We start from the raw sequence: 115343 nt of genomic DNA, 5'->3' as shown, positions 1-115343 counted from the left end.
ATCAGGAAGGTTAAAAGCTATTTCGAAAGATATTTCATTATAAGAATCTCCACTACTAGCATTTAAATTCCCTGTAGATTCAATAAGAATCTTATCTTGAGGATATGCGGCATCTAATTCTATTCCTGGAGTGTTAACATTTACTTTAGGTATTGAGCTTAATTCATTTGCTTTATAAAATGGTTTTCCATTATACCTATCTACATACCCAAAAGTATTTCTATTAACTTCAAATGTATTGGTTTCAAAATCACAAGAACCTCCTCCTCCTCCTCCTGGATCAGTAGTACATCTTTCATAGGATGTGAAAATTGATGATGAAACATTAGCAATCTCAACAAGTTCAAGACTATTATAATCGTTACAGATATCGAGATACATATTCCAATCGATATCTTCTATTGTTTCTACTAAACTATCACTACACCCAACAGTAACAGTAACTTCATATTGTCCACTCTTACCTCCAGCTTTAATTTCGTATAGATCAGTACCTATTTGATTAGCTGAAACTACATTAGAAACGCCTTGGTTGTCCTTCCATACTACATTAGTAATTTCATAATTTTGGGGGAGTTTAATTTTTGAATAAAAATTTTCAGGTAGATTTAGTAAATCATCTGGAAAGAAATCCAATATTCTTTGATAATTAACTTTAAAGATTAATGTTTCTGATTGATTCGTTGCTAATTCAGTTGGTATAACAGCGCTTGCAGCAGAGTTTTCAGTAGACCGGAAAGTTAACCTCATATATTGATTAACAAAAGTATTTGATCCGCAATCATTAGTTTTACCGTATACCTGGGTTATAAAAGGAGCTTCATAAGATATATTTTCATCCGGTCCCCATGTCAGGCTTAGTTCAGCATCAATAAAGAATGAAGCTCCAACTGGTAAATCATCATAAACTCCATCTTTATCTATATCGTCTAAACCAACACCAACACCATCAGGATCAGATGAAAATATACCGCCTGGGTTATCTGAAAATTTGTAAAAATTATGGTTATAATTATTACCTTCTATTCTACCTAAGGATATTCCATTTATTGATAACTCATATGGCCCCAAATCTTTACTAACACTTAAATATATATCAAAAGCAGTATCTGCAGTAGTAAAACTAGAACCATTTCCTACATTTGTATATTTTAATCTTAGTTTAGCAGGAGTTCCACATAAATCTCCTGTTACTAGAGTTGATCTTTCAGTCAAGAAACGTGGAGATCCTTGAACAAAACTCAAATAATTTACAGAAGTCGCATCTTTATCATCTACGGCTTCACAAAATGTAGTATTACAACCATATACCGCAGTATAATTTGTAGCCATAGACGGAAAACAATCCCCTGCCTTTAGGGAAACATTATCAATAAATGTCAATCTTTCATTTTGTTCAAAAACAGCATTACCATTTCCTATTGTTGAAAAATTAGTAATCGTATATTCTAAACGCTGTAATCCCGTTCCTAAAGGAGAAGTAACAGCCGGGCCAACCGGTACCAATACTTGACCTGTAGATAATTTAAGTTCATTAAAATCAATATTGACATCGTAGTCTACATATAATCTAAACTCACTCACAGCTCCAAGACCACTATTACTTACTTCAATCTCTCTATTAAATACAGAGCCATCGGTATCTTTTTCTAATATACCTACCTGTATATTAACATCCTGATCTTTTACCTTTACAAATAATTCTGGGAAATTAACATTATACGATTCTGAAGTACCTGTTACTGTTTGTTCTGCTCCCGCGTTTACCTTATAAGCGACTGAATTTGTATTTCTTACAACAAATGTCTCATTAGTTTGTGTTGCGGCATCAAACTCAGTTAGTAACGTACAGTTTCCTTTTGCCGTATAGGTGAAATTGGTAATTCCATTAGCCGGGATATCTGGTATTAAAAACTTTATCTGACTAGCTGTATTACCATTAGGATATTGCGAGTTTACCAAAGTAATTCCATTCGGTAACGTAGAATTATATATAATACCGGATAAAACAGCATTGCTTCTATTAGTCAACTTAATGGTAAAAGTTACTTCATCTCCACAAACTACCAATGCAGCATTGGTAGATGTTTCTATCAACAAATCAGCATTGGATTGTGCATATCCTATTACATTAAGTAACAGAAAAAGTACAGTATATATTTTTTTCATTTTGTGTGTATTCGAGTTGGTTATCTGATTTGTTTACGGTTCTTGGTGATTAGCTGAAATTCGTTATTTAAAAGTCGAACTTCCAGAGCTATAGATTTCGGTTTTGCTTTACCCCATTTCTTTTCTATGATCATTTTTAGATCATCTAAATAGACTAAGGTTTCTTCTTGATTATAAAACAAATAGAAATTTTTATCTGATTTCCTATTCAATATTGCTTCTTGGTTATCTAGCACATGTCCATCTTCAATTAAATCTATCTGAATGAACTTTACATTTACAGCTTCATAAAACTGAAGTGAGATTTCAAATACATTTTTTTCTTTTTCATAAACCTCAAAGTCAAATGTATTTTGTTGCGCATAAAAAAGTGTCGTACAAAACATCCCAAAAATCAGGATCATACTATGTTTGATTCTATTTTTCATCGTTGCTATAGGTTTAGTTGTTAGGATCAATGACCACGTTTATTCCTGTTTTTGGTGACTCTACCGGATCGAAATCGGGATCAGAAGGAGAAAATGGTTTTTTGGTGGTCTTGATATATTTATCTCTATCTACAAAAGTATCTCCAGGCCCATCTGGATTTTGACGAGTAATATAATCTGCCTGATCTGTACATATCCCAAAGGATTGTAGTTCCCATTTTTTGCTTTCTCTATTATAAACATATACGGGTTCAACAGGTAGATTATTTGTATCATATGTCAAATCCGGATTATAATTTCCTTTGCTATCACATTTACTAGGGATATCTAATTTCACTGTCCATTCTAATGCTTGTTTTGATCTGGTAGATTGCGCATAGGTAAGCGATTGTCTAATATCCCAAATCGTTACAAAAGGATATGCCGATGTGTTATATGAATATTTAATCAATCCACTAGAGAGGTTTTCTTCTATAGGAGATTCGTTTGTTTGAGTTGTTACCCCTGTTAACGGATCAAAATATTTTAATTTCTGTGCTTCTCTGGTAGACAATCCAGCAACTACAGGTCCAGATACTCCTAACTCTGGAAAACTAAGATCTATAGTATACTTAGAAATAGCATTAGGATCTGATCTATCTACTCGCGTAGGTGCTCCTAGAAGCCTACATGTTTCATCAATACAAGCGTAGGTATCTATCTCGCATTGTTTTTTACATTGTTGCACAATTTGCTCTACCAATGCATCAATATCTTCTTCAGGTACTATATTATCATTAGGATCGATTTTACATTTGCCGATTACATAGCATCTATCTTCAAACAGTTGTATTAAGTTTTGCCTAAAAAAATCTCGTTTGTCATCACAATTTTCATTACATTCCTTCATCAATAATGAAACTTCATTTTCAATCATACTAACTCCGGTAGCTTGCGGTTCACCTGCCAGATCAATAAACCATCTATCTTGAGGAATCGGTGGCATATCTGCAAAACTATTAGTGATATACCCTCCGTTTTCTGCAAATAAATCTGCTGATAAAAATTCTAATCCAGATAATGTTCCCGGTAACACATCTGCACTGGTAAAAGTTAATATGAAACCTGTTTCTTTCTCAAAATCTGGATTTAACACATAACTTGTTGCTTCAAAATAATTTTCGCAATTAACAGGTACTACATCGGGCACCACTTCTTCTTTAAAATCTTTTACCAGGTTATAAAAGGTAAGACGTTGATCACAATTCCAATCTTTTGAAGTTTGCTCACACTGTATATATCCTACATCACAAAAGTTACAGGGGATCGGAGTTCCATCGGGATATTCACCACAGCAACCGAACTCTTTTTCTTCAATTTCTCCTGTTGTTTCATTAACTACCTCTTCTATACAAATGTTAGGATCTCTAAAACAGGTTTCTGCTTCAAGAATAGGGAATGTTCCTTCTTTATATTCAAAATACTTAAAAGCATACACAGGATCTTTAATATTATAATAATGTTCTCTTGTTTCCGAATCAAAAAGGTCTAACCATTCCCCTATAAGGCCCGTTAGCCTTTTTCGATCATATTTTGTATATTTTAGATTGGTTTTTGAATTCACCAACGTATCGAAATCGGGTTGAAATACTGCAAAATTGGCTTTGGGAGCTCTGTCTTTAGGTACTTCATTTATGATATCTCCAAATTTGTAACCTGTACATTCAAAAAATTTATATATCACACTACCTAATTCTGCCTCTGCCTTATCCTGAGCAACACCATTGGTACTTACATTTTGTCTTCTTATTCTTCTTACTAGTTTACGCTTTGCGATCCATCGTACAATAAAGTTTTTTATGTTTTTTCTTAAATGCCTTTTACTATCGCCACCTCTTGTGTCATAACTATCTGCTACATTATTTTCTTCATTTGAATCCAGATCATAATCACCAACACATAATTTATTTACCAGTTCTATTACGATAGGCTCCCAGCATTCTGCCAGTTCTTGTGCAGAGTACTGCGATCCAGGCAATATCACTTTAGGTTTTGGGTAATCACAGGATTCATAGTTTCCATTTGGAACCGGATGATTAGGGATATCTTCTTCTTCTTTAGGGCAATCCTGATCACCATATTGATCTGTAGCCATATGATAGACCATTTGATTAAATACCCCCGGTCTTTGCCATCCTACTAATTGCGCATAAATTTCTTCTGCTGCTTTTTCTCTTGTATACCCAGTATTTACTGCACTTTTACATTCGTAAAGCATAGAAATAGCATACCCCTCAAAATCAATAGGATAAACGTCTGTATTCTTAAGAGTTACCGAACCATCGCTTAGTTTTTCATAAGTGAAATTGTTTTCTGTATCTAATAAGAAATTTGGATTTGGATTTATATGGTTATCTGGATTTGGAGTGGTTAACGGAGTTGCTCCTGTCCCAAAGTAGGAGATAGATTCTACTACCTGATCATCTAACTGTTTATTATTTCGATATGCTTCTAAAGCTGGTGGAATTGGAGTACGGAAAGGTGGTGTAAATATTATAGGTACCTGAAACTGACAACATGGTGTTTCAAATCCAACTTTTACAGGTCTTCGTCCCTCAATCGAAGTATCGGTATCATAATTAAAAGCTTTTAAATCACCACTAGGATCAAAATAATATACTGTAATTTTATATTGATCTTCTCTACCAATATAATAATCTAAAAATTCGTCATCTGCTTCAGGATCATTAGGGTCTTTACTCGTAAAACTTATTTTTTCGTCAGAGCACCCTAAGCAATCAAAATTAACAGTAGCGATTCTTCTTCCTGTAGTAGCATCGGTAACGATATTTGCTGCGAGTTGTTTATTATACACTAGTTTACCGAAATGGAAAATATCATTATATAGATATTCCATTTCTTCTTCGCAATCTACTTCATTAGAAAAATCAACAATCCAATCAAAAAATGGTTTTATAAGTTTATTAATACTATCCTCTGCATTAACCAAATCAAGCTTTATAGAGTCACTAGGCACTAATGTTTTTTGAATATAATATGTACCTGTATTTAAAATTACATTTCCGAAATCTACAGTAACATTATCTATACCATCATTTGTTGTATCTGTTAAATCTTTTAAGGTTGGTTGTTCAAAATTATGTACTACATTTCCTGTACCTATATCAAAAACTTCTATTTTTAGGCTGTAGTCCAAATCTAATTCTAAATTATGGCATAACCCATCTAATACAGGTCTTGCAATTGTATAACTTATATTTACATCTGTTCCATCTTCTAAAATGGTAACACGTTTAGATGCTAAAAAACCTGTTGATGTTTTTATATTATTAGTGATTCTATCGGTTACCCCTTTAACTGTGTTATCTGGATTTGTATCTTTTACACTATCTAACACAGTATCATCTTCACTAAAAGTAAGTCCTGTAGCAATTGTATTTCCTTCTTTAGTGATATAAGAAACCGATCTTGTACTATTGGGATCGACGGTTATAATTTTTGCAACATCCTGATGATTAGGCGCTTCATCTCCAAACAACTTTACCAACTCATCCTCTGTAGGTGTAGAGTATAAAGTTCTTGTAGTTCTTGTTTTTCCATCTGCTATATTACCTATCATATGTGTTTTTCCAACACCTGATTGTTCAACAACACGATCAGTACCATCATTACTAAAAATAACTCTGGTAAACGGATATCCTTCTGCATCTGGTATTCTTTTATCTGCATTGGCTCCAGAATAGTATTCAAAAGCACCAGTAGCATCTATCATTGCCGGAGCACTATAATTATCCTCTTCATCAAAATCCTTAGCTTTGTATAGACTTTTACTCGTCTGTACAAAACCTTCTTTATAATTACTTATCTTCTCTCCCACAATTGGTACCGGTAATGTATTTATAGTAGGTCTTCCTGAGTTATCCAGAATGGTCTGTGTAATTACCTTATAATCTTTTGAGGGTATATATCGTTGTGTTTGTTTGACTTGATTTAAAGATGTAGCATAGGTCACTTGCTCACTTACTTTGTTATTTTCTGTAAAAACTCTACTGTACTGGTAATTTTGTTGATCATCGACATCTGTAAAAAAGAATACTTGATTAGAGTTTGTTGAAGGTGTAAATAGGCAAGAAGTACATGCTGTATAATCTAAAGCATTCCAACTCCCCCAGTTTTTATTATTACCAATTCCATTTTCGTAATATGATCCTATAGGTCTAACTCGCCATGCATAATATCCTTGCCCTTCTCCCATTGTGAGATCAATAGAAGTTGTTGCTCCATCTACATGTAATGATAATGCCTTACTCCAATCAATAGTTGTAGTTATTGTTCCTTGATCAGATGATGTTGCCGGATCAGTGTTAAATAATCTAATAATCTGAAATTCGTACCCCGGAGCATTACAACTATCTGCCCAATTAAATACTATTGCTTTGCTATTGGCTACGGCTGTTTTTGTTAAATTACTTACCGTATTTGCACTTACATCAATACCATAATTCATTTCATAATTTAGACCAACATTTAACTCTGTTGCTGTATTAATGGTAACTGCAGTATTTGTAAGGTTACTAATGGTAGCTCTAACTCCACTAATTTTATTTCCGAGATAAGAAAGTCCTGTACTATTATTAGCAGTATCTATATATTGGTTAAGGTCGAGAAAAACGACACTTTCTGGTTTGTTATTATTCAATTCAACTTTAAATGATATTGCCGGATCAATACTCGGGTTGTCTGTAAGGACTTTTATTTCGAGATCCATTCCTATTTCAAACGGAACTCCGAAATTATCATATCCAAATTCGTAATTTTCTCCCAGGTCAATTTTGACCCATACTTTTCCTTCATTAACATTAAAAGTAGAACACGGAGTAATAAAACTTAAATTACCCGAAGTTGATTCTCCTGCGCCAGGAATACTTAACATAACATTATCTAAGTATACCCCTTTATCTTGCGAAAACAATGTACCGCTAGCTAGAAAAAGTAAAAAGATGATTCTTGTGAGTGACCAATTAATTTTCATCTGTAAATTTTATTTTTAAAGTTGTCCGATAGGATTGATATACTAAAAAATGACATTTCATTTCGGTGATTTTTTAGTGTACAAAACATCATTTATTTTTTCTGTTATCTATAATTTCAAAATTCTTGTAAGCTCTCTTTAATTCTGTTCCATTAAAAATGTACTCCAAAGGTTTTTTGATTTTTTTAGAGCTCTTGTAGTCAATAATCTCATAGTGTACGATCTGCTTTTTGATCTTACTTTTTTCATTAAATCGATTTTCGACTTTTGTAACTCGTTTTTGATTCACATCATATTCTAAAACCTGTCGTATTAATCCTGATTTTTTTTCAAAATCTTTATTGGGTATTATGGTAATATGCTGTTTATTACCATTAGTTGCACAATCAATCGTGCTTATTGATTTTAAAAGTGCTCTCTCTATTTCTAAAAATTTTTGTTGTGCATTATTATCTGTAAATAACCTTGGATCAGAATCATTCCAGTATATCTTTCCAATTTTAGGCAAAACCACAAACATTTCCTTATCATCTCCATATATCTTCATGTTTTCATCGTCCATAAAGATTTTATACTCTGCGATAAGCATTTCACTTTTGGTAGAAGAAACAGGAAGGTTATACTTTTTAAAAAAAGTTGTATTCGTACTATATTTCATATAATACACCTGTCCTTTCTTTGGAGATATTACTTCCTGCATACCATCCAGATATTCTAAAATTCTATCTCTGCATTTACTTGAGGTTTCATTTTGAGCATATCCACTAAAATGAAAACAACAATATGCAATCAGGGCTATTACTTTAAATTCTTTCACGGCTTTCTTTTGGTAAATTATATTGTGTTTCTGTTATTATCTTTAATCCTTTTTCTGTCTCGATTAGTTTACGAATCAATTGTCCTTCTCCATTATACTGATAGTACAATCCAAAATGTTGATCATCAAATAAGGTTAATAATCGAAGTGATTTTACATCATATACATAGCATGTTGTTTGCGCTTCTTTAGGATTAAATTTGATATCATCTATATATACTTGTGAGTTTTCAAAACTTAGACTTACTGAAACTACCTGGCCAGAAACAAAAGATTGTGGCGTTATGTAAGTTCTGTATAAGGACCACTCTCCTGTTTTTGCCATAAACTCTGGAGTCAATGTATTACCATTGATTTGAATCTGTGGATTAATCAGATTTTCATCAGATTTTGTCCAAAATTTTAACCAACCCCCAGTAGTTGATAATAAGTTTCCGGCGGTAACATTTTTTAGTAAACTCTCGCCAGATACAATTTGTTTTGAATATATTCCTGAATGTGCTATATCTGTTACCAAACCTGTTTCGACACCTACTTTATCTTCAAAATGCTCAAAATACATTTCTTCATAGGTTGAATTTTTAGCAATCATAGTCGGAAGTGTAAAGTTATATCCGTACTTAGAAGCACTATAAATCCCTAAAACATCTTGTTCTTCTAATGCTGCTCCATTAGGCGAATACTTGGTAACCTCTGTGAGTTTCACCCATTTTTCGTCCTGTGAATTTGCATTATAATTAAACGGGGTAAAGTTTTCTACAATACCACCTTCATAAATTTTTCCAGAATTTGTGTTACGATCTGAAGATTTCTTTACGTTTCCTTTAAATGTATAATTTTCATGCATTCTATATACTGATGGATTTCCTAAGGATCCATATTCGGTATTTACACTTTGATTATTTGTCCACTCAGAAACTCCGGCCAATACATTATAAGTACTTGCTCCCGCAGATATAACTTTATTCGACTTAATGGTCCAAGTGCCATTGTCATTAATTGGGTTAGCATCTGCTCCATAGGTTACAAACTGTCCTGCACTAGCTAGTAATTGATTGGTATTATTTGATATCCTGGACTTCTGCCCCATTTTATCATGATTCCAATGTGCAGGAATATTTAGGTTATAAATAGATCCATCGTGCTTTTGGTTTGAAGCAGTTAAATCAATACCATGATATGCATCATATGTTTTTGTTAAAACAGAGCGTCCGGTAGCATAATCAAATGCAAGGTTTTCTGTCGTAGATGCGATATTATCTGTATATGAAACTATCTTTTTTTGAATCGCTGGATATTTTATAACCTTTGATGTAGCGTATTTGGTTAATAATTGTTCTTTGTATCTAAATACTAAGCCAAATGATACAAATATTGGCGGTGGTATAGTTAATCCAACACTTACGTCTATTTCAAATTCAAAATCTAAATCCTCATTTTCAATACTATACCCTTCTTGAGTAACATCCATTTCTTTCCCCGGTACGTCCCACACATAAGTACCAGAATCTTGTCCATCAAATCCTGTAAATAGTTTTACTTTCTCCCCTGGTTCATAGTAATAAAAATCCTGCCCCGAAGAGATATAGCTTTTATTTCCAGGAGTATAACTACCTCCGTATGTTCTTACCGATTTAGGAACGCCATGCATCCCATTTTGTATAAATCTAAACCCTTGAGAAGCCCACGCTTTATCAAAACCGTATGCGAAATAAGGACTAGGAAGATTAAGTCTATCATGATGCATGTTTTCTTGAAGTACAGAATAAGAAACACCACGTTCTGGATGTTCATTAGCAAAATCAAACTTTCTTTCATTTCCTTCATATAATTTATAATCATATAACTTATCATATGGATAATCTTTACATGTATAAAATTCATGAATAGTATGCCCTGTGCCTGTTTTACCGGTATGGATATTCTCTACTACTACTCTTGAATGACTTACCGAAGCAGCTGGAAGCAATGATTCTCCTATTGGTCCTTCGGTTTGTTCTTTGTCTTTACCAGCAATCATCCTATTAATCCAGGATTGATTCTTTTTAGGAAGAAATTCTACCAGAGGATTTTCTTCTCTCATTTCTTGTGGTTCATTAGTCGCAACACCACTAGATCTTCCGTCCTCTAGTTCATATTTATAAACTTGACCATAGGTAGCTTCATCTCCAGATTCTATACCTTTATCATACATCAAAACTTTTTTAACCCGAACTCCTCCTCCACGTTTTGCTTTATTGATAGGTATTTTAAGATATGATAAACCAGGGTTTAACTTTTTACATGTTTCACCTCTATCAGGAAATGAAACATTTATCCCTCTGTTTGCTAATTTTTCTATTCCTTTTTGCGCGTATTTTAATGTTTTGATAGCTTTTCCTAAACCTGTGCTACCAATATCTCCATTACAGTCTAAAAGCCTGGCTGCAATTGCATCTTCATATTCTTTTTCTATTTTACCCTCACAACCTGCAGAATATTTACCCCATCTTTGTGTAACATAATAATCATGACAGGCTTGTCTAGGTACTAGCCTATAGTTTCGATCCTCTTGAGATTCTTCTGTAAATGTATTTCCTGAATATTTTGTATGGTTCTTTCTATTTTTCGATTTTAGAGTAATAGAAATTGAACTTCCATTACATGTAATTTTTGAGATCTTAGCATATCCCGTTATGTACTCTGATTGACATCCTAATAAATCGGGATTATTATCTTCTAATGCATATAATAGCTTAAAATATATCCTTTTACGAACATCAATTTCACCACCAGCATTAGGTTTTCCTTCCAGGAAATATTCATTAATTTTTTCACATAACCCATCAGAATACCCTCCTATATCAGATAAATCTAAAGTATATGTAGGGTCATCATATGTGTTTGAAGCGCTTGACAATCGTACCATTGCCATGGCATCTCTATCCTGAACATACGAATAATCCTTACTTTCATATTCTACCAGAATTTCTCCTCCAGATGGTAGTACTATTTGTTTTAACTGCCATGCAGCCGGGTCAAATTGCTTTTGTGGAATATCTCCCTGATATGGCCATGTAATTAAATTAAGATGTCTGTTTTCTGCACTATTTGCATTACCTCTTACATTAAATTGATTATATCCCCATGAATCCAAAAGATGTGGACCGTAATCCGGATTTTGAGCAGATAGTGAATATTGAACATCCATTTGATGATTAGATGTATATTGATATCCAAATTTATATGAGCTGATTCTAGAGTCTACGACTCCTTCAAATTCTGACCATACTTTTTTAAGTGTTAATTTTCCACTATTTACAGAGGTTTTATTATTAGGATAATTTCCATTTTTATTATTCGGTAAGTTTTGAACTAAAGAATAATCGTACTGAAAATTAGTTACCTGCAATGGCACATCTGGCCGTGCTTTAGAAAACAATACTATTTTTTCAAGGTATTCTAATTCATCTGTTCCTTTTGCCGTTGCACTTTTAGAAGAAGGATCTTCATTTGTTGTTAAATCTTGTGCTGCCAAACCATCTAATCTTGCTGTTTGTGATCCTTGTAAATAACTTGCACCTGATCCGGTAACTCCAAATCTAGCAGCGTTAGATGTATTGGTAACAAAATAAGCTACATGAGTTTTTGTTTCCACTTTTTTAAGAAAAAACACTTCTTTCTCTCCTGTAGTTACAAAACCCGCATCGTCTTTAACATCAGAAATCGAATTTTTATTATAGAAAAGACCATTGTAAGGAGTTCTCCAGCGATACCATTTTCCTTTCTCACTCGCCTCTCCGTATTTTTTATGATACTCAAACGAAGTCCATCCACCAAAATCACTGTCATCTACCCCTGCAGTACCAAGATCAATATAATCTGGAGTCGTAATAACTTTTAATAACGATATATTTTCATGTGGCAGAGCTCTTACCTCTCCGGTTACTCTATCTTGTTTACAAACATCTACTTTGTAATCATTAGATAAATAGGTAGTTGTATATGCTAAATGATTTTTCTCTATGTTGTCATTTTCGTCTATTCCAAAAGAAAGGTTGGATGTATTTCTAACCATTACTGGTTGAGAATACCCGTATTTAATTCCTGCGTCATTAAATATTTCATATCCACCAGTGCTTAATTTTTCGATATGTGATGAAGTATTGATTTTAGAATCAATAGTTGGGTCTAAAAACGCTTTTCCATCATTCCTAACAGCAGCACTTACTCCTTTTACCCCAGGAAAATTAGGGCTTGCCCCCAATTCTACATTTGCAATATCATTATTAGCAAAATTCACCTTTCCGCCCATATCTCCATAAAACCTGTATTTTAGATTACTATGTGATCCATTTCCTGGAAAATACTGCATTTCTGATTTACTTCTTCCGAAAGAAAGATTTACCCCTACTCCAACATTAGTACCTATCATTCCTTCTATACCAACACCGTAGGTTTTTATTCTATTCTTTACATTTTCATCATTACTAAAGGTTCTTGGACCATCTGCAAATGCACGAAACCCGCCAGATAAACCTTCACCAGATAGAGAGTGATTATCCGGTGTACTAAAAGGAATACCAATAAAGAAATCTCGTCTATCAAAAAGCTGAGCCTTTTCTGTAAAGTAATCAGATTTAGCACTTGTCCCATTCATATACCCTGAAGCATTCAAAATTCGATGTGCTATAGAATGGTTTATAGAAAATGAACCAATATACCCTCCTTCAACTCCAACAGGAGCAACAGCTGGATTAATTTGTAATCCATAACTTAAATTCACATTCATTCCCTTAAGTTTCGTTAAGGAAACCGACTGCCCAACATCGGTAAATGTTTGTAATCCAAAGGTAGATATTGTAGTAGGCATTGATCCTAAACCTTTTGGGATAGCATTAGCTTTTACTGACATTTTCTTTTTGGCATTTTTATCAGCATCATTTTTTTCTGCCTTCTTTTGAAGTTCAACTTCAGGCGTGTTCTTATCTCCGCCTCCATTTTTACTTAAAAGTGCATAAACATTAATTGCCGCACTAAAGGTGACTCCTGTAGCTGATCGATTAAGAGATAGACTGGCAAATCCTTTAGACAACCCTATCGATGAAGTTCTGGAAACTCCTTGATAATTATTATATCGTACATAATCAGAAATCCCTACACCAACACTAAAGGCTTCAACATTAAGTTTTACAGCACCCGACATTGTCCAACTTGGTCTTGTTTTATTGTACACATCTATTGGTGCATTGTTATATTCATCGGGATAGCCTCGAACACTTGTGTTTATTGCTCCTGGATTTAAAGTCCAACCATGTCCAACCCACGAAGATTCTTCTTCAGATGAAGTTCCGCTATGATAAGATAATGACATTGCATATCCTCCGCCATCAGGTCCGGGAATTTGAATTACAGGTAAGTTATACGTAAAATTACCCGACAAAGGATCTACCAGATTTGTAGTTGCTACGGGTTCAAAACTCGAAAACTCTGGTGAACCAGGCCCTGATGTTAAAGCATATAATGAACCTACTGATGGTACAAAAATTCCAATCAACATATCACATAGCAAAAAGTATGTGATGATCTTAATATTTTTCTTACGTATTGAAATCATAAGTGCTCTTAATTAAAAGTTTAAATTTGGTAGATTATTTATTTTTTCGTTTTCAAAAACAAAATGACTTATTCCTGTATCCAAAAAAGTATCCTGAAATACAATGTCTAGTTGTTCTGAATTCAATATTTCTTTTTGATCGTCTGAAAACACCATATAAATTGACTTTTTATTAGCTATTTCATATGCATTTTCCATAGTGGTTAGAACAGGATTATATTTTTTACCAGAGTTTGTCTTTAAAACCAATACTTCTTTTATATTGAAACTTAAATCCCTTATTCTCTGTCCGTATTCACTAAGGTTAGCAACGTTATAATTGCTTACATTTACTGTCTCTTCATCATGACTTATGGTCAACAAAAAAGTTTTAGAGTTTTTAAACTTATCTACATATCCCTGAAAATCCTTCATATCAGTTTTGTTATCTTTTTTCATCTCATTAAGCGCTAGATACTCTGCTGGTAAATATTTCATTGATAACAAAAACCCATTTGCTTTTGTTTTTTTTATAAATCCATGATCTGGATCTCCTAACCACTTTAAAAGCTCTTTTTCACTATTAATTGAAGAGCTACAACCCATAGCAATCAACAGAAAAACGTATATACTATTCTTTAATCCCTTCAACATATTCTTTATTTAATCCTTCTATAATATCTTGTGTTATATCTATGGCATCAGATGCATACATTATATTTCCAGAATTTGTTATTCCTTCTATCAAATCAATATCATGAGTTTCTGCATAGCGTTTAACAAAATCATTAATCTTATTATATACACCTTGTAGCAATTCTTCTTCCTGAGCTATTACTTTTTGTTCGATTGCCTTACCTAACTGAACCGTTTTGGCTTTAAGAACCTCTAGTTCTCCTTTCTTTACAATCCTTTCCTGATTCGATAATTTATCAGAAATAATTTCGAGTTCATTAGATTTGGATTCATACATACTTTTTTGTTTTTCGAACGTATCTTGCATCTCCTTGGTTTTGATCTCGAACAAGTCCTGAGCCTCTTTAAAACCCTGATAGTTTTCTAAAACTGTCTGAGCATTTACGATTACATTTTTTTTGGTATTATACTGCTGAAAGCATAAATAAGCGATGACCAGCAACATAAGTAGTGTTATCAAAAAGTGTATTTTATTATTTATTTTCACCTTATTTAATTTTATAAGTAATTATGAATTATTGTTTTTAAAATGAACTATTCCCTGTTTGACCAGATCCGGCTACCAGAAAATGTCCTTTAAAGGATTTATTCTGAATTTTCATGATAAACGTATAGGACCCTGCTTCTGTTAATGTTGTACTTAAGACAAAACCATTAATACTGGTACTTGGCTGAACAACTATATTAGCATTTGAAGGAGAAAAAATCTCTACAGTTGCCCCGGTAAGATCAATACTGTTATTAACATTGATCGTTAATGGTACCGAAGAATCGTACTGTACTCCATTAATTAGATTAATAGTAAACGGTACAACTGGGGTGGTTTTTTTATTCATAAAATATAGTGTACTCCCTTCTATACGATAAAACTCGGGTGAGAAATCCAGCCAATTACCTCCACTGGATACCTGTACATTCGAGATACCACTAGTATTTGCTACAAATCTTAGATGAAGTGCTCCTGTATTTTGAGAAGGTTTTACATTAATAAGAACCGTTTTATTCTCTCCGGTATTGGCTCCAAGATTAACAAGTGTTTCGCTATCTGCATTCCCGCTTATCACACCGGGTATTGTTATACTACCCGATACAATATCAAACTCCGAATTTGGAAGATCTTTGGTATTTATCGTAACCTCAAGTTCATTTACTGCTGGCGTAACCTCAAGAGTAATCGGATTACGTGTTAATGTTAAATCTGTAACGATACTATTGGCCGCTGTAAAATGATACACTCCTGCATCGGCATCAGTAGCATTAGAGATAACCAGATCTTTATTTGTCGCTCCTGTAATTGCTGCTCCATCCTTATACCATTGATAGCTGTTATTTGTACTGGTTAATGCTATACTAGATAATGTAATACTTCCATTGTTAGCTACAGATAAAGTCTCTGTTTGATCTACTTTAGCTTGGGAAACATATCGGAAATTTGCTCCTAGCTTAGCTTGATATGAATTAAATTCTGATTCAAAATCATTAAAAATAAAAGCATTGTTTTCAAAAAATAGTTTAACCAATTGAGAATTTGAAAAATCGGGTATATTACCTGTTAATTTATTATTACCAAGAGTTAATTCTCTTAAATTTGACAAGTTTCTTATTTCCGATGGAATAAATCCAGTTAATTGATTTTTTTCTAGTCTTAAATTTTGTAATAAAGTTAATCCTCCCAAAGATGAGGGAATTGTACCTGTTAGTTTATTATCATATAAATATAGTGCCGTTTCAAGTTTTAATAATTGCCCCAACTCATTAGGAATAGTCCCTGTTAATTCATTATTATTTAGTCTTAGGTCCCTTAAAGCTGTTAATTGTCCCAACTCATTAGGAATAGTCCCTGTGAATTTATTAGACCCCAAAAGTATATCGATAAGCTTTGATAGTTGACCTAATTCTCTTGGGATTGAACCTATCAATTGATTATCTCCTAAACGTAAATGCTGCAAATTCACTAATAAATTCAAATTATCAGGAATTGTTCCTCCCAATGAGTTTCGAACTAGGCTTAAAAGTCTTAAAGTAGTTAAATTCACAATTGTTGGAGAAATTTCGCCCACTAAATTATTATTCTCTAGTACTAAATCTAATACTCTCCCATTTGTTACAGTAACCCCATACCAATCACATACTTTAGAAGTAGGGTCATTAATTAGCCAAGGTTTGTTATTTGCTATTGTATTGGTCCAATTAGCACCATCTGTACTATTATATAAATCTATCAACGCCTGGCGTTCTGCTGCAGACACCCCACAAGTATCTCCAGCACCTATTGATAAGGTTATAGGATTACGAGTTAATGTTAAATCTGTTATTACACTATTGGCAGCTGTAAAATGATATACCCCTGCATCGGCATCTGTAGCATTAGAGATAACTAAATCTTTATTAGTTGCTCCCGTAATTGCTGTACCGTCCTTATACCATTGGTAGCTATTATTTGTGCTTGTTAATGCTGTACTAGATAATGTAACACTACCATTAGCAGCTACGGATAGAGTCTCTGTTTGATCTACTTTATCTTGAGGAGAGAATATATAATTTGTAAGTTTTGATTTATATGCAAGATGCTCTGTTTCAAAACTATTAAACACAAAACCATTGCCTTTAAATCTAAAATGAAGAAGGTTTGCAAAATTAGATATTTGACTAGGGATTGTACCAGAAAAACTATTGTTAGAAATCTCTAAGGTTTGTAGGTTTATTAGATTCCCTAATTCTACAGGAATTTCTCCTTCTAGTTTATTGTTACTTAAATATAAATATGTAAGCTTAGATAAGTTTCCTAAACTTGATGGTATCTGACCTTGAAACTGATTAAGACCAATATGAATAACCTTCAAATTCGACAAACTACCTAACTCTGAAGGAATTGCACCGCTCAATCTATTCAAAAATAAAGAAAGATTGGTTAGTTTCGATAAACCAGAAATAGATGCAGGAATTGTACCTGTTAACTTATTATTGTCGATAGATAAATTCGTTAAGTTTACCAATCCCCCTATGGTATTAGGAATACTTCCTGAAATAGTATTCTTATTTAAGGACAAAGATTTCAAATTTGATAAATCAGATATGGTGTTTGGAATGGTACCTACCAAATTATTATTATCAAGTGCTAATTCTGTCACTTTACCTTCGGTTACAGTAACTCCATACCAATCGCATACTTTAGAAGCTGGATCAGTAACCAGCCAAGGCTTATTATTTGCTGTTATATTCGTCCAATTAGCACCATCGGTACTAGTATATAAATCTACCAACGCTTGACGCTCGGCTGCAGAGACCCCACATGTGTCTCCAGCACCAATCGTTAAAGTAATCGGATTACGAGTTAATGTTAAATCTGTTACAATACTATTGGTTGCAGTAAAATGATATACCCCTGCATCGGCATCTGTAGCATTAGAAATAACCAAATCTTTATTGGTAGCTCCTGTAATTGCTACTCCATCTTTATACCATTGATAACTGTTATTCGTACTGGTTAATGCTGTACTCGATAAAGTAATACTACCGTTGGCAGCTACAGATAAAGCCTCTGTTTGATCTACTTTACCTTGTGTGAGATAAGCAAAACCTGTTATATTATTTTTATACGTAGTAAAATCTGATTCGAAATCACTAAAAACAAAATTATTAGTACTAAAACCAAAGCTGTTCAATATATCATTGGTTGCTAATACTGCTAAACCAGAAGGTACTACTCCCGACAATTGATTGCGCAAAAGCTCTAGAGTTTTTAATCCTGCCAAACTACCAATACTTGAAGGAATAGAGCCCGTAATTTGATTAGTAGACAAATACAGCTTTTCCAGTTTTAATAAATTACCTAAAGCAGATGGTATCTCTCCTGTGATTTTATTGTCTTCTATAGATAAAAATGTCAAATTCGATAATTGCCCTAATGATACAGGGATTGAACCACTAAGACTATTTCTGAATAGATTAAGGCCTGTTAATTTAGAAAGATTACCTAATTCTGAAGGAATCGAGCCAGTGAGGTTATTCGCATTTAAAGATAATCCTGTTAAATTACTTAACCCTCCTAAAGAAGAAGGAATACTACCACTAAGGCCATTTCTTGCTAGGTTTAATGTTTCTAGTTTGCTTAGATTACCTAATTCTACAGGGATAGCTCCTGTTAAAGAATTCTGGAAAAAATTTAACGTCTTTAAATTTAATAAGTTTGACAATGATACAGGAATTGAACCGGTTAATCCATTTTCTGCTAATGTTAAATGGACTAAGTTTGGCAAACCACCTAATGAAGGTGGAATTGTACCACTAAGGGTATTCCTAAATAAGTTAATATTTTCTAAGGCTGATAAAGTCCCCAATTCTGTAGGGATTGGGCCGGTAAGCTTATTTGCATTAAAGTCTATCTGTTTAATATTGGTCCAATTACCAATTGTTGTCGGAATACTACCTGTTAAGCGCCCATGTCTTGTAATTGATATTGAAGTAAGGTGAATTAAATCTCCTATAGAAGCTGGTAGCTCTCCGTTAAGTGCATTGTCAAATATATATAGACCAGTAACTTTTCCATCGGTAACTGTAACTCCTGTCCAGTCACAAACAGGAGTATCAGTTACCCAATTGGCATTATTACGCCAATTAGCACCATCGGTACTATTATATAAATCTACCAAAGCCTGTCTTTCTGATGTAGATACTCCACATGTATCTCCAGTACCAATTGATAAGGTTATCGGATTACGTGTTAATGTTAAATCTGTAACAATACTATTAGCAGCTGTAAAATGATATACCCCTGCATCGGCATCTGTAGCATTAGAGATAACCAAATCCTTATTGGTAGCTCCTGTAATTGCTACTCCATCTTTATACCATTGATAACTGTTATTCGTACTGGTTAATGCTGTACTCGATAAAGTAATACTACCATTAGCAGCTACAGATAAAGTCTCTGCCTGATCTACTTTACCTTGTGTGAGATAAGTAAACGTGGTTAAATTACTCTTATAGGTAGTAAAATCTGATTCAAAATCACTGAAAACAAAACTATTATTTTCAAAACTTAATGAATTTAAAATATCTGAAGATGTCAAACTTGATAATCCTGATGGAATACTTCCTGAAAACTCATTTATCCCTAATCCCAAATTCGTTAAACCAGGTAACTGACCAATAGAAGCCGGAATTGCTCCAGTAAGTAAATTTCTGGTAAAACTTAAAACTTCTATCTTCGTTAGATTACCTAATTCTAAAGGAATTTCACCTTCTAATTTATTCCAGAAAAGATATAGTTTTGTTAAATTAGATAAATTACCTAATTCTTTTGGAATACTACCATTTAATGCATTATTCCCAAGATTTAAGTACTGTAGAGATGATAAATTTCCAAAAGATACTGGAATTGAACCAGTGATAGTATTACGCTCAAAATGGAGTTCTTCTAAACTCAATAAATTACCCAATTCTGATGGCATTGGTCCTTCTAAGCGGTTAATATATAACATCAATTTCTTTAGCTTAGACAAATTACCAATAGAAGCTGGAATTACTCCTGTAAGTTGATTGCTAAACAAATTAAGATATTCCAGATTAGATAAATTTCCTAACTCAGCTGGAATCGAACCGGTAAGAGTATTTCGAAATAAACTTAATGCTGTTAAGTTCGTAAGATTTTGTAATGACACAGGGATTCCTCCTGAAAATTGGTTAGAGCCCAGGTTTAAAACTTTTAATGCAACCATACTACCAATAGATGTGGGAATAGTGCCAGTCATAGTATTACGCTCAACAGTAAATGTTTCTACATTTACCAAACTACTTATTGAATCTGGTAAAGAGCCTGATAATTTATTAATAGTAAGGTTAACAAAAGTTAAATGTGTTAAGTTTCCAAAAGATGCAGGAATTGTTCCCTTCAATCCGTTATATGATAAAGACAATTTTGTTACTTTTCCATTGGTAACTGTAACACCTGCCCAGTCACAAACAGGAGAATTAGGATCGTTAACCAGCCATGGTCTGTTATTGGCCTGTGTATTCGTCCAATTAGCACCATCGGTACTATTATATAAATCTATCAACGCCTGTCTTTCTGATGCAGAAACCCCACAAGCATTATCTGCCGCCTGAGTTACCGATAATGTTATGTTATTACGATAGATACTAAGTCCTGTTATCACACTGTTTTTAACAAGCAGTTTGTAAACTCCTGCATCAGTTTCGCTTACATTTGCAATTGTATACTCTTTATTAGTTGCTCCAGGAATAATGGTAGTTCCCTTATACCACTGATATGTATTATTAGAATTTGTAAATACGTTTGATGTTAATGTAACGCTCCCTCCTATAGATGCACTAAGTGTTTCTTCGACATCTGCATTTTTCTGATTATTATAAGTAAAACTAGATAAGTTTGCTTGATATGCAGCGAACTCAGGTTGGAAATCAGAAAACACAAATTGATTACCCGAAATCCCAAAATTACTTAGCTTGGGTAACGTACTTATTTCTGTTGGAATTTTCCCAGAAAGGCTATTATTATAAAGGTATAATGCTTTTAAATTAACCAATTGTTTAAATGATATAGGAATCGAACCGGTTAAGTCATTATTATGAAAGTGAATATGCTCTATTTTTGTTAATTGACCTAGTTCTGAAGGTATGTTACCACTAATTTTATTACTCGACAAGCCAATTCTCACCACATTAGACAATAATCCCATTTCTGAAGGAATGCTACCGGTAAGCTGATTCTTTCCTAATTGTAAATTTTCTAATTTTGACATCTGCCCAAAACTAGTAGGTATACCACCAGATATCTGATTATCAGAAACATAAAGACGTTTCATATTTACTAATTGTCCTAGTTCTGATGGTAATGTCCCGGTTAAATTATTATTGTTTAGACTTAGAGCATATAATTTTGATAACTGCCCTAATTGTGGAGGAATAGTTCCTGTAAGTTGGTTACCACCTAGTGATAGAGATCCCAGGTTGGTTAATAAAGCTAGACTTTCAGGAATAACTCCTGTAAGTTCATTACTTGCCAAGGAAAGTTTTTGGAGACTAGCTAATTGTCCTAATTCTTGTGGTATAGCCCCTGTAAACTTATTATTTGATAAGTATAAAGAACCTAATTTTGAAAGCTGTGCCAGTTCAACCGGAATCGTTCCTGTTAACTGATTGTAGCCCATATTAATAAACGTAAGATTTGCTAATTGCCCCAATTGAGGTGGAATCGTACCTGAAAAATTATTACCATCAAAATATAAACGTGACAAACCTGGTGCATTTAATAATGCTGCTATTGGTATTGCCCCAGAAAATTCATTGCCACTCAAATGAAGTGATTGTAACCCTGTCATTTGCCCCAAGCTTGCAGGTAATTCTCCTCCAATATCATTACCACTAAGTATTAATTGATTTATAGAAGATAAATCTCCTATTGAGTTTGGCAGAGTACCGGTTAGATTATTTTTAAAAAAACTTAATTTGGTAACCTTACCATTAAGTATTGTAACACCATACCAATCACTTACTAAAGAATTAGGGTCATTAATCAACCAAGGTTGATTTCCCTCTATCGTATTTTTCCAATTATTTCCATTAGTGGCATTATAAAAATCTATTAATGCCTGGCGTTCTGTTGAAGAAACTTGAGCCAGTAAAGGAAATGTTAAAACAAGAGTTAAAAATACTGTTAAGACAAATGCAATAGAATCACCAAGGCGTGCTTTTATCTGCTTCATTTATTTTTTATTTTTAGTCAGTTAGTTACTTTTTATTAATGTCAAAAACGGTTTTAAAATAAGCCAAATATCTCCCTATCCAACAACTTAACGCTATCAGCTAAAATCAAGACAAATCACTCAAAAACAAGCACTTAAGTAGATTTTTCTAAGCAATATTCTTTTTAATATTTATGAAATTATTTGTAGGACTAGCATTAAAATTAATGGGGTTTTATATTAATCTTATTACTCGGGCAAACATACTATTTTTTCAAATCAAAATAAAACAATTTATGGTTAACTTATCTTTAACAGAATTGGTGTTTTTAAGTAAAAAACAGTAAAATAATTGAATGTTAAACACTTAAAAAAATACTTCATCTCTTAAAATTTTATTTAAATCTATTAAGTAATAATAATCTAACATCACTACATAAAAACTATACTTGTTACCTAATTTTTTTTGCATTAGTGAAAGCGTTATTACATTAGTTTTAGATACTACAACATCAAAGTCTGATCTAAATAAAGAAGTTCTGAATGTGCTACTTTATAAAATGTATCGCTTTCTTCAAAATTGCTTCTCCTATACTAGATAATACTCTCTAATTATTTATTACAGTACAAGAATACGAGTAATGAGTCCCATTTTTCGGGACTGATGAATATTTTTTTTATTTTTTTTTAAGATGATCTTAAAAAAAACATAAAAACTGTAGTAAACACTGCATTTAACCTCATTATCCTTCTTAAAATTATTTTCAATAATCGCAAAAAGAATATGTAAATCTATCTTTTAATATAAAATCATAAGATGATTATCAAGATATCACAGAAATGAATTTTGGAGATATCAGAAATAAAAGATATGATTATTTCTTTGTAGAAATTGCTTTTTTAGCTTTCTTATAATGCACTTTGTTTCTCCAATATGAAACTATGCCTAGTAGAGCTAAAAAGGCAATAGAATAGTAGACTGCATTGGGTGTAATTACTTTATCTCCACTAGCATATGAATGCAACCCTTTGAGGTAAAAATTAACTCCAAAATATGTCATTAAAATACTATAGACAGCAATAACTGAAGCCAGATTAAACCACCATCTTCCCCGTAATCCGGGAACTAATCGCATATGTATTATAAAAGCATATACCATAATACTTATCAAAGCCCATGTTTCTTTTGGATCCCAACCCCAGTATCGTCCCCAACTCTCATTAGCCCACATTCCGCCCAGGAAATTACCAATAGTAAGCATTACTAATCCAATAGTAAGTGCCATCTCATTGATAATGGTTATCTCTTTAATATTAAGATCCATTCGTTTCTTATTAGATTCTGTTGTCAATATCATTAATAACAATGATAGGATTCCTAAAATTGCTCCGACAAAGAATGGGCCATAGCTACCTACAATAATAGACACATGAATTAATACCCAATATGAATCTAATACAGGTTGTAAATTTGCAATTGCAGGATCTGTCCAGTTTTCATGAGCAAAAAACAAGATGATTGCCGCCACAAAGGTGGTAGCTGCAATGGTAAGGTTACTTCTTTTTCCAAAAGCGAGGCCAATTGCCAGGGTTGTCCATCCAACATAAATCATAGATTCATACGCATCACTCCATGGTGCATGTCCCGAAACATACCAACGTATTATCAATCCCGCAGTATGTAGAATAAAAAGAAGAATAACGATACCAATTGCACTATTTATTAAAGCTCTTACAATTTTAGAATCCTTAAATATTCTAACAACTACAAAGATCATTAGCAGTAGGCCTATTACTCCATAGTATCGATATAGTGTTCTAAAAATATCATATTTATTCAGTGCAATTTCTGCTTCGATTTTTTTATCCGTTGGTAATACTTCGTTTCCAAATTTTTTCTGAAAACTTTTAATACTTTCAATATATTGATCAGGTTTGCTATAATCCCCTGTTTTTCTTGCTTCTCGTAAAGACTGGCGATAAATCGGAATAATCTGTCTGGTGTATACCGAATCCATCCCGCTAAATTTAAATTCATTTAGCTCGGGCATAGAAACCCATTTGTTTCCTTCATCACCCGGAACCGGAAAAACTCTTAGGATTCCTCCGCCTAAAGCCTGATTTAACAAATAAAACTTTTCATGAGTTTTAAGAAAATCTTTTTCAAAACTACTAGGTGTATTGGTACTACTAGCTTTTTCTAAATAAGGAGTTAATTTATAAGATCCATCGGGTTCTACAAGATCTATTAAAGATACTCTTCTTTCACTTTTTGGAACCCCTAATATCTTACGTATACTATCATTTTCTCTTTGAATTTCTATAATTGGCATACTGTACCAGATAAATGGATTTTCTACCATCGATACAAACACCTGGTCTGCATTTAAACCTTTATAGGTATCTTTTTTGCTAAGTTTACGCAATAATTCTGAGGAAAAAGTATTTACCGGTTTCATTCTCCCTCTTTCGTCCTGAATCACAATACTACCAAATTTAGCTGCATGAACAGCAGGAACAACATTAGCCAAAATAACCGAATCTAATTGTGCTTTAGTTGGCAACGATGGTAAGTGATTTGTATGATCAGGCTGAGATTGGTCTTGCGCAAAAGAAAAAGTAGATACTATTAATGCCAAAAATATGGTCAATGCTTTTTTCTTTTTCTTTATTTTACTCAATTTATCTTCTATTTCTTTAAAACGTGATCCTTTGGTAAAAAGAATTAACATTAACCCTAAATATAGTAGCATATACCCAGCATAAGTAATCCAGGTACCCCAACGATCATGATTTACAGAAAGCACAGTTCCCTTTTCATCTGGATCAAAAGAAGCCTGAAAAAATCTATATCCTTTATGATCTAGTACATGATTCATATAAATATCATATGGTTGAGAAGAATTTCCTTCTACAATATCAACCTTACTCTTAAAAGATTTATAAACATTCTTTGTCCCAGGAAATTTTTCGGCGATAAAGTCATTCAATTTTAATGAAAAAGGCAATTCCATTTGTTTAGAGCCATAGCTAAAATACATATCCAAACCTCCTAACGAGATTTTGGTCATATCATTATTATATCCTTTTCCTCCCAATAGCTTAATTTCTTTGTTTTCTCCATTGGTAGAGATATTTAATACCAAGGCATCTTCTTGTCCTTTATCTTTAACTTCTATAGGAACTACATCGTACTTACCGGTAATTACAGGATCAGGAATTACAAATTGCATTCCGGCAGTTTGATATAGTGATCTAAGCATTAAAGGTTGAAGACTATCTTTAAATACTAATCCTTGCATCTGATCTGCCATTCTTAAAAATGACCCATCAAAAGGAGATTCTATAAAGTAATCATCATTTTTATAGGTAATATTTATTGCTCCTTTGGTTGGTTTATTAAAGCTAACCAATATATTATGAATATTAGAAACTTCTCCTTCTCTTAGAAAATGATCATGACGATTACCATCTCCTGCTTCTACTACTTTAAGATAGTTCTCTCCATCTTCTGTCTCAACTAATCCCATTTCTGCTCCCTGGATATAGTTTTGATATGTTATTGTAACAGGTTGCTTATTATAATCGGTATGAATAGTAAAATCATTATTAGTTGCTTCAGCTAACTCTAGTGCTTCTGTAATAATACGTCTTCGGGGTTCTCCATTAATTTCTCCATCCAGAAAAACGGATAAATATGTTTTTTCAGAAAGAAAAGTAGATGTAGTTTCACCTTCTCTAATGGGCATAACGCCTTCATAGCTTATATATCGAGTAACAAAAGCTCCTATGATAATTAAAATAAAAGATAAATGAAGTAATAACGTTGCCCATTTGTCTTTCTTATATAATTTGTAGCGTACAATATTTCCGCAGAAATTAATAACAAAAAACACCATAATAGCCTCAAACCACCATGTATTATACACCCAAATTCTAGAGGCTGTGGTTCCGTGTGCGTCTTCTAAAAACGTTCCTACTCCCATAGAAAACGCAAAAACAATAAATAAAACTGCCATTAATCGTGTGGAGAACAAAATACTCGCTAGCTTATCTTGCATAGTAACCTTTCTTTTTTTGCTGGGCAAATTTACTATTTTTAGAAGGATAATGTACCATGATCGCCTTTTGATTTTATGGTTTTAACAGAAGTATAAGTATAACCGATATTACTTTTTCAGTTTTTATAGAAAGATGTCATATTCTATATACTTTTAATGCTACCCACTTCTGAAAAAAATATCAAAAAAAGCAAGACCAAAATCCGTTATGAATATAGAATTTGGCCTTTTTTATTTCTTTTATAGTGCTTTTAGATATTCGACCAGGTCATCTTGTTCTTGATTTGTTAACCCTAGACTAAAATGATCATTATAATGTATAACCACATCATCGAGGGTAGTAAATCTCCCATCATGAAAAAAACCATTACCATTAGATTTAACAAATACTCCTCTTAATGGAGGTGTTCTGTACATTTCTGTGGGAGATCTCTTTGCTTCAAAATCATCAATCCCAATTTCTTCTGGAGTATGTAATATATTGTCTGCAAAAGCGCGCCCTGAGTGGCAAGAAATACAATTTGCTTTGCTTTCAAACAGTATTTTACCACGAATTGCCGAAGTCTCATCATAACTATCTGGATCTGGAGTTGGAGCTAGTATTGATAATTGATATTCTCGTAAGCCTTCCAGTTTCGAATCTACCATATCTACGGGTGCACTAACATTAAATAACCCTCTTTCTACTGCAAGTGGAAATTTTTCGGGATCATTTAATCTTTGATCATAAAAATTCCCTTGTCCTCCCATCACCAAAACACCAATAAATCTATTCCAATAGGATACTTCACCCCAACCAGTATATGTTTCATGGGTTATTCCCTGTAACCCATAAGCTGGTGGTATTACCAATGTTGCTAGTTCTCCGTTAGGTTTTGTTACTTTTCCGTCCATTAATAATGTAGGAGCAAATCTTCCCGGGCCCCATGCGTTAACAACGTTATTAAAAGTCTCGACATCAACACTTAAAATAGCCGCAAGAGGAGCATTTTTAACAAACCCCAAAATAGCTCCAACATTAAGATCTGTATTTGCCCAACCATCTTTTCTAGTTCCAATTCCAGAAGTAAATGAATCATCTACTGTAGAATGACATAAGGCACATGTGATTCCTACAGATTTTAATTTTTTATTTTCATCAAAGCTTCCTTTTACGCCAACAACAGCATCTAAATCTAACAAAGCTACGGTGGTCATTGGATCTGTTAAATCAATACTTCCATCTGTAATACCATCGACTACAGCTTGTGGTAATACTTCTGCATCTACTTTAAGTCCTATTGCTAAAGCCGTAGTTGGGTCAAGGCCAGGTCCAAACCCACCATTTGCAACTCCCAAAATAGCTTTATCCAACTCTAATAAATCTGTCCATTGCGCTTCACTTCCAAAAGTATCATGCCTAAAAATTTCTTTTCCCTCGGCAACCAAAGCAGGATCCAAATTAAGTTCTATCGGAGGTGGTATTACCAATTCTTCGGGTATTGGAATTAAATCATCATCCTTACATTGAGTAAAAATTATACTAATGCCAAAGAGCATCAGAAAGAATATTGTTTTTCTTAGTTTCATAGCGATCATTTTTAATGAATTATGTAAAAGTTTTAATCATTTATGTAGTATTGATTTTTAAGAGTTTTTTACTATTGTATTAACTACAAGAGGATTTATTGTAAACCTTAGATAAGTGCATGTAAGAAAGGTTACAAAATTTTGCGTTTTTTTAAACCATGCCTAATTTTTGAAGAGTAATATTCCCGAAATATTTTATTCTGAATTAATATGAATACCGCCTTTTACTATAGAACTCATTTAAAATAAAAATGAAAAAATGTATTGCTCTGCTTTTTAAGGGAACTTCCTTATTTTAGCCAAATGATTAGAGTTATAATTCTTGGTGCCGGCAATGTAGCTAAACACTTGTATGCTGCTTTTTATAATCAAAAATCAGTAGAAGTTGTACAGTGCTATAATCGTAAAGGATTACTGTTACACCCTGATCAGAAAGAAAACACTATCATACAGGATCTTAGCTCCTTACAAGAAGCTGATATTTATATTCTGGCGGTGAGTGATGATGCAATCGAAGAGGTTTCTAATCTATTACCTTTTACAAATAAACTTATCGCTCATACCTCTGGCAGTGTTCCAATAAATGCTCTGGTGAATACTAATAGAAGAGGTGTTTTTTATCCATTACAAACATTTAGCAAAGATAAAGCTGTTGACTTTAGCGCTATTCCTTTTTGTTTGGAAGCTGAAAATGAAGCCGATCTTACGCTATTAAAAAAACTAAGTGCTCCCCTTTCTAATAAGGTATATGAAATTTCTTCAGAACAGCGTAATATACTCCATGTTTCTGCTGTATTTGTAAATAATTTTACAAATTATTTGTTTTCAACAGCAAACGATATTTGTAATGAACACGATGTTCCTTTTGAAATTTTGCACCCTCTAATTTTGGAGACTGCTCAAAAAATCACAAAAATGAATCCTGATTTGGCTCAGACAGGCCCAGGGATACGTAATGATTCTAAAACGATAAACAGGCATTTAAAAATAATAACAGATACTACGCAACAAGAACTATATAAAACCCTTACCAAAGCAATACAATCTAAATATGGAAAAAAGTTATAAAGAATACCTGCAACACATTACCACCTTTATTTTTGATGTAGATGGTGTACTTACCGATGGTACCGTCATTATCAATACCGATGGACAACTGCTAAGAACAATGAATATTAAAGATGGGTACGCTTTGAAAACTGCTATACAACAGGGTTTTAAAATATGTATTATTTCTGGAGGAAAAAACGAAGGTGTTCGTCAACGCTTAAAAGGCTTAGGAATAACAGATATTTATCTTGGGGCACATCATAAAGTAGAACAACTAAATGAATATCTCGAAGCTAATAATATCAACATAAAAAATGTATTATATATGGGTGATGATATTCCTGATTTACCAGTTATGAAAATGGTAGGGTTACCAACTTGCCCTCAAGACGCAGTAGCAGAAGTAAAAGAAGCTTCTAAATATGTATCCTATAAAAAGGGAGGTAAAGGATGTGCAAGAGATGTTATCGAACAAGTACTCAAAGTCCAGGAGAAATGGGTATTAGATTTTGATGCAAAAGCGTAACAAGAACATATTTTTTTGAAAACTATACATTAGAAATTACACCTCTAAATGAAAATCGTATTTGCTACCAATAATCATAATAAAATAAAAGAAGTACAAGCATTACTGCCTTCTACTATCCAAATAGTAGGGCTTAGCGATATAGGTTGCATAGAAGATATTCCCGAAACTTCTACAACTATTGAAGGTAATGCAATGCAAAAAGCTAATTATATCAAAGAGCATTATGGATTTGATTGTTTTGCCGATGATACAGGCCTTGAAGTCGAATCGTTGCATGGTGCTCCCGGAGTATACTCGGCAAGGTATGCTGGTGAAGCCAAAGATGCTAATGCCAATATGGATAAGCTCTTAAAAGAGTTAAAAGAAAAAGAAAATCGCAAGGCACAGTTTAAAACTGTAATCGCTTTGGTATCAAATGGAAAAGTCAAAACATTTACAGGAATATGCTCTGGTTTTATTACCGAAGATAAAAGAGGAAAAGGAGGTTTTGGATATGATCCAGTTTTTTTACCCGATGGGTATACCGAAACATTTGCCGAACTTTCTTTATCAGAAAAAAACAAGATTGGTCATCGTGGAAAAGCAGTACGCCAGCTTATTGAGTACTTTTTGTGATTTATCCAGGGCCGGGAAAGGCTAACATTTCTCCCATACCAACAGTAAATAACCAATTACCATAAATAGCATGCTCTATAGAAACTAAGGTAGTAGATTTTGTTTTTTGGTAAGTATAAGCAAATAACAAACCGCCAACAAAAGTTAATACTTGCACTAAAAAACTATTCAAAAAAAGATGGGCTAAGGAAAAAAGGATTGCGTTTATAAAAATAAACAACCACTTATTACTAATTAGATTCTCATAACGCTCATAAAAAAAGGTTCTATATATAATCTCCTGTGGCCAAACAGACAAAAATGTATATATAAAAAGAATGATTATCCATAACCCTGGTCTTTTTATCAGTACAGAAAACAACTTATCCGGAGCAATTAAAAAGACATATACTCCTGTTATTATTGCAATAATCCCAAACTTAACTATAATTTCTTTCCAAAAAGGTTTCCAATATTCTTTAACAGGAAATTTCAACTTCAGCAACCCTTTCTTTTTAAGAAAAATCAGAATATAAACAAATCCCAAAACGGTAGGTATGACTTTAAAAAGAAAGTGAGAATCTAATAAAAAGCTTATCGGTAGTAATACAAAAAAACAAAATAATTCTAAGCCTTTATATGTATTAGTTTCCATCCTATTAGTTTTCGACTAATTTCAATATAAAAAATGAAACCTACACTATCAAAATCGTATTGAAATTAGAATAACAATTTTTTAACTATAACAACATGCTATATTATTCTATACTAAAAAAAGCCTCTGGGGTATGAGGCTTATTAGGGTTTGGGGCGAAATTAATTTGGGCAAAAAAGACTAATTCTAGTTCAATGGGCTAATCAATATTTTAATTTCTTTGTATTTTTTCTTTTTGATATTTCAAAAGTATGTTGTTATCATCATAATCTTACAAAACAACCTCGTCAAAAATAACAAAATATCGTCAAAATACCAAAAAACAAGATAAAATACACATTTCACTTAACATATAATTATGATTATAGTATAATTAGCTCATTAAATATCGTATATGAATCAAAATAAAGGTTAAAAAATTTAGAGAAATAAGTACATCAATATGAACAAATAAAGCTCATAAATATCTTACATAGATAGATACAAAAAGCAAAAAGCCTCTGGGTATGAGGCTTATTAGGTTTAGTGTTCAAAATAACTCATCAAGAATTATTTTACTGGGACAAAAAAAGTCACAAAACAATCAAAAAATTCCAATTTTTCTCTTACTCTTCTTCTTTCGTATTACAAAAATAGAATACATCACAAATTTTATGACAAAATCACCATTCGATAAAATCAAAAATACCGACAAAATACACAAAAAACAGATTAAAAGAATATTTTTATTGTTTTAATTGAATATTTTATACCCTTACACCATTTTTATTTAGGTTTGAAAGTAATTAAACTCAATGTAGACGTTGCATAGCTTTTATTAATATCGTAACATTACATCCATAAAATTTCGAATTTAGTATATGGAAAGTCAAAACATCACACCTACCGATCCCCAAAACGAAGATATTATTGAGAATAAAGAATTAAACATCTGGGAAGCCTTGATCCCAATTATAGCATTGGTTATTATGTTATTCTTTAATGTCTATTATATTTATGGAGATGACGCAATTAGCGGAAGTAATCAATTTGTTTTGCTTATGGGAGCTGCTGTAGCTGCGATAGTAGGGTTTTATAATAAGGTAACTTATAAACAAATGATGGAAGAGGTTGCCAAAAATATAAAATCAACCTCTAGTGCACTAATTATACTATTACTGGTGGGCTCATTAGCAGGAACCTGGTTGATTAGCGGTATTATCCCTACCATGATTTATTATGGTTTACAAATTCTTAATCCAACTATCTTCCTGGCCGCCTGTGTAATCATTTGCGCCATCATATCTATTGCAACGGGTAGTTCCTGGACTACCTCTGCAACTGTAGGTATTGCACTTATTGGTATTGGTGATACCTTGGGAATCTCTCTCGGAATGACAGCAGGTGCTGTAATCTCTGGTGCTTATTTTGGAGATAAAATGTCTCCCTTATCCGATACTACTAATTTAGCTCCTGCGATGGCTGGTGGAGAATTATTTTCTCATATAAAATATATGGCGTATACAACTATACCTACTATAGTAATCACGCTACTGGTTTTTATTGTTATAGGATTTACTATTGATACCTCTGGAACTCCAGAAATTAGTGAGCAATTACATGTTATTGATAATGCTTTTAATATTTCTCCCTGGTTATTTATTGTTCCTGTTTTAATAATCGGTTTAATTATTAAAAAAACACCTCCAGTGGTTGCCTTACTTATAGGTACGCTGCTTGGTGCTATTGCTGCCGTTATTGCTCAACCAGAAATTGTAACAACTGTTGCCGGTAGTGACGAATTCACATTTAATTCTGCATATAAAGGAGTGATGAATGCAATAACAACAAAAACATCAATACAAACATCCAATGCTGAACTTACTAAGCTCTTTACTTCTAAAGGAATGGTTGGAATGTTAAATACTATTTGGCTAATACTATGCGCTATGGTATTTGGTGGTGTGATGGATGCTATTGGAGCATTAGCTAGAATTAGTAAAGCTTTATTGAATTTATTTGATTCTGTATTCGGGCTTTTTGCAAGTACAGTAGTAAGCTGCCTAGCACTAAATGTAACTGCATCTGATCAATATTTAGCTATCGTAGTACCAGGAAGAATGTATGCTAAAGCTTATAAAGATAAAGGGCTAGCCCCAGAAAATCTTAGTCGTACTCTAGAGGATTCGGGAACTGTTACTTCTGTTTTAATTCCCTGGAATACTTGTGGAGCTTATCAAAGTGGAGTACTTGGTGTACCTGTAGTCGATTATTTCTTTTTTGCTATTTTTAACTGGCTTAGTCCATTCATGACACTACTTTTTGCTGCTTTCAGAATTAAAATAAAGCAGTTGGCAAAAGGGTAACAACTATCAACAACATATAAAAAAGCACATTGTTCTCGATGTGCTTTTTTTATTCACAGATATTCTAAAAGTATACTTATTCATAACAAGTAAAACAATAAAAACCTATTAAACAACACATTACTCCTCTCTACTTACTTACTAAACACTAATAAAATTCGAATACAGCATCAAAAAATCTTCTTTTTTAGAATTATTTTCAGTTTTTAACAAAAAAGTTAAGAATACGATTGTTAAGCACATGTATTTATAGATTTTTGAAACCTTAACATAAACTTAATATTATGAAAACAATTCAAAAAATTATTTGCCTTAAGATGATTCCAATAATGATTGGAACCCTATTTTTTTTAAATTCTTGTTCTAAAGAAGAATTTTCTGAAGAAGTATCCACAGAAAACCCTTCTATAGATATTAGTGCAGCTCAAGCAGTTCCAAATAGCTATATTATTGTTTTTAAAGAAGATGAAAAGTTAAAAAAGAACAAACAAAAAGTAACTCAAAAAGCATCTAGTATTTTATCTAAGTACAAAATTTCTTCACAAAAAATGAAATTTGTTTATGAAACTGCGATACAGGGATTCAACCTTGACGATATTTCTACAAAAGAAGTTGAGTTACTTAAAAATGATCCTAACATTCTTGCTGTAGAACCGAATTACATTGAAAAGTTAGATGTTACTGTAGAGCAAGGAGTAATGCCTCCTAAAAATGCAGGAAGAAGTTCTAATAAAGCAACAGCTACCGAAGGTTACTTTGAAACTGGAGGAGATTATGTAGACTGGGGAGTTGCAAGAGTAGGTGGATATACATATTCTACAGATAAAACAGCTTGGATTCTGGATAGTGGTGTATATGCTCATCCCGATCTTAACATTGACTATGATAACAGTACTACTTTTGTAGATAAAAACTGGGGAGATAGAAATGGACACGGTACTCACGTTGCTGGAATCATTGGTGCGATGCATAATGGTGATGGCATAGTTGGTGTTGCTCCAGGAGCCAAAATTGTTGCGGTAAAAGTGTTAAGTGACGGCGGCGGCGGAACACAAGCGCAAATAATTGCAGGAATCAATTATGTTGCCAATAATGCTAAATATGGTGATGTATGGAACTATAGCATTGGGTATAAAAAAAGAACAACCAATGTAGCATACGAAACTGCTTTTAAGAGCTTAGCCAAAGTAACCTTTGGAGCTATGGCTGCGGGTAATAGCAATGATGATGTACAATACTACTCTCCTCAGAGAAAATTCATAACAAACTCTTGGGTAGTTGGAAACATGACCAATACAGATGCTGCTGCATCAGGCTCTAATTATGGAGATAATGTACATGCATGGGGGCCAGGAACAGGGGTTTGGTCTTGTGGTATAGGTGGTAATGAATTTGCAAAAAAATCAGGTACTTCTATGGCTTCTCCTTATGTTGCAGGTGTATTACTCGTTAAAGGAAATGGTAAAATTGTTAGTGATGGTAATGTTAGCAAAGGAGGCTACACTGCTCCTATAGCTGTAGTAAAAAAATAATCTAGTGATATTTTTCTATCAGAAATTAGTTAGTTGTAAATAAGCAAACTTGGTTGTTTGTGTATTCTGTATAAGGCTGTTTGAAATTTCAAACAGCCTTTTTTTCATATGTTTTAAAAACATATTCATTCAGAACAAATTTGAAATAGAAAAACAGTAAAAACCTATTAAACAACACATTACACATCAGCATTTTGATTCATTTATCCCTAATAAAATTCGAATATCACATCAAAAAACCCTCTTTCTTAGAATAGTTTTCATTTTTTAACAAAAAAGTCAAGAATATGATTGCTAAACACATGTATTTATAGATTTTTGAAAACATAACATAAACTTAATATTATGAAAACAATTCAAAAAATTATTCGTCTTGAAATGGTTCTAATTATGGTTGGAATCGCATTTTTTTTAAATTCTTGTTCTAAAGAAGAAGTTTCAGAAGAGCTATCCACAGAAAATCCTTCTACAGATATTAGTGCCGCTCAAGCAGTTCCTAATAGCTATATTATTGTTTTTAAAGAAGATGAAAAGTTAAAAAAGAACAAACAAAAAGTAACTCAAAAAGCATCTGGTATTTTATCTAAATACAAAATTTCTTCACAAAAAATGAAATTTGTTTATGAAACTGCGATACAGGGGTTTAACCTTGATGGTATTTCTACAAAAGAAGTAGAGTTACTTAAAAATGATCCTGACATTCTTGCTGTAGAACCGAATTACATTGAGAAATTAGACGTTACTGTAGAACAAGGGGTAATGCCTTCTGTAACAACAGGAAAAGCAAACAAAAAAGCTACTACTGGTTATTATGAAACCGGAGGAGATTATGTAGACTGGGGGGTTGTAAGAGTTGGAGGCTACACCTACTCTACTGATAAGACAGCCTGGATTCTGGATAGCGGAGTATATGCACATCCCGATCTTAACATTGACTATAACCGAAGTACTACTTTTGTAGATAATAATTGGGGAGATAGAAATGGTCATGGTACTCACGTAGCAGGAACTATTGGTGCGATGCATAATGGAGATGGCGTAGTGGGTGTCGCACCAGGGGCCAAAATTGTTGCGGTAAAAGTATTAAGTGATGGTGGATCCGGAACACAAGCGCAAATCATTGCAGGAATCAATTATGTTGCTAATAACGCTAGTTATGGTGATGTATGGAACTATAGCATAGGGTTTACCAGTAGAACAATTAGTGTAGCTTACGAAACTGCTTTCAGAAATTTAGCCAAAACTACATTTGGTGCTATGGCTGCAGGAAACAATAATGATAACGTATATTACTACTCACCACAAAGAGCATATATCAAGGGATGCTGGGTGGTTGGAAACATGACCAATACTGATGCTGCTGCAGGTGGTTCTAGCTACGGAGATAATGTACATGCATGGGCTCCGGGAACAGGAATTTGGTCTTGCGGTATAGGTGGTAATGAATTTGCACAAAAATCTGGTACTTCAATGGCTTCTCCTCATTTGGCTGCAATATTACTTATAAATAATGGTCAAATTTATGGTGATGGTACAGTTACCAAAGGTGGGTACACGGCTTCTATAGGAATTGCTAAACCATAAAACAAACATTCTAGTAACATTTTTATTTCAGAAATTGGTTAATTGTAATAAGCAAACTTGGTTGTTTGTGTATTCTGTAAAAGGCTGTTTAAAATTTTAAACAGCCTTTTCTCTTCATTACTTAGAGCATATAATAAATTTATTTTTTCAATTTACTGTCCCATATTTTGTACACGACAAAATTTACATGATACAGAGATGCGTTGATGTGTCATTCTATCAAAGAACGCAATCTACTCGTTAATAGCACAATAGATATTTTATCAAGTATCTAGGTTTTTATATACTAAAAGGCTGTATGAAAAATATCATACAGCCTTTCCTATTTACCGCCAAACGGGTAAACTCAAACTAAACTAACTAATTTTTTACCATTGTAGGGTTAACCACCAGGCTAGAAATCATTTTCACTTTGTTTGATACAGTAGCATAGTTTGGTGAAAATTGGATAACCTGATCTGCAATTTCTTTAAAATCCTGCTCTGTACCGTTTCCTTCAACAGTAAAGCAATATTCTATTGCATCATATCCTACAGGAGAAGTTTCGTTTATCCCCAAAAATCCTTGTAAATCTAAAGTTGATTTTATCTCTAAAGAAACTCCTTCTAATTCGATTCCTTTTATTGAAGCCATAGCTACAAAAGTTACCATCATACAACCCGAAAGTCCTCCTAATAAATAGTCCTGGGGTGTTGGAGAAGAATGCTCTCCTAATAGTTGTTCTGGCTCGTCAATAACAAAAGAAAAACTATGAGGTATCTTCTCATCTCCAAGCTGTAATGCATTGGTTTCAACCCCTACTTTTGTTCCTCCTAACCAGGTGGCTTTAATACCACCAGAATACATTCCATTCTTAGGATCCTGTTCAACTGTATTTTTATAAGTCCCTAAAGCCTCTAAATTAATTCCGTTAATCATAATTGTTTAAAGTTTTAATTGTTAATGTATTTAATTTAAGTATCCATGATCTATTAACTGTTGTTGTACTTCCATATATGTATCTGCATATAATTTATCTACTTCTCCCTTAGATAAGAAGGAACTTGAGAATCCTGGTTTTTCTGGATCTATCATTAATTTTACAGATTGCATAAAGTGTTGTATCAATTCTTTTGGATTTTCATTACCTACAGATACTCTCATTGTCGTTTTATGAATACCTGCCTCTAGAAGAGCATCCTTATTTAACTCAGAATGAGATGTAAATGCAGGGCATAAAAGTGTAGTGTTAATCTGCCCTAAACTTACCTGAAGGCCAAATGCAGGAGCCAACGTATCAAAGAACATTTTAAATGACTTATCCGATACTTTTGCTTTTTCAAAATCAATAGTGAATAAAGGCGAAGCTAATTGATACTTACTAATCTTCTTCATAATACCATGATTATGGTTGTTTTCTAATCCGTTACAGTGTACTGTAATACCAGGATTAGAGTCAAAGAATTTAGCCAATACCAAAGTATTTACACATTTTTGAACCATTCTCATGCTTAGTGTTTTCATACCAGATAACACCTCGAATGCAGTATCAGAATCTAAAAAAGCGCCTTTAATATAGTATACATTCCAGAATAAAGTTTCATCCCATTTTGTTCCATCTACTTCATCTCCTTTTGGCAAAAACATTAAGTTATTTTTACCTATAATACCTCCTGCTATAGCATTACCAGATCCGGTAATATCTTTGGTATAGCTATGGAATAAGAAATCTGGTCTACATTCTTCATCTTCATGTTGTAATGGCTTGATTAAAAAAGGTGTTGCTACAGTACCATCTAACATTACCGTTGCTCCATTTTGCTTAGAAATTTTACAAATAGCAGGCACATCCAGCATATAACCATGAGGGTTACAAGGGGATTCCATATATACATGTAATTTATTACCAGAAGAAAGAATATCCTGATAATCTTCTTTCGCTTTTTCTAATACTGGTTTAAAATCTTCAATAGAATATCCATCAAACCAAACCACATTAATGGCAAACTTATTCTTTTTAGCAAAAAAGTCTTCGATTAACTGGTAAACTCCTCCGTAGATATTTCTAGAAAGTATAAGAACATCTCCATGGTTTAATACATTACTCAATAACGCATCTACAGCTGCCATACCACTATTAAAATTCCATGCGGTATACTCATCTGCATATTTACCTGCTTCTATATGTACCATATGAGTAGCCAGAGCCATAGAAGTAGGATTCAATAGCCTAGAGTATATATGGTGTATTGATTCTTTACCGTTAAAAGCATCATCAACCCATTCTGTACAAGAGTAATCGTATGTAGAGGTACGTGCAATTACTGGGGTTGCAGAAAATAAGGCTGCAATATTATTAAATAAAGGATGAGGTCCTTTGGCTTGTAAAGATTCGTCTGATTGCCCTAAAGACTGATAGGTTTTGCTTAGTGGGTTTTGTAATGTTTCTAATACTTTTGCTATCTGAAAAGATAAAAAACGTTTAGCATTAAAGTACGCTACTTTTTCTCCCTGATCTAATTTTGCAATTGTATTATTGGTTATTTCCTGTAGTTTAGAAATATCTGATTGTGCATGGTAAATATCCATAGCAGCACCTTTCAGGGCTTCTCCATACGCACTATCAATATCTATTTGAAAATGTTCTAACTGCTCAATCGCCAACTCTTCTATAGTTGTGCTTGCTGTAGATTTTCTCCTAGGTGATAACACCTTAGCCATATCCATGTTTCCATTTTTGGTTATAGCTTCGTCTGATAACGTCTCTACGTTTTCTATACTATTCATATCTATTATTTATTTAAAGGTTAAAACATGCGATTTTAGTTGTGGTCATTTCCCGTATAGCAGATTTTACGCCTTCCCGGCCAATACCACTTTGTTTAATTCCGCCAAAAGGCATCATATCGATTCGGTAATCAGAAGAATCATTAACCATAACTCCACCACACTGCAATTGGTTAACTGCCTTAAATGCTGCTTCGATCGAATTTGTAAAAATTCCTGCATGTAATCCGTAAGGAGAATCATTACTTGCTTTAATACCTTCTTCTAATGAGTTTATTCTGGAAATTGTTGCTACAGGTCCAAAGATTTCTTGTTTGCCATTTAGCGAATGGTCATGATTTCCTTCTATGAGTGTTGCTTCAAAAGCGTTACCTACCCGGTTTCCTCCACATAAAACCTGGTAACCAGAATTTTTTAAATCAGAAATAGAATTCTCTATGGCATCAATTGCTTCTTGAGTAATAATAGGCCCCATATCGGTATTAGCATCACTTGGGTCTCCTAGTTGTACTGATTTTGCAAGGGTAATTACTTTTTCTTTGAATGCATCATAGATAGCATCATGAACATACATACGTTTTACGCCTACACAGTTTTGGCCTGCTGCCCATATCATACCTCCTACGCAGTTTTCTGCAACGGCATCTATATCAACATCATCCATGACTATTACCGGAGAGCTCGAACCAAGTTCCATTGCTACTTTTTTAATTCCAGCAGCTTTTATGATCGCCTCTCCGGATTTTGTCCCCCCTGTAAAACTTACCATATTAACACGCGGGTCTGTAATTAATGTATTCCCAAAATTACTTACCGGCCCGGTTATGATATTTAGAATATGATGAGGTAAACCTGCCTCTAGAAACAACTTACCTAGTTTTATTGCAGAAATTGGAGTGAAATCTGACGGTTTAAGTATAACCGCATTACCCGAGGCTATTGCAGGACCTAATTTATGAGCCACCAAATTAAGGGGGTCATTAAACGGTGTAATTGCAGTAATGATACCTATTGGATCATATACATAATACCCTGTTCTCGAAGCAGCTCCGGCAAATGCGCTAAAAGGCACAGTTTCTCCCGTAAGTCTTTTGGCCTCTTCACTACAAAGAGTTAATGTATTGATACATCTGTCTACTTCTTTGGCGGCTTCAATTTCGGTTTTAACTCCCTCGTTTACTATGATTTGAGTAAATTCTTCTTTCCTTTCTTTTAAAAAAACAACTACCCTGGCTATAATTTCACTCCTATCATAAGGTGATAGATTTCTTGATATCTCTTTTCCTAACTCTGCAGATTTTAAAGCCTCCTGTACATGATCTGCATTGGCACAAGAAACAGCATACACCTCTTTTCCTGAATATGGATTTAATACCGGTAATTTTGTTGAGCTTTCTACCCAATTTTCTCCAATCAACATTTTCATGGTATCAATCTTATCTAAAGTGCTTATCATACCTCAACTATTTTTAATTATAGATAATACATCTGAGAATACAGAGTAACCAGTTTCAAGTTTCCCGGCTCCGGGTCCTGTAACCATAAGTTTTCCTAAATATGCAGTAGAGACTTCTATTGCATTAGTAACACCTCCAATATTTGATAGCGCATCTTCGTTATCCAGAGCTTCTGGCTGTACTCTTGCTTCTATAGCTTTTCCAGTTTTTGTTAAGCTACCTACAAGGCGAATATTTTTCCCTTCCTTTTTTGCAGCATCCAGCTGTTCTTTAGAAATAGTATCTATACCTACGGTAGGTATGTTATCTAACCCCAGATCAACACCAAAAACTTTATGAGAAAGTATAGCTACTTTTCCTCTTGCATCATATCCCTTAACATCATTAGTAGGGTCTGCTTCTGCATATCCTTTTTCCTGAGCAACTTCTAACGCATTTTCAAAAGAGTCTCCCTGAGACATTTTTGATAGGATATAATTACTTGTACCATTAAGAATTCCTCGAATACTTACGATATCATCTCCGGCAAGGCATTCTTCGATTAATGAAAATGTAGGAGTACCACTTAATACTGTACCTTCATATCGTAGCATCGCTTTATTATCATTTGCTAACTTATTTAACTCTGTATAATGCAATGCAACCGGCCCTTTATTTGTGGTAACTACATGCTTACCATTTGTAAGAGCATCTTTAATAAAAGTATATGCAGGATCTCCTGTTGTATAATCGCTATATGTTGCCTCTACAATAAGGTCTACACTATCTATTTCAGAAAGAGAGTCTCCATCTGTTAATGAAGTATCACTTATCTTTTCTCCATTATTTAGTTTATCTAAAAGCTCACTAATATTTATCCCCTGGGGATTATATATGTTTCCTCTTGCAATATCTTTGACAGCTACAACCTTGATATCACTTCCAAATTTTTGAGAAATCCAATCTGTTTTTTGCTCTAGAATTTCTAAAAAACCTCTACTTACGGTACCCAATCCTATTATACCTATATTCATTTTTGAATCTAATTTTATAAGTTCACGAACAAAATTCACTATATTTACAAATTATATGAATTATATTCATATTAAATTTCAGCAAAAACGAAATAAATTCTAAAAAGACCGTAAACATGAAGTTAGATCAGAAGGATATTCAGATTTTGAACCTATTACAAAATAATGCTCGGCTTTCAAATAAAGAGGTAGCTGCAGAGCTAGATATTGCCCCCTCTACTTGTCATGAACGATTAAAAAGATTAACCCGAGAAGGTTTTTTTAAAGCTTTTAATGCTGATCTTAATTTAAAAAAATTAGGAATCAATGTGCAAGTAATAGTAGCTATACGTTTAAAAAAGCATGAAAGAGAAATTATAAATTCTTTTATCAAAAGAATACGAACACTTAAGGGAGTTATTAAGTTTTATCATATGGCAGGGGATACTGACTTTATGATTCATATTGGAGTAAAAGATTCTGATGATCTTAGATCTTTTATTCTTGATAAATTAGCAAACTTTAGCTACATAGACCATATAGAAACGGCTATGATTTTTTATGATGAATGCGTGTGCAATCTTTCTATTTTTGAATCTGAAGGTTAAAAATAGTTCCCCAAAAAGAACTATTTGTCAACTATAGGAATTGGATTTTTATTATTATCTATAGCCACAAACTTAAAGTGCCCAGTAACTGCTAGTTCTCTATCATAGCTATACATATCTTCTTTATAAATATCAACTTTTACCAAACAACTGGTTCTTCCTACTTCTGCAATTCTTGCTACGAGTTCTACAATGGTTCCTTCGGGTATTGGTTTTTCAAAATCAATTTTATCTGTAGATATGGTAACTACTTTTTTTCTACTAAAACGCGTAGCACAGATAAAAGACACTTCATCCATAAGTTGTAATGCTGTCCCACCAAACAAGGTTTCGTAATGATTGGTAGTATTAGGAAACACAGCTTTAAAGATTCTCGTTTCAGATTTATTAATTAATTCATCTATAACATTCATACAATTGTGATATAGTTTTTTCTTATCATTTTATCTGTCAAAGGTAAATCTTATCATACTATCTTTGTTATATACTTAAAAAAACTTCGAATGGATATTATAGAAAGTTTACATTGGCGTTATGCCACCAAAAAATTCGATACTAAACAAATTGTTTCTCAGGAAAAAATAGACACACTAACAGAAGCTTTTAACCTTACCGCCACCTCATATGGCCTACAACCATTAAAATTAGTAGTGATTAAGAATAAAGACTTGCAAAAAGAACTCACCTCACATTCCTGGAATCAACAACAAGTTGCCGATGCGTCTCATGTATTGGTATTTTGTATCGAAAAAACTATTGGAGAACAATACATATCCAAGTATTTTGATACTGTAAAAGAAATAAGAGATACTCCCGAAGAAATATTAAAACCTTTTAAAGAACAACTCGTAGATTCTTTTACCTATAAATCACCCGAAGAGATATCAAACTGGGCTGCAAAACAAGCATATTTGGCCCTGGGAAATATACTTACCGTATGTGCTATCGAAAAAATAGACTCTTGCCCTATGGAAGGTTTTATACCAGAAAAATACGATGAACTCCTTAATCTTAATGACTTAGGACTAACATCGGTACTAGTATTGCCTATTGGATATCGAGCAGAAGATGATATGTTTTCTGAGTTAAAAAAAGTAAGACGCCCAATTACAGATACTATCATTACCATCTAAGTTTTGGGTTCTTACATTTAAACTAACACTGTAAAAAAAATTAAGTATCGGTATAATCAAAAAAATCTAGAATAACCACTGTAAAATCAAAACTCTTTTCGGTATTTTTGCTGGAAAGAGTTTTTAATTTAACACTATACTTATGCCAGGATTTGAGTTATTTGGTGCAGAAGAACAAAAAGAAGTTCAGGATGTTTTAGATAATGGAGTTTTAATGCGATATGGATTTGATCCTATGAGAAATGGTCATTATAAAGCATTAGAATTAGAAAAAGATTTAGCAAACAGAATGCAATCCAAATATGCTCAAGTAGTTTCTAGCGGAACCGCAGCTTTAACAGTTGCATTGGCATGTGCCGGTATAGGATCTGGAGATGAGGTAATCATGCCTACATTTACTTTTGTAGCAAGTTTTGAAGCTATATTATCTGTTGGGGCAGTCCCAATACTATGTGATATAGACGATACGCTTACCTTAGACCCTAAAGCTGTTGAAGCATCTATCACTCCTAAAACCAAAGCTATTATGCCTGTACACATGTGTGGATCTATGGCAGATCTTGGCGCATTGAAAGCAATTAGTGATAAACATAACCTTATTCTATTAGAAGATGCTTGCCAGGCTATCGGCGCTACTTACGATGGAAAACCATTAGGGAGTTATGGAGATTTGGGTTGTTTTTCTTTTGATTACGTTAAAACAATCACCTGCGGTGAAGGTGGTGGTATCATTACTAACTCTGAAACATTTGCAGATCGAGCACACAAATACCAGGATCATGGTCACGATCATGTCGGTAATGATCGTGGTGCAGAAACACATCCTTTCTTAGGGTATAACTATAGGTTATCTGAATTAAATGCGGCAGTAGGGATTGCACAGTTAAGAAAATTAGATCATACATTAACAATCCAGGAAAAAAACTATACGATACTACGCAATGCTCTGGCAGAGGTTCCCGAAGTTTCTTTTAGAAGAGTACCAGAAACAGGGATAGAAAATTATTCTTTTCTAAATATATTTTTACCTACAGAAGATATAGCCAGAAAAGCACATAAAGCTTTGGGAGAAAATGGCGTAGATGCTTGCTTTTATTGGTTCGACAATAACTGGCATTACTATAAAAAATGGGAGCACCTTTTAGAACAAAAATCTCTTAGTAAGTTTTCTCAGGAAATACAATCAGGGTTACAAAAAAATAATAGGCCGTTTGATGCGAGTGATCTATGGATGGGTCGTACTATTTCTTGCTTAATCAAGTTAAATTGGTCTGAAACAGAAGTAGCAAATAGAGCCTCAAAAATGGTTGAAGCTTTAAAAGGTGTCCTTGTAAAAAGTGTATTATAAGATATCAGGTATTTATTTAATACCCTACATAGTCTACGATTTCTAATCCGTATCCAATCATTCCAACACGTTTTTGTTGTACCGTATTAGAGACTAATCGTAGTTTATGAATATTAATATCATGTAAAATTTGTGCTCCAATACCAAAATCTTTGCTATCCATAGCTATTTTTGGTGCTTTTAAGACATCTTTTCCATTTTGAATTTCTTTTAAAGCACTTAAGCGTCCTAAAAGATTAAGCGATTGACTTTCTTGATTAATAAAAATTATCGCTCCTTTACCTTCGCTATTAATGCGCTGAAACATAGCATCCAGGCGTTTATCGGCATTATTGGTTAGCGTTCCCAGAATATCATTATTAAATAAGGTAGAATTGATTCTGGTAAGTACAGGTTCATTTTCTTTCCAAGAACCCAATGTTAGAGCAATATGTACTTGATCATTAGTTGTTTGCTTATATGCTCTAAGTCTATAATTTCCAAAACGCGTAGTAATATCAAAGTCTTCTTTTTTCTCGATCAGAGAATCATGCTGCATACGATATGCTACCAGATCTTCTATCGATATTAATTTAAGATCAAATTTCTTGGCAACCTCTACCAATTGAGGTAAACGCGCCATAGTACCATCTTCGTTCAAAATTTCGACCAAAATTCCTGCTGGTTTAAAACCTGCAAGTCTTGCTAAATCTACAGCCGCTTCAGTATGCCCTGTACGTCTTAATACTCCTCCATTTTTCGCCTTGAGCGGGAAAATATGCCCTGGTCTTCCCAGGTCATGAGGTTTTGTATCTTCCTTGATTAATGCATTTATGGTTTTGGCTCTATCGTGCACAGAAATTCCTGTGGTACATCCATGTCCTATTAAATCTACCGATACGGTAAATTGAGTCTCGTGTAATACGGTATTGTTCTGAACCATCATATCGAGATTTAACTCCTCACAACGATCTTTTGTAAGTGGAGCACAAATCAATCCGCGACCATGGGTTGCCATAAAATTGATCATCTCTGGAGTTACTTTCTCTGCCGCAGCAATAAAATCTCCTTCATTTTCACGATCTTCATCATCTACCACAATAATCACCTTTCCCTGCCTAATGTCTTCAATGGCTTCTTGAATGGTATTCAGTTTCATTTTGTTTGTGGTATTAGTTACTTGTGACATAATCATACTCTTAAATTTATTACCGGCAAAGATATTTAAAAAGAAATCTATTTTTTGGTTTTAGAAGATCGTTTTGCAAAGAAATTCTTTATTGGCTGGATAAAAGTGTCCAGATTAAAAATTCCCTGATCTGTAGTTGCTCTATAGGTTAGAAATATACTTAATGGAAATATAATACATGTAGAAAGCCATGAGCCCACAAATGGAGGAATTCCTCCTTCTTCGGCACTATTTTTAGCAAAAATTCCTATAAAATGATAGGTCAAAAACAACACTACCCCAATAACTATAGGTAATCCTAACCCTCCTTTACGAATTATGGCTCCCAAAGGAGCTCCTACAAAGAACAATAAGATACACGAAATTCCTAAAGCATATTTATCATGCAATGACATTTCGTATTTATTTAATGCCCTTTTTCTAAAACTCAGATTTTTTTGTGTAGAATTTAGTTTTCTTATTACCCCATCTGCAGTAGATGAAGCAATCTGATATATCTGTATTTTTTTGAGCGTATTAAAATAATCTCTTATCTGCAATGTATCATTACTTGTTTTTGGAAGAGAATCAACTATTTTAATGTTTCTATTTAACCCTTCAAATCCAATCATTCTATCAATTTCAACCGTCATATTCTTCACATTCTTATTAACCTCAATAGATAATGTATCTATCTGATCCTTTAGTTCATTAACATTAAGCATATTATATCCTTTGCTATATTGTTGTTCATCCATATCTACATTACCCAGTGATGACAAATCTATATTAAGAACATATTTTTTAAAATGTGTTTTGGCAAAAGGTAATCTATTTCTTTTTTGAGGCGAATTCTGTTGAATCTCATCATAATAATTACCATCATTAAGGATTAAGGTGATTAAATCAGAATTGATATTACCTTTTAACTCTCCTCCTACTGCTTTTATAACTGTAAAATTACCAGGCCTAGCAGCTTTCTTATGAATGATAACATCTCTAAGAAACTCATCATTATCACCATATTTTTCTGCTACTTTTATATTTATATCCCCTAAGTCATTAAATTGATTAGGGGTTATTACCATTGCGGGCTTTACTTTAACTATATTTTTACGAAGATTTATAAATCTTTTCTCCGAAGACGGGATCACTGTATTCGAAAATAAAAACGCACCTATCCCAACAAAAAAAATAAAAACAGACAAGGTTCTCATAGCTCGTTGCAAGGATATTCCTGAAGATTTCATCGCGGCAAACTCATAATTCTCGGCAAAATTCCCAAAAATCATAATAGACGTTAACAAAATAGTTAGCGGCAAAACCATAGGAATCAATCTGGGCGTTGCATACGTCAAAAATTTTATTATTACTGAAAAATCGAGATCTTTTCCTGCCAGTTCTGATATAAACAACCAGATTGTTTGCAATAAAAGGATAAACATAATAATTACAAAGAGCGGGAAAAATGTCTTTACAAAAGTTGTTAAAATATATCGATCTAAAATCTTCACTCGTTTTCTATTTTCTAACCGCTAAAATATACATTAATTAAAACTAAAGAACGGGTGTAAAAATTTACACACGTTCTTTTTTATACCTTTATTTCTTTATGTCTTAATTTTTTCTAATCTAAGCGATTGATATAATAATTTTCATATTTTGATTTATCAAATACAAATAATGTTTCTGAAAGCGGTTGATTAGTTTTAAAGCTATTCACCGTAATTGTAACATTAGTACCATTATTTTGTTTCTGAATCATTTTGTAAATATGCTTTGTTTGCTTATCAATACCAAGTAATATTTCTTTTAAATCGCTTTTTGAGTCAATGGGTATCAATTTTACATATTGAATTTTTCTACCTTTTACATCCTGAACAATATCCATTTTATAGGTATATCCATCTTCATAGAAAGTTAACATTTTTGAAGGGGTCACACTTGTGCCATCATCTTCATCCTGAGAAGAAATATTAATTTCCTCATCTTCCGGAACAATTACATGTAGCTTTTTACCATCATACATACGTTTGGTTCCCATGATATTAAGCAGATATTTATTCCCTTGTAACGTTACATCTCCTCTGGTTTCCTGAGCAACATGTTCTGCCTGATTATTGATTGAATATTTAAAGTTAATAACAATATTGGTATAGCTATTTACTTTTTTGGAAACCTCATCCAAAAGATCTTTGGCACTTTGGGCTTGTGCAGTAGTTATACCCAATACAAATAGTAAAAATATAGCCTTTTTTATCATTTTATTTATTCTTCTTTAATTACTAATTACCATTATCACACTATGAATCAGCTCGCTACTCATTATCCAGTAACTGCTGAAGCGAAATTAAATCAGGTACTAAAACCTGTCTTGCTTTACTTCCTTCAAAAGGGCCAACGATTCCTGCAGCTTCTAATTGATCTATTAATCTACCTGCTCGATTGTACCCTAATTTTAATTTCCTTTGTAATAAAGACGCCGATCCTTGTTGAGCTGTTACAATTACTTCTGCAGCTTCAGCAAAAAGTTTATCTCTATCTTTTTTATCTATATCAAGACTTGTGCCACTTTCTTCACCCAGATATTCTGGTAACAGATGTGCATCTGGATATGCTTTTTGACTACCAATATAATCTGTTATTCGCTCTACTTCTGGAGTATCCACAAAAGCACATTGTATTCTTACAACATCATTTCCTTGTGTATACAACATATCTCCTCTACCAATTAACTGATCTGCTCCTCCTGTATCCAAAATTGTACGAGAATCTATTTTAGAAGTCACTCTAAACGCTATTCTGGCAGGGAAATTAGCTTTGATCATACCCGTTATTACATTTACGGATGGTCGTTGGGTAGCTATAATAAGATGTATCCCAATAGCACGAGCCAATTGAGCCAGTCTGGCTATAGGAGTTTCTACCTCTTTTCCTGCAGTCATAATAAGATCTGCAAATTCATCTACTACAAGCACAATATATGGTAAAAACTTGTGCCCATTCTCGGGATTTAATTTTCTTGCTTTAAACTTTACATTATATTCTTTAATATTTCTAACCATTGCTTGTTTTAACAGGTCATACCGAGCATCCATCTCAATACATAAAGAATTAAGTGTATTAATTACTTTAGTATTATCTGTAATAATAGCTTCTTCTGTATCGGGTAGTTTGGCCAGATAATGCCGTTCTATCTTATTAAACAATGTAAGTTCTACCTTTTTTGGATCTACTAAAACAAATTTTACTTCTGCGGGATGCTTCTTATAGAGCAACGATGTAAGTATTGCATTAAGTCCAACAGATTTTCCTTGTCCTGTAGCTCCTGCCATAAGAAGGTGAGGCATTTTGGCAAGATCCACTACAAATGTTTCGTTCGAAATCGTTTTACCTAAAGATAATGGCAATTCCATTTCTGCATTCTGAAATTTTGAAGAAGAGATTGCAGACCTCATCGATACGATAGTGGCTTTTTTATTAGGTACTTCTATACCAATAGTTCCTTTACCTGGTATAGGAGCAATGATACGAATTCCCAGAGCTGCCAATGATAATGCGATATCATCCTCAAGGTTTTTAATTTTAGAAATTCGAATTCCGGCTTCAGGTACAATCTCGTACAATGTTACTGTAGGACCAACGGTAGCTTTAATTTGCGCTATTTCAATTTTGTAATTTTTAAGCGTCTCTACAATACGGTTTTTATTTTCTTCTAATTCTCCTTGGTCAATAGTTATTCCTCCTGATTGTGTGGTATAATCTTTTAATAAAGTAATTGCCGGAAATTTATAGTTCCCTAGTTCTAGTTTTGGATCAAACTCTCCAAAATCTTTAACTAGCTTAGCACTTAGGTCTCCAACTACTTCTTCCTCTACCATAGTTTCGACTTCCATTGCGATATCCTCGGGATTATCTTCTGATTTTATGATTAACTTTTCTGGGACCTCATTATCTCGATTATTCGGATCCCCATAAAAATCATTAATTGTAGGGTTTAATGTAATCTCCTCGGTATTATTATCTTTTTTAATTGCGTCTTCCTTCTCATTTTGCTTTTTATCCTCTTTCTTTTTATTAAGATCTTTGGATTTAGCAATGATTGAGTCTATTTTTTCTTTAATACTAGAACTAGAGCTATCAGAGGTAGGAGTAGATACAGTTTGTGTATTATTCGTTTCTGGTGTTACTTCAAAATCCTTTGCTATGGCTTTTTGGGTATTTTTTAAAGAATCAGATATTTTTTCGGGAGTATATCTTAGCCGTACTACAATATATACTATTGCAAAAAAAGCAAGCACAAGAACAGTACCTATAAAACCTATATAGTCTCTTAAAAAATCATTAGTTTCATACCCTATAATACCAGCTAATAACCCGCCACCTTTTTCTACAAAGCCCAAAACAACAGATATCCATAGCATGACTAGTCCTCCCCAAAACCAAAACCCAAATAATTTCTTTTTATTAAGATCAAAGAACAGGTACACTCCAGTCAATGAGGTTAACACAGGAATAATTAATGCAGAAATCCCAAATCCTTTAAAAATAAAGAAGTGACTTACAGTAGCTCCAAATTTACTTAACCAGTTTTTTGGAGATGATGTTCTATTATAAAACTGTGATATTTCACTTTGGTCAATTTTCCAATTAAAGAAAAACGAAACAAAAGCAAAAAATAATCCTATCCCCAAAAAGAATAAGAAACTACCTAAGACGACTTTCTGTTGTCTTGATAATGTAAATTTTTCTTTTAGTGAAGTCTTAGGTTTTTTTGTTGTTTTCCTTTTTGTACTTACCTTTCTTTTGGCCATTTTTTGGGTATCTTATCGCAAAAATACGAATATCTATATTGGAACGTAAAAATGACTAAAAAATTTTCTAAACTAAATAAGGGATATAAATTAACAATCCAATTATTATAGCTGTAATTGCAGCAATAAAAACAGCTCCCGCGGCTATATCTTTTATAACCCCTATCTTATTATGAAAATCTGGATGAACAAAATCTGCGATTGCTTCGATTGCGGTATTTATACCTTCAATACTCATTACCAATCCAATAGCAAAAATTTGCAAAATCCATTCGATCGAAGTAATATTGAAATAAAAACCTAATATTGTCATTACTATTGCAATTCCAACCTGTACTTGTATACTTGGTTCTGTTTTTATCAATAACAGAGCTCCTTTAAAAGCATAACCACAACCTCGCAATCTGCCAACTACAAATTTTAATGCTTTACTCATAAGATACTAAGACAATATTTCGAGTGCAGCAGAATAATCTGGTTCCTGTACTATTTCTGGCACTTGTTCTGTATATAAAACGGTTCCATTCTCATCAAGAACAATAACTGCTCTAGAATGTAGCCCCTGTAATGGTCCATCTACAATTTCTAGTCCATAGTTTTTTCCAAACTCTCCAGTTTTAAAATCAGAATGATTAATCACATTTTCTAATCCTTCTGCTCCACAGAAACGACCTTGAGCGAATGGTAAATCGCGTGATATACACAATACTTTAGTATTTGATAAATTGCTTGCCTCCTTATTAAATGCTCTTACTGAAGCTGCGCAAATTCCTGTATCTACAGAAGGAAAAACATTTAAAACTACTCTGTTTCCTTTATAATCAGATAATTTTGCAGTAGATAAATCAGCATTCACCATTTCAAAATCTGGTGCGTTTTGTCCTACTTCTGGTAAATTTCCACTAGTGTGAATTGTATTTCCTTTTAATGTTATTGAAGCCATAATAAATGATTGTTGTTTTAAGAGTTATAAAATTAGTAAGATTATATTGTAATATTAATAAAGTTTTTAAAAAATAAAAAAACCTACCATTACATATGATAGGTTTTTTATTATTCAGGTATCTATAGATCCAAGGACTCTTTTCATAAAGCTATTTAGAGCTTCTTTTTTTGGAGTACCTTCTTTGATCATTTTATCAACCTCTAGAGCACCATACATATTAGAGATTAGCTCTCCGATAACATCCAACTCTTCATCTTTTAACGAAGGTACTTCTGTTAAAGCTTCTAGAGTTTCGATAGTCTCTACGATAAAATCTTCATCGTTTTCTTCGATAAAGCTTGTAAGGTGTTTAATTACTGGTAATTTCATCTACCAAATTTTTTAGAATATCAAATTTATTAGTTTGAACCTGGTTTACAAAAGCTCCGCCTTTGAAAGCAGCAAATGTCGGAAGATTATCTACCGTAGCTAATTTTCTGGATTCAGGATATTTTTCGGCATCAACAACAACAAAAGTTGTATCATTATTTTCTGAAGCCAGTTTTTTAAATTTTGGTTTCATAATCCGACAGTTACCACACCAAGTGGCAGAATACTGTACAATCACAGTATCATTATCTTGTATTAATTGTGAAAGATTATCTGCTGCTAGTTCTTGTACCATATTATTTGAATTAAAGTTTAGAAAAAATCTCTCTGAGGATTATTGCCCAGAGAAATTTTTAATTAGGATTGTCAATTAATGAGTTGCCAGGTAAGAAGCTACTCCTTTTCTATCTGCATTCATTGCATCTTTTCCTTCTTCCCAGTTTGCAGGACACACTTCTCCATTTTTTTGTACATGTGTATATGCATCGATCAATCTTAAAAACTCAGCTACATTTCGACCAACAGGCATGTGGTTTATTCCTTCATGAAAAACTGTACCTTCTTCATCGATTAAATAAGTAGCTCTATACGTTACATTGTCTCCCTCTACAGTTACAACCCCAGTTTCTTCATTGTAGGTTTCATTTGTAATATCAAGGATACCCAATGTGCTCGCAAGATTACGATTAGAATCTGCAAGAATAGGATAGGTTACTCCTTCTATACCTCCGTTATCTTTAGATGTATTTAACCATGCAAAATGAACTTCTGGAGTATCACAAGAAGCACCAATTACGATTGTATTTCTTTTTTCAAATTCATTTAAAGCCTCTTGAAAAGCATGCAATTCTGTTGGACAAACAAATGTAAAATCCTTAGGGTACCAAAAAAGCAATACTTTTTTATTTTTATTTTTAGCTTCTTCCAAAACATTAAGCTTAAAAGTATCTCCCATATCGTTCATTGTATCAACGTCTAGATTTGGGAATTTTTTACCTACAAATGCCATTTTTTTATTTTTTAAAATTTATAATTGATTAATTTTTGACAATGCAAATATACACCTACTTATAGAACAATAATTACAGTATAATTTTAATTATTTATATTTAAATAGTTTTTTCTAATCATAGAAGGATTTTTCACAAAACGAGTTAAATTCCTACACAAACATCCGTTCACCTACAAAAATTACGGATAAATAGCACTTTTTTTACGGTGAATTACACTACGTTAAATCTATTTTTGTATTTTCGTCAACGTAAATAAACCAAGAATTTATTGAACGTTGAAAAATTTTATTCAACATATAACTATAATATTTTTAGTAAGCTTTACTCTTTCTGTACAATCTCAATCTTCTATAACTTCTGATAGTATTCAAAGTTATATCGAAAAGGCTGAAAAATTACAGGAAGAATACAAGTATGAACAATCTTTGGAAATAGCCCAAGCTGCACTTCATTATGCGCAATACAATAATGATGACAAAAGTCTTGGGTATATAAATAATATTATTGCCAAAAATTATGAAACTAGTGAAGATGATAATGAAGCTAGAAGATATTATAGAAGAGCATTAACCTATGCCCGAAGCTCGAAGAGTGAAGTATTAGAAACAGATCTATATAATAATCTTGCACGAGTATACACTAAGCACAATCTTACACGTAAACAAGGAGTAGGGTATTACAAAAAATCTTATGAGTTTGCTGTTAGGTTAAAAGATACCATAAGGATGATACGTCCATTATTAAATCTTGGAGAATATTATATTTCCAGAAATGATTTTGACAGTTCTTATGAATATCTGGCACCAGCCAGAAAGTTGATTCATCAAAAGTCTTCAAATCTGGATAAAACCAAATTGAATAGTCTTTTAGGAAAATATTTCCTTAGTGTACGAAAGTTTAAAAAATCAGAAGAGTACACAGATAAAGCAATATCATATGCCATTGGTGAAACTAAAAACAAAGAAAATAACGATGAGTTAATCTCTAGATATTATGAAGAGTTGGCTTCTGCTTACGAAACCAAATCTGGTTTATATGTTAAACAAGATGATTACCGAAAGGCATACAACTATCAGAAAAAGCAATTTCAAAATATATTACAGGCAAATAATCATAAGAAATTAAAAGAGCTTAGACGTGCCAATATTAAGTATGAGGTTGATATTTTCGAAAAAAGAGCAAAAAAAGCAGAATCTGAGAAAAAAGAAAGTGAATCAGAAGTTGTAAAATGGAGGATCAGCATTATTCTGGGGATCATACTAATTCTAATATCATTAGCTTTCTTAATTAGTTCTTACAAGAATAATATACAAAAGAAAAGACTTAACAATGACTTACTTGACAAAAACAAGGAATTAATAAGCGCCAAAGAAACTGCAGAGCAAGTATCTACTTTAAAGTCCCAGTTTATCTCTACTGTAAGTCACGAACTTAGAACACCGTTATATGGTGTAATTGGACTTACGTCTCTATTAATGGAAAATCCTGATAAAAAGAAGACCAACGAATATCTAGAGTCCTTAAAATTTTCTGGTGATTACCTTTTGGCTTTAATTAATGATGTTTTACAATTAAGTAAAATAGAAACCAATGAAGTTAAACTCGAAAAGGTATCTTTTGATATTAGAACACTCATAGAAGGAATTGTTAATTCTCTTCATACCAAACAAAAAAGCAACAACAATACGGTTCATATTGATATAGATAAAAAAATAAATACCACTTTACTTGGAGACTCGGTAAGATTATCACAAATTTTAATAAATCTAATCGGTAACGCTCTTAAATTCACCAAAGATGGAAACATTTGGGTTAATGTAAAATGTATCGACAATAGGGAAGATAATTATATTTTACGCTTTATTGTTAGAGATGATGGAATAGGAATACCTAAAAATAAGCAACAAACAATTTTTGACAACTTTGCTCAGGTAAAGAACGAAAATCAAGAATATGAAGGTACAGGGTTAGGATTAGCAATTGTTAAAAAACTAATTCATCTTCATAATAGTGAAATTCATATAAGAAGTAAAGAAAACCAGGGGTCTGAATTCTATTTTGATCTATATTATGAAAAAGCTGTAAAAGAGCAAGAGATTTCATTAAAAACAGGAGAAAACTTAAGTATCGGAACAAGCAATTTCTATGTTCTTATTGTAGATGACAACAAAATAAATCAAATTGTCACTCAAAATATCCTTAAAAAGAAAGGATACACTTGTAATATTGCAAACAATGGTATGGATGCGATCGAAATGTTAAAAAATGAAAAGTTTGACTTGGTACTAATGGACATAAACATGCCAGAAATGAATGGTCTTGAGGCTACCAAAGTAGTACGAACTTTTAATACTAATATTCCGATTATAGCACTAACAGCTGTTGAAGAAGGAGAAATAAGAAATCAAGCCTTGTCAGTAGGTATGAATGATGTAATCATAAAACCTTATGACACTCAACAATTCTTCCAAACAATAATGAGAAACATCTCAAAAGTAAAAATGATATAGCCCAGTCAAAAAAGGGTGAAACAAAATCTACTGTATTCGACATTTAATCTGTTAAATCTTATCTGATTTCTTCTGAAAATCTTAATTTAGATGCGATAACTATAAGATTTACTACACTCATTATGGATACAAAAAATATAGGGTTTAATACCATTTGCACTCATCATGGCGAAATCAAAGATGAACAATTTAAAGGAGCTATATCACCAATATATATGTCTACCTCTTATGCTTTTGAAGGTGTAGATGTAAAACGTTACCCCAGATATTTTAACACTCCCAATCAAGAAGCATTATGCAAAAAAATAGCTAAGCTCGAAAAAGGAGAATCTTCTCTGATTTTTGGTAGTGGTATGGCAGCGATAAGCACTACTCTATTTGCATTTTTACAGAAAGGAGATCATATCGTTTTACAACGTACACTCTATGGGGGAACTGCTAATCTTATTAATGAAGAATTTAAAAAGCATGGTATAGAATTTTCTTATGTAGATGCTCAAACCCCAGAAGGTTTTAAACAAAAAATACAACCCAATACTAAGGTAATCTATATAGAAACACCTTCTAATCCTCTATTAACAATTATTGACATTAAACCTATTGCAGAGTTAGCAAAGGAAAATGATATTGTTACTATTATAGATAACACTTTTGCATCTCCTGTAAATCAAAACCCCATTCTATTTGGTATAGATATCGTTATTCACTCTGCTACCAAATACCTGGGAGGTCATAGTGATATTCTGGCAGGAGCTGTTATCTCTACCGAGAAAAATATCGATCAGATCTTTCAGGTTGCAAAAAATTTTGGTGGTAGTTTAAGTGACTTTACAGTATGGATGTTAGAGAGAAGTATAAAAACACTGGGCATTAGAGTACAACGCCAAAATAAGAATGCGCTAAAGCTTGCTAAATGGCTTAAAAAGCATGAAGATATTGCTATGGTCTATTATCCTGGGTTGAAATCACACCCCGACCATGAAATTGCTAAAAAACAAATGACAGGTTATGGTGGTATGTTATCTTTTGAATTAAAAGAAGGTATAAATGCCAGTAAGTTTCAAAAAGAATTACAGCTAATTAAAAGCTCTATGAGTCTTGCCGGGGTTGAAAGTACTATACTATCCCCTACCCTTACCTCACATGCGTTACTCACCGAAGAAGAACGAAATTTACAAGGAATTAAAGGTGGGTTATTACGATTAAGCGTAGGAATTGAAGAAAAAGAAGATTTAATGCAAGATATACAACAAGCCATAGAAAAAGTAAAAGTCCCAGAATTAGAACATTAAAATATGAAGTTAGATATTCTAGCCATAGGAGCTCATCCTGATGATGTAGAACTAAGTTGCTCAGGAACCATAGCCAAAGAAGTTAGTAGAGGTAAAAAAGTTGGAATACTGGATCTTACTCGGGGAGAACTGGGAACAAGAGGTACTCCTGAAATTAGAGATCAGGAAGCAAAAAATGCTTCTAAAATCTTAGGAGTTGCTACCCGCGAAAATTTGGGATTTAAAGATGGTTTTTTTACAAATGATCAGGATCATCAATTAGAGATCATAAAAAAGATAAGAAAATATAAACCCGAAATTGTACTTTGCAATGCAATTACAGATCGCCATATAGATCATGGAAAAGGAAGTAAGCTAGCTAGTGACGCTTGTTTTCTGTCAGGATTAAAAAAAATTAAAACTACTTTTGATGGAGTGAATCAAGATCCCTGGAGACCAAAACAAGTGTATCACTATATTCAATGGGCTAATATTGAGCCCGATTTTGTAGTTGACATTAGTAATTATATTGACAAAAAGATAGAAAGTGTAATGGCATATACCTCTCAATTTTATGATGCGGGTAGTAAAGAGCCTGTTACTCCTATCTCAAGTAAAAATTTTATTGAAAGCGTAAAGTATCGTGCTGCCGATTTAGGACGAATAATAGGTGTACATCATGCCGAAGGCTATACTGTAGAACGCTATGTAGCAGTCGATTCTATTTTTGATTTGATTTAATTCAAAAAAATGTTTGTAGATAAGTAGAAATACTTTATTTTTGCACCCGAAATTAAATGGTGGTTGTAGCTCAGTTGGTTAGAGCATTGGTTTGTGGTACCAAGGGTCGCGGGTTCGAATCCCGTCTTCCACCCCTAAAATGTAAAAAGCCCTTTTTCAAGGGCTTTTTTTATTTTATTATATAGGTTTGTGTTTTTATTTTAACATCTCATTATTCACCTTCTTTAGCACCATCAACAATAATTCTCTCTGCTCTATTTGCTACCTCCCAGGCGGTATAAAATACTAACTTTGCTCTTTTAGTCATGAGTTCATATTCTATTTTATCTGGTGTATCGGTTGGTTTATGATAATCCTCATGTACTCCATTAAAATAAAATATGATAGGAATATTATGTTTTGCAAAATTGTAATGATCACTTCTAAAATAAAATCGATTTGGATCATTTGCTGCATTATATGTATAGTCTAAGTCCAATTTGGTGTGTTCTGTATTTACTTTTTCGCTGATATTGTGTAATTCTGTACTTAACCGATCACTACCGATCAAATACACATAGTTGCTTTTATCTTCTCCCTCATGTTTTTTATCAATTCTTCCTATCATATCGATATTGAGGTCCGTTACTGTATTTTCTAAAGGAAAAACCGGGTTCTCTGTATAAAATTTTGATCCATAAAGTCCTTTTTCCTCACCTGTAACATGTAAAAACAAAATAGATCTCTTTGGTCCCTTCCCATCTTTCTTTGCTTTCATAAAGGCATCTGCTATTTCTAAGATACTTACTGTTCCAGAACCATCATCATCGGCACCATTATGAATATTACCATCTTTATCGGTTCCTACATGATCATAATGCGCAGAAATCACGACAATCTCATCGGGTTTTTCTGTACCTTCAATAAATGCCAATACATTCTCTGAAGATTTAATACCTCCTCTAAAATAACTTTCCGGGATTTCCTGATAATAATCATCCCCTCCTAAAGGAGAAGGGATACCCATTCTTTGGTATTGTTTTTTTAAATATTCTGCGGCTTTTTTCTGACCAGGTTCTCCTGTATCTCGTCCTTCGAAGTCATCACCTGCAAAAACGTATAAATATTCTTTTAATTCTTTGGCCGTAATGCTTTCGGCATAAGTAACTGCAGTTAATTCTGTATTTACACTAGTCTGTGAATCTATTTTTGGATTAGTAGATGTAGAATTTTGTGAAGTCCCACAACAACAGACTATAAATGAACCAACTAGTATTATAGTATTTTTCATGTAATAATTTAATTAATAAAGCACAATATACTCAATTCATCTCATATGATTAAGGGAATACCATCTTTAAAGAAAATATCTCTTAAATTATTTTAAATTTTTCTTTTTAGAATTAAAAAAGGTTTTATATTTGCACCCGCATTCAGGGAATACCTGATGAGACTAAACACTGGAGAATTGGCAGAGTGGTCGAATGCGGCAGTCTTGAAAACTGTTGAGGGTCACACCTCCGGGGGTTCGAATCCCTCATTCTCCGCAAGGAATTTATTTAGTTCCTATAAAAGCCCATAAATATAATATTTATGGGCTTTTTTTATTTCCTATACTCTTTAAAAAAACTGTCAAGAATTGGATCAAGGTTAAATATTATATTTATATAAATATTCTTAATTCTTGTGTCTCAATAAAGGTTACAACTCGACAAGATAAACTCTACCAGAAGTAGAGGTAGTATTTGATTATCTATCAATATTTTTATAATAGTTCTTTTTAGTACTTGGTAAATGCACTACAAATACGATAACAATACCTAATATAGAATAGATGAAGTGATATATATGAAATTCTTTTATGAATAATAATTGCATATTGATCCACAATACAATCAATACTCCTACATAATATGAAAAGGTCCAGGACCAATGATAATTTTTATAAAGATTAATTTTTTCTAAAACTATCGACTTATTTTTTCTCACCAACCCATAAAGGACAATCAACGGAAATATTCCTAAAACAAAGAATAGGAACAGGCCCGGAATTAAAAAATTAGAAAAGGGTGAGTACCGAAGTATTTCAATTGGCAGTCCGAGTTTGTTTCCAGATGGATCAATAATCATTAACCATCCTGCCGGGATAGCACTAATCATCTGAAACAGTATCAAAAACATTAAAATATATGTTGTAATTGCTCTTTTCACTTTTTTAATATTCAATATCAGGAGGTAACATTTCTGCACATTCTACAAGCATTTTCATATCATTTAAACCAATATGAGCTGGATAAAACTTTCTTTCTGCATTTAATGCTGTTATTTTTTTATATAATTGGTTGGGATTGGCATTTGCCACTTTTTTGACGGTATCAAAACCTGCTTCATACAAGACATAAGCGAAAGTATGATTCACCCATCGAATTCTGGACAAATCAGTTAATTTGGTTAGTCTCAAAATTTCTTCATCACTAATATTTACTTGTTTAGAAAATAAAGCCCTGCCATCTAGGGTAACGATTTTATCAAATAAATGGCGTGTGTGCTTAATCCCAATTTTTTCTAATTTTAATACAACATCTGCCGAGGTTTCAGGAAAATCTTTAATTCTATTGGGTTTTCGAAGATACCCATTGATCATTCTTCGAAGGACATTAAGATACTGTTCTGATAAACCACTTTGTCTCGAAAAATCAAGAAGATGATCTTTTTTCTTCAGTCTTTGCTGCAGTTCTTTCAAGTTACAAATACCGTGTTTTTTAATAGTATTAAGGTAATCTATATTCTCTTTCAGCACCTTCCAGCTGGGAATAAGGTGTGTGGTTTGTAAGATCTTCTTATAACCATCTATGCTAATTTTATATAAATCAATATCATATCCCATTGTATAGAATTGTTACTGTTCTTTCTGTATTCATACCTTTGCAAACAATACCATATAATTATGACTCGCCTCTTCCGCACATCGTCTATATGGTTTCTTTTTTGGCTACATATGTTTCTAAAAAGTTATGATAAGCAGCTGTTTTTTTAAATCTTGTTAGATCTTCTTTAGTTACTTTATAAGCGCCTTTACTCTCTTGTTCTCGGGTAATAAATGTTCGTGTCTCGAATTCTATGATTGCTTTAGGTTCATGGCCTGCCAATTTTTCTAATTGAGCTGCAATCTTTTCTTTTTGTGTATCACGCCCAGAACACAGCGTTATAAATGAATAGTTTTTGAGATACTCTTTATTTTTTTTGATGAAGGTTTTCATCGGATGCGCTATGATATAGTTCCAGATGGGAGCTATCAAAATGACATGGCGATAGTCGTTCCATAAGATGTCCAGTTCATTGATCTTAGGAAAACGATTAAATAACATATTCAACATAATCCCGAACATACCTCGTTTTTTGGATTCGGTGATTTGCAACAGATCGGCTCCTAGGTCTTTGGCTAGATCTTTGGCCAATAATTCATTGTTTCCAGAAAAGGAAAAGTAAACGATTAGAGTTTTCATTACAGTACTATTTTTTATAAGAATTATTTGAAAAGCAACTTAAATTTGGAAACTGTAAAAACAGAAAAATAATATCTATCTAATTATAAATCTAGTAGCAAAAAACCATGACTATTTTAGGCTAATTTTTAATTCTTTCGGCTATTTCTTTTCCAAAATTATTTGCCATTTCTACAGCAATTTTACTATTTGATCTTTTTGTTTTTGATTCGGTATTGGGTTTCATCAACCAAAATGTTCTTGAATCAATAAGTATGGCTTCTTTTTGTTTGATGGACTCTTCTAGCAAACGTTGAGATCTTTTTGTAGACCCACTACCTAAAGTGATCGCAACTACATCCTTTCCCTGTAAATAATCAATATTTTTTATATGATCACGAATTGCTTTATCAGGAGCCCAATTATAAGTATTCGCACAGAATACATATAAATCAAAAAGCTCTTTCTCAAATTTTTTGGCAGCAGCTACCGTAACCACTTTTGATCCCCACCCCCTCTCTAACAGACCTTCTGCAAATGATTTGCTTACCTTTTCATCAAGATTATAAATCGGATCAGGGTCGTAAACGATAAGTGCCTTCTGATCACTATTAGCTGCCCCTACGATAGCAATTTTTTCTGGTCCTTTTTTACCTACAATGACCGTAAGCACTATCCAAACAATCAATGTTAATCCCAATATTACCAGAATATTCGTCATCATCCTTTTTCTTCTTTTCATTATCAGTAATTATGTTTTTTAAAAAGATTAATACGGAACCAGTTCGTATCCTGCATTCAACAAAAGAATCCCCATTAAAAACAGTAGTACGTATAGCACTTGCACCAATTTTATATTGATAAATTCTAACCATTTGGCGGTTCCTTTCGGAAAGACAAACAGCAACAACCCCATACCTAATGAAATCCAACCTATGGCGGTAATGATAAATTTCCAGTTTGGTTCCCATATATTATGAAAAAGGATATTGAGTAATCCCACAATAATTGCAATAAATGAAGTTATAATTACGAATTTCTGATCCTTCAGGTCCTCAAAAATCTGTTTAATCCTATTGGGGTTAAAACTCAATATGAAGAAAAACATAATCAAATACCAACCCCAAAATTTTGCTAAAAATATAGATGTGTCCATAATAAACCTTTATATGATCCATCTCAAATATAAAGACTACACTTCTCTTTTAATATGACCAATGTCATTAGAGTACTTTTTAAAACTCACTCATAAGTTTGGTGTAATGATAGTATTTAAAGATTTCAAAATCTGACAATTATCATTGTGAGATACGATATATGCTATTATTTTTATTTCTCTGGAAAACCACAGTAATGAAATCAGAAATCGTAAAAAAAGAAACTAATTATTTTCAGCAGCTAACGTCTGTAGAAATCAATAATCAAATTTGGTTTATTGTTGATGAAGTAGTGAAAGTACTGGAGTTAGGGAATCCAGATGAAGTTTGGAGTACACTGGATATAGAAGAACGTTTTGCTACCGAAATATTTTATAATGGAACTCAAAAAAATGCGAACCTGATTTCTGAAAGTGGTTTGTATTCTTTAATTTTTAAAAGCACAACAAACAGTGCTAAAAAATTTAGAAAATGGGTTACTAATCAGGTTTTACCACTAATACGTATTAGAGGATATTACACTACAAAGCGGCTAGAAATACCCAATTTTGTAATTCGGTTTAATGACAATTGGGATCGTATATCTTCTGGCTATTTTTCGATATTAAGCGAACTTTTTATTAGGTTATATGGACGGTTTGAACAAGAAGGTTATATATTACCCAACAAAGCTTTAGATGGTAAAGAAATAAGACCCGACATTAGTGTTTCTCTTCATTTTGAAAAACATCTTGAAAAAAAGTTCCCACAATATAATCGTGAATTTAAAACGTATCTTCATCGATTACCAACTGGTAAAGAAATAGAAGTGAAACAATACAGGAATCATTTGCTTCCCATATTTATAGATTTTGTCGACAAGCATTGGTTACCCGAACATGCATATACCTATTTTAAAAGTCGTGACAAAGAAGCATTAAAGTACCTTCCGAAATTAATCGGATCAGAAACTTGATATGGCACTATTTATTTCAATTCGCAAAATAAGCAACAGTACAAGTTCTCTAAATTGTTCCTAAGGTATTTTATTAAGACATTTTTCACTCCCAAGTTAATTATGGATTGGTTATCTTTTAATGATTTACTAATTCCTCTTAAAGAAAGGAGTTTTATCAACGGTTACGTTTTCATTTTATAGAGATGTAAATCCTTTCCCCAATAATGTTCTTCGATATGGTACGTTTTTAATCCAAATTTTGCATAAAATTGATATGCAAGCTGCGAAGTCCAAACCTCAATATTATGTATATTTGCGTCTTTGTCTATCTCTTCTAAACAGTGTGAGATAATTTTTCTTCCTAAACCTTTACCTTTAAAATCTGGGTGAATAAAATCCCATGAAAGCCTTGCAGTAGTATCATTACTTTTATGATACCCCCCACAACCAATTACCGCATTTTCATTCTTTGCAAGAAAATATGTAGTACTATGTAGTTTTAAATACTCTGTAAAGTCATCCCATTCTTCTTCTGCAAAATACTCGGGAACATTTAGAAAAAATATATTCTTGAGTTCGGGTAACCGTTCTTCTGTATATCTAATAATTTGCTCTTCAAGCATTTTAGAAAGGATTAAAAATTCTAATTCTTTGTGGCTCCCATTGCTCTACTAACGGGGTATTCTTTTTGTCATAAAAAGGCCATTGACTGTTCGAAATATAAATATACCCTTTTTCTTTATAAAATTTACCGTTAGTAGGTTCTCCTTTATACGGCAATGCATTATCCAAAATTTCGACTTTAGTTACTTTATTAGCATCTGTAGTAAGTTGTATTACTTTTTTAGGATTAGAATTATTTTGAATGGCTATTAATGTAGCATCATCAATATAATTTAAACCGTCTATACCTTTTAATAAATATGTTTTAGATTCATACCATATTCTATCTGAAAAATCAGCTAAATTCAATTTCACAATCCCTTTTATATAATCGGCTATAAATATATGTTGGTGCGTATGATCAAGAGTTACCCCTTGTAAATTAAATGCTTCGTTTATTTCAAAAGAATTTTCGAGCACTCCTTTATCGGCATCTATTACAAATATTTTTGGGGATACAGAATTAGTAGCATATATTTTATTGTTTTTAGCTAAAACCATACTCCCAATAACAGCTTCTTCTGGTATTTCTATTTTATTAATTACGCTTCCATTTTGGGTATTTATCTTATACACAAATGATTTGTTATTTTGCTCTTTGTTATATTTACTATAGTTCGGAAACATAGAGGAAGACACCCAAATAGAGTTTTTATCTACTCCTTTTATAATTGCGAAAGCAGCACCTGCTACAGATAGAAGTTCTTCAGACTTTTTAGTTTTTAGATTATATTTAATAACAAATCCATTTCTTACATCTGTTAGATAAGCCATATCTCCCACCATCACAACATCTTCGACATGGTATTTGTTTGATATTTCAAAAAGAATAGAGCTTGATTCTTTTTGAGTTGAAAAAAAGGAAGCTTTTTTCTTTAAGTCATTTGCAAATTTCTTCTCTTCTAATAGAGATTTAAAATCTTCTTCCTCCAATTTTAATTCGGCATTCCAACTTAGCAAACTACTCAAAAGTTCAAAAGCTTGTTTATTCTTACTATTAAGGGAATAAGAAGCTGCCAAATTAAACAATATGGTAGGCTGTGAAGGATGTAACTCTAAGGCTTCTAAATTAAGTTTTTCGAAGGCTTCAAAATTTTTATTCTTATACGCTTCGATACTTTTTTTATAAAGTTCATTTAAGTTTTGTGTATAGCCAGTTAAAGCTACCAAAAGAAAAATTATGAGTATTTTAAATTTCATGATCGTTTTGTTTTTTTTGCAAAAACACTTTCTATTAATTTTAGAAGTTATTTTTTGATAGTCTATACATCAAATATGATAAATTACTATGTAAAAAATCGAGTAAAAATATCATGAAATAGGTCATAAATATCATTTTTTTGACAATTTGGTAAATGTTTCGTTTACTTACAGTCAGTTCTATACTTCGAAGTGTTTAAAAAATGATTTGATACTACGAATTAAAAGTTTAAATTATAAACGGCTTAATAAAACTACATACTTACCTAGATCCATTATTATGAAAATACTTATTGTTGATGATGAAGCTTTGGCCAGAAAGAGGATTTTAAAATTAATTATCGAAGCCAAAGTAACCGATTCTATTTTTGAAGCATCATCTGGTAAGGAAGCCATACAATATATTTGTGAGTTAGAACCCGATCTTGTTTTCTTAGATATACAAATGACAGATATGACTGGTTTTGATGTACTAAAAAAAGTGCATCCAGAATATACCCCCACTATTATTTTTGTAACTGCTTTTGATAGTTTTGCTGTTAAAGCATTCGAGGTGCAAGCAATTGATTTTTTATTAAAGCCTTTTAAAAAAGATCGATTTTTTGAAGCTTTACACAGAGGCATCAATCGTATTAAAATAAATGAAAAAGAAGTCTTTTCTTCAAAAATGAGTAGTTTGATTCAATTTCTGAAAAATGAAGAAACAAGCATATTAGAGGAACGTAACACTTACTTAGAAAGAATTGTTTTAAAACTAGGAAAGAAGTATTATTTTGTAGAAACCAGCGATGTAAAATATGTCATTTCATCTGCGTATTATGCCGAAATTTTCACGTATTCGGGTCAAAAGCATGTATATCGTATCTCTATGAGTGATTTTATTAAAAAATTAGATCCAAAAGAATTTATTCGTATAAACAGGTCAACTATCGTTAGATTGAAAGAAATTAAAGAGGTTATAGGAGAAGGTATGGGAGATTATAGTATTACCATGAATGATGAAAAATCGTTCTCTTTAACAAAAACGTATAAAGCATCTTTTTTAAAGAAAATTGATATTAAGAATTCTTAAAATGCTAGATAAAAAACTTTTTAGATTTATAGTTCTGTTTTATATTTTGGCATGTCTTTTTGGTCTTGTCAATGCTCTTTTTCAAAAAATAAGCGGAGTTTCATTTAAATCATTTACCTGGATTGGGCTTATCATGAATTATCTATTTAATTATGGTACCAAGTTCATATTTATTATACTATCAATCATATTTACGAGAATCTATATTATGCGTAAATTCTCTCTGCCCATTAGTATCATTATTCATACTTTAATTTCAGTTTTATTATCACTCTATAGCTCTGTTCTGCTACTAGGATATGAGAAATACGTCCTTGGGTATACCGATGTTATTGATACTAAACTAGTTTTATTAAGGTTGGCTTATAGTTCGAACTTTAACTTTTTTGTCTATTTCACGCTAATCACTATTCTATATGCCTATTATTATTTCAAAAAACAAAAAGATCAGGAAATAAAAGAATCCAATTTAAAAACACAATTACTGGATTCAAAAATTAAAGTTTTACAATCACAGCTACAACCACATTTTCTATTTAATGCTTTAAATGACATCTCTTCCTTAATGGATATTGATATTGAAAAATCGCAAGATGCATTAGCCGATTTAAGCGAAATGCTAAGAAAAACACTAAGCATCAAAGATGTAAAATATATTACTTTAGAAGAAGAATTATCAATTTTAAACAAATATTTAGATATTGAAAAACTACGATTTGGAGAAAAATTAAATTTTAAGATTGATATTGCCGATTTTATGCTATTCGAAAAAGTACCGCCACTTATCTTACAACCTATTGTAGAAAATTCTATAAAACATGGTTTTTCGTATGCTCATGATACCATTACAATTGGTATAAAAATTTTTATGCTCCATGATGATATTGTTTTCGAAATAACTAATAATGGAGTACAATTACAACAAGAAAAAATTGTTTTCGGTAATGGTATTAGTAATGTTTTAGAACGAGTAGACACCTTATATCAAGGTAATTATTCGTTTGATATTAGAAATAATGAAAATTCTGGAGTGATCAATAGTATAAAAATACCGAGAATCTTTGAACAGGGTAAGCACTCTTAACGTTTTACAATACAAATAACTACTTCAAAAACAGTGACTCTACAATCACTTTGGCTGCCACCTTACTACCCGATAAAGAAGGATGAAATTGATCTTGACTGTAATATGAAAAATCGCTAGTCTTATCAAAATGTTGTTTCCAGATTTTTCCTACAGGACATAGTATTGCTTTATTGTTGATTGCTGCGTCTGTATAGTTTTTAATAACACCATCAAAAGTATGGTAGTATATTCTTGATGGCCATACCATAAAATAAGCCAGTTTTGCACCATTTGCATTACATAGGTTACTATATTCTTTTCCAGAATTAAGAAGCATCTCTCTCCCATCGGCCTGAGACGAAGGGCCTTGCTGTATAATCACAATATCATATTTCTTTGTTTTAATCAGACGTTGTACCTCTTTATCTGCCCAATGATCTACAATAGCATAATTGGGCTTAGCCAACATTGTAGTCGTAATCACAATCCCCTTTCTTTTTGCTTCTTGTGTTACTAATCTGGGCAAATTATTACTATACGTCAAGCTATTACCCACAAATAGGAGATCATATTCTTTGTCCGATATATCACGGCTATCATTTTGTTGATTAGAATTTTCGACACCTGATTCTTGAGTAATATGACTCGATGAGCAAGATATACATACTATAAATAATCCGATAAATATTATAACAAATCTATTAACCATTGTGTTTTATATGGATACAAATGAGTATCTAAGTTTAAGCAAATATTCTGGTTTTAGAGATGAATGATATTAACGATCCATCTTTTGATAAGAATATACTACAAGTTGATATTCATTATTTTTAAAACCGCTCAATTACTAATATCTCAACCAATTTATAATAAGTTATAACATAAGATAATACCCCATAACAAATTGCAATAGCCTTTTTACCTATGAGATCTATACATTTGATTTTAACTTAAAACTGCATTCTAGGAAGTAAATTTGTGGTAATTTTAAATGTTTTTAAGTGCTTCTTTTTTAAGAAACAATTCTCATCCATTGTCAGGAATGTATCTTAATAAAATTATGAAGTTATTTTTTTACTATTTTAAGCCAGATTAGCATACCTGGTAGGGAATAAACAAGGTAAAACGTTATAATTAACACTATCAATAAAGAGGTTTTAATACATTGAAATCAAATTTTACTTTTTCAATACATCTTTTTACTGAAAGAAAAACCGCTTAAGTATAGTCTAATGATCTACAGATTAAAAGTTTTCAAAAAAGTTGCTGATTTTCTTAGTTTTACCAAAGCTTCCAAAATGCTTTTTATCACACAACCAGCAATAACAAAACATATTAGCGAATTAGAAAAACATTTTGGTAAAGCATTATTTAACAGGCATGGCAATAAAATAAGTTTAACTCCCGAAGGAAAATTATTACTACAATACACCAATAAAATACTGAATCTATATAATCAACTAGAAGATGATTTTTTGGCTTTAAATAGTAAATTCCCCGATAAGATCACTATTGGAGCAAGTACTACGATTTCTCAATACATTTTGCCCAAAATATTATCAAAATTTAAAGCAAAATACAGCACTACCAACATTACTCTTCTCAATAACAATTCTGAACAGATAGAATCATCAATTATTAATAAACAGGTAGATATTGGTTTTACAGAAGGAAATACTTCTAATCCACTTTTACATTACGAAACATTTGTTTTAGACGAAATTGTTTTGGTCACCAGTGCAGATAACACCGGATTAAAAAAGCAAGAAATTACGCTAAGAGAATTAAAAAAACTACCGTTAATATTGCGAGAAAAAGGTTCTGGTACCAGAAACATTATAAAAGATGCTCTGCAAAATGTAAATGTAGATATTAGCCAATTAGCAATTGAGATGACCTTAGGAAGCACAGAAAGTATTAAAACATATTTAATGCACTCGGGCTCCTACTCTTTTCTATCTATTCATTGTATTACAGATGAGCTAATGAATAATAAATTAAAAATCATTGATATTACTTCTTTTACTATCAAGCGTGTTTTTCATATGGTGAATTTACATGGAGAATATTCGAATACCGTAGAAAAAACAAAACGCTTCTTTGCTGCTCATTATAACCTAATGGAATAAGGGATTACAAATTGTAATGAAATTTATTCTGTGAAAACATTCAAATTTGCATCTACGATCCAGTATTAACAAGACGTAAATGAATATTTTGAAGAAAGAAAAGACGATTCGACTGATCAGAATAATTATATTTTTTCTAATTATAATAGCATGTTTATCTTCAGTTATAAATAGTTCTATAGCATTATTATTAGGTTTTATATTTACCAATGTATTCGGGAATCGATTTCTTGTATTTAATAACAAAGCCATTAGTTTTTTACTACAACTTGCTATTATCGGAATTGGTTTTAACCTCAATATTCAAGAAACCCTGGTTATTGGTCAAAATGGTTTTATGTATATCATGTTCTTTGTGATTTTTGCTTTATGCATTGGTATTATATTAGGAAAAACCCTTAAAGTCGAACAAAAAACAGCACATCTAATTTCTTCTGGAACTGCTATCTGCGGTGGGAGTGCAATTGCAGCAATAGCATCTACAATACATGCCCCAAAAGAAGATATTTCTATTGCATTAAGTATAGTTTTTATTCTTAATGCAATAGCGTTATTAGTTTTCCCAACTCTAGGTCACATATTTAATTTATCTGAATATCAATTTGGTTTATGGAGCGCTATTGCCATTCATGATACCAGTTCAGTAGTTGGTGCTGCGCAAATCTACGGAGAAGAAGCCTTAAAAATAGCTACAATCATTAAGTTGGTTAAGACGTTGTGGATTGTCCCAGTAGCTATTTTTTCTTCTCTGCTATTTAAGGGTGAATTCCATTCAAAAAAAATACCCTGGTTTATAATAATCTTTGTTTTGGTAATTATCATAAATAGTTATTCACCTATCTCTAGTACAATTACAAATTCGATATATACGATTTCAAAATCAATATTTGTAATAGTTCTCTTTCTGGTAGGAATGAATTTATCTATTTCTAAAATAAAAGTGGTTGGATGGAAACCCGCAGTTCTAGGAATATCGACATGGTTTATCATATCAACAATCTCGTTACTTATAATACTTAATTTATAAATGAATCAGAGAATAGAGAATAAATAATAATGCATCTAATATTTTCATTAAAGTCCTTTTATGTTACACTTTCCAGATGTACAGGCTTCATTATATATACATCTGGAAAGGTATAGTAATAGTACCTAAATCTGCCTCAAAATAAACGGGTTGTTTTACGGTTAGGTACTATTTACTGTTTATGTTAAGCTCTCTAAAATTAATTTTAGAGAGCTTTTCTTTATCTTTCAAGATCAAGGTTCCAATATTTTTGTTTTATATATTTCAAAATATCAGTATCGCTCCTATGAGTTATAAAAACATTAATATTCACATTATCAGAAACATCTGTAATCATTCTCATATTTTATTGAGAAGTTACTTCAAGCAAAGTTTGGAGGTACCTTAACTATGATAAAGGGGAAATTATTTTTTTGACGTCAATTCCAAACAGAGAATTACAAATCATTTTGTAACTTTAAGTAGAATTAACCAGTACGTATGTCTTTAACTTTACAAAAATTTGGAATTTCATCAGAAAAAACATTACTCTTTCTTTTTATTCTAAAAAAAGATGGAGAAATAATTTCTTTCAATAATAGGTGCGAACTATTATTTCCTCTTGATAAAAATAAAATTGAAGGAAAATTCGTTACCGATTTTATAATCGATAAAGATGTATCTGTATTTTTAAATTCGACATCTGGTTTATCTGATAGTAATCCACTTATCAATGTATCATTAAGCTTTCCAACAGAAAGTCAAGGAGTAGTCTCTATAAAATTTGATTTCAAACTACATAATGATTTAATTTATGCAACAGGAATAGACACTACCGAAGAATACAAAGAACATAGAGCATTATTAACCATTTCAAAACTAGCCAAAACAGGTGCCTGGTATTTTAATCCCAAGAATAACGAAATGTACTGGTCTAATGGTTGTTACCTAATAAACGAGTTAAGTTCATGTACTCCTATAACAAGAGAAAAAGAAATTAGTTTTTATCCCGAAGATGCCAGAGTAAGAATAAAAAGTTTCCTCGACAACCTTATCAAAGACAAGGACACTTATGAGTATACAGAAAAAATTATTACCGAAAAAGGAAATGAGAAATGGATTAAAGTTGTAGGACAACCTGTAATTTATAAAGATGAAGTCGTATATGTAAACGGAACTATCACAGATGTTACAGATCGGTACAATTACATTGAAAAGTTGAAATACAGTGAAGAAACCAAACATTTAGCTTTAAAAGGAATACAATCTGGATTGTTTGATTATCATGTTAAGAATAATGAGGTTTTTTATAGTTCGGATTTTAAAAAAATGTTGGGATTACCTCTGGATCAGGATTTTGTAGCAGAAGAAGAGTTTAGAAAAATGATACATCCAGATGATGTAGCAAAAATGCTTAAAAGGAGACATGATAACTTTAATCAAGAAGGTAATTACTATTATAATTATTATCGACTTAAGCATATTAATGAAGGATATCGTCATTATGAGGTGTACGGTTTCAAAAGAAAAAACGCAAAGGGAGAAATAACCCGAATGATTGGTAATTTGATCGATGTTCATCAAAAAAAGATTAATGAAAGGACTATCGTAGAAAGTAAAAACCGATTACAGGCAATTGTTAATAACGGATTTGCATATACGATTCTGCTAGATACAAAAGGGGTAATCTTAATGACTGATGAAAAATCGGTAAAAATTATAAAAAGAGACTTTAATGTAAATCCAAATCAGGTTTCTTGTCGTTTTATAGATGTTATGCCCCTTAATTTTAAGAATTCCTTTGCTCATGAATTTAATGAAGCTCTAAAAGGAAATATTGTAAAAAAAGAAATAGAGCGCATTACTCATAAGGGTGATTTACAATGGTTAGAAGCCAAATACACTCCTGTTTTTGATCAAGAAAAGAAAGTAAACTCTGTTCTTGTTAGTTTTCTGGATATCACAGAACGAAAACTAGCAGAAATAGCAATTAAAGAATCACATATTAAAGAACAGGAGTTAAATAGTCTTAAATCAAATATATTATCCAATTTTAGCCATGAAATAAGAACTCCGCTAAATGGTATAATGACAGTAAGTAAACTCTTATTAGACGAGGAAAAACCTGATGAAAGAGAAAAACTTCTGGAGTATTTGGAAGAAAGTAAAAATAGACTGCTGGACACGATCAATAACTTATCTAATTTTAGCGAAATCGAAGCTATAAAAAAGAATATAAACGTACAAAAATTAGACATTAACTACACCATAGAAACTTCGTACAGAGAATATAAACATATGGCCGAAGCAAAGGAATTAACTTATCAATTAGAACTCGATAAAACCAGTCCACAGGTTAACATTGATAAAGATTTATTTAGAGCTGCGATAAATAATATTATCCATAACGCTATTAAATACACTAATAAAGGAAGTATAATTATTAAAGTTAAGTCTCAAAATTCAAAAAATAATGTTTATATTTCAATAACTGATACTGGTATTGGAATAGATAACGAAAATCTTAAGAAAATTTTTGATCCTTTTATGCAAGAAAGTATTGGTATGAGTCGTAAATATGAAGGAACCGGTATCGGACTAAGCTTATCTAAGCGATATATTGAAATCCTGGAAGGGGAAATAAAAGTTAAAAGTAAAATAGGTAAGGGTACCGAATTTAATATTATAATTCCAAAATGCCTATGAATGTTCTCTACGTAGAAGATAATAAAATAAACGCAATGGTAATGGATAAAATGTTATCCAGAAATGATTCTAATGTTATCATTGCAGAAAATGGTTCACAAGCTCTTAAAGTTGTGAAAGAAGAAGTGTTGGATCTTATTTTGGTTGATATTAATCTAGGCCTTAATCAAATGGATGGCTGTGAATTACTTCAAAGATTTCGTAAACTGGATGTCCTCAAAAACATTCCTGTTTTTGCAGTAACTGCTTATGCTATGCCTGGTGATGAGCAACGTTTTATTAATATTGGGTTTGATGATTATTTCTCTAAACCTGTAAATTTTGATCAACTTTTATCGGTAATATCAAAAATAGGTACATCGCAAACAACATAATTACAGAAAGAATTAATAAGAATCAAAAACTATAGTTTTTGATTATCTAACCTGACTAAATCGTATCCCAAGTTGTTTTTCTAATTCTCTTATGACCTGTACCTCTGATTTGTTTATTAGAGCTAAGGATAAACCTGTTTTTCCTGCTCTGGCTGTTCTACCACTTCTGTGCGTATAATACTCTATTTGATCCGGCAATTGATAATGTACAACAAAAGCGAGGTTAGCAACATCAATACCTCTTGCTGCAACATCTGTAGACACCAGTAATTGTAACGTTTTTTTCCTAAACGCTCTCATTACTTTATCTCTATCTTTTTGTGTCATCTCTCCTTCGAGAAGACCTACTTCATAATTTTTGGCTTTTAGTTGTTTATGAAGTATACGGGCAGCAGCTTTAGTCTTTGTAAAAATAATTCCCCTCCCCCCTTTTTGCGTTTTCAGAAAATACGTAAGCGTATCTAATTTATTAGCCTCATCACCTACTACAAATTGATGTTGTATCCCTTTATTAACTGCATCGTCTTTATCAATACTTATTTGTACTGCACTTTTACTAACATAAGAATTTATAATTTCGTTTAGAGAAGACGGCATTGTAGCAGAAAAAAGCCAAACATTTCTATTTCCTGTAGTTTTAGATAAAATTGTAGTTAGATCCTTCTTAAAACCCATACTTAACATTTCATCGGCCTCATCCATCACCAATGTCTTTATCTCAGAAATATCGACCGCTTTCCTATTCATCAAATCTATAAGTCTGCCTGGCGTTGCTACAATAATATGTGTAGGTCTTTTTAATCTCGAAAGCTGTCTTTCAATTTTTTCGCCACCATATACCGATTCGGTAAAAATCTTATCTGTATACTTAGTGAACTTAAAAAGTTGTTTTGCTATCTGTTGACCCAATTCCCGAGTAGGAGCCAAAACTAAAGCCTGAACATCTTTTTTAGAAGGATTAATTTGGGATAATAACGGAATTCCAAAAGCTGCAGTTTTTCCGGTTCCAGTTTGAGCTTTCCCAATAAAATCGGTTTGCTGACTCATTAAAACAGGAATTGCCTGTTCTTGAATCTTTGTAGGAATCGTAATTCCCATCTCTTTAAGACCTTTATTAAGATCTTTGGGTACTCCTAACTCTAAAAACGTCATACATATCTGATTTAAGTTGCAAAAGTAATTGAATATCTATTCATAATTCAACTTAATCAAAAAATAACCAGCTTAATTGTTAAATCCTATTAACAAGCAATACTCATAAAATAATCAAAGAGTTGTTTTTTCATGCTTAATCCCTTTTTATGAAAATGAGATTTATTCATGCAAAAACCACCAGAGCAGTTAAAATCAGATCCTTCATCAGAAAATAGAATATCTAACAAAACTACTTCATCAGCATGATCATGATCTAGATGATGATTTTCGGTTTCTACGATATTAAAATCATAAGAAAAAACCTTCTTTTTAGCAAATACATGATTTTGAATCGAAATAGGGTGATCCGTAAGAAAAGAAAATATATTTTCCTGTTCGTGATTAGAATGATTGATGGTAGTACTAGATTGAGAATTAGCTAGATTAGCAATTAACAAAAAAACAAATATAAGAGGATAGCGTAAAAGTTTATTCATACAGTTGATATTTAAGGGACCATGAGTAATTATAACTGAATTCAAAACGATAATATTAAGTAATTTCCTACAACACTATTTTTAAATTCATCGGCAAACTACACATATATTCGCTAAAAAGCAACAAAAATTAAACTTTTAACATTTATAAAAGAAGGTAATACCGTTAAATTATAAGTAAAACCTATCAGGTAGCTCTATATCTCGACGTTAAAATAATTTGAGATCGTCTGATAAATGGTTTGGTAAACCTAATTGTGTTCCTAAATGGTCATTTAATTCTTTAATGAAGTACTTAGAAAGTAAAGGGGATTCTACCTCCAAATTTTGATGTACAAAAAAATGTATATGGTTAATCCCTTCATCTTTCCAGGTAGAAAGCCGCTTTACCCAGTCGTCTAGCCTTGTATAATCTGTTTTGTGATTTGCTCCAACATATCTCACAAAAGCTTCATCATTAGTTAAACGCATATGAAGTAAATCTCTTCTACCCGCCGTATCTGTAATGATATTCGATATATTGTTACTTTCAAGAAGACTATATAACTCATTGGCTACCGTTACATCATTAAACCAATCTGTATGTCTAAATTCTACGGCCAAACGTATTTCTTTAGGCCATTTTTCTATAAATCGAATAACTCTGTCAAAATTTTTAGGAGCAAAATTACCATGCATCTGTAAAAATATGGTTCCTAACTTTTCTTTTAGGTGAATTACATTAGCTAAGTATGCATCAACATAAGGTTCTACATCTTCATTTAATCTTTTAAGATGGGAAATATTCTGTACAAGTTTTGGAAAAAATTTAAATCCTTCAGGAGTTTTATCATACCATTTTTTAAACTGATCTTCAGGAAAAATTCTATAAAATGTGGCATTCAATTCGATACTATTAAACTGTCTCGAATAATACTCTAGTTCATCCTTTGTTCCTCTCGGGTAAAATCCTTTTAAATCTTGCCTATTCCATTTGGCACAGCCAACATAAGTCGATAAACTTCCTTTTGTTGTAGAGTTTAAAACTCTTGCCGTATCCTTATGATCTTTTGGTAAACTAAAATCTACGATATCAGGATGTTCTACTTTGCCAAATTTCATGCAGTTGATATTTTATATTTATGTGATGAAAATTAATTAAAAAAATAAGATTGTAAACAATTACTTTACTCTTATTACTATAAAAATATCTAAAAAAGTGTAACAAAAATGTTACTAGATTGACTAACTGTTACAACAACATCATAAAAATCACAACTAATGAATGCTTTAAAATCTATTACAGTAGCTCTTGTATTAGCTATCTCAACATCGTTCTATGCACAAACTGCAGATGAAATAGTTAATAATTACTTCGAAAATACAGGAGGAAAAGAAAATTGGGAAAAACTAGAAGGCATTACTATGAAAGGAGTAATGAAAATGCAAGGGATGGAAATTCCTTTTGAACAAGTTATGATGAAAGATGGGCGCCAGTCTACCACTATTGAACTACAAGGAAACAAGATGATCTGGGCTGCATATGACGGAAAAACCTCGTGGTCTAGAAACCAACAAACTATGGAAGCTGAAAAAAGCGATAATGAAGCTACAGAAAACATGAAGAAGCAAATGAAAGATTGGCCTTCTCCATTTTTAAATTATAAAGAAAAGGGATATGCAATAGAACTTATAGGTAAAGAAACTGTTGATGGAACAGAAACTTTTAAAATAAAAGTAACCAAAGACCCTATTACAGTTAATGGTCAATCACAACCAAATATTTCTCATTACTATTTTGATACCGAAAATTTTGTACCTATCATAATTGAAGAAGAAATTCAGGATGGCCCAATGAAAGGTCAGAAAATAAAAATGTCTATTAGTGATTATCAGGAAGTAGAAGGATTGTACTTTCCTTTCTCACAAAGTAGTGAGTTCCAAAGCATGGATTTTAAGGAGTTTGATCTCAATCCAGAAGTAGAAGCTGCATTATTCGCTTTCCCAGAAGGAAAATAAACACAAATTATAATCCCCAAATCAAAAATTTGGGGATTTTTTATTCTAAATAAACAACCAGTAATTATGAACAAACAATTTATAATTGCAAGCTTGGCTATACTCTTTTCCATACACTTGCAAGCACAGGAAGTTGTTCTAAAAGGCAAAGAACTATTCGGAAACCTTGAAGCACGACAAATCGGACCCGCACTCATGAGTGGTCGGATTATAGATTTAGAAAATCATCCTACCAACGATAGAATACTATATGCCGGTACTGCTGGTGGTGGAGTTTGGAAATCCTCGAATGGAGGAGCAAGCTTCTCCTCTGTGTTCGATGATCATGCACAATCAATAGGAGTAGTAAAAATTGACCCTAATGATCCCGATAATACCATCTGGGTAGGAACCGGTGAAATATGGACCAGAAACAGTGTTTCTATCGGTGATGGGTTATATAAATCTACAGACGGAGGGGCAAACTGGAAAAAAATGGGGTTTGAAAACTCAGAACGAATTGGTAGTATAGAAATTAACCCAAAAAACTCTAATGAAATCTATGTAGGAGTCTTAGGAGCATTATGGGGGGATAGCGAAGAAAGAGGAGTATACAAAACAGTAGATGGAGGTAAAACCTGGGAAAAAATACTTTATATTAATGAGAAAACGGGAGTCAATGATCTTATAATGGATCCCAAAGATCCTAATATCCTCTATGCAGCAATGTGGGAGTTTAGAAGAACCGCATGGGGATTTAATTCTGGAGGACCAAGTAGTGCTCTGTACAAATCTACAGATGCAGGAAAAACATGGAATAAAATCCATAATGGTTTTCCTAAAGGTGATCTGGGTAGATTTGCTTTGGCAATAGCACCTTCAAACTCTAAAATAGTATACGCCGTTGTAGAAAGTAAAGAAGATAAAGGACTATATCGTTCTGATGATGCAGGAGCCAATTGGAAATTATTAAATGGAGATTTTGGCTTAGTCGTGAGACCTTTTTATTTCGCTAGAATAGTCGTAGACCCAAAAAATCCAGATATTCTGGTTAAAGGAGGATTATTTGGATCCATCTCTAGAGATGGAGGAAAAACCTTCAAAAACCTGGGTAGTATGCATCCAGACATACATGATGTTGTTTTTGACATCAACAACTCAGATCGAATGTATGTCGGAACCGATGGTGGAGTATACAGAAGCTGGGATGGTGGATCTACAATGGATATGGTAGATAATTTACCTATTTCTCAGTTCTATCATATTAGTGTAGATAACGAAGAACCTTATAATATCTATGGTGGTTTGCAAGATAATGGTTCCTGGTGGGGGCCGTCATCTTCTCCGGGAGGCATAGAAGCACGTGATTGGAATCGCGTTGGATATGGAGATGGATTTAGAGTATTAAAACACCCGACCAAGAATATTATTTATTCTGAAATGCAAGGAGCACAAAATGTATGGAGATATGATGTAGATAAGAATTACACTAAAAACATTGCTCCTTTACCCATTAAAGGAGAAGCTGACCTACGTTTTAACTGGAATGCTCCAATGGCAGTGAGTAACCATCAACCAGATCGATTTTATATGGGAAGTCAATTCCTTCATGTAAGTGATGATATGGGCAACAACTGGAAAAAAATATCACCAGACCTTACTACCAATGATCCTGCAAAACAAGATAAAGAATCAGGAGGTATCTCTACAGATAAATCAGGAGCCGAAACTCATACTACAATTTTTACAATTGCAGAATCCCCGATTGATCAAAAAGTAATTTGGGTAGGAACCGATGACGGTAATGTACAGGTTACTCAGGATGGTGGAGCAACCTGGACTAATACAGTAGCCAATATTCAAGGAATACCAAAAAATACCTGGGTATATCACATAGAAGCTAGTTCACACAATAAGGGAACAGCATATGCTGTGTTTGATGGTCATGCATCGGGAGATATGAATACCTATGTATATAAAACCTCGGATTTTGGAAAAACATGGAAATCCCTTGTGACAGATGAGATTATAGGGTTTGCAAGAAACATTCAGGAAGATTATGTAAATGAAGATCTACTATATTTAGGTACCGAGTTTGGATTATTTATCACCATAAATGGTGGTAAAAACTGGTCTCGCTTCACTAATAATATGCCTGCTGCAGCAGTTCATTTTATTGACCTACAGAAAAAAACTAATGATCTGGTATTAGGAACACATGGTAGAGGTGCGATTATTATTGATGATATCTCTCCTCTAAGGCAAATAAATCAAGAAGTTCTTGTTAAAGATGTTCACTTTTTTGATACCGAACCATCAATAATCAAAGAAGAAGGTGGTTTTGGTGGCGGAAGTACAGAGCTTCAATTTACAGGAGATAATCCAAGCTCTTCTGCAAAAATTATCTACTACCTCAAAAAGAGGCATACTTTTGGAAAAATGACGCTATTTGTACAGGATCAAAATGGTAATGAGATAGTAAGCCTTGTTCCCGGAAAAGCTAAAGGTATCAATATAGTAACCTGGAATTTCAGAAAAAAAGGACCTAAAGTAGCTGCCGGAAAAACATTTACCTTTGGTGGTCTTACTGCTCCAAGAGTTTCTGAGGGGAATTATAAAATAGTACTTAAAAAAGGTAAGAAACAATATGAAAGTACCATAACACTACAAAATGACCCTACTTCTTTAATATCAGAAAAAGACAGAACTGCTCATCATAAAACAACACAAGAGTTATTTAATGATATGGAAGATCTGGCATATCTGGTTCATAAAATTGATCAAAATATAAAGAAAGCCGAAGCAGTATTAAAAAAAGACCCAGCTTCACAAAAAGTTACTACTGCTGCTGTTAAAGAATTAAATGCATTAAAAGAAACTCTAGTAGTAACTACAGGTGATAATTATGTTGATGAAGCCGAGCCTCAGCTGAGAGAAAAATTATCTGATTTATATGGCGAAGTAGCAGAACAGTTCGAAAAACCTTCTTTTGCACAATTAGAAAATCAGGAAGTATTAGAAGCTAGATTAAATGAAGCTAAGGCTGCATATGAAAAAATAAATGGTAAACAGGTAGCAAAATTTAACAAATACCTTGAAAAATCTGGTGAAACTCCTGCCAAAATTTTAAGTAAAGAAGAATTCATAAAGAAATAAACGAAAAAACACCTTGTTATACAAAAGCCCTCTATATAGAGGGCTTTTATTATATATAACTTATTGTTAAGGTAATGTATCAGAAAAACAAAAAGGTTAGATTAGTATAACAAAACATCCCGTATATGCAACTTTTTTATTGTTTATAAGTCGTTTAAAACTCTAAACATGGTCTTGATTTTTGAGCACAACAAATACTTATTTTTAGTAAACCTTCTTTATTATGGAAAACAGGGAATCAAATTTATTGGCAATACGACCGCAGTTATTAAATGCAAGAGTTTCTGAAAACATGTCTAATGATGAACAATTTCAGAACAAAACGATTAGACCTATTATAAAACTACAAGGTGGTCTATTGATCGAAGTATTTAAAAACTACATTAAAAAAAGAAAGAATACTTTCTATGAGTTATCCTTAGAAAAACGCTTTGATTTTATAGAGAATGCGATCCAAAAGGACATGAAATTCAGAAATAGTTTAAAAGGAATGATTATAGGGCAATTCACTGTAGAAGAATACCAGATCTATATGAAAAACTCTTCTGCATTAAACAAACGAATGATGAGTATCGTAAAAGAGCGCCTACAAGATAATATACAATTGTTAGAGTATAAGGTGGCATAACACCTTAACATATTATATTTTCTTATCATTCTTAAAAACTGATATTCGTAGGATAAGTTTTAATTCATTTTTGATGATAGGCTTGATTTTAATACAAACCATATAAAAAACCTTCAAATCATAGGTTATCAAGGCTTTTTTCAAATCATTGACATGGTTTTTTATTTCAGAAATCAACTACCTTACATTGCATGACATACAGTGTATGTCATATAATAATTAGGTAATTATTAATCTTAAAAATCCAAAAATCATGTTAACAAACATTTTACATCTCGAAGGAGCTCAACAATTAAACAGAAAGCAACAATCATCTATTAATGGAGGAGATCTAGATCCTGTATGTATGCCATTTGACAATGGCGTTTGCTATCGATGTGGCTCTTTTTGCAGAGAGATACAGTGTCAAGAACCAGATTGTAATGAATAAAGATTAAATTGTGCTAATTCGTAATAAAGATAAAAAGTTAGGTCCTAAGATCTAACTTTTTGTCTTTAGATAATCAAGTACATTCTCTTCTATCCTTCCTTGTATATCAGAGACATCTTCTTTTATAAAAGATACTCCTGTTATATTTTCATATAATTCGATATATCGCTCAGAGACAGAACTAATATATTCATCTGTCATTTCAGGAATCTGTTGGCCTTCTTTACCTTGAAAACCATTACTAATTAACCATTGTCTCACGAATTCTTTAGACAATTGTTTTTGTGATTCTCCATGCTGTTGTCGTTCTTCATATCCTTCAGCATAAAAATAACGAGAAGAATCCGGAGTATGAATTTCGTCAATCAATACAATTTGACCATCTTTTGTTTTCCCAAACTCATATTTGGTATCCACAAGGATCAATCCTCTTTTGGCAGCGATCTCTGTACCTCTTTGAAAAAGTTTACGAGTATAATCTTCAAGAATCAAATAATCTTCTTCAGAAACGATTCCTTTTGATAATATTTCTTCTCTAGAAATATCCTCATCATGCTCTCCATTATCAGCTTTGGTAGAAGGTGTTATAATAGGTTCTGGAAATTTATCATTCTCTTTCATACCATCGGGCATAGATACACCGCACAATATTCTCTTATCTGCTTTATATTCTCGAGCTGCATGACCAGAAAGATACCCTCTAATCACCATCTCTACTTTAAAAGGTTGGCATAGATGACCAACTGCTACATTTGGGTCTGGAGTGGCGATTAACCAATTTGGCACCAAATCTTCGGTTTCTTTCATCATCTTGGTTGCAATTTGATTAAGAATCTGCCCCTTAAAAGGAATTCCTCTTGGCATAACTACATCAAACGCAGATAAACGATCAGTTGCAATCATCACTAAAAGTTCATCATTTATACTATATACTTCTCTTACTTTTCCCTTGTATACTGATTTTTGATTAGGAAAATTATAGTTTGTATCTACAATTGTATTCATTACTTAGGTTTCGGGTTTCGGGCTTTAATTTCAATTAGAAACTAAAATCTGAAACTATTTATCCATTTCTATGTTCTATCTCTTTATAAGCTGCAATTACCTTTTTCACCAATTTATGACGAATCACATCTTTGTCATCCAGGTAAATCATACCTATCCCCTGTGTGTTTTTAAGCACTAGTAGAGCTTCTTTAAGCCCAGAAGTAACCCTTCTTGGTAAATCTATCTGCCCAGGGTCACCCGTAATAATAAATTTAGCATTTTTTCCCATACGTGTCAGAAACATTTTCATCTGTGCATGTGTTGTATTTTGTGCCTCATCAAGGATTACAAAAGCATTATCTAATGTCCTACCTCGCATAAATGCCATAGGTGCGATTTGTATAATTCCTTTTTCTATATAACTATCGAGTTTTTCATTAGGAACCATATCGCGTAAAGCATCGTATAGAGGTTGCATATACGGATCTAGTTTCTCTTTAAGATCTCCCGGTAAAAATCCAAGGTTTTCTCCAGCTTCTACCGCAGGACGTGTAAGAATAATACGCCTCACCTCTTTTTCTTTTAGAGCCTTAATCGCCAGGGCAACACTGGTATACGTTTTTCCGGTACCTGCTGGACCAATAGCAAAAACCATATCGTTCTTTTTACAGGTCTCTACCAGCTTACGTTGGTTAGCAGTCTGGGCCTTAATTAATTTCCCTCCTACTCCATGCACTAATGTTTCTCCACTGTTAGGTGATGTTTCATAATCTGCCTTGCTCACACTGGTAAGCACACGCTCTATTGCATTCTCATCCAGCTTATTGTATTTGCTAAAATGCTCGAGAAGCATATTAAGACGCATATCAAACTCTTTGAGCATGTCATCGTCTCCATACACTTTTATCTTACTGCCTCTTGCTACAATTTTTAACTTCGGGAAGTATTTTTTTAATAATTGAATATTGCTATTCTGAAGTCCGAAAAACTCTCTCGGATTGATTTCTGTAAGTTCTATGATAAGTTCGTTCAAAAGCTATACGAATTTTAGTATGATTTTTTTTTAGGATTGACTAAGTTTGCTAAAGTTGTTCAAGTTTTTGTCGGGAAAACAAAATAGAAATTTAAAACGAAGCAAAATGTTTATATCATCACTATATGAATTAGTGATCAAAAAAACAGTAAATACGATGGTTTTATCATCATTTTGTTGTCCAAAGAAAAACTTTGAATAACTTCAAAACAAATTTACATATTTTTAAGTGCTTACCACTAAAAGATATTAACAATTCTTATACATGCCAATTATCACCTTAACTACAGATTTTGGAATCAAAGATCATTTTGTATCTGCGGTGAAAGGGGCTATTTATACCGAATTGCCAGATGCCAAAGTTGTTGACATATCCCATGAAATCTCACCTTTTCATATAACAGAAGCTGCATATATCATACAAAATGCTTATAAAAGTTTCCCAAAAGGAAGTATTCATATCATAGGGATCGATAGTGAACCAAATCCAGAAAATAAACATATTGCTGTAAAATTAGATGAACATTATTTTATATGTGCTAATAATGGACTGGTAAGTTTAATCACATCAGAATTTAATCCTGAGAAAGTTGTCGAAATAAATATTCATGATGCCATTGTTTCTAATTTTCCTGTATTAGATGTTTTTGTGGCTGTGGCCTGTCATATTGCACGAGGTGGTACACTAGAAGTTATTGGAAAAACTATCTCAGAAATCAAAACCATAAAAGGGGTTACTCCTATTGTAAATCTTGGAGATAAGCAAATTGTAGGTAGCATCATCTATATCGATAATTATGGTAATTTGGTTACCAACATTACGCGTAAGCTATTTGATAAAATAGGTAAAGGACGTAAATTTAAAATCACAGCACGTACAGCGGTATTTGAAGATGTATATAATAGATATAGTGATGCTATAAATTTTGATATCGAAAAAAGTAAGCGAGAAGAAGATGGTAAAAAATTAGCCGTCTTTAATTCTTCGGGATACTTAGAACTAGCGATTTATAAAAGTAACCCTAAAACTGTAGGAGGAGCCTCTAGTCTCTTTGGATTGTACTATAGAGATACGGTAAGCATTAGTTTTGAATAAATTAATGTCTAAAAAGAATCGAGAATAAACTGTAAAACCCTTGTAGGTATACTTTTGAAAATTAAAAAATGATAATACGAATCGTAAAAATGGGATTCTTACCCGATCAAATTGATGCTTTTTTAGAGAACTTTGAGCAAAATAAAGAGAAGATCAGAAATTTTGAAGGATGTAGCCATCTAAAATTAGTAAGAGATGTAAGTCAAACCAATCAATTTTTTACATATAGTCATTGGGAATCCGAAGAACATCTCAATAACTATAGAAACTCTGCGTTATTCAAAGGAGTTTGGGCAAATACCAAAAATAAATTTAGCCAAAGGCCCGAAGCTTGGAGCGTAACCGAAGTTTAAAGTTTATCACATCTGGTTTCAGGTTTTCCTGATATCTCAAACTTAAAAACCTCAATCCTAAAAAAACTATGTTTGCATTAATACGAAAAGAAATCAATACCTTTTTCTCCTCTGCCGTAGGGTATTTGGTGATTGCTATATTTTTAATTCTTAACGGACTCTTTTTATGGGTTTTTAAAGGGCAATTTAATATTTTGGATAGTGGGTTTGCCGATCTTTCGCCATTTTTCCAGATTGCACCATGGATATTGCTATTTCTTATCCCCGCCGTAACTATGAGAAGTTTTGCAGAAGAAAGGAAACAGGGAACTTTAGAAGTATTGATTACAAAACCAATTAAAAACTGGCAACTGGTATTAGGAAAGTATCTGGGTAGTTTATCCTTAATTCTAATTGCTTTAATTCCTAGTCTCCTTTATATACTTACTATTTATCAGTTAGGAAACCCAATAGGCAACCTAGATATCGGTAGCACTATAGGATCATACATTGCACTGCTATTACTTGCGGCTTCATATACTGCAATGGGCATATTTTCTTCTTCGGTTACCAATAATCAGATTGTTGCTTTTTTGATTGCTCTGTTTCTGTGTTTCGTTTTTTATTTTGGTTTTAGCGGACTTGCAAATTACAACTTGCCAGGGGCAATACATACTTTCCTTGAACAACTAGGAATGCAATTGCATTATGAACGTATGAGCCAAGGTATTTTAGATACCCGAGATATCTTTTATTTTTTAAGTAGTATTCTATTATTTGTACTTCTTACTATTATCATTCTTAAAAAAGGTACTGCCAAGCAGAAAATCAAACCTATTGGTATTACACTAATCCTTGCCATTGTTTTATTTTTGACAGGAAACTCAATATACAATCGTTTTGATCTTACCCAAGATGGTCGTTTTACACTTTCTGAGGCTACAGAAAACCTAGTTAAGGAAGCTGCTGCTCCTGTTGTTATCGATGTATTATTAGAAGGTAATTTCCCTTCAGAGTTTAGACGTTTACAATCTGAAACTAAACAAATATTAGAAGAGTTTAATGTCATAAACCCTAATATTCAGCACATTTTTACCAACCCATTAGAAGAAGAAGAAGTACGTGCCCAAACCATTACAGAGTTACAAAAATTTGGCCTAACCCCAATGGAGGTTAGCGTACAGGAAAACGGAAAAACCGAAACCGAAACCTTAGTTCCCTGGGCTATTCTAAGCTATCAAAACCGAAGCGTAAAGATTTCTTTAATCAAAAATACTATTGGAGCTACTTCCGAAGAACGAGTAAATAGTTCTATTCAACAATTAGAATATGCTTTTGCAGATGGGTTAACCAAGTTACTACATCCTAAAAAACATAAAATTGCCGTGCTTAAAGGAAATGGGCAATTACCCGATATTAAAATTGCCGATTTTATCAAAACGTTGCAAGACTACTACTTTGTAGGAGCGTTTACACTCGATTCGGTAGCGGGTAATGCGACAAAGACATTACAAGAGTTGCAAAAATTTGATATGATTATCAATGCTAAACCTACAAAACCGTTTTCTGAAAAAGAAAAATATGTATTGGACCAATTTGTAATGAACGGAGGAAAGTCATTGTGGCTATTAGAATCTGTAACTATGGAAATCGATAGTTTAATGAATCCCGAAGGATCCTCTGTTGCGATTATGCAGGATCTAAGATTAGGGGATGCTTTATTTTCTTACGGACTAAGAGTTAACCCCGTTTTGGTAAACGATTTATATTCTGCACCACTGGTTTTAGCTTCTGGACAAGGTAGTAAGACGCAATTTACTCCATATCCCTGGTTTTATGGATCACTAACCAAAAGTACTGGTAACCACCCTATTATTAAAAACACAGAATCTGTAAAATTCGAATTTTCGAACCAGATTGATACCTTAAAAAATGGTATAAAAAAGACGATATTACTTACAAGTTCTGATAAATCAAAAATAGAAGGGGTACCCAAAGAAATACAATTAGAAAATATTATTAGAAAAAAACCAGATATTGCTAGTTATAACGAAGGACCTCAAAACCTAGCGGTGTTACTCGAGGGAAGCTTTAAATCTACCTATAAAGATCGAATAAAGCCACACAAAATACAAGATCATAAAGACAAGGGTGTTTCTACAAAAATGATTGTTATTGCCGATGGCGATATTATTAAAAACCAAACGCGAAAAGGACAACCAATAGAGTTAGGTTTTGATCCTACCATGAATTTAAAATATGGAAATAAAGAGTTTCTGTTAAACGCAGTAAATTACTTGTTAGATGATTCTGGTCTTATCGAAATTAGGAGTAAAGAAGTCAAAATCTCATTTCTGAATATAGAAAAAGTTGTTGCCAATAAAACGCTATGGCAAGTTATCAACATATTGGTTCCCTTACTTATCCTTGTCATTTTTGGGCTTTTATTTTCGTTTATCAGAAAGAAAAAGTATAGAAAAATTGTTTAAAATTCTATTCTTTATATTTGATATAGAAAACTTTGAACCCTAAAACCTTAAATCTATTAATCGTGAAGCCCTAAATATCGTTCTTAAAACAGAAGATCTCTCTATTGGTTATCGCACCAAAAAGGAACTTAATGTTATTGCAGCAGATATCAATCTAAAATTGCACGAAGGAGAACTGGTAGGTTTGGTAGGTGCCAATGGTATCGGCAAATCTACTTTACTACGCACCCTATCCCGTGTACAACCTGCTCTTCATGGTAAAGTCATGTTATCTGACATAGAACTTCAATCCTACAAATCTGTCGAACTGGCTTCGCAGTTAAGTATTGTATTAACAGAACAAATTGCTTCAAAAAACCTAACCGTACAGGAATTAGTAGCTCTGGGTAGACAGCCTTATACGAACTGGGTAGGAAAAATGGCAGAAGAAGATATAGAGCAAATACGAAAAGCAATCGAGGTAACACATATTGGTGATTTGGTCGCCAAGAGATGTTTCGAACTTAGTGACGGGCAGTTACAAAAAGTACTTATCGCCCGTGCTATTGCTCAAGACACTCCTTTTATTATGCTGGATGAACCCACCACTCACTTAGATGTCTATCATAAGGCGTATATATTAAAATTACTCAAGCGTTTAGCTTTTGAGACCAGAAAAACTATTCTTTTTTCGACTCATGAAATCGATTTTGCGATACAATTATGCGATAAAATGATTGTAATGAATGAGGATGGTTTCGAATTCGGAAGGCCTAAAGAATTAGTACAATGTCGAGCATTTTCTTCTCTTTTCCCCGAAGACCTGATTCTTTTTGATTCTAAATCCGGAAGATATAAAGTAAGAAACTAAATCCTAGTAAAACACCTCTTCTCTCCTACTTCTCTTTGCTTTTAATTACACTTTATCGAATAAATCTGCTTATCAAGGGAAAACTGTAAAAATTTGAAGTTACTAACACCTTAAAATTAGCATAGAAAGCTATAATTTTACCCAGAATAATAAATTAAACCTATATGAATACCATGTTAAAACTCAAATCAATTGTAACTTTATTAATCATCGCAACTTTTACATTTAGTTGTAGCTCAGACGACAATCAAGATATAATGACTCCAGACGGGGGAACTTCAGACGCAGAGTTAATTGTAACTGAATCTGGAATAGGTGATAAACGTGCTGCTAATGTGACTGGTGGCGCCATGGGAGAAAATGTAAAAATCAGAATTAAATTTGAATCCCAATCAAAATCTATGCGACGCCTATATATTACCCAAAACACGGGAGGTTCCGGAGAAGTTCCTTACCAAATATCTACAACGGGAGTAACGGTAGATGATAAAAAAGATGGATCTTTAGATCTATCATCAGATAACAAAAATGCTTTTGATTTCACTATTGATTTTCCTGCGCCAAACAGTATCGATAATGGTACAATTGTTTATAATATATGGGCTACATCGGGTAGAGGTGATTTTAGAGATGAAACAAAAAGAAATGTTTTTGAAGATAATGCAGTAGGTAGTATAACTGTTAAATTTGGTACAGGAACTAATAGTAGTTCTGGTATTAAGGTATATGAAGCTACAATTTTAGCTGCTCCTTTAAAAGACGGCTCATCCAATACCTTTATATCAGTTTTTGATGGAAAAATTTATAAAATTAACCAAGGAGAGGAATTTGCAGCTCTTTGGGATTTTGGATACTATTATGGTGCTACGCAAAAAGCTTCTTTAGCCTCTACGGCAAACTATCCAAAACTTTTCGATACAAACAATGATGGTACACTTGACGCAGGTGTAGCTGGTATTTCGGGTGTTGCAGCAGAAGAATTAAATAATTTCTATATAACCGCATCAACTAGAGATTTCGATACAACTACTACTGCTTCAGATTTAGATGGCATCTCTATACCAACTACAGAGAGAGTTACCGACCTTGCTATTGGAGATGTATTAGAATTTGTTGATAACTATGGGCGTAAAGGATTAATAAAAATTAAAGAATTAGTTTCTGGTAATGGAAGCAATGGTAAAATTACATTTGATGTAAAAGTACAAGCTCCTACAATAACCATTAAACCATAACTCATTATAAGTAGAAAGATCCGTAAGGATACAAAAAAGGTTATCTTGTTACAGATAGCCTTTTTTGTATCAATTTTGTAACTTCACTAAATCAGAGAATACAGAGAAATGAATATAGAAGAATACAGAGAACACTGCATTAGTAAAAAAGGAGTAACCGAATCTTTTCCTTTCGGAAAACTTCCTGATGTTTTAGTTTTTAAGGTATTAGGAAAAATGTTTACCGTTACAGATATATCATCTTTTAAGGCTATAAGTGTAAAATGTAACCCTGATCGTGTTGATATCCTTAGAGAAACTTATACCGCTGTAGAACCTCCATCATACATGAGTAAAAAACATTGGAATAAAATAATAATGGATTACTCTATCCCAGATATTCTAATTAAACAATGGATAGACGACTCTTATAATTTGGTAGTCAAAAAATTACCTGTTCGGGAAAGAAATAAGTTAAAAGAATCGTAACATCATAAATATTAAAACTTCGGGTACTTCATCCAAATTTTCATTGCTTATCTTTATCTTTGAGTAAACAAAAGATTACATGTCAGAATACACACCGATTATCATTGCCGTTGGGGTAATCATCATATCAATTATTGTAGGTTTTTTTATTGGTAAATATGTAGTTTCATTACAACACAATAGTGAAAAAAGTGCTACTAATGAAAGAGCAAATTTGCTTCAATCTCAATTTGATGAGCTTAAAAACAATACCGAAAGACAACTTTCTGAATTGACTAAAGAACGTGAAGAAATTCGTAGAGAAAAAGATTTTCTCAATACAGAACTTACTCGTCGTAATGCAGAATATGAAAATCTTCAACTTAAAAATGCATCGCAAAAAGAAGAAGTAGAAAAACTTCAGGAAAAATTCACCAAAGAATTTGAAAACCTTGCCAATAAAATCCTTGAGGAAAAGTCTAATAAATTTACTGAACAGAATAAAGAGAATATTAAAAATATCCTGAATCCATTACAGGAAAAGATCAATACTTTTGAGAAAAAAGTAGAACAAACTCATAAGGAAAGTATCGATTATCATGCAGCACTGCGCCAGCAAATAGTAGGTCTTAAAGACCTTAATGAACAAATGAGCAAGGAAGCTACCAATCTCACCAAGGCACTTAAAGGTGATAGTAAAATGCAAGGTAATTGGGGAGAATTAGTACTGGAACGTGTATTAGAAAAATCTGGATTAGAGAAAGATAGAGAGTATTTTGTACAACAAAGTTTTACTCTAGACGACGGACAAAGAGTAATGCCCGATGTAGTGATTTACCTGCCAGACAGTAAAAAGATGATTATTGACTCCAAAGTAGCACTTACTGCATACGAGCGTTATATCAATGAAGAAAATGAAGACTTAAGAGCTACCCATCTCAAAGAACACATCACATCATTAAAGCGTCATGTAGATCAGCTTTCAGAAAAAAACTATCAAGATCTGTATGATATCGAATCACCAGATTTTATTTTAATGTTTGTTCCTATAGAACCTGCTTTCGCGATAGCGATTAATCAGGATAATAAATTATACAATCAGGCTTTCGAGAAAAATATAGTTATCGTTACTCCTTCTACTCTTTTGGCCACCCTACGTACGATTGATACCATGTGGAATAATGAAAAGCAACAACGTAATGCTATTGAGATTGCACGACAGGCAGGAGCTCTATATGATAAGTTTGAAGGGTTAGTAAAAGATCTTACCGGGGTAGGCAAAAAGATAGATGATGCCAAAAAAGATTATTCTGCTGCAATGAACAAACTGGTAGAAGGTAGAGGAAATCTGATTACCAGTGTCGAAAAACTCAAAAAAATGGGAGCTAAAGCCAAAAAATCATTACCCGAAGCTGTGATTAAAAGAGCTACCGAAGAAAATGAATAATCTACAAAATATAGATCAATAATTATGGTATCAAGTTCTAACGTATCAGAAATCATACATAGGATCATTGGGGGACTGTTTTACATGCTACCCATCCTGTTATTTATAATACTTACGGTTTATTATATAAGCAAAAAAGGAACAACAAAAGAAGGAGTCCTTATACTTATCGGTAACATCCTAATCCTTATTGTAGCAATTTTGCATCAATTTATCTATATGTTTGTAGATTCATGGGGGTTTGACGCTTACCTTATTATCAACTCTGGAATAAATACTATTTCATTCATTGGATCCATACTTTTCTTAATTGGTTTCTATATAATGATCCAGAAAATTATTAAAAATAAGGTTTCAGAATAAAAAAACAACTATGGGGCAAGACATTACAGAAATCATTAAACACATTTTTTTGGGCACCCTAACCTCTATCCCACAATTAGTTATAGCTATATTATGTATCTATTACATAACCAAAATAGGGTCAAAAACAGAAGGAATATTATTAACCACAGGTAGTATTATATCTTTATTATGTGGTATTTCGAACGTTGTAGGTGCTACATATATTAGTACATTAGGAGTAGATTCTTACGTAACCTTTATATATGTCATCCAAGGTTTTTCCTTTTTAGGGTCAGTTCTTTTTGTAATTGGCTTTTTAATTCTGATAAGAAAAATAATAAAGAGTAAAGTATTTGCGCCTAATACTAAAACAAGTAATTAAAAGATGTAAACACATGAAATCTATACTTATAAAAATATATTTCTTTGTAGTTCTTTTCGGAAACGTTTTTCATATTGCTACTGCGCAGCAGGCTTATTTTCCCGAGCGAGGAAACTGGCAAGAAAAAAATCCGGCCGAATTTAAAATAGATGTACAAAAACTTCAGGAAGCGGTGCAGTTTGCTCAGGATCATGAATACTCGGGATCAAAAGATCTACGCGAAGCTATTGTAAAAGGTTTTGAGAGAGAACCCTATCATAAAATCCTGGGACCTACCAAAAAAAGAGGCGGTCCTGCTGGTCTTATCATTAAAGACGGATACATTATATCTAAATGGGGAGACGTAGACAGGGTAGATATGACATTTAGTGTTACCAAAAGTTATTTATCTACTATGGCTGGGTTAGCTATAGATAATAAATTAATACATTCTGTTGATGATCATACCTATACTACCATATGGGATCATACCTTTGATGGTAAGCATAACAAGAAAATTACCTGGAGACACTTACTTACACAATCTTCAGATTGGTCTGGGCAATTATGGGGTGGATATGACTGGGCAGATCGTCCCCCAAGAAAGGGTGGTATCGATGATTGGAAATTTAGAAAGCTCAACGAACCCGGAACTGTTTTTGAGTACAACGATGTTCGCGTTAATGTATTGGCATATTCCTTACTAAATATTTGGAGAAAACCACTACCACAGATACTAAAAGAAAAAATAATGAACCCCATTGGTGCATCAACCACATGGAGGTGGTATGGGTACAATAACTCATGGGTTGCTATTGATGGTATCAATATGCAATCTGTTAGCGGAGGAGGTCATTCTGGTGGTGGATTATTTATCAATACATTAGATCATGCTCGGTTTGGATTACTTTTTCTTAACGATGGAAACTGGAACGGAACACAATTATTATCTAAAGAATGGATCAAAGAAGCGATCAAACCCTCGCAGGCCAACCCTAACTATGGTTTTATGTGGTGGCTTAACCAAAAAGGATCTAGGCATTGGGAAGGATTACCAGAACATTTGTACTACGCCGCAGGTTTTGGTGGTAATTTTATCGTAGTCGACCAAAAACAAAACCTGGTTGTAGTTACGCGATGGCTCGAACCCAATCAGATCGATGAATTTATGACCAAAGTATATAACGCATTCTAAATATGAAAAAAATACTCGCAATACTCATTATTGTAATTTTAGTGCTTTTTGCTGCATGGTATGCATTTATATATTATGCATCTTATAGTGAAGGAACCCGAAGTGGTGAACTCATAAAATTTAGTAATAAAGGCGTGGTTTTTAAAACCTGGGAGGGCGAAATTAGTCAGGGGATCTCTGGAGCGCAAATTTTTAGTTTTTCTGTTGAAAGCCAAAAAGAAGACATTATTAAGAAGCTCGAAAAATTTCAGGGTAGATATGTAAAACTAAAATATAAGGAGCGTTTTGCAAAAGTTTCCTGGCTTGGAGATACAAAGTATTTTGTGATCGATGTTGTTGAGGAGGACTCCCCTCATTTTAGAAATAAATAGCATATCATACATTATCAACTAAACGAATAATAGAATGAAAAAGTACAAAACCAATACCGAATCCAGGGTAATCATTTCAGAACTCATGCTTCCCTCTCATTCTAATTTTAGTGGAAAAATACATGGTGGTTATATCTTGTCTTTGATGGATCAAATTGCTTTTGCATGTGCTTCTAAACACTCAGAAACCTATTGTGTTACTGCTAGTGTAGATAAAGTAGATTTTTTAAAACCTATCGAAGTTGGTGAACTTGTAACGCTTAAAGCATCAGTAAATCATGTGGGTAATACTTCTATGGTAGTAGGAGTACGAGTCGAAGCAGAAAACATACAGACCAGTAAAGTAAAACATTGCAACTCTAGTTATTTTACTATGGTGGCCAAAAATGACAAAGGCAAAAGTGTGCCTATACCCGGATTGATCTTAGAAAACAAAACTTCGATACGTCGTTTTGTAAGAAGTATTATACGCAAAGAAGATGCCGTTACAAGGCGTAATCGTTTCAAAGACTCAGAATTTGACCCCGAATCCCATTTCGAAATCCTTGACCAATACAATGTAAAGATCGATTTATAATTACAACCGAAACATTAGTATCTAAAATTTTATTGCATGCCCTTTGTCCATAAAAAAACAGCCAATTTATGCATGGCTGTTCTTAATCTTTTGTTATGTTTTATCGATTATAACGATATCAAAATATAAGTATGTTACAATTTCTTATAATCAAATGTTGTTATAGCTCCTTCATCGTTATACGTTATAGTTAATACATTATCTGTAATCATAAACGTTGTAATATCGATGGTTGTTTCTCCTTCAAAAACATAATTAAGAGTTAACTTATCTCCCTCTTCTGTCCAGGTTCCTGTGATTTCAAAATCAACCTGACAATCTGTATTTACAGGTGCATATCCAATTTCTGTATACAAGGTTGAAGTGAATTCTATAGTCGATCTTTTTTCACAATCAGTAATATTCATAAGCTCTCCATTCTGTCTAAACGAGGTTTGTCCCCATTTACCCACTAAAACAGATGCTAATGATGGATTTTCATTTTCTTTATCATCGTCATTATTACAGGAAATCATCACTATTCCCATAATAATAAAACTAAGTAAACAATACTTTTTCATAATTAAGCATTCTTTGTATGAGATTCATATTTAAGTGAGCTCATCTAAGCTATAAAACTCTTGATTTTCAAACAAATACAGATAAGCTCACTTTCACATTGCAAATAGGTAATAAAGATGATTTAATCTACTTTATCTTGTTTTACAGTCTTCTTTACCACTAGAACAGTTTCTTTTTACAGAAGCATCTGCACTTTCCTGACAATCATAATTTCATGTCCAACTACCTTTAACAGCTGCATGAATAGGCTACGCCAGCTAAACTAACTCCCATTCCTGCACCAATTATAGAAAGCTCTGCTCTGGTAATTTGTTTACTTTTAATCTTTGCAATTGTTTCATTTCTTACTATTTAATGTTAATATTCATCTGAGTAATCCTCTGTATTTTCATCAGCATATCCACTACTTCTTCTTCTTCTCAGTGCCACACCCACTCTTCTTACTCTTCTTCTGGATCCTCCGGTAATTGATCGTAATTCTTGATTATCGATTTTTTTGAAATTTAGTTTTTTCATACTATAAAAGTTTATTATATATTATTATTTCGATCAAAGAACATCAATTCAAAAAACAAAACACATTACTTGATCAAGGAATCAGACCGAATGTATACAACTGGACATTTTCTAATACTTAAAAGTGGTAATGGTAGTAAAAAGACAGCTTCAGAATCAAAAAATGCTACCTGATAGATTAATAGTTTTATTTGACCTTACTAGAAAAACTAAACACTTTCTTAAGTGAGAAAGTTATCGAATGTATTTAAAAATGCAGGTTTTCATCTCTCCATACTTAAATCGAGATGACTACGTTATACCATCTATTAGCAAAATCTTTGTATATTTCGTATAAAAACCCCGTTATGGAAAGTATATTCAAAAAAATTCTAATGCTACTTATAGCCATACTTTGCTTTAATTGTAGTAGTGGTGATGATAGCCCACAACCTAATCCGGATCCCGATCCCGATACAAACCCTAACCCTAATAAAATAACAACATACGATGCAGATGTAAAGACTATTATAGATGCTCAATGTGTACGTTGCCATACCGTTCCTGCTCAAAACGGAGCTCCTTTTCCTATGCGTAATTATACCGAAACTATAGTTGGAGTAAATAGAGATCTTGTTCTTTTAGTTAAATCAACAGGAACTAATGTAATGCCTCCAGAAGGCAGGTTACCACAAGCAACAATAGATATTATTTTGGATTGGGAAGCTGATGGTTTTTTAGAAAAATAACATTATAATTTTACTTAAAAAAAAGAGGCTGGAATCACCCAGCCTCTCTAATACATACTCAAAATATGAAACTACCGTATTAATTTGTGGTAGCTATAGGAGCCGAGTGGCCACCTTTACTTACAGAACCATCTGTTCCTGTACTGTTACCTCTTAGTAATAATATTCCCGCCACATGTGGTGACGCCATAGAAGTACCAGAGATTCTATTAAATTGTCCGTTTAACCATGTAGACCATACTTGGGTACCTGGAGCCCAACGATCTACACTTCTTCCGTAATTAGAAGATCCTGCAGGACGATCACCATTTTGCATGTTACCAACATTCCAAGAGTTTCTAGTTCGTAATCTTTGTGGTGAATAATACTGTGTATCATCATTACTATTACCCGCAGCCATAGCCCCGTAAGTTGTTCTTTCCAGATTTCTAAATGCATTATCTGTAGCTGCATCAGTATGACGATTTCTATACCCTATACTGTAATTCCAGGTATCGCCATTTCTGGCATTTCTGGCAACATAATCTACACCTCCAAGTATAGCTGCATCACTACCACTACCTTGTGCATTTAAAACTCTCACAGAAACAACTGTAGCACCATAAGCTACACCAATAACTCCAGAACCATTATTTTTTGCAGCAACAGTTCCTGCTACATGAGTTCCGTGTCCGTTTTGATCTTGCCATGATCCACCAACAAAACTTCTGCTTCGGTTAGTATCGATATTTAAATCACTATGAGGTGAGATTCCACTATCAATAATCCAGCAAGTTCTACCAGCACCATTTGCTCTACCTACTCTATTTATACCCCATGGTAAAAAGTCTCCGCTAGGTAACCAAGAACCTTTGTTCGCTGCTTTATTATGCACAGTCGCTGGAAGGGCCTTAACTGGTGTTCCCATTTCAACATCCAGTGTTCTTATATAATTAGGCTGGATAAATGCAACTTCAGGATCATTTTTAAGCATTTTTACCTGCTCTTCTGATAAGTTTTCTACATGAAAACCTTGGATAGCACTGCTATAGGTTTGTTTTATCTTATCCTCTGCTATTGCATATTTGGATAACGTTTGCTGCGATTTAGCTTTCATACCAGCGCTTTTACCAGAGAGAGATTTATCTTCTTTATAAATTATGATATATTCTCCAGGTATCGCCTGTTCTGCTCCTACTGTTTCTGTAGTCTCTATTCCCGTTTCTATATCGGTAACCCCATCGGCGTCTTTTTCGCAACTATAAAAGACGAAAGAAAAGACTGTTAGCATACTTAAAATTCTCAGTTGAGTTTTCATTATTGTTTGAATTTTTGTGTTAAACGTTTGATTCTAAGTTTAAATTAAAAGTTGAGCTCTCATTAAAATTTGTTGTTCAAAAGTAGAGATAAATTCAAATAAACAAATACGGCAAACACGTAATATACAAACAGTTACATTTCATTTATTTAACTTTAATCTAAATAAACAATCCCTTGATTTTCAATAATGCAACACTGTTGCATTATTGAAAATCAAGGGATTAAACTAAAAATAGGCATGGCTAATTTTGGGGAAATTTCAACAGAAAAACGACATCAAAAACCTAAAGGAATTAAAGATAGTTTAACTATATTTAACACATTATTAACCTTAAATTAACAAATCTACGAATCTTATTCGGTAGTGATTCGTAATATTTCTATAATATTCTTATCAAAAAACTTATGTTTTTTAGATCAAAATGTGCGTTTTTTCCAAAATTCTAACAAAAAAGATACTTTTTATATAATCGAAAGAGATATAAAACAGTAAAACCTTACATTTCAAAACTCATACTCATACATTAGAATTTAGTTAGTAGATGGTATTTAATAAATAAGCTATTGCCAGATATCAGACCATAGCTTTCCCTAATTTTTAGGGATAATTATATCACTAAAAATCAATCTCTTCAGAATTTTCATCTATAAATCCTCTACTCCTTCTTCTTCCTAATGCAACTCTTACTATATTTTGCTATTCTTTCCTTTATAATGTATTAACACCTAAGATTTTAATCTAAATCATGACAATTATCATTATTTAGATTTAATTAAAATAAAATATTTACCCCATAATTCAACTGTTCAAAAAATGAAACACATATTTATCCTTCTACTATTAGGATCCAGTATTTTACGTGCCAACAATACATTTGATATTTCGGGAAAAGTAACAACAAACAACGAATCCTTACCTTTTGTGAATATATATTTAAAAGGCACAAAAATAGGTACTGTAAGTCAGGAAAACGGAAATTTTATAATTGAAAATATCCCTGAAGGTAATTATGTTCTGGTAGCATCTTTTACTGGGTTTAAAACATATCAAAAACAAATCTCTTTACACGGAAAGAACATAACAATTAACATCAATCTCGAAGAGGTTGAACTTCTTGATGAGATTGTAATAACCGGAACCTTAAAGCCTGTAAAAAGACTTGAAAGTCCCGTTCCTGTAGAAGTATATTCCCCAACCTTCTTAAAAAAGAATCCCGCTCCTAATATTTTTGAAGCTTTACAAAATGTAAATGGTGTACGGCCACAAATTAATTGTAGCGTATGTAACACTGGCGATATTCATATAAATGGTCTAGAAGGCCCTTATACTTTGGTTTTAATTGATGGTATGCCTATCGTAAGTGGTTTATCAACGGTTTACGGGCTCTCTGGAATACCAAACTCCTTAATTGAGCAAGTTGAAATAGTTAAAGGTCCCGCTTCATCTTTGTACGGTAGTGAAGCTGTTGGTGGGTTAATTAATGTAATTACAAAATTACCAGAAAACGCTCCCCTATTTTTTGCTGATAGTTATGTAACAGATTGGGGAGAAGCAAATTTTGATTTAGGATTTAAGGCTAAAATTGGTAAAAAATCTAATATGCTTCTTGGAGCTAATTACTTTAATTACTCTAATCCCATTGATAATAACAATGATAATTTTACGGATGTTACTTTGCAAGATAGAATTTCTGTTTTTCAAAAATGGGATTTTTCCCGAAAAGAAAATCGTGTATTTTCGGTAGCCGGACGTTTCTTTTATGAAGATCGTTGGGGCGGGGAAATGCAATGGAATCCAGAATTCAGAGGTGGTAAAGACATATATGGTGAAAGTATATATACAACACGTTACGAGGTAATTGGCAAATATCAATTACCGATAAAAGAAAATATGATGTTTCAGTTTTCATACTCTGATCACGATCAAAATTCTGCATATGGAGATACTTTTTACCTAGCAAAACAGCGTATTGGTTTTGGGCAATTAACCTGGGATATATCTAAACAAAATCACGATCTTCTTTTTGGTACAGCAATGCGTTACAATTATTATGATGACAATACTCCAATTACAGAAAACTCAGACAAAATTGTAATTCCTTCCTTTTTTGCACAAGACGAAATAACGATAAGCGAAAAACATAAACTATTACTTGGAGCAAGATATGACTATGACAAAAGGCACGGTAATATTTTTACTCCAAGATTAGCATACAAATTTAAACCCACAGAACACGACATTTTTAGGCTAAACGCAGGAACAGGCTTTAGAGTTGTAAATCTATTTGCTGAGGAACATGCCGCTTTAACAGGCTCTCGGGATGTAATCATAGAAGAAGAACTAAAGCCCGAAAAATCTTATAATATTAATGTAAATTATTTGAGAAAATTATACACCAAAAACAGTATGATTATTGGTATCGATGCTTCTACCTGGTATACTTATTTTACTAATGCAATCTTACCCGATTATGATACCAATCCAAATCAAGTTATTTATGATAATTTAGATGGTTCTGCTACAAGTATGGGGTTAAGTATTAATTTAGATGCTGTTCTGTCTAGTAATTTTAAAGCACTGGCTGGGTTTACAATTCAAGATGTGTCTCAAAAAGAAAATGGTGTAAAACAACAACAAGTACTTACCGAAAAATATTCGGGTACCTGGACTATTTCTTATAAAAACTTCAATTATAATTTTACTATTGATTACACAGGAAATCTATATGGTCCAATGCGTTTACCGGTTTTGGGTGAATTAGATCCCAGAAAAGATGAATCTCAAGTTTGGAGTATCCAGAATATTCAACTAACCTATGATGGTTTGAAAAATTTTGAAGTATACGGTGGAGTAAAAAACTTGTTGAACTGGACACCAAATAAAGGTAATCCTTTTATCATAGCAAGAGCCAATGATCCTTTTGATGAAAATGTGGTTTTTGACACTAGTGGTAATGTTATTCCTACAGCAGACAATCCTTACGGATTATCTTTTGACCCAACATACATTTATGCACCAAATCAAGGTAGACGTTTATTTATTGGTTTAAGATACAAATTAGACTAATTATTTTTCATATTACAAAAAATAAAAAAACCAGATTGTAGATATACAATCTGGTTTATTATAAATTCTATATATAAAATATTATTTACTCAAATACATTTTACGTCTCGAATATAGATCATAAAATTGGTCATCTTTAAGATCATCAATAAACAAAATACTCTCTCCTGTACTTTTCATTTCTGGACCTAATTTCTTATTAACATTAGGGAATTTATTGAAAGAGAATACGGGTTGCTTAATGGCATATCCATCTAAGTGGGGTTTAAAATCAAAATCTGTCACTTTCTTTTCTCCCAGCATCACTTTGGTTGCATAATTTACATAAGGTTCTCCGTATGCTTTAGCAATAAAAGGTACTGTTCTCGAAGCTCTTGGATTTGCTTCAATGATATATACTGTATCATCTTTGATAGCAAACTGAATATTTATTAATCCCACGGTATTTAAAGCCAGAGCAATCTTATGTGTATGATCTTTAATCTGTTGCATTACAAATTCTCCCAAATTAAATGGAGGTAAAGTAGCATTAGAATCTCCTGAGTGAATTCCACACGGCTCTATATGCTCCATAATTCCTATGATGTATACATTTTCACCATCACATATTGCATCTGCTTCTGCTTCGATCGCACCATCCAGATAGTGGTCTAATAGTAATTTATTATTAGGGATTTTGCGTAACAAGTCGACAACATGCTCTTCTAATTCCTGCTTATTGATTACGATCTTCATTCCTTGCCCTCCTAATACATAAGATGGTCTCACCAAAATTGGAAAATCCAAACGATCTGCCACTTCAAGTGCTTGATCTGCAGTTTCTGCAATATCAAACTCGGGATATGGAATATTGTTTTCCTGTAATAATTTAGAGAAATGCCCTCTATCTTCTGCAAGGTCAAGTGATTGGTAACTTGTTCCTATAATCTTAATTCCGTAGCGATCTAATTTTTCAGCAAGTTTTAATGCTGTTTGACCACCAAGTTGAACAATTACTCCTTCGGGTTTCTCATGCCTAATAATATCATAAATATGTTCCCAAAATACAGGTTCAAAATATAGTTTGTCGGCAGTATCAAAATCGGTAGATACAGTTTCTGGATTACAATTGATCATTATCGTTTCATATCCACACTCTGCAGATGCCAAAACACCATGCACACAACAATAATCAAATTCTATCCCTTGTCCGATCCTGTTAGGCCCCGAACCTAAAACAACAATTTTCTTTTTATCACTAACGACACTCTCATTAGAAACCGATATTTCTCCTTCTGGTGTTTCTATTTCTGCTTCAAAAGTAGAATAAAAATAAGGGGTTTTAGCTTTAAATTCCGCAGCACATGTGTCTACTAATTTATACACTCTTTTTATCCCTAATTCATCTCTCTTATTGTATACTTCACTTTCATAACACCCTACCATATGAGCTATCTGTCTATCTGCAAAACCTTTTTGTTTTGCTTCTAGTATTAATTCTTTGGTAAGGGATTGAATGGTATATGTTGAAATTTCTTTTTCAAGATTATATAATTCCTCATATTGTTTTAGGAACCACATATCTATTTTTGTGATTTCGTGTATTCTGCTTAATGGGATTCCCATTTGGATAGCATCATAGATTACAAATACACGATCCCAGCTGGCATAGGTAAGTTTATCTATAATTTGATCATAGTCTTTATACCCTTTTCCATCGGCACCAAGTCCGTTTCTTTTAATTTCTAAAGACTGAGTTGCTTTATGCAATGCTTCCTGAAACGATCTACCGATTGCCATTACTTCTCCAACAGATTTCATCTGAAGTCCTAATGTACGATCAGACCCTTCGAACTTATCAAAATTCCATCGTGGTATTTTTACAATTACATAATCTAATGTAGGTTCGAATAAAGCCGAAGTAGATTTGGTAATCTGGTTATCTAATTCATCCAGGTTATATCCAATAGCCAGTTTTGCTGCTATTTTTGCAATCGGATACCCTGTTGCTTTTGATGCTAATGCAGAAGAACGAGAAACTCTAGGGTTAATCTCGATAGCAATAATATCTTCTTTTTCATCGGGACTTACCGCGAACTGTACATTACATCCTCCTGCAAAATCCCCAATACTACGCATCATATGGATTGCCATATCACGCATACGCTGAAAAGTTTTATCACTTAACGTCATTGCCGGAGCAACCGTAATCGAATCTCCGGTATGGATTCCCATAGGGTCCATATTCTCTATTGTACAAATAATAACGACATTGTCATTATTATCTCTTAACAATTCTAATTCATATTCTTTCCACCCGATCAGAGCTTTATCGATCATCACTTCGTGAATCGGAGAAACTTCTAGCCCACGAGTAAGTAACGTATCAAAGTCTTCTTCTTTATAAACAAAAGATGCCCCTGCACCACCAAGTGTATATGATGCTCTAATAACAAGAGGAAATCCAAATTCCTGGGCGATCTCTTTTCCTTTTAAGTAAGAATTGGCAGTTGCCTGAGGAGCCATCGGAATCCCAATAGAAAGCATTAGTTCTCTAAATTGCTCTCTATCTTCAGTAATATTTATAGCATCAATATCTACTCCTATGATCTCTACATCAAAATCTTTCCATATTCCTTTTTCATCTGCTTCTATACAAAGGTTAAGCGCAGTTTGTCCTCCCATTGTAGGTAGTACAGCATCAATCTGGGGGTGTTCTTTTAGAATCCCTATTATTGATTTTGTATTTAATGGTTTAAGGTATATATGATCAGCCATAGAAGGATCTGTCATAATTGTAGCTGGATTCGAATTGATCAGAATCGTTTCTATCCCATCTTCTCTTAAAGAACGTAGGGCTTGTGTTCCAGAATAATCAAACTCACACGCTTGACCAATAACAATTGGTCCCGACCCTATAATAAGTATACTCTTTAGTTTTTCTCTTTTTGGCATGTAATAACAGTATTGCTTTTCCTATAAAATTATGTATTAGATATAAAAAAAGGCGTTACCCATAAAGTAACACCTTCAATATTTTTAATGAACGTTATCATTAGTGCTTATGTCTTAGTTCAGACGAAACAGATATCTTCTTTCTTCCTTTTGCTCTTCTACGAGCCAACACCTTTCTACCATTTGCAGAAGCCATACGCTCTCTGAAACCGTGTTTGTTTTTTCTCTTTCTCTTCGATGGTTGAAACGTTCTTTTCATTGCTATATATCTTTATAAATCTTCTTGAAATATCTAATTCGATCTTTTATGAGAATTTCTTCCCAAAACTGCGGGCAAATATACAAAGAGTTTTTACTTTGACAAACGTAAATATCAAATATTTTTTATCCAAAAAAATTAGTTTCTTTGCACAAGAAAATCGCAATCCTGTTTTTATGAAAAAACCAATCCTTTTTATACTAGTATCAATACTGTCGATTACTGGTTTTTCGCAAACTACTTTGCAATATAATTTTAATGTTGGAGATTCTTTTGCAATTCGTCAGGATTCTGAACAAATAATTACGCAAGATATTTCTGGAGGGCAACAAATAATCACAAATGATATTAGTGCAGAGATGTCTTTTATAGTGACAAAAGTAGAAAACAGCTTGTTTTATATAGAAATGAAATATCAAACATTAAAAATGAAAACAAGTTCTCCTTCTCTAGGGGTTCTTATGGATATGGATACTTCTATAACGCCAGATTCTACAGATGTACAAGGGCGTATTTTTCAAGGGCTTATCAATTCTCCTGTTACCATGGTAATGCAAAAAAATGGTAAGATTAATGCCTTAGAAGGAACAGAAGTCCTTATCGATAATATGATTAAAAACGCTGGTATCACAGATCCTAATGCTATAAAACAAGTTCGCATTAGTTTGGATCAACAATGGGGAGACAACCAATTATTAGGTAATTTTGAGCAAATGACGTATATCTATGGGGATAATAATGCTATTGTGGGTGATAATTGGGAAAATGAGTATACCGGTAAAATGAAAAGCAAAAATAAATGGAATATTGCTTCAATTATGGATGAGAGTGCTATAATTGCAGGTACATCAGAAATAGAAATGGAAAATACGAATGCTAGCGCTACTATAATAGTATCGGGTTCTCAAAAAGCAAGGATCACAGTTAATAATAAAACGGGGCTTATGCTAGAAGGAAGCTCAGAAGGTATATGTAATGGAAATACATTAATTTCTACTATGCCAGATACCAAAATACCGACATCAATAAAATTTAAAAATAACTACAAAACAATAAAATAAGGTCAAAAATGTACAATAAAAATATAAAATTAGTAATCGCAGCAATCGTTACCGGAGTAGCAATATGGCAGATAGTAGAAGGATATGTAGGTAATGGAATTATGCTTATTTTATTAGCTGCAATTTTCGTCTTTTTATATTTTAAAAACGAATTAATCCTCCTGGCTTTCTTAAGGTTACGTAAACAAGATTTTGATGGTGCCAGAAAATGGTTAGACAAAATCAAAAACCCAGAAAGCGCTCTTACCACAAAACAACAAGGATATTACAATTACCTTCTTGGTATTATGCTATCTCAGACCAACATCACACAAGCCGAAAAACACCTTAAAAAGGCTATAAAACTGGGATTATCGATGAATCAAGATCTTGCCGTGGCAAAATTAAATCTTGCCGGTATTGCAATGACAAAACGTCGTAAAAGAGAAGCTCAAATGTTGCTTACAGAAGCCAAAAAATTAGATAAACACAACATGCTTAAGGATCAGATCACTATGATGAAACAGCAAATGAAGAAAATTTAGGCATACTAATTGTATAGAAAATTACGTTTAATGATAGTTTAATACAATCTTTAGAACGTTTTTTAATTAAGTGAACATCAAAATTTTTACATCTAAAAAATGTTTTTTTTGATGGCATTATATTACATTAGCTACCGTAATCTATTTATAATGAAGAAATTATTAGTATTAGGAATACTCTCTTTATATTTTAGCAATTCCTTTGCTCAAGAAGAAAGACAAATACCATTTTCGGTTGCTATTTCGGCACATATCGTAAAATATAATCAAAAAATTGATCTTGCATATAAAGATAAAGATTTAGAACGTGCAGAATTCTTATTTGACTCCCTGGTAACCAACCACCTTAGCGGAACCTATATGGATAACTTTAATGTATATCCACTAAAAGGAGACCCTATTCTTTTAAGAGATTACGAAAAACCAATTTTTCTTATTACATATGCTTCCTGGTGTGTTCCTGGTGTTGGAGAAATTCCTGCACTAAATGATTTAGCCGATAGATTTCATGATCAGATTGATTTTGTAGTACTCTTCTGGGATAATAAAGAAAAATTAAAAGAAAAAGTAAAAGAATACAATAGTAACATTCATTTAGTTCATATTGATGAAAAGACCAATCAAGATTCATATATTATCAATAAACTAAAGCATGCATTAGGTTTTCCTATGATGTATTTTATGGATGGAAATAAAAAAATATTAGATATTAGAAAAATTGTTACTCATCACTCTAGTGAAACACTAAGTAACTCATACAACATTCACTTTAATTCGTTATCCAAAGGCGTTTCTCTTTTAATTGCTGATCTGGATTTAAATACTGAAATAAATAATGCTGAAGCTGAGGCAAAAGAAAATGAAGACGGACGTACAGATGAGGAACGAAATATTGACGAAGAATACGAAAGATATAAGCGAGAGCGAGATTCTATAAGTAACAAAAAGGATAATTAATAACTATCTATTTACCCATTATCATTTTTAAGGCTACTAGTAATAATACACCTCCAAAGATTTTTTTTAGTAATGCCTGGTTTATAGAAATTGCCAGTTTGCTTCCCAAATATCCCCCAATAATAAAGGTTACGGCTATTATAATTGCATATTTCCAATTTACAAACCCTTCCTGATAATAATTATATGCCGCTAATAAGGTTACAGGAACTGCCAATACTGCAAGACTGGTTCCTTGTGCTTCGTGTTGAGAAAAATTTACCCACAAAATCAAAAGGGGGATCATAATTACACTTCCTCCTATCCCTAATGTACCACTAAAAAACCCTGCTAATAATCCAATTAAGATTAACGAAATAAGTACTGAAGTATTCACACATTTAAATTTTAGTAATCACCTGGTAACTAAGAACGTGTAACTACACAACATTCTCTTATTAAAAGCAGTTTCAAATATGAGCTGAAACTACTTTAAAACAAGTCGCTAGCTAACTTAATAAAAAATCTCAAATTTTTATTGCCCGGTTGTCGTTTTATAATATCCTTCTCTTGGTATTTTTATAAGGTATTCTTTACCAGAATGATTATTTAAACGGGCTTCTCTAAGCCAGGGATTATGTAGTTTTAGAATCTTATAATTGATATCATATTGCTCAGCAAAGTCAGTAAAATCTGTAATAGGTTCATCTACCAGAACATTAAATGTAGGAATATGAGTATACAAATCTTCATCACTAAAGTTAAAACCATATTTCTTTGGGTTGCTCAATATTTCTTTTACTGCTACAATTCTAAACACATATCTTCCCGTCTCTTCTCCTAACAAAAGATCATAGTACGAAGCCACCTTTTGTTTTTCTAACCTTCTATTAACCCCTGCTCTACCCGCATTATATGCTGCTGCTGCCAAAGTCCAGGAGCCAAATTTTTCTTTTGCACTTTTAAGATATCTACAAGCTACTTCTGTAGATTTTTCAATATGATAACGCTCATCTACATTTTCGTTTACCTCTAGTCCATATTCTTTAGCTGTACCTTTTAATATCTGCCAAAAACCTGTTGCTCTTGCAGGAGATACTGCCTGAGTTAAACTACTTTCTATTACTGCCAGGTATTTAAAATCATCAGGAACACCCTGCTCTTTAAGAATCGGTTCTATAATAGGGAAATACTTATTAGCTCTCTTAAAAAGAAGTAAACCATTAGATTGCCAGTAGGTGTTAACCAACAATTCTCTATCCATTCGTTCTCTTATATCTGGATTTTCTATAGGGACTAATTCTCCCGAAAAATTAAGATTATCTGGCATTGCAATAGCATATACATTATAATCATTTACTAATTTTTCTTCCAGAATTTCTTGAGCTAGTGGCTTTTCTGGCTGATGGTCTTGTGTAGCGTTTACTAAAATCCCGAAGGTGAACAGCACACCTAGAAGAACTAAAAATTTCTTAATTGTTTTCATTACTTAAGTAGATTTTGATTTTATTGGGGAATAAAATTTATTGTACAATATAGCGTAAAAAGTTAGATTAACGTAAGTTATCACTAATTATTTCGGGTAAATTTTTATTAAACCACCTTGCTCTATTTACAATCATAACATGAGTTCCCCCATCAACTGTTATACAATTTTTTATATTTGCGATAGGAAAAACGATGTCTTTATTACCATGAATATGAATAAGATCATCAGGTGTTTTTTCCTGATTCCAACATACCATGTTTTCTATAGCCCAATCCAAATACCTTTTATCATTTATAGATAAATATTTTTGATACATCGCTGCACGTTTTTTTGCAAAATCACCAAAAGCTAATTTTTCCCAATTATCAATTTTAGAAACTATTGCCGTTGGCAACAATTTATAAGCCCTGGTCTTTCTGGCAATCTTAATTCGCTTGGGTAATTCGAATCTGCTTTTAACACTCGAAATAATGACAAGTTTCTTTAAACTCAAATACTTGCTCATCTCTTGCACCATCACACCTCCAAACGATACACCAATCAAAATACAGTTTTTATGCTCAATTTCTTCACACATGCGTTTAGCATAATTTTCTATAGATTCATTCTTATTCGGGATTTTCCAAGGTAGGGTTTGTGTTACAAATTTATCCTTGGGAAGCTTAATATATTCGAATATCGAAACATCTGCTGCCATCCCTGGAACAAAGTAAACATGGCTAACTTCCTGCGACATAGGTATTTTAACAGTGGGTATTAAATTTAAAACTCTAATTTTCTTATCTTTGCGTATCAAAATTATAGTATTCCTTTGTTAGAAAAAAGGAAACATTGAGTTAAATTTTTGCAAAAGGGAATTTTAGAACTAACTAATCTTAGTTAGATGAAGCAAGGTAAAACCTTATTTTTATTAGGTTAACAACCTTTATTTCAGATACATGTATCTAGAAATTCTTCTCTAATAAGATGGTTATGATTAGTAAGGTTAACTCCTTATAAACATTTGATTAAATACCTCATAATTTTAAAAAATATGGAGAACATGAGTGCTGTTGAATTAGAAATTATCGACAATGAATTTCTAAGACAATTCGAAACTACAATTGACGGTCAAAAAGCAAAGATCGAATACGCGCTACAAGAAAGAAAAATATTTCTTACTAAACTTATCATGAATGAAGAACATCTTGAAAAAGGTTACGAACAAGATTTTATCATTGCAGTATTTAATGTAATTGAAGAACGCAATATTAGATTAGTACCCACTAGCCCTATTATTGCAAAATTTATGCGAAAAAACCGAAGGAAATATAAAGATTTACTTCCTGTTGGAATAAATATATAGTACACTACTCTAGTATAACACACAAAAGCCTGCTATTCAGCAGGCTTTTGTGTGTTATATATAGAACTTAACTTGATTTTTATGCTACAAAATCAAATCTCACCATCCCATCTTCATCAATAGTTGTTAATTTCACCTTATGTAAGGTATTCACATACAATGGATTCCATGGCATTTTTACTTTCACATAATTTTCGGTAAAACCATGTATATACCCCTCTTTATTTTCAGATTCAAACAGAACTGTTCTTTCGGTTCCTAGCTGGCCTTCATAAAATGCTCTTCTTTTCTTTGCAGATAATCCCCGTAACATTTTACTTCTTTTCTTTCTAACATCAGCAGAAACCACACCATCCAAAGCTGCCGCTACGGTATTATCTCTTTCAGAATAGGTAAATACATGTAAATATGAGATCTCTAATCGAGATAAAAAGTTATAAGTGTCTAAAAAATGATCATCGGTCTCACCAGGAAAACCAACAATAACATCTACCCCAATACATGCGTGAGGCATTACTTCTTTAATTTTTTGTACCCTATTAACATATAAGTCACTAAGATATCTGCGGCGCATCAGTTTTAATATATCATCATTCCCAGATTGTAAAGGAATATGAAAATGTGGCACAAAAGTCCTCGAACCCGACACAAAATCTATGGTTTCATTTTTAAGTAAATTGGGTTCTATAGACGAAATTCGTAATCGTTCTATACCCTCAACTTTATCTAATGCCTGTACGAGTTCGAAAAATGTATGTTCATGTTTCTTATTTCCATACTCACCTTTACCGTAATCTCCTATATTAACTCCGGTAAGCACAATCTCTTTAATTCCTTTTTCAGAAATCTCTTTAGCATTTTTTAATACATTCTGTAGGGTATCACTTCGCGAAATTCCTCTGGCAAGTGGGATTGTACAATAAGTACATTTATAATCACAACCGTCCTGCACTTTTAAGAATGCACGGGTTCGATCTCCTATAGAGTAGCTACCCACATAAAAATCGGCTTCTTCGATTTCGCAAGAATGTACTTCTCCAAAATCATTCTTAGAGAGATCATTAATATAATCGGTAATCTTAAATTTCTCTGTAGCCCCCAAAACCAAATCTACACCATCAACAGAAGCTAATTCTTCTGGTTTTAACTGGGCATAGCATCCCACAGCAGCTACAAAAGCATCGGGGTTTACCTTTTGCGCTTGTTTCACTATGGTTTTAAATCGTTTATCTGCATTTTCGGTAACAGAACATGTATTAATTACATAGATATCTGCATTCTCAGAAAAATCTACACGATCAAAGCCTTCATTTGTAAAATCTCTTGCTATTGTAGAGGTTTCTGAAAAATTCAGTTTACAACCTAAAGTATAAAAAGCAACTTTTTTTCTCATAAAACACAAGTGTCATTTCCGCAGGGGCAGAAATCTCATTATATTTACCCATATCAAAACTCAAAAATATTGAGTCGCTCTAGAATAAATTTTCAGGGTGCAAATATACCAACAATAATTCGTTTACTAAAATTGAAATGTGTTCATTATTTTTTCATAATTCGCTATTTAACAATAGCTTATATTTTACTTACTCTCATATCCTGTAGAGATTCTTCTCAAGAAAACAGAGATCATTTGGTATTTCGGTATAATCAATATGAAAATATAAGCTCATTAGATCCGGCATTTGCCAGAGATGTTGCTAATATCTGGTCTACAAATCAGTTGTTTAACAGTTTAATACAATTAGATGATTCTTTACATATTAAACCGGATATTGCAAAAAGATGGGAAATTTCTGAAGATGCTCTTACCTATACTTTTATACTTCGAAATGATGTAAAATTTCATAAGCACGAACAATTTAAGACCAAAGACAGCACCCGACATGTTATTGCAGATGATTTTGTGTATAGCTTTAATAGATTGGTTGATCCCAAAGTAGCATCGCCCGGTAATTGGGTTCTAAAGACTGTAGAGACCTACAAAGCTATTAATGATACTGTTTTTGAAATCAAACTAAAAAAACCTTTTCCTGCATTTTTAGGATTGATGAGTATGCGGTATTGCTCTGTGGTTCCTAAAGAAGTGGTATCGTTTTATGGTAATCAATTTAGAGCCAACCCTATTGGTACTGGTCCATTTAAATTTAAATTATGGGAAGAAAACGTCAAGCTCGTTTTGCGTAAAAATGAATTGTATTTTGAAAAGGACAAAAAAGGTAAACAACTCCCCTATCTCGAGGCTGTAGCCATTACCTTTTTACCCGACAAGCAAAGTGAATTTTTACAGTTTGCCAAAGGAAATATCGATTTACTAAACAGTCTGGATGCCTCATATAAAGATGAATTATTAACCCCTAGCGGAAAATTACGAGAGAAATACAAAGAACGTATCAATATAAGTAAGGGTTCTTATCTAAATTCTGAATATCTGGGTTTCTACCTCGATACAGACAAAAAAGAAATACAATCGAAACTATTAAGGAAAGCCGTTAATTATGGTTTCGACAGGAAAAAGATGATTACCTATCTAAAGAATGGTATAGGAACCCCTGCAATACACGGTTTTATCCCAAAAGGTATTCCCGGGTTTAATAGGATTCCCGGATATGAGTATGATCCCGAAAAAGCTCGTAAGTTGATCGAAACGTATAAAAAGCAAACTGGAAATGACAACCCAACCATACGAATTGCTACAGATGCAAATTACCAAAGCATTTGTGAGTTTATACAAAGAGAGCTCGAAAAAGTTGGATTAAACATTATTGTAGATGTAATGCCTTCTTCGACGATACGCCAAAAGAAATGGAAAGGGAAATTAGAATCTTTTCGTGCCAGCTGGATTGCAGATTACCCTGATGCCGAAAATTTTCTATCGCCATATTATAGTAAAAACTTTACTCCTCATGGCCCTAACTACACACATTTCAAAAATGAAACTTTTGATCGCTTATACGAAGAAAGCTTCTTGATAACCGATATCAAAATAAGAGAGCAGCACTATGCAAAAATGGATTCTATCATTATTGCGAATGCTCCTATCGTTCCTCTATATTATGATCAGGTAGTTCGATTTACTCAAAAAAATGTAAAAGGACTCACCAATAATCCTCAAAATTTCCTGGTACTAAAACGAGTTTGGAAAGAGCGCATTAAATAATAGGGTTTGATGTATTTTATCTTATATGTTACCTAGACCGAAAGGTTTTCTACTATAATTTGCTTCGACAAGCTCAGCATGACACTACGGTTAAAAACTAACACGCCAGAAAACACGTAGTTTTCTTTTATCGAAATTTATAGTACACAAAAAAATTACTTCTCATAACTCTTTCGCCACTGCCTGGTATCTTCAAAAATCTGTTCCAGAATCTGCTCTTCTTGTTTTGTGAACTCAACTTTTCTTCTAGACATGACTACATTAGCCACTTCAAAAGCTTTTTTGGTTAAATAAGTGGTAAAACCTGCACTTCCTCCCCAGCTATAGCTAGGCACAAAATTACGAGAGAAACCTGTACCGAAAATATTGGCATTTACTCCCACAACAGTCCCTGTATTAAACATGGTATTGATACCACATTTAGAGTGATCTCCCATCATTAAGCCGCAGAATCGCAATCCTGTCTTTGTAAAGCTTTCGGCTTCATAATTCCATAAACGAACTTCGGCATAATTATTTTTAAGGTTAGAGGTATTCGTATCTGCTCCCAGATTACACCATTCTCCTATTACAGAATTTCCCATATATCCATCATGCCCTTTATTAGAGCATCCAAATATTACCGAGTTATTGATCTCTCCTCCTACCTTAGAATGCACTCCAATAGTAGTGCCTCCATAAATCTTTGCTCCCATCTTTACCACAGCACGATCACAAAGCGCAAAAGGCCCTCTAATCATACTGCCTTCCATGATTTCAGCATCTTTCCCTATATATATTGGCCCTTTACTAGCATTAAGCATTGTAAATTCGAGTTTTGCTCCTTCTTCAATAAAAATATTTTCGGGAGCAATACAATTATTACTTTCAGGAATAGGCTGACTCTCTCTACCCAGTGTTAGCAGCTTAAAATCATCAGTAATTGCTTGTTCATTTTTTGAAAAAATATCCCAGGTGTGCTGTACCGTAAACACATCGGTATCATATGCTATTATCTCATAGGCCTCAAAATCTACCTCCTGATCCTCTTTAACATAAAAAGCGATAGGTTCATCATCGCAAAAAATAGCCTGTTCGGGTTTCAGGTTTTTGATTACTGATACCAATTGTTCTGATGGCAAATAAGAAGCATTGATCATTATATTCTCTGCTAACTCTACCATAGGAAATTTTTCACTTAGGTATTCTTCTGTTACTGTAGAAGTAGTAGATCCCAAATATTTCTCCCATTTCTCGCGAATGGTTAATATCCCAATCCTAATCTCGGCAACTGGTCGTGTATAAGTAAATGGCAATAACGCATTACGTGAAGCACCGTCAAAAAGAATATAATTCATGTTTCGATTTCAAAAAATTAGTTAATTATACGGCTGCAAAAATAAAGACGTTAATATTAAAAATGGTGCTGTTTGGCGAATTTATTTGTAAAATAACATAAATAATACTTAGGAGCAGATACGTCACTTCGAGTGAAATTCTGTAAGAATTTAGTATCGAGAAGTACTTTTTAGTTATAAATTTTCTTGTTTTCGATACACCAAATCAGAGATTTAGCACTACCATTGACGTATTTCATAATGATTTGTTTTTCATAAACTTATATACTCCTAAATTTCATCTAATTTCCTTTGATTTGGCTTTCTGTTCATTTTCTTTGCTCGCCCAAAGAAAACGAACCAAAAGAAAAGGCGCCTTTTTCAAGGTATTTTTCAATTTCATTGAAAACCAGATTTTTTTTACTAAAATCTTTCCAAGGCTTCAAGATTTTTTAACGCAAAACAAATCTTATACTGGTGAAAAAGATTTCAAAGCCCTGCTTTGAAACGTCAGCTTAAACACTGGATAAAATTTTATTGGATGTCTCAAACTGACGAAAATTGCTTATCTATTATTCACATTAAAATAGTAAAATGAATTTGTCATAATTTGAGTTTGATCTAAGAAAATCACGTCGATTCGAGTATCACGTTTTTGGGCATAGTGTATCGAATCCTTCGACAGGCCTGTCCTGAGTTTATTGAAAGGCTCAGGATGACAAGGGTTTGGGATCAAAAAAGCTATTCTCGATACATTTTGTCTCCATTCCATTACGACAAAACACTCGAATTGACGCTTTTTTAAACATTATAATTTACGTCGAACCCAGATTCTAATTTAATGTGAATTTTTGAGAATGATTTAAATTAGCATAAAAAAAGCCTTTCCGGATTGGAAAGGCTTTCTATTATAGTATAGTACTAAATTACTTTTTGAATTTAGCATATTTGTTTTTGAATTTATCAATACGTCCTGCAGTATCGATAAGTTTAGACTTACCGGTATAGAAAGGATGTGATGTTCTTGAAATTTCTAATTTCACTAACGGATACTCTACACCATCTACTTCTAAAGTTTCTTTAGTATTGGCTGTAGATTTAGTTAAAAAAACTTCATCGTTAGACATATCTTTAAAAGCAACTAATCTATAATTTTCTGGGTGAATATCTTTTCTCATTGTATTATTCTTTTCTATTTTCGAGGTGCAAATTTACAACTATTTTTTTAAATGCAAAATTATTTCACAAATAAAGAAATGTAAATTAATTGATGTTTTAAAATCTCCTAACGCAAGGTAAATCTTAAAATATTATTCTTCTTCGCAAAGGTTTACCCAACTAATCAAAATCCTTAAAAGAGTTCCTGTATTTGCTCCACAAAATTCTGAAGCACTTTTACTTAGATTTTTTATGATATCCAACCTTAGATATTCAAATTGACTAGCAATACTATAAAATTCTTTGTCAGTAATATTTAAAGCTTCGAGTTGATGATAAACCTCTAAGAATGCTTGAGTTTGATCCCCAAGAAACTCCTGAAGCATTACTTCCAACTCAGCTTGGCTCAACGGTGTCGTTGTTGATTTTTGAGATACATCACCGATAAATGCCTCATATTTCCCGGTTTTAATAGCACTATTATTAAACTCAATGATGGTTTGCTTGACCAGGTATTCTTTCTCTGTCACTGAAACTTGTGTAGATTCTTCCTCTCTAGAACAAGAAGCTACAGTAAGGAAAGAAATTACACATGTAAAAAGTAATAGTTTTCTCATAAATACTAGTTTCGTTAATATATTTTTATACAATTCAAATTGGGGTAAATAATTTTAAAAAAGTTTATTTCATCAATAATCCACAACAATATCACTCTTAAAACACAAGATATCAACAGATTAATCCTTTACAATCGTTTTTAGCAAATCCCCTTATTTTACGCCTGCTGGCACCATATTTTCACTACGGTAAAACCGTAATAACCTAGTAAATATACGATAAAAATGTGGATTCTGCCGATAAAGTGCTATTTTTACAATACCAATACCATTTTATTACATTTACACTCTAACTAGTTTATAAAAAACTAAAAACTACTTTATCGCATGGAAGAAACTATTATTTCTACCAAAAAATATATTGTGAATTACGGATTAATTCTTGGATTTATATGGGTAACATATGGTCTGATTCGTTATTTAACCAATAATATAACAACCAACAACTTGATACTTCCTATTATTGAATTATCTATACATATTAGTATAATTATTTATAGTATATATATTTATAAATCTGCTAATCACGGGTTTTTAAAATTAGGTCAAGCATTAAAA

General features: G+C 32.8%; 94 protein-coding genes and 2 tRNA genes (2 of these 96 cut by a window edge). 45 read left to right on the top strand and 51 right to left on the bottom strand.

Translation table 11 applies throughout. The features are described from left to right. The 10 genes from NNH57_RS03655 to NNH57_RS03610 form a co-directional block, all read right to left on the bottom strand. Positions 1-2169: the start of a hypothetical protein gene (locus NNH57_RS03655; RefSeq protein WP_254504097.1), read on the bottom strand. Its footprint begins 7647 nt before the window's first position; the window shows 2169 of its 9816 coding nt (coding positions 1-2169); it begins with the start codon at positions 2167-2169; the stop codon falls past the left edge of the window. A 20-nt stretch (positions 2170-2189) separates the two neighbouring features. After that, the gene (locus tag NNH57_RS03650) at positions 2190-2597 is read right to left on the bottom strand and encodes a hypothetical protein (protein WP_074410206.1); all 408 of its coding nucleotides are present in this window, start codon (positions 2595-2597) and stop codon (positions 2190-2192) included. A gap of 13 nt (positions 2598-2610) precedes the next feature. Then, positions 2611-7629 (bottom strand): hypothetical protein, encoded by a 5019-nt coding sequence (locus NNH57_RS03645; RefSeq protein WP_108808711.1) that lies wholly within the window; start codon positions 7627-7629, stop codon positions 2611-2613. An 88-nt stretch (positions 7630-7717) separates the two neighbouring features. Continuing rightward, positions 7718-8446 carry a hypothetical protein gene (locus NNH57_RS03640; protein WP_074410204.1) on the bottom strand — a complete coding sequence of 243 codons (729 nt, stop codon included), beginning with the start codon at positions 8444-8446 and terminating at the stop codon, positions 7718-7720. After that, positions 8433-14042, bottom strand: coding sequence for a hypothetical protein (locus tag NNH57_RS03635; RefSeq protein ID WP_132065884.1), 5610 nt, complete (start codon positions 14040-14042; stop codon positions 8433-8435). Before NNH57_RS03635 ends, NNH57_RS03640 begins: the two co-directional genes overlap by 14 nt. Positions 14043-14054: 12 nt before the next feature. Continuing rightward, entirely contained in the window at positions 14055-14675 is a 621-nt protein-coding gene (locus tag NNH57_RS03630; RefSeq protein WP_132065886.1) for a hypothetical protein, read from the bottom strand. Next, entirely contained in the window at positions 14653-15177 is a 525-nt protein-coding gene (locus tag NNH57_RS03625) for an OmpH/Skp family outer membrane protein (RefSeq protein ID WP_132065888.1), read from the bottom strand. The genes NNH57_RS03630 and NNH57_RS03625 overlap by 23 nt, the downstream gene beginning before the upstream one ends. A 64-nt stretch (positions 15178-15241) precedes the next feature. Then, positions 15242-22444, bottom strand: a complete 7203-nt coding sequence (locus tag NNH57_RS03620; RefSeq protein ID WP_108808709.1) for a leucine-rich repeat domain-containing protein — start codon at positions 22442-22444, stop codon at positions 15242-15244. Positions 22445-23298: 854 nt separating this feature from the next. Beyond that, a complete protein-coding gene (locus tag NNH57_RS03615; RefSeq protein WP_108808708.1) occupies positions 23299-26484 on the bottom strand; it encodes a cytochrome c biogenesis protein in 3186 nt (1061 codons plus the stop codon). Between the two features lie 240 nt (positions 26485-26724). Then, a complete protein-coding gene (locus NNH57_RS03610; protein ID WP_074410227.1) occupies positions 26725-28053 on the bottom strand; it encodes a hypothetical protein in 1329 nt (442 codons plus the stop codon). Between the two features lie 303 nt (positions 28054-28356). Here NNH57_RS03610 and NNH57_RS03605 point away from each other — a divergent pair, with 303 nt between their 5' ends. From NNH57_RS03605 to NNH57_RS03595, 3 genes are read left to right on the top strand one after another with little or no spacing between them, the layout of a single operon-like run. Beyond that, a complete protein-coding gene (locus NNH57_RS03605) occupies positions 28357-29121 on the top strand; it encodes a Rossmann-like and DUF2520 domain-containing protein (protein WP_108808707.1) in 765 nt (254 codons plus the stop codon). Further along, positions 29105-29629: a KdsC family phosphatase gene (locus NNH57_RS03600; RefSeq protein WP_074410197.1), complete on the top strand. Its 525-nt coding sequence runs from the start codon at positions 29105-29107 to the stop codon at positions 29627-29629. Before NNH57_RS03605 ends, NNH57_RS03600 begins: the two co-directional genes overlap by 17 nt. Before the next feature lie 48 nt (positions 29630-29677). Continuing rightward, positions 29678-30247 (top strand): non-canonical purine NTP diphosphatase, encoded by a 570-nt coding sequence (locus NNH57_RS03595; protein WP_074410196.1) that lies wholly within the window; start codon positions 29678-29680, stop codon positions 30245-30247. A gap of 1 nt (position 30248) precedes the next feature. Here the strand turns inward: NNH57_RS03595 and NNH57_RS03590 are convergent, their stop codons facing one another. Further along, a complete protein-coding gene (locus NNH57_RS03590; protein ID WP_108808706.1) occupies positions 30249-30881 on the bottom strand; it encodes a CPBP family intramembrane glutamic endopeptidase in 633 nt (210 codons plus the stop codon). Between the two features lie 860 nt (positions 30882-31741). Between NNH57_RS03590 and nhaC the strand changes: the two genes are divergently transcribed. The 3 genes from nhaC to NNH57_RS03570 all read left to right on the top strand — a co-directional run bounded on the left by nhaC (position 31742) and on the right by NNH57_RS03570 (position 36342). Next, positions 31742-33226 carry a Na+/H+ antiporter NhaC gene (gene nhaC, locus NNH57_RS03585; protein WP_108808705.1) on the top strand — a complete coding sequence of 495 codons (1485 nt, stop codon included), beginning with the start codon at positions 31742-31744 and terminating at the stop codon, positions 33224-33226. 284 nt (positions 33227-33510) lie between these two features. Next, positions 33511-34758, top strand: a complete 1248-nt coding sequence (locus tag NNH57_RS03575) for a S8 family serine peptidase (protein WP_108808704.1) — start codon at positions 33511-33513, stop codon at positions 34756-34758. 345 nt (positions 34759-35103) lie between these two features. Then, positions 35104-36342, top strand: a complete 1239-nt coding sequence (locus NNH57_RS03570; protein ID WP_108808703.1) for a S8 family serine peptidase — start codon at positions 35104-35106, stop codon at positions 36340-36342. Between the two features lie 360 nt (positions 36343-36702). Here NNH57_RS03570 and NNH57_RS03565 read toward each other — a convergent pair whose 3' ends face one another. The 4 genes from NNH57_RS03565 to NNH57_RS03550 are packed head-to-tail and all read right to left on the bottom strand — an operon-like array spanning position 36703 to position 41578. Then, on the bottom strand, positions 36703-37260 hold the full coding sequence (locus tag NNH57_RS03565; protein WP_025664933.1) for an OsmC family protein: 558 nt from the start codon (positions 37258-37260) through the stop codon (positions 36703-36705). Positions 37261-37290: 30 nt separating this feature from the next. Beyond that, a complete protein-coding gene (locus tag NNH57_RS03560) occupies positions 37291-39108 on the bottom strand; it encodes a trans-sulfuration enzyme family protein (protein ID WP_199915435.1) in 1818 nt (605 codons plus the stop codon). A gap of 13 nt (positions 39109-39121) precedes the next feature. Next, positions 39122-40564, bottom strand: a complete 1443-nt coding sequence (locus NNH57_RS03555) for an aldehyde dehydrogenase family protein (RefSeq protein WP_108808702.1) — start codon at positions 40562-40564, stop codon at positions 39122-39124. Between the two features lie 3 nt (positions 40565-40567). After that, a complete protein-coding gene (locus NNH57_RS03550; protein WP_074410192.1) occupies positions 40568-41578 on the bottom strand; it encodes a homoserine dehydrogenase in 1011 nt (336 codons plus the stop codon). A 116-nt stretch (positions 41579-41694) separates the two neighbouring features. On the opposite strand from NNH57_RS03550, the gene NNH57_RS03545 reads away from it, so the two are divergent. Continuing rightward, the gene (locus NNH57_RS03545) at positions 41695-42165 is read left to right on the top strand and encodes an Lrp/AsnC family transcriptional regulator (protein WP_074410191.1); all 471 of its coding nucleotides are present in this window, start codon (positions 41695-41697) and stop codon (positions 42163-42165) included. Between the two features lie 20 nt (positions 42166-42185). On the opposite strand, the gene NNH57_RS03540 is transcribed toward NNH57_RS03545, so the two are convergent. Further along, positions 42186-42578 (bottom strand): acyl-CoA thioesterase, encoded by a 393-nt coding sequence (locus NNH57_RS03540; RefSeq protein WP_108808701.1) that lies wholly within the window; start codon positions 42576-42578, stop codon positions 42186-42188. Positions 42579-42668: 90 nt separating this feature from the next. Between NNH57_RS03540 and NNH57_RS03535 the strand changes: the two genes are divergently transcribed. Next, positions 42669-43298 (top strand): NAD(P)H-dependent oxidoreductase, encoded by a 630-nt coding sequence (locus NNH57_RS03535; protein WP_074410189.1) that lies wholly within the window; start codon positions 42669-42671, stop codon positions 43296-43298. 142 nt (positions 43299-43440) lie between these two features. Next, positions 43441-44646: a DegT/DnrJ/EryC1/StrS family aminotransferase gene (locus NNH57_RS03530; protein WP_108808700.1), complete on the top strand. Its 1206-nt coding sequence runs from the start codon at positions 43441-43443 to the stop codon at positions 44644-44646. 16 nt (positions 44647-44662) lie between these two features. On the opposite strand, the gene ribB is transcribed toward NNH57_RS03530, so the two are convergent. The 9 genes from ribB to NNH57_RS03485 all read right to left on the bottom strand — a co-directional run bounded on the left by ribB (position 44663) and on the right by NNH57_RS03485 (position 52931). Beyond that, positions 44663-45784: a 3,4-dihydroxy-2-butanone-4-phosphate synthase gene (gene ribB, locus NNH57_RS03525; RefSeq protein WP_254504095.1), complete on the bottom strand. Its 1122-nt coding sequence runs from the start codon at positions 45782-45784 to the stop codon at positions 44663-44665. Between the two features lie 77 nt (positions 45785-45861). Further along, positions 45862-47307 carry an LptF/LptG family permease gene (locus NNH57_RS03520; RefSeq protein WP_074410186.1) on the bottom strand — a complete coding sequence of 482 codons (1446 nt, stop codon included), beginning with the start codon at positions 47305-47307 and terminating at the stop codon, positions 45862-45864. Positions 47308-47420: 113 nt separating this feature from the next. Beyond that, entirely contained in the window at positions 47421-48053 is a 633-nt protein-coding gene (gene lolA1, locus NNH57_RS03515) for an outer membrane lipoprotein periplasmic chaperone LolA1 (protein WP_074410224.1), read from the bottom strand. A gap of 58 nt (positions 48054-48111) precedes the next feature. Further along, positions 48112-50607, bottom strand: a complete 2496-nt coding sequence (locus NNH57_RS03510) for an FtsK/SpoIIIE family DNA translocase (protein WP_074410185.1) — start codon at positions 50605-50607, stop codon at positions 48112-48114. Between the two features lie 67 nt (positions 50608-50674). Continuing rightward, positions 50675-51043: a diacylglycerol kinase gene (locus tag NNH57_RS03505; protein WP_074410184.1), complete on the bottom strand. Its 369-nt coding sequence runs from the start codon at positions 51041-51043 to the stop codon at positions 50675-50677. A 6-nt stretch (positions 51044-51049) separates the two neighbouring features. Beyond that, positions 51050-51550 carry a thiol peroxidase gene (gene tpx, locus NNH57_RS03500; protein WP_074410183.1) on the bottom strand — a complete coding sequence of 167 codons (501 nt, stop codon included), beginning with the start codon at positions 51548-51550 and terminating at the stop codon, positions 51050-51052. A 114-nt stretch (positions 51551-51664) separates the two neighbouring features. After that, positions 51665-51922 (bottom strand): DUF6952 family protein, encoded by a 258-nt coding sequence (locus NNH57_RS03495; protein WP_025664919.1) that lies wholly within the window; start codon positions 51920-51922, stop codon positions 51665-51667. Continuing rightward, entirely contained in the window at positions 51903-52217 is a 315-nt protein-coding gene (locus tag NNH57_RS03490) for a thioredoxin family protein (RefSeq protein WP_074410182.1), read from the bottom strand. Before NNH57_RS03490 ends, NNH57_RS03495 begins: the two co-directional genes overlap by 20 nt. A gap of 75 nt (positions 52218-52292) precedes the next feature. Next, positions 52293-52931 (bottom strand): peroxiredoxin, encoded by a 639-nt coding sequence (locus NNH57_RS03485; RefSeq protein ID WP_074410181.1) that lies wholly within the window; start codon positions 52929-52931, stop codon positions 52293-52295. A gap of 279 nt (positions 52932-53210) precedes the next feature. Here NNH57_RS03485 and NNH57_RS03480 point away from each other — a divergent pair, with 279 nt between their 5' ends. The 4 genes from NNH57_RS03480 (at position 53211) to NNH57_RS03465 (ending at position 57591) form a co-directional block, all read left to right on the top strand. Beyond that, positions 53211-55445, top strand: a complete 2235-nt coding sequence (locus NNH57_RS03480) for a tetratricopeptide repeat-containing hybrid sensor histidine kinase/response regulator (protein WP_082995044.1) — start codon at positions 53211-53213, stop codon at positions 55443-55445. Positions 55446-55567: 122 nt separating this feature from the next. Further along, complete coding sequence (locus NNH57_RS03475; protein WP_074410180.1) at positions 55568-56737, top strand: trans-sulfuration enzyme family protein; 1170 nt, start codon at positions 55568-55570, stop codon at positions 56735-56737. Between the two features lie 3 nt (positions 56738-56740). Then, positions 56741-57457 carry a bacillithiol biosynthesis deacetylase BshB1 gene (gene bshB1 / locus NNH57_RS03470; RefSeq protein ID WP_108808699.1) on the top strand — a complete coding sequence of 239 codons (717 nt, stop codon included), beginning with the start codon at positions 56741-56743 and terminating at the stop codon, positions 57455-57457. Between the two features lie 58 nt (positions 57458-57515). Next, positions 57516-57591 (top strand) — tRNA-His (locus NNH57_RS03465). Between the two features lie 77 nt (positions 57592-57668). On the opposite strand, the gene NNH57_RS03460 is transcribed toward NNH57_RS03465, so the two are convergent. Continuing rightward, positions 57669-58727, bottom strand: coding sequence for a M28 family metallopeptidase (locus NNH57_RS03460; protein WP_074410178.1), 1059 nt, complete (start codon positions 58725-58727; stop codon positions 57669-57671). A gap of 171 nt (positions 58728-58898) precedes the next feature. Between NNH57_RS03460 and NNH57_RS03455 the strand changes: the two genes are divergently transcribed. Next, positions 58899-58983: transfer RNA gene (locus NNH57_RS03455), tRNA-Ser, on the top strand. 202 nt (positions 58984-59185) lie between these two features. Here NNH57_RS03455 and NNH57_RS03450 read toward each other — a convergent pair. The 5 genes from NNH57_RS03450 to NNH57_RS03430 all read right to left on the bottom strand — a co-directional run bounded on the left by NNH57_RS03450 (position 59186) and on the right by NNH57_RS03430 (position 62077). Next, a complete protein-coding gene (locus NNH57_RS03450; RefSeq protein ID WP_132065890.1) occupies positions 59186-59647 on the bottom strand; it encodes a hypothetical protein in 462 nt (153 codons plus the stop codon). A gap of 4 nt (positions 59648-59651) precedes the next feature. Next, positions 59652-60323 (bottom strand): DUF4332 domain-containing protein, encoded by a 672-nt coding sequence (locus NNH57_RS03445; protein ID WP_108808697.1) that lies wholly within the window; start codon positions 60321-60323, stop codon positions 59652-59654. 85 nt (positions 60324-60408) lie between these two features. Next, complete coding sequence (locus NNH57_RS03440) at positions 60409-60942, bottom strand: flavodoxin family protein (protein WP_108808696.1); 534 nt, start codon at positions 60940-60942, stop codon at positions 60409-60411. Between the two features lie 121 nt (positions 60943-61063). Next, positions 61064-61663 carry a flavodoxin family protein gene (locus NNH57_RS03435; RefSeq protein ID WP_108808695.1) on the bottom strand — a complete coding sequence of 200 codons (600 nt, stop codon included), beginning with the start codon at positions 61661-61663 and terminating at the stop codon, positions 61064-61066. A 27-nt stretch (positions 61664-61690) separates the two neighbouring features. Continuing rightward, positions 61691-62077 carry a hypothetical protein gene (locus NNH57_RS03430; RefSeq protein WP_074410174.1) on the bottom strand — a complete coding sequence of 129 codons (387 nt, stop codon included), beginning with the start codon at positions 62075-62077 and terminating at the stop codon, positions 61691-61693. Positions 62078-62274: 197 nt separating this feature from the next. Between NNH57_RS03430 and NNH57_RS03425 the strand changes: the two genes are divergently transcribed. Continuing rightward, positions 62275-63033 carry a BRO-N domain-containing protein gene (locus NNH57_RS03425; RefSeq protein ID WP_108808694.1) on the top strand — a complete coding sequence of 253 codons (759 nt, stop codon included), beginning with the start codon at positions 62275-62277 and terminating at the stop codon, positions 63031-63033. Between the two features lie 164 nt (positions 63034-63197). Here NNH57_RS03425 and NNH57_RS03420 read toward each other — a convergent pair whose 3' ends face one another. Together NNH57_RS03420 and NNH57_RS03415 are read right to left on the bottom strand one after the other, a co-directional pair. After that, a complete protein-coding gene (locus NNH57_RS03420; RefSeq protein WP_108808693.1) occupies positions 63198-63638 on the bottom strand; it encodes a GNAT family N-acetyltransferase in 441 nt (146 codons plus the stop codon). A 1-nt stretch (position 63639) separates the two neighbouring features. Beyond that, entirely contained in the window at positions 63640-64878 is a 1239-nt protein-coding gene (locus tag NNH57_RS03415; protein WP_108808692.1) for a YncE family protein, read from the bottom strand. A gap of 280 nt (positions 64879-65158) precedes the next feature. Between NNH57_RS03415 and NNH57_RS03410 the strand changes: the two genes are divergently transcribed. Both NNH57_RS03410 and NNH57_RS03405 read left to right on the top strand, forming a co-directional pair. After that, on the top strand, positions 65159-65950 hold the full coding sequence (locus NNH57_RS03410) for a LytR/AlgR family response regulator transcription factor (RefSeq protein ID WP_074410171.1): 792 nt from the start codon (positions 65159-65161) through the stop codon (positions 65948-65950). A 1-nt stretch (position 65951) separates the two neighbouring features. After that, positions 65952-67034 (top strand): sensor histidine kinase, encoded by a 1083-nt coding sequence (locus NNH57_RS03405; RefSeq protein WP_074410170.1) that lies wholly within the window; start codon positions 65952-65954, stop codon positions 67032-67034. 19 nt (positions 67035-67053) lie between these two features. On the opposite strand, the gene NNH57_RS03400 is transcribed toward NNH57_RS03405, so the two are convergent. Further along, entirely contained in the window at positions 67054-67725 is a 672-nt protein-coding gene (locus NNH57_RS03400; protein ID WP_234423413.1) for an SGNH/GDSL hydrolase family protein, read from the bottom strand. Positions 67726-68248: 523 nt separating this feature from the next. Between NNH57_RS03400 and NNH57_RS03395 the strand changes: the two genes are divergently transcribed. The 4 genes from NNH57_RS03395 (at position 68249) to NNH57_RS03380 (ending at position 73231) form a co-directional block, all read left to right on the top strand. Continuing rightward, positions 68249-69145, top strand: a complete 897-nt coding sequence (locus NNH57_RS03395; protein WP_074410169.1) for a LysR family transcriptional regulator — start codon at positions 68249-68251, stop codon at positions 69143-69145. Positions 69146-69224: 79 nt separating this feature from the next. After that, a complete protein-coding gene (locus tag NNH57_RS03390) occupies positions 69225-70172 on the top strand; it encodes a YeiH family protein (protein WP_108808691.1) in 948 nt (315 codons plus the stop codon). A gap of 480 nt (positions 70173-70652) precedes the next feature. After that, positions 70653-72857, top strand: coding sequence for a PAS domain-containing sensor histidine kinase (locus NNH57_RS03385; RefSeq protein WP_074410167.1), 2205 nt, complete (start codon positions 70653-70655; stop codon positions 72855-72857). Then, positions 72854-73231, top strand: a complete 378-nt coding sequence (locus NNH57_RS03380; protein WP_074410166.1) for a response regulator — start codon at positions 72854-72856, stop codon at positions 73229-73231. Before NNH57_RS03385 ends, NNH57_RS03380 begins: the two co-directional genes overlap by 4 nt. Positions 73232-73273: 42 nt before the next feature. On the opposite strand, the gene NNH57_RS03375 is transcribed toward NNH57_RS03380, so the two are convergent. The 3 genes from NNH57_RS03375 to NNH57_RS03365 all read right to left on the bottom strand — a co-directional run bounded on the left by NNH57_RS03375 (position 73274) and on the right by NNH57_RS03365 (position 75963). Then, complete coding sequence (locus NNH57_RS03375) at positions 73274-74383, bottom strand: DEAD/DEAH box helicase (protein WP_108808690.1); 1110 nt, start codon at positions 74381-74383, stop codon at positions 73274-73276. Positions 74384-74472: 89 nt separating this feature from the next. Continuing rightward, positions 74473-74862: a hypothetical protein gene (locus tag NNH57_RS03370; protein ID WP_108808689.1), complete on the bottom strand. Its 390-nt coding sequence runs from the start codon at positions 74860-74862 to the stop codon at positions 74473-74475. Between the two features lie 210 nt (positions 74863-75072). Further along, on the bottom strand, positions 75073-75963 hold the full coding sequence (locus NNH57_RS03365; protein WP_108808688.1) for a DUF72 domain-containing protein: 891 nt from the start codon (positions 75961-75963) through the stop codon (positions 75073-75075). A gap of 159 nt (positions 75964-76122) precedes the next feature. On the opposite strand from NNH57_RS03365, the gene NNH57_RS03360 reads away from it, so the two are divergent. The 4 genes from NNH57_RS03360 to NNH57_RS03345 all read left to right on the top strand — a co-directional run bounded on the left by NNH57_RS03360 (position 76123) and on the right by NNH57_RS03345 (position 81053). After that, a complete protein-coding gene (locus NNH57_RS03360; RefSeq protein ID WP_108808687.1) occupies positions 76123-76860 on the top strand; it encodes a LolA-like protein in 738 nt (245 codons plus the stop codon). A 66-nt stretch (positions 76861-76926) separates the two neighbouring features. Then, positions 76927-79995 (top strand): VPS10 domain-containing protein, encoded by a 3069-nt coding sequence (locus tag NNH57_RS03355; RefSeq protein WP_108808686.1) that lies wholly within the window; start codon positions 76927-76929, stop codon positions 79993-79995. A gap of 223 nt (positions 79996-80218) precedes the next feature. Further along, the gene (locus NNH57_RS03350; RefSeq protein WP_074410160.1) at positions 80219-80623 is read left to right on the top strand and encodes a glyoxalase; all 405 of its coding nucleotides are present in this window, start codon (positions 80219-80221) and stop codon (positions 80621-80623) included. Positions 80624-80876: 253 nt separating this feature from the next. Next, on the top strand, positions 80877-81053 hold the full coding sequence (locus NNH57_RS03345) for a hypothetical protein (RefSeq protein WP_159099292.1): 177 nt from the start codon (positions 80877-80879) through the stop codon (positions 81051-81053). Between the two features lie 51 nt (positions 81054-81104). Here NNH57_RS03345 and NNH57_RS03340 read toward each other — a convergent pair whose 3' ends face one another. Together NNH57_RS03340 and NNH57_RS03335 are read right to left on the bottom strand one after the other, a co-directional pair. After that, positions 81105-82058, bottom strand: coding sequence for a phosphoribosylaminoimidazolesuccinocarboxamide synthase (locus tag NNH57_RS03340; protein ID WP_074410159.1), 954 nt, complete (start codon positions 82056-82058; stop codon positions 81105-81107). 58 nt (positions 82059-82116) lie between these two features. Continuing rightward, positions 82117-83073, bottom strand: coding sequence for a PhoH family protein (locus NNH57_RS03335; RefSeq protein ID WP_074410158.1), 957 nt, complete (start codon positions 83071-83073; stop codon positions 82117-82119). 265 nt (positions 83074-83338) lie between these two features. On the opposite strand from NNH57_RS03335, the gene NNH57_RS03330 reads away from it, so the two are divergent. The 12 genes from NNH57_RS03330 (at position 83339) to NNH57_RS03275 (ending at position 93818) form a co-directional block, all read left to right on the top strand. Further along, positions 83339-84169, top strand: a complete 831-nt coding sequence (locus NNH57_RS03330; protein WP_074410157.1) for an SAM hydrolase/SAM-dependent halogenase family protein — start codon at positions 83339-83341, stop codon at positions 84167-84169. A gap of 68 nt (positions 84170-84237) precedes the next feature. Next, the gene (locus NNH57_RS03325; RefSeq protein WP_074410156.1) at positions 84238-84522 is read left to right on the top strand and encodes a putative quinol monooxygenase; all 285 of its coding nucleotides are present in this window, start codon (positions 84238-84240) and stop codon (positions 84520-84522) included. A 68-nt stretch (positions 84523-84590) separates the two neighbouring features. Then, the gene (gene gldG / locus NNH57_RS03320) at positions 84591-86990 is read left to right on the top strand and encodes a gliding motility-associated ABC transporter substrate-binding protein GldG (RefSeq protein WP_108808685.1); all 2400 of its coding nucleotides are present in this window, start codon (positions 84591-84593) and stop codon (positions 86988-86990) included. A gap of 55 nt (positions 86991-87045) precedes the next feature. Beyond that, on the top strand, positions 87046-87840 hold the full coding sequence (locus tag NNH57_RS03315) for an ABC transporter ATP-binding protein (protein WP_074410154.1): 795 nt from the start codon (positions 87046-87048) through the stop codon (positions 87838-87840). A 164-nt stretch (positions 87841-88004) separates the two neighbouring features. After that, a complete protein-coding gene (locus NNH57_RS03310) occupies positions 88005-89075 on the top strand; it encodes a hypothetical protein (RefSeq protein ID WP_108808684.1) in 1071 nt (356 codons plus the stop codon). 108 nt (positions 89076-89183) lie between these two features. Next, complete coding sequence (locus NNH57_RS03305) at positions 89184-89543, top strand: MmcQ/YjbR family DNA-binding protein (protein WP_074410152.1); 360 nt, start codon at positions 89184-89186, stop codon at positions 89541-89543. A gap of 79 nt (positions 89544-89622) precedes the next feature. Further along, on the top strand, positions 89623-90969 hold the full coding sequence (locus tag NNH57_RS03300) for a DNA recombination protein RmuC (RefSeq protein ID WP_074410151.1): 1347 nt from the start codon (positions 89623-89625) through the stop codon (positions 90967-90969). Positions 90970-90993: 24 nt separating this feature from the next. After that, a complete protein-coding gene (locus NNH57_RS03295; protein WP_132065892.1) occupies positions 90994-91332 on the top strand; it encodes a hypothetical protein in 339 nt (112 codons plus the stop codon). A 10-nt stretch (positions 91333-91342) separates the two neighbouring features. Beyond that, positions 91343-91696 (top strand): hypothetical protein, encoded by a 354-nt coding sequence (locus NNH57_RS03290; RefSeq protein ID WP_074410149.1) that lies wholly within the window; start codon positions 91343-91345, stop codon positions 91694-91696. A gap of 13 nt (positions 91697-91709) precedes the next feature. Then, positions 91710-92870: a serine hydrolase domain-containing protein gene (locus NNH57_RS03285; protein WP_108808785.1), complete on the top strand. Its 1161-nt coding sequence runs from the start codon at positions 91710-91712 to the stop codon at positions 92868-92870. A gap of 2 nt (positions 92871-92872) precedes the next feature. After that, positions 92873-93241 (top strand): 6-phosphogluconate dehydrogenase, encoded by a 369-nt coding sequence (locus NNH57_RS03280; RefSeq protein WP_074410147.1) that lies wholly within the window; start codon positions 92873-92875, stop codon positions 93239-93241. A gap of 34 nt (positions 93242-93275) precedes the next feature. After that, a complete protein-coding gene (locus tag NNH57_RS03275) occupies positions 93276-93818 on the top strand; it encodes an acyl-CoA thioesterase (protein ID WP_108808683.1) in 543 nt (180 codons plus the stop codon). A 134-nt stretch (positions 93819-93952) separates the two neighbouring features. On the opposite strand, the gene NNH57_RS03270 is transcribed toward NNH57_RS03275, so the two are convergent. Both NNH57_RS03270 and NNH57_RS03265 read right to left on the bottom strand, forming a co-directional pair. Then, positions 93953-94378, bottom strand: a complete 426-nt coding sequence (locus tag NNH57_RS03270; protein WP_108808682.1) for a lipocalin-like domain-containing protein — start codon at positions 94376-94378, stop codon at positions 93953-93955. Between the two features lie 358 nt (positions 94379-94736). Continuing rightward, complete coding sequence (locus NNH57_RS03265; protein ID WP_108808681.1) at positions 94737-94895, bottom strand: bacteriocin; 159 nt, start codon at positions 94893-94895, stop codon at positions 94737-94739. Positions 94896-95242: 347 nt separating this feature from the next. Between NNH57_RS03265 and NNH57_RS03260 the strand changes: the two genes are divergently transcribed. After that, positions 95243-95623, top strand: a complete 381-nt coding sequence (locus tag NNH57_RS03260; protein ID WP_074410144.1) for a cytochrome c — start codon at positions 95243-95245, stop codon at positions 95621-95623. Between the two features lie 79 nt (positions 95624-95702). Here NNH57_RS03260 and NNH57_RS03255 read toward each other — a convergent pair whose 3' ends face one another. Then, positions 95703-96920, bottom strand: coding sequence for a S8 family peptidase (locus NNH57_RS03255; RefSeq protein WP_108808679.1), 1218 nt, complete (start codon positions 96918-96920; stop codon positions 95703-95705). An 816-nt stretch (positions 96921-97736) separates the two neighbouring features. Between NNH57_RS03255 and NNH57_RS03250 the strand changes: the two genes are divergently transcribed. Next, on the top strand, positions 97737-99989 hold the full coding sequence (locus tag NNH57_RS03250) for a TonB-dependent receptor (protein WP_108808678.1): 2253 nt from the start codon (positions 97737-97739) through the stop codon (positions 99987-99989). A gap of 81 nt (positions 99990-100070) precedes the next feature. On the opposite strand, the gene carB is transcribed toward NNH57_RS03250, so the two are convergent. Both carB and rpmH read right to left on the bottom strand, forming a co-directional pair. Further along, positions 100071-102923: a carbamoyl-phosphate synthase large subunit gene (gene carB / locus NNH57_RS03245; protein WP_074410141.1), complete on the bottom strand. Its 2853-nt coding sequence runs from the start codon at positions 102921-102923 to the stop codon at positions 100071-100073. A 100-nt stretch (positions 102924-103023) separates the two neighbouring features. Further along, positions 103024-103182 carry a 50S ribosomal protein L34 gene (rpmH, locus tag NNH57_RS03240; RefSeq protein ID WP_074410140.1) on the bottom strand — a complete coding sequence of 53 codons (159 nt, stop codon included), beginning with the start codon at positions 103180-103182 and terminating at the stop codon, positions 103024-103026. A gap of 176 nt (positions 103183-103358) precedes the next feature. Here rpmH and NNH57_RS03235 point away from each other — a divergent pair, with 176 nt between their 5' ends. From NNH57_RS03235 to NNH57_RS03225, 3 genes are all read left to right on the top strand, one after another. Then, complete coding sequence (locus tag NNH57_RS03235) at positions 103359-104243, top strand: DUF6263 family protein (RefSeq protein WP_132066234.1); 885 nt, start codon at positions 103359-103361, stop codon at positions 104241-104243. An 8-nt stretch (positions 104244-104251) separates the two neighbouring features. Further along, positions 104252-104767 (top strand): hypothetical protein, encoded by a 516-nt coding sequence (locus tag NNH57_RS03230; protein ID WP_025664876.1) that lies wholly within the window; start codon positions 104252-104254, stop codon positions 104765-104767. A gap of 150 nt (positions 104768-104917) precedes the next feature. Continuing rightward, positions 104918-105724, top strand: a complete 807-nt coding sequence (locus NNH57_RS03225) for a TlpA family protein disulfide reductase (RefSeq protein ID WP_074410137.1) — start codon at positions 104918-104920, stop codon at positions 105722-105724. Positions 105725-105731: 7 nt separating this feature from the next. On the opposite strand, the gene NNH57_RS03220 is transcribed toward NNH57_RS03225, so the two are convergent. From NNH57_RS03220 to NNH57_RS03210, 3 genes are all read right to left on the bottom strand, one after another. Next, a complete protein-coding gene (locus NNH57_RS03220) occupies positions 105732-106100 on the bottom strand; it encodes a sulfite exporter TauE/SafE family protein (protein ID WP_074410136.1) in 369 nt (122 codons plus the stop codon). Between the two features lie 138 nt (positions 106101-106238). Then, positions 106239-107189, bottom strand: coding sequence for a lytic transglycosylase domain-containing protein (locus NNH57_RS03215; RefSeq protein WP_074410135.1), 951 nt, complete (start codon positions 107187-107189; stop codon positions 106239-106241). Positions 107190-107256: 67 nt separating this feature from the next. Further along, entirely contained in the window at positions 107257-107928 is a 672-nt protein-coding gene (locus NNH57_RS03210; RefSeq protein ID WP_074410219.1) for an alpha/beta hydrolase, read from the bottom strand. Between the two features lie 306 nt (positions 107929-108234). On the opposite strand from NNH57_RS03210, the gene NNH57_RS03205 reads away from it, so the two are divergent. Continuing rightward, positions 108235-108537: a GNAT family N-acetyltransferase gene (locus NNH57_RS03205; protein WP_074410218.1), complete on the top strand. Its 303-nt coding sequence runs from the start codon at positions 108235-108237 to the stop codon at positions 108535-108537. Positions 108538-108616: 79 nt separating this feature from the next. Here the strand turns inward: NNH57_RS03205 and mtaB are convergent, their stop codons facing one another. Continuing rightward, positions 108617-109930 (bottom strand): tRNA (N(6)-L-threonylcarbamoyladenosine(37)-C(2))-methylthiotransferase MtaB, encoded by a 1314-nt coding sequence (gene mtaB / locus NNH57_RS03200; protein ID WP_108808676.1) that lies wholly within the window; start codon positions 109928-109930, stop codon positions 108617-108619. A 156-nt stretch (positions 109931-110086) separates the two neighbouring features. On the opposite strand from mtaB, the gene NNH57_RS03195 reads away from it, so the two are divergent. Then, positions 110087-111694 (top strand): ABC transporter substrate-binding protein, encoded by a 1608-nt coding sequence (locus NNH57_RS03195; protein ID WP_408608270.1) that lies wholly within the window; start codon positions 110087-110089, stop codon positions 111692-111694. A 155-nt stretch (positions 111695-111849) separates the two neighbouring features. Here NNH57_RS03195 and NNH57_RS03190 read toward each other — a convergent pair whose 3' ends face one another. From NNH57_RS03190 to NNH57_RS03180, 3 genes are all read right to left on the bottom strand, one after another. Beyond that, complete coding sequence (locus tag NNH57_RS03190; protein ID WP_108808675.1) at positions 111850-113031, bottom strand: GlmU family protein; 1182 nt, start codon at positions 113029-113031, stop codon at positions 111850-111852. Positions 113032-113936: 905 nt separating this feature from the next. Further along, positions 113937-114188 (bottom strand): type B 50S ribosomal protein L31, encoded by a 252-nt coding sequence (locus tag NNH57_RS03185; RefSeq protein WP_025741669.1) that lies wholly within the window; start codon positions 114186-114188, stop codon positions 113937-113939. A gap of 132 nt (positions 114189-114320) precedes the next feature. Beyond that, complete coding sequence (locus NNH57_RS03180) at positions 114321-114785, bottom strand: hypothetical protein (RefSeq protein ID WP_108808674.1); 465 nt, start codon at positions 114783-114785, stop codon at positions 114321-114323. A gap of 327 nt (positions 114786-115112) precedes the next feature. Here NNH57_RS03180 and NNH57_RS03175 point away from each other — a divergent pair, with 327 nt between their 5' ends. Then, positions 115113-115343 carry the 5' portion of a DUF4199 domain-containing protein gene (locus NNH57_RS03175; RefSeq protein ID WP_108808673.1) on the top strand. The gene runs 276 nt beyond the window's last position, so only the first 231 of its 507 coding nucleotides appear in the window; its start codon is at positions 115113-115115; its stop codon lies beyond the right edge, outside the window.

Origin of the sequence: Aquimarina spinulae, assembly GCF_943373825.1 — a bacterium.
Lineage (GTDB): Bacteria > Bacteroidota > Bacteroidia > Flavobacteriales > Flavobacteriaceae > Aquimarina > Aquimarina spinulae.
Note: the sequence above shows the minus strand (reverse complement) of the source record. Positions and strands in the feature narration are given on the sequence as shown.

Excerpts from the sequence above, each read along its gene's own strand:
- NNH57_RS03650 (WP_074410206.1), bottom strand. The coding sequence starts at position 2,597 with ATGAAAAATAGAATCAAACATAGTATGATCCTGATTTTTGGGATGTTT.
- NNH57_RS03645 (WP_108808711.1), bottom strand. The coding sequence starts at position 7,629 with ATGAAAATTAATTGGTCACTCACAAGAATCATCTTTTTACTTTTTCTA.
- NNH57_RS03635 (WP_132065884.1), bottom strand. The coding sequence starts at position 14,042 with ATGATTTCAATACGTAAGAAAAATATTAAGATCATCACATACTTTTTG.
- NNH57_RS03630 (WP_132065886.1), bottom strand. The coding sequence starts at position 14,675 with ATGTTGAAGGGATTAAAGAATAGTATATACGTTTTTCTGTTGATTGCT.
- NNH57_RS03620 (WP_108808709.1), bottom strand. The coding sequence starts at position 22,444 with ATGAAGCAGATAAAAGCACGCCTTGGTGATTCTATTGCATTTGTCTTA.
- NNH57_RS03615 (WP_108808708.1), bottom strand. The coding sequence starts at position 26,484 with ATGCAAGATAAGCTAGCGAGTATTTTGTTCTCCACACGATTAATGGCA.
- NNH57_RS03610 (WP_074410227.1), bottom strand. The coding sequence starts at position 28,053 with ATGAAACTAAGAAAAACAATATTCTTTCTGATGCTCTTTGGCATTAGT.
- NNH57_RS03605 (WP_108808707.1), top strand. The coding sequence starts at position 28,357 with ATGATTAGAGTTATAATTCTTGGTGCCGGCAATGTAGCTAAACACTTG.
- NNH57_RS03600 (WP_074410197.1), top strand. The coding sequence starts at position 29,105 with ATGGAAAAAAGTTATAAAGAATACCTGCAACACATTACCACCTTTATT.
- NNH57_RS03595 (WP_074410196.1), top strand. The coding sequence starts at position 29,678 with ATGAAAATCGTATTTGCTACCAATAATCATAATAAAATAAAAGAAGTA.
- NNH57_RS03590 (WP_108808706.1), bottom strand. The coding sequence starts at position 30,881 with ATGGAAACTAATACATATAAAGGCTTAGAATTATTTTGTTTTTTTGTA.
- nhaC (WP_108808705.1), top strand. The coding sequence starts at position 31,742 with ATGGAAAGTCAAAACATCACACCTACCGATCCCCAAAACGAAGATATT.
- NNH57_RS03575 (WP_108808704.1), top strand. The coding sequence starts at position 33,511 with ATGAAAACAATTCAAAAAATTATTTGCCTTAAGATGATTCCAATAATG.
- NNH57_RS03570 (WP_108808703.1), top strand. The coding sequence starts at position 35,104 with ATGAAAACAATTCAAAAAATTATTCGTCTTGAAATGGTTCTAATTATG.
- NNH57_RS03565 (WP_025664933.1), bottom strand. The coding sequence starts at position 37,260 with ATGATTAACGGAATTAATTTAGAGGCTTTAGGGACTTATAAAAATACA.
- NNH57_RS03560 (WP_199915435.1), bottom strand. The coding sequence starts at position 39,108 with ATGAATAGTATAGAAAACGTAGAGACGTTATCAGACGAAGCTATAACC.
- NNH57_RS03555 (WP_108808702.1), bottom strand. The coding sequence starts at position 40,564 with ATGATAAGCACTTTAGATAAGATTGATACCATGAAAATGTTGATTGGA.
- NNH57_RS03550 (WP_074410192.1), bottom strand. The coding sequence starts at position 41,578 with ATGAATATAGGTATAATAGGATTGGGTACCGTAAGTAGAGGTTTTTTA.
- NNH57_RS03545 (WP_074410191.1), top strand. The coding sequence starts at position 41,695 with ATGAAGTTAGATCAGAAGGATATTCAGATTTTGAACCTATTACAAAAT.
- NNH57_RS03540 (WP_108808701.1), bottom strand. The coding sequence starts at position 42,578 with ATGAATGTTATAGATGAATTAATTAATAAATCTGAAACGAGAATCTTT.
- NNH57_RS03535 (WP_074410189.1), top strand. The coding sequence starts at position 42,669 with ATGGATATTATAGAAAGTTTACATTGGCGTTATGCCACCAAAAAATTC.
- NNH57_RS03530 (WP_108808700.1), top strand. The coding sequence starts at position 43,441 with ATGCCAGGATTTGAGTTATTTGGTGCAGAAGAACAAAAAGAAGTTCAG.
- ribB (WP_254504095.1), bottom strand. The coding sequence starts at position 45,784 with ATGAAACTGAATACCATTCAAGAAGCCATTGAAGACATTAGGCAGGGA.
- NNH57_RS03510 (WP_074410185.1), bottom strand. The coding sequence starts at position 50,607 with ATGGCCAAAAGAAAGGTAAGTACAAAAAGGAAAACAACAAAAAAACCT.
- NNH57_RS03505 (WP_074410184.1), bottom strand. The coding sequence starts at position 51,043 with ATGAGTAAAGCATTAAAATTTGTAGTTGGCAGATTGCGAGGTTGTGGT.
- tpx (WP_074410183.1), bottom strand. The coding sequence starts at position 51,550 with ATGGCTTCAATAACATTAAAAGGAAATACAATTCACACTAGTGGAAAT.
- NNH57_RS03495 (WP_025664919.1), bottom strand. The coding sequence starts at position 51,922 with ATGAAATTACCAGTAATTAAACACCTTACAAGCTTTATCGAAGAAAAC.
- NNH57_RS03490 (WP_074410182.1), bottom strand. The coding sequence starts at position 52,217 with ATGGTACAAGAACTAGCAGCAGATAATCTTTCACAATTAATACAAGAT.
- NNH57_RS03485 (WP_074410181.1), bottom strand. The coding sequence starts at position 52,931 with ATGGCATTTGTAGGTAAAAAATTCCCAAATCTAGACGTTGATACAATG.
- NNH57_RS03475 (WP_074410180.1), top strand. The coding sequence starts at position 55,568 with ATGGATACAAAAAATATAGGGTTTAATACCATTTGCACTCATCATGGC.
- bshB1 (WP_108808699.1), top strand. The coding sequence starts at position 56,741 with ATGAAGTTAGATATTCTAGCCATAGGAGCTCATCCTGATGATGTAGAA.
- NNH57_RS03460 (WP_074410178.1), bottom strand. The coding sequence starts at position 58,727 with ATGAAAAATACTATAATACTAGTTGGTTCATTTATAGTCTGTTGTTGT.
- NNH57_RS03445 (WP_108808697.1), bottom strand. The coding sequence starts at position 60,323 with ATGGGATATGATATTGATTTATATAAAATTAGCATAGATGGTTATAAG.
- NNH57_RS03440 (WP_108808696.1), bottom strand. The coding sequence starts at position 60,942 with ATGAAAACTCTAATCGTTTACTTTTCCTTTTCTGGAAACAATGAATTA.
- NNH57_RS03435 (WP_108808695.1), bottom strand. The coding sequence starts at position 61,663 with ATGAAAAGAAGAAAAAGGATGATGACGAATATTCTGGTAATATTGGGA.
- NNH57_RS03430 (WP_074410174.1), bottom strand. The coding sequence starts at position 62,077 with ATGGACACATCTATATTTTTAGCAAAATTTTGGGGTTGGTATTTGATT.
- NNH57_RS03425 (WP_108808694.1), top strand. The coding sequence starts at position 62,275 with ATGAAATCAGAAATCGTAAAAAAAGAAACTAATTATTTTCAGCAGCTA.
- NNH57_RS03420 (WP_108808693.1), bottom strand. The coding sequence starts at position 63,638 with ATGCTTGAAGAGCAAATTATTAGATATACAGAAGAACGGTTACCCGAA.
- NNH57_RS03415 (WP_108808692.1), bottom strand. The coding sequence starts at position 64,878 with ATGAAATTTAAAATACTCATAATTTTTCTTTTGGTAGCTTTAACTGGC.
- NNH57_RS03410 (WP_074410171.1), top strand. The coding sequence starts at position 65,159 with ATGAAAATACTTATTGTTGATGATGAAGCTTTGGCCAGAAAGAGGATT.
- NNH57_RS03405 (WP_074410170.1), top strand. The coding sequence starts at position 65,952 with ATGCTAGATAAAAAACTTTTTAGATTTATAGTTCTGTTTTATATTTTG.
- NNH57_RS03400 (WP_234423413.1), bottom strand. The coding sequence starts at position 67,725 with ATGGTTAATAGATTTGTTATAATATTTATCGGATTATTTATAGTATGT.
- NNH57_RS03395 (WP_074410169.1), top strand. The coding sequence starts at position 68,249 with ATGATCTACAGATTAAAAGTTTTCAAAAAAGTTGCTGATTTTCTTAGT.
- NNH57_RS03390 (WP_108808691.1), top strand. The coding sequence starts at position 69,225 with ATGAATATTTTGAAGAAAGAAAAGACGATTCGACTGATCAGAATAATT.
- NNH57_RS03385 (WP_074410167.1), top strand. The coding sequence starts at position 70,653 with ATGTCTTTAACTTTACAAAAATTTGGAATTTCATCAGAAAAAACATTA.
- NNH57_RS03380 (WP_074410166.1), top strand. The coding sequence starts at position 72,854 with ATGAATGTTCTCTACGTAGAAGATAATAAAATAAACGCAATGGTAATG.
- NNH57_RS03375 (WP_108808690.1), bottom strand. The coding sequence starts at position 74,383 with ATGACGTTTTTAGAGTTAGGAGTACCCAAAGATCTTAATAAAGGTCTT.
- NNH57_RS03370 (WP_108808689.1), bottom strand. The coding sequence starts at position 74,862 with ATGAATAAACTTTTACGCTATCCTCTTATATTTGTTTTTTTGTTAATT.
- NNH57_RS03365 (WP_108808688.1), bottom strand. The coding sequence starts at position 75,963 with ATGAAATTTGGCAAAGTAGAACATCCTGATATCGTAGATTTTAGTTTA.
- NNH57_RS03360 (WP_108808687.1), top strand. The coding sequence starts at position 76,123 with ATGAATGCTTTAAAATCTATTACAGTAGCTCTTGTATTAGCTATCTCA.
- NNH57_RS03355 (WP_108808686.1), top strand. The coding sequence starts at position 76,927 with ATGAACAAACAATTTATAATTGCAAGCTTGGCTATACTCTTTTCCATA.
- NNH57_RS03350 (WP_074410160.1), top strand. The coding sequence starts at position 80,219 with ATGGAAAACAGGGAATCAAATTTATTGGCAATACGACCGCAGTTATTA.
- NNH57_RS03345 (WP_159099292.1), top strand. The coding sequence starts at position 80,877 with ATGTTAACAAACATTTTACATCTCGAAGGAGCTCAACAATTAAACAGA.
- NNH57_RS03340 (WP_074410159.1), bottom strand. The coding sequence starts at position 82,058 with ATGAATACAATTGTAGATACAAACTATAATTTTCCTAATCAAAAATCA.
- NNH57_RS03330 (WP_074410157.1), top strand. The coding sequence starts at position 83,339 with ATGCCAATTATCACCTTAACTACAGATTTTGGAATCAAAGATCATTTT.
- NNH57_RS03325 (WP_074410156.1), top strand. The coding sequence starts at position 84,238 with ATGATAATACGAATCGTAAAAATGGGATTCTTACCCGATCAAATTGAT.
- gldG (WP_108808685.1), top strand. The coding sequence starts at position 84,591 with ATGTTTGCATTAATACGAAAAGAAATCAATACCTTTTTCTCCTCTGCC.
- NNH57_RS03310 (WP_108808684.1), top strand. The coding sequence starts at position 88,005 with ATGAATACCATGTTAAAACTCAAATCAATTGTAACTTTATTAATCATC.
- NNH57_RS03305 (WP_074410152.1), top strand. The coding sequence starts at position 89,184 with ATGAATATAGAAGAATACAGAGAACACTGCATTAGTAAAAAAGGAGTA.
- NNH57_RS03300 (WP_074410151.1), top strand. The coding sequence starts at position 89,623 with ATGTCAGAATACACACCGATTATCATTGCCGTTGGGGTAATCATCATA.
- NNH57_RS03295 (WP_132065892.1), top strand. The coding sequence starts at position 90,994 with ATGGTATCAAGTTCTAACGTATCAGAAATCATACATAGGATCATTGGG.
- NNH57_RS03290 (WP_074410149.1), top strand. The coding sequence starts at position 91,343 with ATGGGGCAAGACATTACAGAAATCATTAAACACATTTTTTTGGGCACC.
- NNH57_RS03285 (WP_108808785.1), top strand. The coding sequence starts at position 91,710 with ATGAAATCTATACTTATAAAAATATATTTCTTTGTAGTTCTTTTCGGA.
- NNH57_RS03280 (WP_074410147.1), top strand. The coding sequence starts at position 92,873 with ATGAAAAAAATACTCGCAATACTCATTATTGTAATTTTAGTGCTTTTT.
- NNH57_RS03275 (WP_108808683.1), top strand. The coding sequence starts at position 93,276 with ATGAAAAAGTACAAAACCAATACCGAATCCAGGGTAATCATTTCAGAA.
- NNH57_RS03270 (WP_108808682.1), bottom strand. The coding sequence starts at position 94,378 with ATGAAAAAGTATTGTTTACTTAGTTTTATTATTATGGGAATAGTGATG.
- NNH57_RS03265 (WP_108808681.1), bottom strand. The coding sequence starts at position 94,895 with ATGAAAAAACTAAATTTCAAAAAAATCGATAATCAAGAATTACGATCA.
- NNH57_RS03260 (WP_074410144.1), top strand. The coding sequence starts at position 95,243 with ATGGAAAGTATATTCAAAAAAATTCTAATGCTACTTATAGCCATACTT.
- NNH57_RS03255 (WP_108808679.1), bottom strand. The coding sequence starts at position 96,920 with ATGAAAACTCAACTGAGAATTTTAAGTATGCTAACAGTCTTTTCTTTC.
- NNH57_RS03250 (WP_108808678.1), top strand. The coding sequence starts at position 97,737 with ATGAAACACATATTTATCCTTCTACTATTAGGATCCAGTATTTTACGT.
- carB (WP_074410141.1), bottom strand. The coding sequence starts at position 102,923 with ATGCCAAAAAGAGAAAAACTAAAGAGTATACTTATTATAGGGTCGGGA.
- rpmH (WP_074410140.1), bottom strand. The coding sequence starts at position 103,182 with ATGAAAAGAACGTTTCAACCATCGAAGAGAAAGAGAAAAAACAAACAC.
- NNH57_RS03235 (WP_132066234.1), top strand. The coding sequence starts at position 103,359 with ATGAAAAAACCAATCCTTTTTATACTAGTATCAATACTGTCGATTACT.
- NNH57_RS03230 (WP_025664876.1), top strand. The coding sequence starts at position 104,252 with ATGTACAATAAAAATATAAAATTAGTAATCGCAGCAATCGTTACCGGA.
- NNH57_RS03225 (WP_074410137.1), top strand. The coding sequence starts at position 104,918 with ATGAAGAAATTATTAGTATTAGGAATACTCTCTTTATATTTTAGCAAT.
- NNH57_RS03215 (WP_074410135.1), bottom strand. The coding sequence starts at position 107,189 with ATGAAAACAATTAAGAAATTTTTAGTTCTTCTAGGTGTGCTGTTCACC.
- NNH57_RS03210 (WP_074410219.1), bottom strand. The coding sequence starts at position 107,928 with ATGTCGCAGGAAGTTAGCCATGTTTACTTTGTTCCAGGGATGGCAGCA.
- NNH57_RS03205 (WP_074410218.1), top strand. The coding sequence starts at position 108,235 with ATGAGTGCTGTTGAATTAGAAATTATCGACAATGAATTTCTAAGACAA.
- mtaB (WP_108808676.1), bottom strand. The coding sequence starts at position 109,930 with ATGAGAAAAAAAGTTGCTTTTTATACTTTAGGTTGTAAACTGAATTTT.
- NNH57_RS03190 (WP_108808675.1), bottom strand. The coding sequence starts at position 113,031 with ATGAATTATATTCTTTTTGACGGTGCTTCACGTAATGCGTTATTGCCA.
- NNH57_RS03185 (WP_025741669.1), bottom strand. The coding sequence starts at position 114,188 with ATGAGAAAAGATATTCACCCAGAAAATTATAGATTAGTTGCTTTTAAA.
- NNH57_RS03180 (WP_108808674.1), bottom strand. The coding sequence starts at position 114,785 with ATGAGAAAACTATTACTTTTTACATGTGTAATTTCTTTCCTTACTGTA.